This window comes from Actinomadura decatromicini, from assembly GCF_008121305.1.
Lineage (GTDB): Bacteria > Actinomycetota > Actinomycetes > Streptosporangiales > Streptosporangiaceae > Spirillospora > Spirillospora syzygii.
This window is the reverse complement of sequence record NZ_VSRQ01000002.1, coordinates 111,082-222,547: the sequence shown is the minus strand read 5'-3', so window position 1 is coordinate 222,547 and position 111,466 is coordinate 111,082. Positions and strand designations below refer to the sequence as shown.

Sequence of the window (111,466 nt, the reverse complement as noted above, 5' to 3'; positions counted from 1 at the left end):
CCAGGTTCATCGCTCTGTCTCCCCTCGAAACCTTCGCCATGCCCGCACGCCCCGGCGGCCGCGCACCGGCCGGACGCACCGCGCCCGGCGCGCCCGGCGCTCGTCCTGGTCGCCGTCCGCCGCCGCGGCGTAGGCCGCGCCGATCGCCGAGACGAGCAGGTCCACCCGTTCCGCCAGGCGCTCGATCTCGTCCTCGATCCGGTCGAGCCGCTCGGCCTCGCCGAGCCTCGCCGTCACCGCTCGCCCCGGAGGCCGAGCCGGGTAGCGACCGCGCGGCAAGCGCGGCGCAGCCGTCCGCCGGACGGGCGCGCGGGCGCGGCGGGAAGGTGTCGCCTGTCCGGGGCATGGGGGACAGGAGGACGGTCCGCCGCGCCCGCGCTGGCACCGCGCCGCCCGGCCGACGTCGACGCCCATACACCCGAGGGCGCGCGGGGCGCCGCGGGGACCGGCCCCGGCACGGTGGTCTTCGGTGCGGTGATCTTGCGGAGGCGCTCGCTCAACTGCGCCGGGGTCCGGCCCTCGATGAGCCGTGCGCGCCCGGCGCGGTCGCGGGTCAGGGCCCACAGAGAGCCGGTGAACTCCCCGAACCACAGCATGGCGTCGGGGAAGGCGGCCGCCAGTTCGGCGACCACGTGATCAGGATCCAGGTCCAGCCGCGCCCACGGGGGCGCCTCGGCTACCGTCGTCATCGGGTTCCGACCTCCAGAGTCGGGATCAAGGCCCCGGGACCGGTGTTGGCGCACCGGCCGGGGCCGCCTTGTGGTCAGGGTGGATGGGGGAAGCCCGGACGGCCGAACCGGCCGACGTGCGGACCGGTCCGTCTGACCTAGCCCGTCCGAGCCTCCCCCGGCGCGGGACGCGGCCGCTCGCGCACGTCCCCCGCCCGTTGCGGGCGCGCAGTCGCCCCGACCGAACGGCCGCGCGCCCACGCTCATGATCAGCGCCACACAACCGCGCCCGATGATGCATCGACGCGCGCCGTCGCGATGGTGCCCAGTTCCACGTACTCGTGGCTGCCGGACATGCTCACCGCGACCTTGCGCACCTTCCCGGCGGCGCCGAGGGGTGCAGCGGTCAGCGCGCGCTGAACATCCGCGAACGCCCTGGACCTGTTGTCGGTGACTCCACATACACCGCCCGCCGTACTCGCGAGCGGCACGTCCCACGCGAAGAGCACGGGCCGGTCGCTCGGCAGCCGATGCGGCATTCGGGTCTCGGGGACGGAACCGTTCACGGTGACCGCTCTCCCCTCCGGGTCGGATCAGGTGGCGAACCGGTCACCTGAAGTGAAACAAGTGCAGTTGACACAGACGAAGGGTGAAGATGGGGAGGAGAAGGGGAGGCGCCGGGGAGAGCTGGGCCGCTTCCCCACCATCGGTGAGAGGTGCGTCGCAACATGTCCGCCGACCGGAAGAAGATCGTCGGCGCGCGCCTACGCGAGGCGCGCGAGTCTGACCCGTACTGGTCGCGTGGCGACTTGGCTCGGCTGTTCCGGGCGAAGGCCACGCCGGAGGAACTCCCCGACGTCGCGCACGTCGAGTCCCTGACCGACCAGATCAAGCAATGGGAGTGCGGCAAGCACGTCCCGAAGCGCGGGGGGATCTACCGCACGCTATACGTGCGCGTGACGGGTAGGAGCGAAGACGAGTTGTTCGGTGACCCTGACGAGCGTCTCCCGTCGCTTTGGCGTCCGCAGGGCCTTAACGGAGAGTTCAGCCCGGATGATGAGGAACGGCTTGTCCAGGCCATCGAACAGCCGAGGCGCGTTGACCTCGTGGTCGTCCGCTCGCTCGCGGCGATCCTCGCGATGCAGCGCCGCTTGGACGACACGGTGGGGCCAGCCGCGATCCTCCCCGCGACGCTCGCACAGACCAAGATCACCACGGACCTACTCCGCGAGGCTCGCGGCAGCGTTCGGGCAAGCCTCGCGCCGGTCGCCGCGGAGTACGTCCAGTTCGCGGGATGGCTGCATGCAGAGCTGCGCCACGACCGCGATGCAGTGCACTGGCTGACCGACGCCGAGGAATTGGCCGACGTCGCAGGAAGCGGCGAACTGGCCGCCCAGGCCGCCAACTTCAAGGGCTACTTGGCACGACAGCAGGGCAATCCGCGCGGGGTGGTCCGTCACTTCCTGACCGCCTACCACGCGCCGGGCGCCGCACCCGCCCAGCGGCTCGGCGACGCCGTTCAAGCTGCCCAGGGTCTCGCCCAGCTCGGCGAGGATGGGGCCGCGCGCCGGTTGCTCAGCGAGGCCGAGGGCCTGGAGGAGGACGCCGCCCGCAGCCTGCCGCCGGATACCGCGTACTGGCTGACCGGCGACTTCCAGCACATCAACATCGGTCTTGCCCTGGCCGCTATGGGCGAGCACGCAGCGGCGGCCGAGCATCTGGCCCACGGTCTGAACTCGCTGCCGCCGGATCAGCGCGACGCGCAATGGACGCACGAGTACCGGGAGGCTCTCGACCGAGCGCGGGAGCTGTCGTCATGAGGAGAGCGCGGCCGCGGCCGCTCTTGCCCGTAGGCTGAGAGGGCGACGCACCACGGCGCCCCGCCCCCCAGATGAGGGGGCGGGGCGCTTGTCATTCTGCGGTTCAGCGTTCCGCGTGGGTCCCGCGTGGGTCCGAACGCGACGCCATGTGTCCCGACTGATCATCACCCGATGGACGAGCGCCAGTGCGGTTACCTGCGGAAACTGGACGGAAGATCACGAGTCCGGACGGTCTTTCACGCGGCGAACGGCACTGCTAATGCGGTTTGGGTTCACGCCCATCCGGGGTTCAAATCCCCGATCCTCCGCCACCAGAACGGCCCTGTCCAAGATTGCGATCTCGGACAGGGCCGTTGGCGTATCTCACTCAAGCGTGCCCGCATCTGGCACCCGTGCCCGCCGCCTCATGTTGTCGGGCCTGGTGCGTGCGGGTGGTCGCGGTGCTGCTTCTCGGCGAGTACGGCGGCCAGCGCGTCCACTAGCGTGTTGTCGATGTCGGCGTGGAAGATCGACTGGATGTTCTCATCGGGCGTGATGATGTCGATCGCCGTGCGCCTGTTGCCATCCCGTGTCGGCGCTCGGACGTATCGCACTCGGTCCACTGGGATGTCTTGACCGATCTGGCCTTGCTTGCGGAATGTGTGGGTCTTGGCCATGATGACGCGGCGATTCGTGACGGCGACCAGATTCTTTGCCGCCGCCTTGTCGATCGCCGCAGCCACCTTCTCCTTTGCTGATCACGCGCGCCCTCGCTGAGTGCGGTGGGTGCTGGCAACGCCCCCGGCCGCGACGTCCACCCGACGGAGCCGATGACCTCGCCCTGGGCCCGGGGCCCGCACCTGACCTCTGCGGCGCAGCCGGGTACTCCGGCACGAGGCACACCACTCTGCGACGGCGGCCCCAATTGATGCCAGGACGAGGGTTTCGCGGGCGCTGGTCGCCGGGGTCCTGGCGGTTCCTGTGGGGTGGTCGGCGCGTCGTTGTCGGAGACGTCGTCCGCGGTAATCCGTTTTGGTATCACCGCAGCTCGCTGTCAACATGAGGTCCATGCGTCACCCTCTTGACACGCTGGACTGGCCGATTTCCACCGAGCGCCTGCTGCTGCGCCGGGCTGCCCCCGACGACCTGGACGCGACCTGGGCCTTCCGGCGGCTGCCGGAGACCTTCGAATGGATCACGGCCGCCACAGTGACCTACGACGACTACCGTGAGCGTTTCCTCCGCGAGGAGCAACTCATAGACATGCTCCTCGTCGAGCTGGACGGCCGGGTGATCGGCGACCTGATGCTGAAGGTCCAGGACGCTTGGGCCCAGGAAGAGGTCGCCGACCAGGCGAAAGGCGTCCAGGGAGAGCTCGGGTGGACGATCGATCCCACCTACGGCGGTAAGGGCTACGCCACCGAAGCGGTACGCGCCCTCATCGACATCTCCTTCACCAGGCTCGGCCTGCGCCGCCTGCACGCGGAGTGCTTCTACGACAACGAAGCCTCGTGGCGGCTGATGGAGCGGGTCGGGATGCGCCGCGAACAGCACACGGTGAAAGACTCACTGCACCGCACCAAGGGCTGGCTCGACGGTCTCTCATACGCGCTTCTGGCCGAGGAGTGGCCCGCTCACGAGTGACGACGGCGGAGACGCTCGGGAGCCCCCGCCGGGACGAAGATCACGCTGTGCCTCGTACCCGCGGCTGCTCGCTGGCGTTCATGACCTGGTCGCAGCCATTATCGGCCGGCGCCGCTTCGTCCGCTGATTCTGTTACGACCTCTTAGGGCGGCATATCGTCCGCGTATCGCGAATCGCATACGTGCTGGCAACAAGGCGCTGTCTTGACTTGAGACATGCCCTCCAGCGAATTGGGTTCGAGCGGCGAAGCGGCCACGGGCCATCGCGGCCGAACGAAGGCCGAGCCATCTTCCTCATCTCTCCCGGCGACAGGACTCGCGGTCTTCGGGTGCGGCCAGGACGAGGCCGCCTTGTTCCAGGAGATGGGGCCACGCCTCGGAGTGGCGCCCACCATTATCGAGGCCGCCGTCTGCGAGACCAACGCTGAGCTGGCAATTGGCAACCGATGCGTCAGCGTGAACCACAAGACGCCGATCACCAATCCCTCGCTTCTGGCGCTCAGCGCAGCGGGCGTGCAGTACATCTCCACCAGAAGCATCGGCTACAACCACATCGACGTGGAGTACGCCGAGCGCGTCGGCATCTCGGTCGGCAACGTCGCCTATTCACCGGACAGCGTGGCCGACTACACGTTGATGCTGATGCTGATGGCCGTGCGTCACGCGAAATCCACCGTCCGCCGCACCGACGCTCATGACTATCGGCTGAACGACACTCGCGGCAAGGAACTGCGGGACCTGACCGTCGGGGTGATCGGCACAGGCCGCATCGGCACAGCGGTCATCGACCGCCTGCGAGGCTTCGGCTGCCGCGTGCTGACCCACGACAACCGCTCTCACAGCCATGTGTCGTTCGACGAACTGATCGAACTGAGCGACATCGTGACGCTCCACACCCCGCTCACCGCGGACACCCACCATCTCCTCGATCGCCATCGCATCGAGCGAATGAAGCCCGGCGCGTACATCGTCAACACGGGTCGCGGACCGCTGCTCGATACCGAGGCACTCCTCGCCGCACTGGAGAGCGGCAGGTTGGGCGGCGCGGCACTGGACGTCCTCGAAGGCGAGGAAGGCATCTTCTACGCCGACTGCCGAAACAGGCATTTCGAGAACGAGGCCCTGGTGCGACTGCAGCGCCTGCCGAATGTGCTGATCAGTCCGCACTCCGCCTACGACACCGAACACGCCCTGAAGGACATCGTCGAGAACACCCTCATCAACTGCCTGAACTTCGAGAGCGGGAGAACAGCATGAGCAGATTGAAGGTCGGAGTCATCTTCGGAGGCGCCTGCGAGGAGCATCTCGTCTCCGTCAAGTCGGCGCGCGAGGTGGCGAGGAGCCTCGACACCGAGAAGTACGAGCCGCTCTGGATCGGCATCACGGCCGACGGCGTTTGGAAACTGTGCGACGGCCCCGCCGCGGACTGGGAGAACGGCAGCGCCCGTCCCGTCACGCTGTCACCTGACCGGAGCGTGCACGGTCTGCTGGTCATGGGGCAGGGAGGCTACGAGACGGTGCGCCTCGACCTCGTCTTCCCCGTACTTCACGGGAAGCTCGGCGAAGACGGCGCGATCCAAGGCTTGTTGGAGCTCTCCGGCATCCCCTACATCGGCTGCGACATCCAGGGCTCGGCCGTGTGCATGGACAAGTCCCTGACTTACACCGTCGCCAAGAGCGCGGGGATCGCCACGCCGAACTTCCGGGTCGTCGAGGAGAACGAGAAGGTCGATTCCGACCGTCTTCGGTACCCCGTCTTCGTGAAGCCGGCCCGTTCGGGCTCCTCGTTCGGCGTCAGCAAAGTCGCCGACAAGAACGAGTTGGCGAGTGCGCTGAGCGCGGCGCACCAGTACGACTCAAAGGCCCTGATCGAGGAGGCCGTGGTCGGCAGCGAGATCGGCTGCGCGGTTCTCGAAGAACGGTTCGGCCTGGTCACCGGCGAGGTGGACCGCGTCGACCTCTCGCACGGATTCTTCAGGATCCACCAGGAGGACTCACCCGAGACCGGATCGGAGAACTCGACGTTCATCGTTCCCGCCGACATCTCCGACGACTCGCGCCGGCTCGTCCAAGAGACCGCCAAGACCATTTATCGCGCCCTGGGCTGCAAGGGCATCGCCCGCGTCGACATGTTCCTCACCGACGACGGACAGGTGGTGCTCAACGAGGTCAACACCATGCCCGGACTGACGTCCTACAGCCGCTATCCGCGGATGATGGCCGCCGCGGGACTGTCGCTGTCCGATGTGATCGACCGGCTCATCTCGACGGCGCTGCACGGGAAAGAGCGATGAACGACGACTTCGTCTACGTCGACGACCTGGTGCCGGGCGTCCGCTGGGATGCCAAGTACGCCACCTGGGACAACTTCACCGGCAAACCGGTGGACGGCTATCTCGCGAATCGCGTCGTCGGCACCCGGTCCCTGTGCGCGGCCCTGGAAAGAGCACGCGAGGAGGCGGCCTCTCGTGGCTTCGGGCTGCTTCTCTGGGACGGGTATCGCCCCCAACGCGCCGTCGACTGCTTCCTGCGCTGGTCGGAACAGCCCGAGGACGGCCGGACCAAAGCGCGGCACTATCCGAACATCGACCGTCCCCAGATGGTCGAGAACGGATATGTGGTCGCGAAGTCGGGCCACAGCAGGGGCAGTGCCGTCGACCTGACCCTTTATCACCTTGCCACCGGTGAGCTTGTTCCCATGGGGGCGGCCACGACCTCATGGACCCGATCTCACACCACCAGGCCGGCGAGATCACGCCGGCCGAGGCCGAAAACCGTGAGCATCTCCGTTCCATCATGGAGGGCTGCGGATTCGAGCCGTACAACTGCGAATGGTGGCACTACACGCTGAGAAACGAGCCCCATCCTGATGTCTACTTCGACTTTCCCATCACCTGATCGAACTCTCCGTTGCATTTCGCAGTGGGGACGTTTGGATCGCAATGACGACGTCGTGATGCGGCGCACCGACCTGTCGGGAGTGGAGGTCTTCCTGGGTGGTACCGATCCGTCGCGGCTGCACGACTGGGCCTCCGACGGATACCGCTCGAGCGAGGAATACCTGTTCTGGTCCCGCAGGGTCTGCGGCTTGGCGTGCCTACAGTCGCTGCTCCAGGGCTGGACCGACATCCGGCTGCCGATGGGCGAACTCCTCGCGCTGGCCCTCGACTGGGGCTGCTACGTGGTGGAGCCCTCCGGCAGCGTCCGAGGACTCATCTACCGGCCGTTCATGGCCTGGGTCAGTTCACAGTTCGGATTTCACTGCGAACTGGTCGAGCGCACGCCCATCCACATATCCAGTCGAGAGGTGCGGCCCGGGCAGGTCATGATCGCGTCAGTGTCACCTGAGATTCGCGACCCGAACACTCACGACCCCCGGCGAGGAGGTCACCTCGTGCTGGTCTATGCGGCTGATGACGGTGTGGTGCGGTTCCATAATCCGTCGGGCTACTCGCACAATTCAGACTCCGCGTCACTGCCCATGCAGGTATTCGAGCGGTTTCACGCGGATCGTGGCGTCCTGATCAGAGGGGCATCGTGATGCCGGGCGAGCCGCCGCCGCGCGTCGTCGTCGCCGGCGGCCATTCGGCCGGGCACATCGAGCCCGCGATGAACTTCGCCGACGCCCTGCGCCGGCTGGAGCCCGCGGCCGAGATCACCGCCCTCGGCACCGTCCGCGGCCTGGACACCACGCTCATCCCCGCCCGCGGCTACCCGCTCGAACTCATCCCGCCGGCTCCGCTGCCGCGCAGGCTGAACCGGGCCCTGCTGCAAACGCCGGGCAGGCTGCGCGACTCGGTGCGGGCGGCCGAGGCCATACTCGACCGGGTCCGGGCCGACGTCGTGGTGGGCTTCGGCGGCTATGTGGCCATGCCGGCCTACTTCGCCGCCCACCGGCAGGGCCTGCCGATCGTCATCCACGAGGCGAACGCCCGGCCCGGAGTGGCCAACCGGCTGGGGGCCCGGATGACGACGCGGGTGTTCACCGCCGCGCCGAGTGTCCGGCTGGCGCACGCCACCGCCATCGGGATTCCGCTGCGGCCGACGATCACCGGGCTCGACCGGCCCGGGCTGCGCGACGCCGCCCGGCGGCGGTTCGGCCTTCGACCCGACGGGCCGGTACTGATGGTCACCGGCGGTTCGCAGGGCGCCCGGTCGATCAACGCCGCGGTGTCCGGCGCGGCCGCGGCGTTGCGGGCGACCGGGGTGCAGGTGCTGCACATCACCGGGCGGCAGCACGTGGTCGAACCGCCGGACCGCGACGCCGCCGACCCTCCCTACGTCATCGTGCCCTACGTGGACGACATGCAGTACGCCTACGCCGCGGCCGACTTCGTGATCTGTCGCTCGGGAGCGATGACGTGCGCCGAACTGGCCGCCGTCGGCCTGCCGGCCGCGTACGTCCCGCTCCCGCTGCGCGGCGGTGAGCAGCGGCTGAACGCCGAGCCGGTGATCGCGGCCGGTGGGGCGCTGCTCGTCGACGACGCCGACCTCGATCCGACCTGGATCGAGACCGCCCTGATCCCCGTGCTCACCGATCCCGGCCGGATCGCGGCGATGTCGGCCCACGCGTCGGCGGCCGGCGCACCGGACGCGGACGTCGTCCTGGCCCGGCACGTGCTCAACGCGGTCGCGGAGCAGCGCGGTATCGCCCCACGAGGTTCGAGATGAACCGTCCTGACACGACCAGCGCGCAGCGCTGACGCCGAAACAGTCGACGAACCGCTCGGTCAGCCGGGGCTGTCCCGGGCTGACCGAGCAGCGGCAGACGGCGGCAGACACTCGGCTCCGGTCCTGGTCGACGACCCGGCTGGTGCGGCGGTTACGAGACCCGCCGGGGCGTCGCGGGTAGTCGTACTGTGACGCGGAGACCGCCGTCCGCGCGCGGGGTGAGCGAGAGCGTTCCGTCGTGCGCCTGGGTGATGCTCTTGGCGATCGCCAGCCCGAGGCCGACGCCCACGTGGTCGCCGCGGATGCGTTCGGTGCCGCGCTGGAACGGCTCGGTGAGAGTGGACACCGCGTGCGGGTCGAGCGTGTCCCCGGTGTTCTCGATCGTGAGTACGGCGGCCTCGTGAGCGGCAGTGGTGCTGATCCGGACGGTGCCGTGTTCGGGCAGGTTGTGGACGATCGCGTTGTGCAGGAGATTCGTGGTCAACTGCAGCAGGAGCGCATGGGACCCGATGGTGGGGGTGACGTCCCCGAAGGTCTCGATGACGACGCCGCTCTTCTCGGCGAGCGGGAGGAGCGTTTCGGTGGCCTCTTCCGCGATGAGAGACAGATCGACGTCATCTCGGGTGAAGGAGCGCTGGTCAGTGCGGCTGAGCAGCAGCAATGCCTCGGTGAGGTCGATCGCTCGGGCGTTGACGACGCGGAGGCGTTCATCGAGCTCGCTGCGTTCCCGGCTCGGATCGTTGCGAGCGACGTCCAGCAAGGTCTTCGTGATCGAAAGTGGAGTACGCAGCTCATGGGAGGCGTTGGCCGCGAAGCGCTGCTGTTCGGCGACATGCGCTTCGAGCCGCGCGAGCATGCCGTCGAAGGCGTCGGCGAGCTCTCGGAACTCGTCCTGGCGCCCCGCCAACTCGATCCGGTGAGAGAGCGACCCGCTCGCCGCCCTGCGCGTGGCATCGGTGATGAGGTTCAGCGGGGTCAGCATCCGTCCAGCGAGAATCCATCCTCCGGCGAGACCGAACACCAGCAGGAACGCCAGCGCCAGTATCGCGGCCGGAACGAAGACGACCGGGCCGAAATTGCTTGTGCTGAAGACGCGTAGGAAGTCGGACCGATCCGGGATGTACAGGCTGTGCAAGGTTCCTCGCAGGAGGAACACCCACACGGCGGCGAGCAGCAAGGTGCCCGCGAACATGAGGAATCCGGCATAGCTGAGAGTGAGCTTGAGGCGAACGCTCAACCCCGGTGCCCTGTTCATGTTCGCCTGCCTCCCCCGATTCCGGCGTCCGGTCTCGATCGTACGAGCGGGGGGATATCGCCCACGTATCGCACACCGCGTGCAGGCTGGCAAGACGCGCGGCGCGAGGGTGTCAAACCTCGAGCACAGGTATCTGAGGGCGGCGGGGCGGATCGCGGAGCACGCCGTGGGGTTAGCGGCAGGGGCGGGGGCAGGGGAGGCCGATGATCAGGGCTGTGCCGACTGTTAGGTGCATGCCGAGGAGGACCAGGCGGCTGGTCAGGTCGGTTCCGCTGGTCAAGGGGCCTGCTAGGGAGATCGCCAGGGTGGTCAGGGCGATCATGCGGAACGTTCGGGTGGGGTTGCGGACGGTTCGTTCGAGGAGGGCCAGTAGGGCCCAGGCTGCCAGCCCGGCGATCAGGGCGGCGGTCACTACGGCGGCCGGGGTGACCTCACCGCCCTGGCGGACGGTTAGGTCGTTGCCGGGCCAGGGAGCGTTGACGGCCCACAGGAGGAGGGAACCGGCTGCTCCGGCGGTGACGGTGATCGCGCGGCCTGTGCGTCGGGCGGTGGGTCGGGGCTGTTGCGTTTTGTTCGTCATGGCTAGAAGAGTCGCGGGGCGGGTGGGGGTGGCACATCGGTCTGGGGGGTGTGGGGACGCCCGCTTAGGAGGGTGTCGACCACCAACTTTGGAAGGTGTCGGTGTCCGATATCTGCCGGTTAGCCTCGGCGGGTGAACAGGTTCTTTCCCGGGACGCGAGATGGCGACCGCCCTGGCGTCGGTGTTCAGGTGGCGGTTCTGGCTGTGTCCGGCTTGCTGGTGGCGATGACGGTCTTCGCCTGGTGGGGTGGGCGTGCGGCCGGGCCGTTGCTGGTGGTCGATGTCGCGGCGGGTGCGGTCAGCTGGGTGTTGACGCCTTTGACGCTGCGGCGGCCGGTCGTCGTCACGGGGGTGCTCACCGTGCTGGCCGCGATTTCGCCTGCGGCCACTCCGCCGGCGACGATCGGGGCGTTGCAGGTGGCGTGGCGGCGGCGCTTTCCGGTCGCGATCGCGGTGGCGGCGGCGGGGGTCGTCGCGCATGCGGTCCAGGGTGCCTGGCGGCCCGGCGGGGAGATGCCGTACGGGTGGTGGCTGGTTCTCATGATCGTCGGCTACGGTGCGCTGCTCGGGTGGGGCGCGTGGGCGCAGGCCCGCGCCGCGCTGGTCCGGTCGCTGCGGGAGCGGGCCCGGCGCGCCGAGGCGGAGCAGGGGCGCCGGGTGGCCGAGGCGCGCATGCTGGAGCGCCGCCGGATCGCCTGGGAGATGCATGACGTCCTGGCGCACCGTCTGTCGCTGCTGGCCACGTTCGCGGGCGCGATGGAGTATCGACCGGACGCCTCGCCGGAGAAGTTGTCCCAGGCCGCGGGGGTCGTCCGAGACGGTGTGCACCAGGCCCTCGAGGAACTGCGGGACGTGATCTCGCTGCTTCGCGACGACGACCCGGCCAACGGCGACGGAGACGGTGACCGGCCGCAGCCGGTGCTGGCCGACGTCCCCCGCCTGGTCGAGGAGTCCCGCGGCGCCGGTACCGAGGTGCTGCTGCGCGAGGCGGTGGACGTCCCGGCCGAGGCGCCGCCCGCGGTGGCCCGGACGGCGTACCGGGTCGTCCAGGAGGGGCTGACCAACGCACGCAAGCACGCGGTCGGGCAGCTGGTCCGGGTCGATCTGCGCGGTGGGCCGGGCGCGGGGCTGGAGATCGACGTCCGGAACGCGCTGGCGGCGGAGTTCGCGGCGCCCGGCTGGTCCGGGGGCGCCGGGCTGGTCGGACTCACCGAGCGGGTGCACCTGGCGGGCGGACGGCTCGACCACGAGACGGTCGACGGGGAGTTCCGCCTGCACGCGTCGATACCATGGCCTGCGTGAATCCCCCGGTGCGCGTCCTCGTCGTCGACGACGACGCGCTCGTCCGCGCCGGGCTGACCATGATGCTCGACGGCGCGGCGGGCATCGCGGTGGTGGGCGAGGCCGACGACGGCGACGGGGCGTCGGCTGCGGTCGACGCGCACGCCCCCGACGTCGTGCTGATGGACCTGCGCATGCCAAGGGTCGACGGCATCACCGCCACCCGCCGCCTGCGGGCGCGTCCGCGACCGCCCGAGGTGATCGTCCTGACCACGTTCGACAGCGACGAGAACATCCTGCACGCGCTGCGCGCCGGGGCCAGCGGCTTCCTGTTGAAGGACACCCCGCCGGCCCGGATCGTCGAGGCGGTACGGCAGGTGATGGCGGGTGAGCCGATCCTGTCTCCCCGGATCACCCGCCGGCTGATGGACCGGGCCGCGATCCAGGCCGGGGCGTACGCGCGGGCCAAGGCGACCCTCGCGGTGCTCAGCCCGCGCGAGCACGACGTCGTGGTGGAGATCGGCCGGGGCCTCAACAACGCCGAGATAGCCGCCGCGCTGGACATGACCCTGGCCACCGTGAAGTCGCATGTGTCGCACATCCTGACCAAGCTCGACCTCGGCAACCGCACCCAGATAGCGCTGCTCGCCCACGACGCCGGGCTCGCCTGACCGGTCCGGGCGGCTCGGCGTTCGGCCATGTCAATGGCGAATGCGGCCGCGTCGTTAACGCATTCGAGTTTCTCGTTTCCCCGTATGATCTTTTGGTGGGGAATGTGCCGTCCGGCTCGGCGGGACGGCGGCGGGGACGGGGCGGGGATGCGCGGAAGACGCGAGGTCGACCGGGTCGCGGAGAACTACCTCTCCAACAACCTCCGGCGATCGCCCGTCGCCCGCCTTCTGATCGGCATCGGGTTTCTGATGGCCTGGACCTTCGCCTTCGGTTTCGCGGCGGACGAGACCATGGCCACGAGGCGCGCCGCGCAGGGCGAGGGGGTTCCGGGCACGTTCACCACGGAATCGAAGTCGTGCCCGAAGGGCAGCTGCACCTGGACCGGCACGTTCACGACCGGCAGCGTCTTCCAGTTGACCCGGGAAGGAGTCGACCTGAGAGGGGACGGCGGCCATTCCCTCGATTTCGGGGACGTGGTTCCCGCACTCGACGTCGGTTCGGACCGCTTCGTCCATTTGGAAGGCGGGTCGCCCGAGTGGTGGCCGGCGGTCGCTGCCGGGATCTTGGCGGCGGTCACCGGAGTCTTCGGGATGGCCTTCAACGTCTCGGTGTTGAGGGTCGTCAACCAGACACGACCTTCCCGCGCATCGCGCGAACGGGCGGTGAGCGAACGGGCGGTGAGGGGACGCGAGGGTTCCGCGTTGGGCGCCCTCGCCGAACGGGACCGGTGGGTTTGGTCGGCGCGGCCCAGATCGTCCACGGTCAGGGTGAAGATGGCCAGGTCCATTGGGCGGACCCTCGCCGGGACGCTCGGTCTGCTCTCCCTAATGGCGACGCTGCCGCTGTTCGGTCTGATCTGGGTGAGGTTCAACAAGGAGACCACTCTCGCCGAATTGGTCGCGAGCCTGTGGGCGCCCGTCTTCGCGGTCGTTCTCGTGGGTGTCGCGATCCAGACGCTCAGGCTGGTGCTGGTACGCCCCCGGTTGTGGGTGACCGATGATGAGATCGTCATCCGGGACGGGCTGCTGCTCTGGAAGGTGCTGCGGATCCCGCGCACCGCGATAGCGGAGATCCACTACGGCGACGAGTCGTGGCAGGACAGGCCCGAGGAGGGCGTGGCCCGTTTGACGCCATTCCGCGAAGAACTCAACCTTGTCCTGCGAATGCGGGACGCCATTTCTCTTCCCGCGCGGCGACTGCGGTACGGGAACTGGTTCTGGGTCGGTTCGGCTCCGCAGGATCTGCACCCGGGGACGGGCATTCCGCAGCGGGGCCGTCCGGTCCGCTGGTTGCGCCTGCGGGTGAAGGAGCCGCGCCGGGTGGCCGCCGACCTCGACCGCTGGCTGGCGGAGGACGAGACACTCCCGAGGTCCGCGCCCGTCGATCACGCCCATTACGGCAAGGTCATCACACACCGCGGCGTCGGCGGCACGCGCGTCAAAATCAAGGGGCCGCTTCCCCAGCCGGTCCTGGCCGAATTCAAGAACGAGGGCCCGGGGACGCTGCGGGCCTGGCTTCGCCGCACCGAGTTCGGCGAGGGCACCCCGGTCGCGGTGTGCGGGCCCGGAGCCCCGCCCGTCACGACCGTCCTGAACGACCGGTCGATCTCCGGAAAGGCGCTCACGAAAAGGTTCCTGTACGTCGAGTCCGACGGACGCTGGACCGTCACCATCAGCGGACCGGACCGCGCACGCGGATTCACCGGCTCGGCCACCGGCAGCGGAACCGAAGTACTCGCCTACCAGGGGCCGCCCGGAATCGGCGTCGTGACATGTCCGAGTGGACAAGCCCACCAAGTCCACCTTTATGGGCCTGACCTTGTCGCGTTCGACGGCTGCGATCCGGTCGCGTCCACCGACGCGCACGGCCCGCTGCCAAGCGGCGAGGCCCCGCCGAACCGGAGCGCGTTCGCCGTTCCGGCGCACGCGCTACTCCAGGTGAGAACCGCCGCCGGAGCGGAATGGCGGGTCGACGTGACGCCCTTGGAACAGGCCGACGTGGACGGCACCCAAGGCGAAGAACAGGACGACGTGCCGCCCACCGGCCACGTCCGGCCGTTCGAGCACTTCATAGCGGGCGACCGAACCGCGGTGGTGCGTTACCTGGGCCCGCCGGGTCCCGCGCTGTTCCGCAGCGGGGGCGCCTTCGGTCTCGTCCGCCTCGACGCCGCTCTGACACCCATTCGGACGCTCGCGCTTCCGTACGGCGACACCGAAATCCAACTCCGTTCCCACACCCTCCTCCAGGTCACCGGGGGCGAAGGCACCTGGTCCCTGGAGGAGGGCCACGCGGGCGTCACTCAATGACGACCCGACCATCACGAGGGCGAGGCGGATCAGCGGTGGGGTGGTGACCCGGTTCGTGTAGCGCGCGCTACGCCGGATTGGCTCCGGCGCCCTTGAGGACGAAGTCGGCCGTTCTTTCGAGAAAGGCGTCGTCGAGAGGGCGGCCGAGCATCAACAGGTGGAAGTAGAGCGGTCCCGACATCATTTCCAGGAGGAAATGGGAGTCGGTGCCGGCGGGCAGTTCGCCGCGCTCGACGGCGCGTTCGAAAATGACGCTGGACGCGCGGAACCGCGCGGGCCAGAACCTGTCGAGGAGTTCGTACAGCTCGGCGCTGTCGGCGGAGCGCGGCCGCGACTCGCGGATCAGCGCGGCGATCCACGGCGTCTGGAAGCTGAGCCTGATCTGCCTGAGCAGTTCGACGACGTCGCCGCGCAGGCAGCCGGTGTTGGCCGGCGGGGCCATCTCGCCGCGGCGTTCGATGATCGCGGTGGACACGAGGCCCGCCTTCGTCCCCCAGCGGCGGTAGATCGTGCTCTTGTTGACGCCCGCGCGCTCGGCGACCGCGTCGATGCGGAGCGCGGCGTAGCCGACCTCGCCCAGCTCGGCGATGGTCGCGTCGATGACCGCCTCGCCTACGCGGGCCGTCCGGCCGCCGGGGCGGGCCGTGGCGGCGTCGACGCGCAGGTGCTCGACCTCGTTGAGCGGATCTCCTCCCATTCCGGCAGGTTAGAGCGCTGCCGAAGCTAGACGCAACCCGTTGGCGCGTTAAGTGCGGACCTTAATGCATCAGGTTGTTGCTTTTGGCGCGCGGATCGACCTACAGTGCTTAACGCAACTACTAGTCGCGTCAAGAGTCGAGGAGAGTCGTCGTGATCTACCACCAGATCCGGATCGCCATGAAGCCGGACGTCCCCGCCGACGAGGTCGAGCACGCGCTCGACCTGCTGCGCCAGATGGGCCGCGAGCTGGATGCCGTCGAGTTCTTCCTGGTCGGCCGGGACATCGGCGGCGAGTTCGACTACGGCGCGATGTACGCGCTCAAGGACGTCGACGCCTACCGCGCCTACATGTACGCGCCGCTGCACCGCCGGATCGACGCCGTTGGGCTGCCGCTGGTCGCCAACATGATCTCCCAGGACCTCACCGACGACCCGGACCCGGAGATCGGGGCCAAGATCGCCCAGGTGCACGCCGACCGGTTCGCCGACCATCCCGAGCTGCTCGAACTCGTCGAGGATCTCGGTTCGTACCAGGGCAGCGGTGTGCCGGCCAAGGGCGAGTCCGCGTGAGGCGGTCGCGGCCCGCGGCGTCCGGCAGTTAGGGACGTCCCGATGGGTTCTCCGCGAGCGACCTTCGCCGTGCTGATGGCCGGGAGCGCGAGCTTCGCCCTCCTCCAGTCGCTGGTCACGCCGGTCCTGCCCACCATCCAGACCGAGTTCCACACCTCCCAGAACACCGTGACCTGGGTGATGACCGCCAACCTGCTGTCGGCGGCGATCTTCACCCCGCTGGTCGGACGGGTCGGTGACGCGGCCGGCAAGCACCGCGCGCTGGTCGCGGTGCTGCTGGCGCTGGCGGCGGGGAGCGCGCTGGCCGCCGTCGCACCGACCATCGGCGTGCTCATCGCGGCGCGCGCCGTGCAGGGCGCGGCCGGGGCGGTGTTCCCGCTGTCCTACGGGATCATCCGGGACGAGTTCCCGCCCGACCGGGTCGCGTCGGGCGTGGGCGCCGTCTCGGCGGTCATCGCGGCGGGCGGCGGGCTCGGGCTCGTGCTGGCCGGGCCGATCGTCGACGTCCTCGGCTACGCCTGGCTGTTCTGGCTTCCGGCGATCTCCGGCGGGGGAACGGCGGTCGCGGCGTTCCTGGTCGTGCCCGCGTCCCCGGCGCGGCGGGCGTCCCGGTTCAGCTGGACGGCCGCGCTGCTGCTCTCGTCCGGGCTGGTCGCCCTGCTGCTGGCCATCGGCAAGGGGCCCGAGCGGGGCTGGGGCTCGGGAACCGTGCTCGCGCTGTTCGCCGCCGCCGCCGTCCTGCTCGGGTGGTGGATCTTCGTGGACGTCGTGTCGGCGCGCCCGTTCATCGACATGCGGATGATGCGGTCGCCCGTCGTCTGGACGACCAACCTCGTCGCGCTCCTGTTCGGCGCCGGGCAGTTCGCCGTGTTCGCGTTCCTGCCGCAGTTCGTCCAGACGTCCCCGGACGCGGGCTACGGCTTCGGCTCGACCGTCACCCAGGCCGGGCTGCTGCTCCTCCCGATGCTGGCCGCGATGTTCGTGTCCGGCCTGGTCAGCGGACGTGTCGAGCCCGTCTTCCGGTCCCGCGCCCAGCTGGTCGCCGGGGCGGGGCTCAGCGTGCCCGCCTTCGTCCTGCTGGCCCTCGCGCACGACGCGCGGTGGGAGATCGCCGTGGCCGGTGCGGTCTTCGGGACGGGGCTCGGGCTGGCGCTGTCGTCCATGGCCAACCTGATCGTCACCGGTGTGCCCGCCGAGCAGACGAGCGCGGCGAGCGCGATGAACGCCAACGTCCGGACGGTCGGCGGGGCGATCGGCGCGGCGGTGGCGGGCAGCGTCGTCACGGCGGCGCCTGGGCCGTCGGGGACGGCGCGGGAGTCCGGTTACGAGTACGCCTTTCTGCTCCTCGCCGGGGTTTCTGTTGCGGCTGTCGCGGCGGCGCTCGCCGTGCCGAGGAGGCGGGGCGCCGGGTGCTCTTCGCTGGGCGTGTCCGCTACAGAACTCGTCCCGGACCGCAAGGGGTGAACCGGCGCGCCGGGGCGGGACGAAGGGCGCGATATCGCACCGTTCTGCCTGGTGAGGTGGCGGAGCGGAGCCGTCCGGCCTGACGATAGGCCGGTTCCGGACGCGCCGGACGGGCCCGTCCGGGCTCATCATGGAGAGCAGTGGGGCCGGGCCGTCGCCCCTCCGGGGTGCCCCGCACGGTCCGGTCTCCCAGCGCGATTCGCGCGTGCGGACGAAACACGGGGAACGTCACCGGAAGTGAGGCTCCGGTCACTCCGGAGCACCTACGATGCGCGGGCCGAAGTCGTTCGAGGCGGCCGGTGAGCTGTCGGAGGAGGTCCGCGCCAGGATCGAGAGCGACATCGCGCCGACCGGCGTCAACCACATGATCTGCGCGATCACCGACCCCGGGCTGGTGAAGTCGTTCACCGGTCGTGAGCTCGCCGGCGTCCCCGGCGTGGACGGTCAGCTCCGGCTGATCCACGAGCACCTGAAGCCCGCGTTCACGTAGGACGGCCGAGGACGGGCCGGGTGCGTCGATCGCGCCCGGCCCGTCCTTCCTTGCTGTGCGGCGCTCGAAAAATGGGTGGGCGGCGGCGCGGGCCCGCTGGCAGCATGGCGGGGATCACGGCGGAGCCGTGCCGGTCGAGCAGCGGAGGCGAGATGCGCCAGGTCTTCGAAAACTCACAGCGCCCATTCCGGACGAGAGCTTTCGAGGACACCTCCGCCCATGCCCATCCTCAACCTCGGCATCCTCGCGCATGTTGACGCGGGAAAGACCAGCCTGACCGAACGGCTGCTCTACGACACCGGCGCGATCGGCAGGCTCGGCAGCGTCGACGCCGGTGACACCCAGACCGACCGCGGCGAACTGGAACGCGAGCGCGGCATCACGATCAGGTCCGCCGTCGTGTCGTTCCAGCTAGGCGCGTTGCGGGTCAACCTGATCGACACCCCCGGCCACGCCGACTTCGGCGCCGAGGTCGAACGGGCACTCGGGGTGCTGGACGGTGCCGTGCTGGTGCTGTCCGCGACCGACGGCGTCCAGGCGCGGACCCGCGTGCTGATGCGGGCCCTGCGCGCGCTGGCGCTGCCCACCCTGATCTTCGTGAACAAGATCGACCTGGTGGGCGCGGACCCGGCCGCCGTGCTCGCCGCCGTCGAGCGCAGGCTCCCGGCGCGGCCCGTCCCGCTGAACCGCGTGCTGGCCGGACGGGTCGAGCCGTGCGAACCCTCGGCCGAGATCCTCGCGGACGGCGACGACCGCGTGCTCGCCGACTTCGTCCACGACCGCGCGACGCCGCCCGACATCCTGTGGGCGTCGCTGCGCGCGCAGACCGCCGCGGGCGCCGTCCAACCGCTGTACTTCGGCTCGGCGCGGACCGGCGACGGCGTCCCCGACCTGCTGCGCGGGCTCGGCTCCCTGCTGCCCCCGGCCGGGGGAGGCGACGGCGGGACGCGCGGCTCCGTCTTCGCCGTCGAACGCGCCGCGTCCGGCGAGCGGGTCGCCTGGCTGCGGCTGTTCTCCGGCGAACTGCGGCCGCGCGAGCGCGTCGCCTTCGCGGCCGGGCGCGGCGGGCGGATCACCGGCCTGGACGTCGCCGGAGCGCCCGGCGACGACGTCCTGACCGCCGGGAACATCGCGCGGGTGCGGGGGCTCGCCGGGGTGCGGGTCGGGGACCGGATCGGGCCGCCCGGCCGGGACGTGCCGCCGTTCCCGCCGCCGTCGCTGGAGACGATCGTGCGCGCCCGCCGCCCGGCCGACGCTGGACGGCTGCGCGCCGCGCTCCTCGACCTCGCCGACGAGGACCCGCTGCTCCGGGCGCGGCCCGCGCCGTCCGGCGCGACGTCCATCCTGCTCTACGGGGAGGTGCAGAAGGAGGTCGTCGCCGCCCGGCTGCGCGCCGAGTCCGGCATCGAGGCGGTGTTCGAGGAGAGCCGGATCGTCTACATCGAACGTCCCGCCGGGGTGGGCGAAGCCGTGGAGGAGATGAACTGGCGGCGCCGCGTGCCGGACTTCTGGGCGACGATCGGGCTGCGCGTCGAATCGGCGCCGCGCGGCGCGGGGAACACGTTCCGGCGCGAGACCGAGCCGGGCGCGCTGCCGCACGCCTTCGACCGGGCGATCGAGGAGACCGTCCACGGCACGCTCGAAGAGGGGTTGCGCGGGTGGCCGGTCACCGACTGCGCCGTGACGTTGATCCGGTCCGGGTTCGCCGCGCCGATCAGCACGGCCGGGGACTTCCGCGGCCTCACCCCGCTGGTCCTGATGGACGCCCTGGCCCGCGCGGGCACCCGCGTCTACGAGCCGTGCCACGCGTTCGAGGCGGAGGTTCCGGCGGACGCGCTCAGTGCCGTCCTCTCAGCGCTGGGCGCGGTCGGCGCGACGGCGATCGAGCCCGCGCCCGGCCCGGACGGCTGGACGATCAAGGGCGAGATCCCGGCCGCGCGCGCCGCCGAGGCGGAGGCGGCGCTGCCCGCCCTCACCGGCGGCGAGGGCGCCTGGTGGTCGGGACCGTCCGGGGAGCGGCCCGTCACGGGTCCGCCGCCGTCCCGTCCGCGACCTCCGCCCGCCCGCCTTCGCGGGCACGGCTGATCGGGCGTTCCGGCTGGTCGGGCCGTCCGGGGAGCGGCCTGTCCCGGGCTCGCCGCCGCCGCGCCTGCGGCTTGGACCCGCCCGCCTTCGCGGGCGCGGCTGATCGGGCGTTTCGGGTGGTCAGGGTTGTTCGGTGAGTGCTGCCTGGAGGAGGGCGTGTGCTGATCGGCGCATGAGGGCGACCGCTTCGTCGCGGGAGAGCCCGGCGATGTCGGTGAGCCAGATCAGCGCCTCGATGCCCGTCGCCGAGCGGATCGCCACGGCCAGCCGATGGACGTCGACGTCGGGACGGGACTCGCGGAGCGGAGCCAAGGCGTCCTCGATCCAGGTGACGGCGCGGCCCTGGCGGAGCGGCGGCTGCTCCGCGCCGGGCTCCAGCGACAGCCGCAGCGAGGCGCGCAGCTGGGGCTCCCACTCGACGGTGAGGTCGGTGAAGGCCCGCATCGCCAGGTCGAGCCGCTCCCGCGGGTCGGTCGGCGCGTCGTCGGGGAGCAGCGACGCCTGCCGGGTCTCCGGATGGGCGCCGAGCAGCAGGGCGCGCTGGTTCGGGAAGTACCGGTAGGCCGTCGTCCGGGAGATGCGCGCCGCGGCGGCGGCCTCCTCGACGGTCGGGGTCAGTCCGCGGGCCATGAGGGCGCGGGTGGACGCGACCAGTGCCTCGCGGGTGCGGGACTTCTGCTCGCGGCGTCCGGTCGACTCATATGGTACTGGCATTGCCATGATGGTACCGTCGTCCCATGGGGCTTCGGTCCCCTCCTGACCGGCGAGCCGAGCGAGGCGGCCATGCACCAGGACTCGTACCAGGACCCGACCGTCACCGATCCCGGGCTCTACACCGTGATCTTCGAGAACGAGCGCATCCGGGTCCTGGAGTACCGGGACGGGCCGGGCGATCGGACCAGCCCGCACGGCCATCCCGACAGCGTCATGGTCACGTTGACCTCGTTCAAGCGGCGGCTCACGTCCGGCGGACGGCAGGTGGAGCTCGAACTGCCTGTGGGGCGGGCGCGGTGGCTGGACGCCCAGGAGCACGCCGGGGAGAACATCGGCGACACCGCCACGCACTCGATCTTCATCGAGCTCAAGGAGCCCCGGCCGGGTGGCCCGGCGGCGGAGGGCTCGCTGGGTCCGCGCTGATCAGCGCGGTGAGGGACGTGGTGAGCCAGCGCTCGTGGGCGTCAGGCGTCCACCCCATCATGTCGCGGGCCAGCAGGTAGGTCTCGGCGTGGACGAGCAGCGACGCCGTGTCGGTCAGCCAGCCGAGGTCGCGGCCGCCGGGTAGCAGGCCGTCGTCCGCCATCTTGGTCCAGAAGGCGGCGATGTTGGCGCGGGTGGCCTCGCGGCCAGCCTGGGCGGCGGCGGCGAGTTCCGGTTCGGTCGCGGCGGCCTCCAGGGCGACGGCGAGGACGTCTCCGGCGCGGGCCAGCATCCGGCTGCTCCCCGTCGCGAGCGCGGCGACGCGTTCGGCGGCGGTCGGGGCGGTCTCGGCGCGGGCGAACCAGTCGCGGTGGCGGACGTCGACCGGCGCGGTGTCCCCGGCGAAGGCGACGTCGACCGCGCGTTTGAGCAGGGCGGCCTTGGTGCCGAACCGGACGTAGACCGTGCGTGCCCCGACCCGGGCGTGGTCGGCGACGGCGGCCAGCGTGGTCCCGGCGTAGCCGTGCCGGACGAACAGTTCGGTGGCCGCGTTGAGGATCTTCTCCTCGGTCGCGGCGACGCGGGCGGCACGCAGATCGGGCTTGACGGGGTCGGACATGCATTGCAGTATAACTGCATCAATGCACTCCTACTGCAAGGAGATCGCGATGGGGGATCGCAGCACCGCCTCTCCGGCGGACGGTTCGGGCCCGCCCCGGCTGGACGGCGTCCACCACCTGAAGCTCCCGGTCACCGACCTGGCCCGCTCCCTGGAGTGGTACCGCTCCCGGCTCGGATACGAGGTCGACATCGAGTTCGTCGAGCAGGGCACGCTGATGGGGTACGCGATGCGGCATCCGGCGGGCGGGCCGATGCTGGCCCTTCGCCTCGACCCCGAGCGGGCCGTCGCGGCGGCCGGGTTCGACTACTTCGCCATCGGCGTCCCCGGCAAATCCGCGATCGAGGAACTGGCCGCGCGGCTGACCGCGCTCGGCGAATCCCATGCGGGCGTGCATTTCGCGACCATCGGCTGGATATTGCCCGAGCTGCACGACCCCGACGGGCACGAGGTCCGCTTCTACACAACGGCCCATCACACCGACACCGGGCCCGATCCGGTGCGCGTCGACGACCCCCGCGAAACGGCCGCCCGGCGCGCCGCCGCCGCGGGAGAGACCCCATAGGACGGACGGGGGTTCAGGGGCGATAGTGGAGCGGTGAACGGGACGCTGCGAGCCGATCTGTTACGCCGGGCCGCCCGCGACCAGCGGGTCCGGACGGCGACGCCCCGCCATTACCGGTCCCCTTTCCGGGCATTGCGTTTCCTCTGGGTCGACGACAGGAACGCGGCCTGGCTGGACCGCGTCGTCCGGCGGCACGGCTGGCCGGGGAACGCGCTGGTCGGGGCGTGGGCCGCCGACGCCGCCTGGCTGCTCGCCCAGCACGCGGACCGGCGGCGCCGCGCGCAGCGCCGCTTCCTGCTCGCCCTGCGGGACGCGGTCGCGCGCGGCGACGCCGATCGAAAACACCTCGCCTATCTGGAGGACCGCGTACGGGTCAACGCCGGTCGTCCGCAGCGATACGGAACCCAGTACACGGAGACCGGGTCGGGGTTCGGGCCGCGGCCGATCGAAGACCCGGACGGCCTGGACGAGCGGCGCGCCGAAATGGGCCTGCCGCCCATGGACGAATACGACGCGAAAATGCGCCGCCTTCTCGACTCCTGACCGGGGCGCGGCACATGACGGCGCGGCGGACGGCCTTTCAGCTCACCGCGGCGGCGAACATTCCGGGCTCGTAGGAGCCGCCCTGGTTGCGCACGATGACGTTCATCCGGTTGGCGGCGTTGATCAGGGCGATGAGCGAGACGAGCGCCGCGATCTGGTCGTCGTCGTAGTGCTCGCGGGCCCTTTCCCACGTCGCGTCGGACACGCCGTGGTGGGCGTCCGCGAGGCGCGTCCCCTCCTCGGCGAGCGCCAGCGCGGCGCGCTCGGCCTCGGTGAACACCGTGGTCTCGCGCCACGCGGCGACCAGGTTGAGCCGGACCGCCGTCTCCCCGGCGGCCGCCGCCTCCTTGGTGTGGAGGTCGACGCAGAGGCCGCAGCCGTTGATCTGGCTGGCCCGCAGCATGACGAGGTCCTGCACGGTCTTCGGCAGCGGCGACCCTTCGATCACCGCGTTCGCGCCCGCCATCCGCCTGGCGATCTTGGCGCCGATCTCGTTGGCCATCAGGTCGATACGAGGTTCCATGACGTCGTCCTCACTTGGGTGTTTCCTGCTGGACGACCACAAGATGCCGCCGAGCCCGGCCTTGTGACGGTCCGGATGTGTGCCGTGCGTCACCGACCCCTGGCTGTCACAAAACGGGAGGACCGAGCATCTTGTGTGCGGCGTGTTGAATGACGAGTGGGGGGAGCAGGCCATGAGCGAAGGGACAGAGGCGTCCGTCGAGGACGGTCGGATGGACGCCGCGACCGAGGCGTTCGTCGCCCACCGGAATCTGCTCTTCACCGTCGCGTACGAGATGCTCGGGTCGGCCGCCGACGCCGAGGACGTCCTCCAGGAGACCTGGCTGCGCTGGGCGGGCGTCGACCTCGCGACGGTGCGGGACCAGCGCGCCTACCTGGTGCGGATCACCACCCGGCAGGCGCTGTCGCGGCTGCGCACGGTCGGCCGCCGCAAGGAGTCCTATGTCGGGCCGTGGCTGCCGGAACCGCTGCTGACGACCCCCGACGTGGCGGAGGACGTCGAGCTGGCCGACAGCGTCTCGATGGCGATGCTGCTCGTCCTGGAGACGTTGAAGCCGACCGAGCGGGCGGTCTTCGTGCTCCGCGAGGTGTTCGACCTCGGATACGACGAGATCGCGGAGGCCGTGGGGAAGAACGCGGCGGCCGTCCGGCAGATCGCGCACCGGGCGCGGGCGCACGTCGCCGAGCGGCGGCCGCGCGGGGACGTGTCGGCGGCCGAGACGCGCGGCGCGCTCGCGGCGTTCCAGGCGGCGATCGAGACGGGCGACCTGCGGGGGCTGCTCGACGTCCTCGCGCCGGACGTCGTCCTCCTCGGGGACGGCGGCGGGGTCGTGCAGGCCGTGCCGCAGCCGGTCGTCGGGGCCGCGAAGGTCGCGCGCCTGCTGTCGGTGGGGCTGCCCAAGCTGGGCGAGCTGGCGACGGTCGAGGTGGCGCAGGTCAACGGGTGGCCCGCGCTGATCGTCCGGATCGGCGGGGAGATCGACGACGTCGTGGCGGTCCGGATCGACGACGGGCTGGTGACCGGGCTCTATATCGTCCGGAACCCGGAGAAGCTGGAGCGTCTCGGGCGGGAGACGCCGGTCAGCCGCTGATCAGGAAGGACGTCGCGCCGAGAACGTCCGAGGCGGGTGGTACGCCTTGGGGCATGAGCGTCGAGGAGTTCCTGGAGTTGGTGCTCGGGCTGCCGGAGGTGACCGAGCGCGAGTCATTCGCCGACATGACGGGCTTCCGCGTGCGCGGCAAGGGCTTCTGCTACCTCAGCGAGGCCAAGCAGTCGATCATGGTGAAGGCGACGAGGGAGGAGCAGGCCGCCCTCGTCGCCGACGATCCCGACACCTTCTCCCCCTCCTGGACGAGCGGACGCTTCGCCTGGGTAGAGGTCAAGCTGCCCAACGTCGACGCAGGTCACGTAGCCGAACTGGTCATCGAGGGATGGCGGCTGTCCGCGCCGAAGCGGCTGGCCGCGAGCGCGCTCGAAGAATTTTCCGGCGGTGACCGATGAGTCGGGGGTGATCGGGCGGTACATACCGCCGACCGATCAGAAGGAGCGTTCGATGAACAGCACCGAGTCCGAAGTCCGCGCCATGTTCGACCAGATGTACAAGGCCTGGGCCGACGGTGACGCCGCCGCGTTCGCCGACCACTACACCGACGACGCGACCGTCGTCATGCCCGGCGTGTTCCACCAGGGGCGGCAGGCGGTCCGCGATTACATGGCGGCGGGGTTCGCCGGGCCGCTGAAGGGGTCGCGCGCCGTGGACGAACCGCAGGACGTGCGCGTCCACGGCGACACGGCGGTGATCGTCAGCCGGGCGGGCATCCTGATGGCGGGGGAGACCGAGGTCCCGGCCGAGGGGGAACGGCTCGCCACGTGGGTGGTGTCGAAGCGGGACGGGCGGTGGCTCGTGTCCGCCTACGCCAACGCGCCCGCGCACTAGGCGGAGGGGGCACGTGATCGACGACGACTTCGAGACGGCGGCGGGGGCGTACCGGAAGGAGCTTCTGGTGCACTGCTACCGGATGCTCGGTTCGGTGCACGAGGCGGAGGACCTCGTCCAGGAGACGATGCTGCGCGCCTGGCGGGCCTGGGACCGGTACGACGCGCGGCGGGCGTCCGTCCGGACCTGGCTCTACAAGATCGCGACGAACGCGTGCCTGACGGCGTTGCAGGGGAGGGCGCGGCGGCCGCTGCCGTCCATGGTCAGCGGGCCGGAGCGGGGCGAGGCGGAGTTCCCGCTCGCCCCCGCGCTGGACGTGCCGTGGCTCCAGCCCTTCCCGGACGCCATGCTCGACGATCCGGCGTCGCGGGTCGCCCGGCGGGGCAGCCTGCGGCTGGCGCTGATCGCGGCGATGCAGGTGCTGCCGCCGAAGCAGCGGGCGGTGCTGATCCTGCGGGACGTCCTGGAGTTCAGCGCGGCGGAGACGGCGGAGTTGCTGGAGACGTCGACGGCCGCCGTGAACAGCGCGCTGCAGCGGGCGCGGGCCGGGCTGTCCGGGGTCGCGGTGACCGAGGACGAGGTCGCCGAGCCGGACGACGCCGCCGTCAACGACCTCCTCGACCGGTACGTCCGGTCGTTCGAGACGGCGGACGTCGGCGCCCTGGTGACGCTGCTGACCGACGACGTCGCGCTGGAGATGCCGCCCGTCCCGCATTGGTACAGGGGAAGGCACTCCTACGGGCTCTTCATGGTGCGCCTTTTCGAGTGGCGCGGCACCGGCTGGCGGATGGTCCGGACCACCGCCAACGGCCAGCCCGCCCTCGTCGCCTACCTCCTCGACGATGGCGTCTACCGGCTCCACACGCTGCAGGTTCTCACCGTGGAGGGCGACCGGGTCACGCGGAACGTCGTCTTCACCGACCCGCGGGTCTTCTCGGCGTTCGGCCTTGCCCCGACCCTTCCGGAGCCCTGAGCCGACCATGCGAAGGGAGGAGTTCGGTTGCGGGCAACCGAACGGCGCGCGCCCGTAGGATGGGGCCATGACGGGGACCGCCGACGACGACGCCTTGACGCTGGACGGGCAGGTCTGCTTCGTCCTGCACGCGACCTCACGGGCCTTCGACGCGCTCTACCGGGCGGAACTCCGCGACCTCGGCCTGACCTACCCGCAGTACCTCGTCATGATCGTCCTCTGGGAGGAGGACGGCCCCACGGTGAAGCGGCTCGGCGAGCGCCTCCGCCTCGACTCGGGCACGCTGTCTCCCCTGCTCACCCGCCTGGAGACGGCCGGACTCGTGGCCCGCCGCCGCGGCCGCGAGGACGAACGCTCGGTGTCGGTGCACCTGACCGGCCGCGGCGCCGCCCTGCGCGCCCGGGCGGTCGACGTCCCCCGCCGAGTCCTGGCGGCGACCGGCCTGACCCCGGCGGAGCTGTCCGACCTGCACCAGGTCCTCCGCGACCTGACCCAACGCCTGGACGCCGCCGCCCAGACCCTCGCCTGACCACCCCCGCACAACGCCGCACGCGGCCGTCGGATCCGCGTCGGGACGGGGGCGGGCCAGGGGCCGAGCGTTAACGGGGGATGCGGTCCAGGACGGGGAGGGGGGCCAGGCCGTACTGGTAGTAGTCGACGGTGTCGGCGCCGGAGGTTCGGGCGGCGGTCGCCTTGGCGGCCAGGTGGGCGGCCGAGGTCGTGTCCGGGATGCCCGGGCGGAGGACGGCTCGCAGCGTCGTGTCCGGGCCCAGCGCGGTGCGGTAGGCGGTGACGTCCTCGGCTACGCGGGCCTCGTCGGAGGCGTAGCAGAGCACCGCGTACGACGGGACGACCTTGCCCACGCCCGACGGGTCGACGCCGATCCGCCAGGCGGACTCCGCGGCCGGGTCGCCGGTGGGGCGTCCGTCCGCGTAGCCCTTCACGGCGCCGGTCAGGTCGAGGAACGTCAGCCGGGAGCCCTCGTCCGCCACGGCCGCGGCGACGTCGGCGGCGAGCGACGTCACGACCGGGGTGCGGGCGCGTGCGTAGCCGGTGAGCACGTCCGGGATCGCGTCGACCGGCGGGCCGCCGTCCAGGACGGACGCGACCAGGCGGGACGCGGCGTCGCGCGCGGCGTCGGCGGCCGGGACGCGCTCGCGGCAGTGCGCGCAGAAGCACAGGCCGAGCGCGAACTCGGCGGCCGGTCCGAGCTCGACGAAGGAGCGCTCGTGGTGGTAGCCGTGCTGGAACGTCCCGAAATGGAGCGACTCGGCGACCACGGAGTCCAGGCCCTGGCGGGCGATGGCGCGGCCGAGCGCGACCGCGTACGCGCGCACGTCCGGGTTGGACGGGCACAGGTCGGCGGGCGCGGCACGGTCGCCGAAGCAGTTCTCCTGCGTCACGTCCGGGAAAGCGAGGCCGAGCGTGGTGTTGTGGAGGAAGACGCCCCATCCGTGGAGGGGCACGCCCAACTCGCGTGTCTGCTCCCGGAGAGCCCGCACGGGTTCGCGTTCCGCACCCTTCTGCACGGGTGGAGTCAGGCGGAGGCCGTCGAAAGTGTCGTCCAGGGGGAAGTGCACCCCGTCGTGGCGCATGGTCACGCGGGTGCGGCCGTGGGGCGTCACGTCGCGGGCGCGGTGATAGGCCGCGCCGATCGTGATGGACGTGACGCCGTGGGAGAGGACCCGCGCGACGTCGTCGCCGTCGCCGCGCAGGTCCTCGACCAGGACGTAGAGGGATGAATCCATTAGCTCTTCTTGTAGGCGACGAAGTCGATCTCGACCAGGATGTTCATCAGGTCGGAGCCCACGGTCGTCCGCACCGGGTACGGCTCGTTGAAGTGGGCCCGGTACACCTCGTCGTAGGCGGCGAAGTCGCGGTGCAGCTCCTGGAGGTGGACGGTCGACTTCACCACGTCGTCCAGGCCGAGGCCGTGCTCGGCGAGGACGGCGGTCAGGTTCGCGAGGGTCTGCCTGGTCTGCGCCGCGACGTCGTCCCCGACGACCTCGCCGGTCTTCGGGTCGATCGGGCCCATCCCGGACGTGTACACGAAGTCGCCGACCACGAGGGCCTGCGAGTAGGTGCCGAGGGGCGCGGGCGCCGCCGCACTGCGAAGTTCGCGCTTGCTCATGGCTCTCCTCATCGGGTGACGGTGTCTTCAGTAGATTTCAGCAGTTCGAGATCGCGGCGGCTCGGGAGACCCTCCCAGTCGCCGCGGACGGTGACCGCGTACGCGCCCGCGGCCGTCGCGGTGGCGAGCCGTTCGGCGACCGGACGGCCCCGCACGAACTCCGCGAGGTATCCGGCGGCGAACGCGTCCCCCGCCCCGACCGGGTCGATCACCGGGACCCGGTGCGCGGGCTGGACATGCAACGTTCCCGCGCAGGACGCGACCACCCCGGCCGCGCCCCGCTTGACCAGCACGTCGCGCGGGCCGAGCGCGGCGAGCCCGGTGGCGAGCCCGGCCGGGTCGTCGGCGGCCACGACGAGCCGCGCCTCGGCCTCGGTCGCGAACACGAGGTCGGCGCGTTTCACCAGGTCGCGCAGGGCTTCGCCGGCCTCGTCCGGGGACCACAGGGCGCTGCGGTAGTTCAGGTCGAGCGACACCGGGACGCCCGCGTCCCGGGCCGTCTCGACGGCGTCGTCCAGTGCCGCGCGGGCGGTCGGGCTGATCGCCGCCGTGATCCCCGTGACGTGCAGGACGCGCGCCGACCTGATCAGCGCGTGCGGGACGTCCGCCGGGTCGAGCCGGGAGCCCGCGCTGCCCGTCCGGTAGTACTGGACGCGGGTGAGCGTCCCCGACCGGCGCTCCTTGAACAGCAGCGCGGTCGGGGCCGACGCGTCGACGACGGCGTGGTCGATGCGGACGCCCTCGCCCGCGAGCGCCGTCGTGATGAGACGGCCGAACTCGTCGTCGCCGACCCGTCCGAACCAGGCGGCGGTCGCGCCGAGGCGGCGCAGCCCGATCGCCGTGTTCGACTCGGCGCCGCCGATCCCGAGATCGAGCGACCGGGCGTGCCGCATCGGCCCCACGACCGGATTCTCCAGCCGCGCCATCGTCTCCCCGAACGTCACAAGATCGACCCTCGTCGCGGGCCGCCCCGGTGACTCTTGCTCCGCTGCGGTCATCGGGCCCTTTTCTCCGGGGGACGACCCCCGGACCCCCGAGGGCCGCCCCGATGATCCTCGCTCCGCTCCGGTCATCGGGGCTGGGCTTCCGGGGGAGGCGGGGCGGTGGCCTGGAGGCGGGCCGTGCGGACGCCGTTCAGGGCGCGGTAGGCGCGGTCGGCCATGGCGGTCAGCGAGCCGCCGTCGAGGGCGTCGCCGATCAGGGAGCCGCCGAGACCGACGCCGATCGCGCCCGCGCGGACGTAGTCGCCTGCGGTGCCGGGACGGACGCCGCCGGTCGGCAGGAGCGCGACGTCCCGGAACGGCTCGGCGAGGTCGCGCAGGTAGGTGGGCCCGAACAGGTGCGCGGGGAAGACCTTGACGGCGGTCGCGCCGAGGTCCCACGCACGCGCGACCTCGCTCGGCGTGAGCGCGCCGGGGTAGTAGGGGACGCCCAGGTCGTGGGCCTTCTCGGCGACCTCCGGGTCAGTGTCGGGCGCCACCAGGAAGGACGCGCCCGCGTCCACGGCGGCGGACGCGTCGTCGACGGAGCGGACCGTCCCGGCGCCGAGTTCGACGTCGTCGGGGTACCGGTCGCGGGCGGCGCGCAGCGCGTCCAGCGCGCCCGGAGTGTTGAGGGTGATCTCCAGGCAGCGGATGCCGGCGGCGACCAGGGTGTCCAGGACGCCGGTCACGCGGGTGGGGTCGGTGCCGCGCACGACCGCGACGACGCCGGTGGCCGTCAGCGCGCCTCCCGGCGCCAAGCGGGGGGTCATGGTCGTCCTCTCGAAGGGGGTGTCAACGGGTCAGAAGCTCAACGGGTCAGAAGCGTCAGAAGTAGGTGCGGATCAGGTCGGTCACCGTGTGGTCGTCGTCGACGACCGGGATGACCTGCCATTTGTCGAAGGCCGTGCAGGGGTGGGAGATCCCGAAGCAGATCAGGTCGCCCGGCCGCGGGGACGGCCCCTCCACCGCCACGTAGGCGTGGTGGTCGTTGGTGTCGGTGACGCGCAGGCCGTCCGCGGGCAGGACGGTCCCGTCCCGCCGCCGGACGCGCAGGGGGACGGGCAGCCCCGCGTCGTAGGGCGCCTCCCGCTTGCCCATCCCGACGATCGCGAGCCCGTCCTCGGGGACGGACGTGACCTGCGCCCAGATCTCCAGCGCGGCGTCCAGCGAGCCGGGGAGGCGGGTGAACGGCGTCCGCTCGGTGTAGATGCCGTCGTCGTGCGTCACGTAGGCGCCGCTGCGCAGGATCACGGTCAGCTCGTGTCCGGGCAGCCAGTCCCCGGACAGCCGTTCCGCGACCTGGTCGAAGTAGGCGCTGCCGCCCGCGGTGACGACGACCTCGCGGGGCAGCAGCCCGGCCTCGGACAGGGCGGCGGTCGCGTCGCGGAGCGTCCCGAGGTAGGCGCCCGCGGACGCGACGTCCGGCAGCCCGCCCTCGTAGCCCGCGACGCCCGCCAGCTCGGTGCCGGGGGAGGCGGCGACGGCGCGCGCGACGCTGGTCAGCTCCTCGACGGTGCGGCAGCCGGTGCGTCCGTTCGGGTGACCGAACTCGACGAGCACCCGGAACGGGCGCGGCCCGGCGGCGGCGGACAGCGCGGCGACGCCTTCGAGCGAGTCCGCGTACAGCAGGAACTCCATGCCGCGGTCGACCTCGGCGCCGAGCCAGCGCAGCGCGGTCGGGTCGAGCAGCTCGTTGGCCAGCAGGATCCGCGGGACGCCGAACGTCCGGTAGGCGAGCACCTGGTTCGCGGTCGCGGCGGTGATGCCCCAGGCGCCCGCGTCGAGCTGGGCCTGGAACAGCGACGGCGCCATGGTCGTCTTGCCGTGCGGCGCGAAGGTCAGGTCGTGCCGGGCGCAGAACGCGGCCAGCTCGGCGATGTTGTGCTCCAGCGCCGATCTGCGCAGGATCATCAGCGGCCAGGTGAACGGGCCGCCGAACAGCGGGTGCCGGGCGGCGGCGAACTCCGCGAACGGGACGGCCGGGCCGGGCTGCCAGAAGCCCTTCGTCCGCCAGTCGACGTACTCGTCCGGAATCGTGAGGTTCACGGCTGGTTCCCTCCATGCGGATCGCGGTCGGTACCGCTGCGCTCGGCGGGACGGTCGAGCGCCCGGTCGAGTGGCCGGTCGAGTGGCGGCCGGTCGGGGCGGCGGCGCGGCTGCCGGGACGAGCCCAGCACGCGGGAGATCTCCAGGCCCGTCCGCTCCACCATCGGCCCGACCTCCCGCACCCGCGCCGGCGTCATCCGGGACGTCAGCCCGGACACGCTCAGCGCGCCCACGGCCCGGTCGGTGTGGTCGAAGATCGGCGCGGCGACGCAGCGCACCTCGGGCTCGTTCTCCCGGTCGTCCACGGCGTACCCGGAGAGGCGGACGCGCTCCAGCTCGGTCGCGAGCCGGGCCGGGTCGGTGATCGTCCGCTCGGTGCGCGGGGTGAGCCCGGCGGCGACCACGAGCTGGAAGTCGTCGTCGCCGAGCCAGGCGAGGATGGCCTTGCCGACGGCCGTCCGGTAGGCGGGCATCCGCATCCCGACGCGGGACGCCATCCGGACGTTGTGCTCGTTCTCCACCTTGTCGATGTAGACGACCTCGGGCGCGTCGTAGACGACGAGGTGGCACGTCTCCCCCACGACGTGCTGGAGGCGGCGCAGCGGGTCGGCGGCGACGGACCGCATGTCCAGCGACGACAGGTACGCCTGCCCGAGCCGCAGCGCGCCGTGCCCGAGCCGGAACCAGCCCGTCTCGCGGTCGCGGGTGAGCAGGTCGCCGTCGATCAGCGGGGCGGCGAGCCGGAGCACGGTGCTCTTGCTCAGCCCGAGGTCGTCGGCGATCTGGGTGAGGGACACGCCGCGCGCGTCGGCGTGGTCGCGGACGTGGTCGAGCACCGCGAGCGCCCGGCGCAGCGACGACGACTGGTTCCGCGCGGGCTTCGCCCCCGCCTTGGCCGTCGCCTGGGCCGGCGTCTTGGCCGCGGGTTCCGCGGTCTCGTCGATGCTCATGTCGTGCTCCCCGGAAGCAGTCCACGGGTGATAACGTCGCGGGCCGCCGCGAGGTGCCGCCCGGCGCGGGCGAGCGAGATCTCGTGGTGGCCCGGCAGCAGTATGTCGATCTCCAGCGCGGCGAGGCGCGCCAGGCTGGCGGCGTATTCGGGGACGCGCGCGTCGTGCAGGTTCTGCAGCGAGATCCGCCCGCCGGTGAACACGCAGTCGCCGGAGAACAGGGCGCGCCCCTCGGGCGCGTCGAGCAGGTAGCAGGTGTGCCCGTCGGCGTGCCCCGGTGTCGCGATCGCGGTGAGGGCGACCCCGCCGCCGAGGTCGATCTTCTCTCCGTCCGCGATGGGGCGCACCGCCGGGCACGCCGGGAAGGCGTACTCCGGCGGGTACACCCCGGCCGCCTTGCCGCGGTCGACGCTGAGCTTGTCCTCCGCGCCGGACGCGATCCAGTCGCTCGCCGGTGCCCCCGCGCGAACGGCGATCCCCTCCACGTCCCGCGCGAGGGCGGCGGCGCCGCCCGCGTGGTCGGCGTGCCCGTGGGTGAGCAGCAGGTGCCGCTCCCCCGCCGGTCCGGCGGCGGTGCGCAGCCGCCGCGCCAGCAGCCCGGCGGACGTCCCGGCGCCCGCGTCGACCAGCGCCGCGCCCCGCGACCCGCGCACCAGGTAGACGTGGCAGTCCAGCGGGTCGGTGAGGTCGAACCCGGCCGCTCCGCTGCCGACGAGTTCCACGTGTTGCGTCAGCCTCATGCCGTCCCCCCGCCGAGGGAGCGGATGGTGTCGGCGACGAGCCGGGCGGCGGCGTCGACGTCAGCGAGCGCCACTGACTCGGCCGCCGAGTGCGCGTCGGCGATCGAGCCGGGCCCGAACACGACCGACGGGATGCCCGCGCGGGCGAGCTTGCTCGCGTCCGTCCCGAACGGCATCCCCTGGACGGACGCGGGCAGCCCCGCCTCCTCCAGCGCGGCGCTGAGCGCGGCGGGCACCGGGCTCGTCGCCGGGGTGTCGAGGGCGTAGTCGACGGTGAACGGGTCGTCCACCTCGACCTGGCCCGGCAGGACGGCGGTCAGCTCGGCGCGGTCGCGCCGCCACACGTCGAGGGGGTCCTCCCCGGGCAGGGTGCGGCGGTCGACGTCGATCTCGCAGCGGCCGGGGACGGTGTTCGGGCCGTCCCCGCCCCTGATCCGGGTGACGCAGCGGGTCGCCGGGCCGAGCAGCGGATGCGGCGCGGCGTCCGGCGGCGTCCCGGCGATGTGGTCGATCACGCGGGACATGAGGGTGACCGCGTTGACTGCCTCGTCCGGACGCGAGCTGTGCCCGGCCCTCCCCAGGGTCCGGACGGTGTACCGCACGCATCCCTTGTGCGCCGTCGCCGGGACGAGCCCGGTCGGCTCCCCGACGATCGCGCCCACGACCTCGGTGTCCGCCAGGTCGGAGATCAGGCCGAGGACGCCCTGGTAGGCGTGCTCCTCGTCCATGACCCCGGCGACGACGACCCCGAACGGCGGCGGCGGACCGGCCGCCAGCTCGGCCGCCGCCAGCATGAACGCCGCCAGCGGCCCCTTCGCGTCGCACGCGCCGCGCCCGTACAGGCGGCCGTCGCGGACCGTCCCGGCGAACGGGTCGACGGTCATGCCGTCGGTCTCGACGGTGTCGAGATGCGACTCCAGCAGCACGAAGCGCGGGTCGCGCCCCGGCACGGTAGCGACGACGTTGGGACGCCCCGGCGACACCTCCCGAACCTCGGCCTTGATACCGCGCCCGACGAACCAGTCGCGCACATAAGCGGCGACCGCCGCCTCCCCAGCACCCGACCCACCCCGTGGGTTGACGCTGGGAATGCCGACCATGTCCCGTAGAAGCTCCCCCGAGTCCGGCATCAGGACCGCCGTTCCCGCGCGTAGGCGAGCAGCAGCCCGATGATCAGCAGGCCCAGCACGATCTGCCGCGCCCCCTCGGACATGTTCCACGACGCCAGCAGCGCCGTGAGCAGCGTCAGCATCAGCGCGCCCGCGACCGTGCCGAGCACGTGGCCGCGCCCGCCGAGGATGGACGTCCCGCCGAGCACCACCGACGCGATCGACAGCAACTGGTACGGGTTGCCCATCGTGAGCGAGCTGGTGGACGTGAACCCGAGCAGCACCAGCCCGGCCACCCCGGCGAGCAGCGAGCACGCCCCGTAGGCGACGAACGCGGTCCGCGCGAGCGGCACCCCGGACGCCCGCGACGCGCGCTCCCCGTTGCCGAGCGCGAACACGTACCGTCCGATCCGGGAGGCGTGCAGCAGCCACACGGCGACCGCGGTGATTCCCAGCCAGAGCAGGAACGCGAGCGGGATCCCGACCACGCGGTCGTTGGCGAGCGACGCCAGCAGCGGCACCTTCGCCGACTTCGGCGACCCGTTCGTGTAGACGAGCAGGGCGCCCGCGACGATCGTCCCGGTGGCGAGCGTCATGACCATCGGCGGCACCCGCAGCCAGGTCACCCCGGCCGCGTTCGCGACGCCGACGAGGACGCTCGCGACGAGCGCGACGACGACGCCGGTCGTCCCGCCGGAACCGGACGCGACCTGCGCGCACACCACCGCCGACAGCGCGACGACGCCGGACACCGACAGGTCGATCCCGCTCATCATGACGACGAGCGTCTGCCCGACGCCGACGATGCCGAGGAACGCGGCCGTCTGCACCAGGTACCGGACGCTCGACACGCTGTCGAAGCCCTTCGCGAACAGGATCGCGCCGATCCACGTCACGAGCAGGACGCCGAACGCCCAGGCGGCCCGGTTGTCGCGGAGCCCCCGCGGCAGGGTGATCGCGGTCATCAGTCCGTCCTCTCCCGCGTCGCGAACGTCTTGACGGCGATCGCCACGATCAGCACCGCCCCTTGCAGGATGAGCTGGTAGAACGGCGACAGGCCGGTGAACAGCAGCAGGTTCGTCAGCAGCCCGATCAGCAGCGCGGCCAGCACGGTCGCGCGCATCTGCCCGACGCCGCCGAAGAAGCTGACCCCGGCGAGCACGGACGCGGCGATCGAGTTGAGCGTGTACGGGGCGCCGATCGTCGCGTCCCCGGACCCGGTCTGGATCGCGAGGCCGATCCCGGCGAGGCCGACGAACACGCCCGCCAGCGCGTAGGCCGCGATCTTCACCTTGCGGGTGCCGATGCCGCTCGCGTACGCGCCGTGCTCGTTGCCGCCGACCGCGTACAGCGAGAGGCCGAACCGGGTCGTCCGGACCGCCTTCCACAGCACCAGGACGGCGACGATCACGAGGACGGGCAGCGCGAGCCCGTTCCACCCGTTGTTGTAGGCGTCGACCAGCCCGGACGGGACGTGCCCGCCCGGCTGCGGCAGGACCACCAGCGTGACCCCGCCCCACAGGAACGACGCCGCCAGCGTCACGATGATCGGCGGCAGCCCCGCGTAGGCGACGAGCACGCCGTTCGCGGCGCCCGTCGAGGCGGCGGCGGCCAGCGCCAGCGCGCCGGCGACGACGACGCCGTCCTCCGCGCGGACGGCGAACACCGCCATCGCGAGCGCCAGCACCGAGCCGAGCGACAGGTCGATGCCGCCCGCCAGCATGACGGTGCTCTGCCCCATCGCGGCCAGGATCAGCGGCAGGAACTGCGCCGACAGGATCGTGATCGACGCCGGGGTGAACAGCTCCGAGTCGTAGTGGCTGTACGCGGCGAGCAGGACGACCAGCAGCGCGCCGAGGCCCGCCACGTCCAGGTTGCCGCGCAAAGCGCCGGTCAAGCGTTCAGACATTGGCTCCCGACCCCCTTCGGGGGGTGTGGGGGGTCGTCCCCCCACTGTGACCCGCCTCCGTGCCGGTGACGGAGGCGCGGACGAGCCGCTCCTCGGTGAGGTCGGCGCCCGCCAGCCGGTCGACGACGGCGCCCTCGTACATGACGGCGACCTCGTCGCAGAGGCCGACAAGTTCCATGGTGTCTCCCGACGTGACCAGCACCGCGACGCCGCTGTCGGCGAGCCTGCGGAGCAGGTGGTAGATCTCCCGCTTGGTGCCGACGTCGATGCCGCGGGTCGGCTCGGCGAGCAGCAGCACGCGCGGTCTGGACGGCAGCCAGCGGGCCAGCGCGACCTTCTGCTGGTTGCCGCCGGACAGCCGGCGCGCCTCCTGGTCCGGGCCGGTCACCTTGATCCGCATCCGCTCGACGAGGTCGTCGACGAGCCGCGCCTCCGCGCCGCGGTCGACGGTGGTCAGCCGCTTCGCGGGCGTGACGACGTCCAGGTTGGTGAGGGACAGGTTCGCCCGGACGGTCTGCGCCACGTGCAGCCCCTCGACCTTCCGGTCCTCCGGGACGTAGGCGATCTTGGAGCGGATCGCCTCGCGCGGGGAGGCGAGGCGCGCGGGACGTCCGTCCAGCTCGATCCGCCCGGTGTGCTTGACCAGGCCGAACAGGGCGCGGAGCACGGCCCGCTGGCCCTGCCCCTGGAGCCCGCCGAGGCCGATGATCCGGCCGGGCTCCAGGTCCAGGTCGACGTCGGCGCAGGCGCCGGGGACGGTCAGCCCCCGCGCGCTCAGCACCGGCCTGCCCGCCGGAACGGGCGGCGCCGCTGGGGTCTCCTCGGCGGCGGCCTTGTCGGAGGCGATGGCCTCCTCGGACGGGATGGCGAGCGCGTCGTCGCCCTCCACCGGCGCCGCGACCTCGCCCGCCTTCGGCGGGAACAGGTCGGACAGCTCGCGCCCGATCATCAGGTGGACGATGTCGTCGTGGTCGGTCTCCGCGCGCTCGCGGGTCGCCATGACCTCACCGTCCTTGAGGACGGTCAGCCGGTCGGCGACGGCGAACAGCTCGCCCATCCGGTGGCTGACGATGATCACGGACGAGCCGGCCGCGCGGAGTTCGTCCACGACCGTGAAGACGCCCTTGACCTGGTCGTCGTCCAGCGCGGACGTGGCCTCGTCCAGGATCAGCAGGCGCGGTTTCGAGGCCAGCGCCTTGGCCAGCTCGACGAGCTGCTGGCGGCCGAGCGGGAGGCGTCCGGCCCGGGTCATCGGGTCGACGTCCAGCCCGACGCGCTCCAGCAGCGGCCGCGCCCGGCGGGCGAGGTCGCGGCGCAGGACGAACCCGCGCCGCGACGGCCACTGGCCGAGGAACACGTTCTCGGCGACGGTCTGGTGCGGGTTGAGGCTGAGCTCCTGGTGCACCGAGCCGATCCCGACCGCGCGGGCCCGGTGCGGCGACCAGGACGTGACGGGCTCTCCGTCGTACACGACACGTCCGGAATCAGGCGCCAGCAATCCGGTGATCAGCCCGAGCACCGTGCTCTTGCCCGCGCCGTTCTCCCCGACGAGGGCGAGCACCTCGCCCGCGCGGACGTCGAAGCTCACCTCGTTGAGGACCCGGTTGCCCGCGAAGGACTTCGAGACCCGCTCGACGGCCAGGAGCGTCATCGCTACTTGCCGATCAGCTTGTCGATCTCGGACTGCGGCAGATCCTGGATCGGGTAGGAGTCGTCCGGCTGGTCCGGCTTGACGTACTGGTCCAGGGTGTCGTCCGTGATCTTGGGCAGCGGGACCGTGATCTGGTTCGGCACCGTGTCGCCGCCGGCCTTGGCGACGGCCGCGCGCAGCGCGATCACGCCGAGGTAGTTCGGCTGCGCGGTGGACAGCGACGAGAACCCGTTCGCCTTGTTGTCCTTCCACAGCTTCAGGAACCCGTTGTAGTTCTCGCCGGTGATCGGGACGAGCTTCTTCTTCTGCTTGATCAGCGTCTGGAGAGCGGCGGCCGAGAGGGCGCCGCCCTGCGAGAACACGCCGTCGATGTCGGGGTTCGCCGAGTACGCCGAGGCGAACGCCTGCGCGGCCGGGGCGAGGTTGTACTCGCTGTGCACGTTCGCGGCGACCTTGATGCCCGGGTACTTCTTCAGTCCCTCCTGGGCGCCCTGCCAGCGCTCCTCGCTGACCGCGACGCCCGCCGGGCCGTTGAAAGCGATGATCTTGCCCTTGCCGCCCAGCTTCTCGCCGAGCCACTCGCCCATCATCCGGCCCCACTCCTTCTGGTCGGTGCCGACGCGCACGACCTTTTCGGAGGTGACGAGGCTGTCGAAGTTGGCGACGGTGATGCCCGCGTTGACGGCCTGCTCCAGCGCCGGGTTCAGCGCCGTGGAGGAGCCCGCGTCCACCAGGATCACGTCGTACTTCTGCTGGATCATGGCCCTGATCTGGGCGATCTGCTGGGACGTGTCGCCGTTGGCGTTGAACACCTGGTAGTCGGCGACCTTGCCCTCGCCCTTGAGCTTCTGGACGTCATCCTTGATCATCTTGTCGGTCTGCTGCATCCAGGACGGGGTCAGGTAGATCGTGGACCAGCCGACCTTGAGCGCCTTGGCCTTGCCGCCCGACTTGTCGTCGGACTTGCCGTCGCCGGAGTCGACGCCGCACGCGGCGGTCGCGGCCAGCGCGCCCACCGCCGTGATGGCCACGACGGCGCGCGTGAACCTACCGTTCATGGGGGTTCTCCTTGTGACTGTCCGGAACCCGGGGCGGGCTCCGGCGAGATGGGCGGGGGGAGTTCTGTGTCCTCCGGGGTCAGGCGGGTTTGAGCGCCCGGCCCGGAGGATGGTGCGTGGCGTCCTCGGTGAGGTCGCCGCCGCTGAGCACGGGCACGCCGTTGACGACGACGTGCTCGACGCCGTCCGCGGGCGTCCGCGGCCTTTCGTAGGTGGCCCGGTCAGTGACCGCGTCGGGATCGAGGACGACCAGGTCGGCGGCGCGTCCCGGCTCGACCCGGCCGCGGTCGCGCAGCCGGAACCGGTCGGCGGCGCGCCCGGAGAGGTGGACGGCGGCCTGCTCCCACGTCCAGTCCCCGAGGTCGCGGACGTGCCGGCCGAGCATCCTGGCGAACGCGCCCCAGCCGCGCGGGTGGGGGTGTCCGCCCTGGTAGATGGCGTCGGAGCCGGTCGTCTGCGCGGGGTGCCTGAGCAGCGCCCGGACCGACTCCTCGCTGTTGGTCGGCGGCTGCGCGAACACGCACCCGGCCTCAAGTCGGGTGGCGACGAGGAGGTCGCAGCAGAACTCGGCGGGATGCTGCCCGGCCCGCTCCGCCGCGGCGGGGAGCGTCAGGCCCTCCGTCCAGCGGTACTCGTCGGCCGGGACGTGCGACAACGTGATCCGGTGCCAGATCGGCGCCTCGTCCCACTCGCGCTCCAGCCGTCCCCGGATGCCCGGGTCGGCGAGCGCGTCCAGGGTCGCGTCGAGGTCGGCGATCGGCAGCCAGGACGGCAGCGTGACCAGCGTCAGCGTGCTCGATCCGCGCAGGTAGGGGTAGCTGTCGAAGGTCAGGTCGATGCCCTCGGCGCGGGCTCCGTCGACGAGCGCGACCAGTTCGTCGCCGGGGCCGTGGTAGTGCGAGACGTGCGGGGCGACGCCCGCCGCGCGGGCGATCTGCAGCACCTCGGCCATCGCGGTCGCGGCCAGCGACTCGTAGCCGCGCATGTGCGTGACGTACGGCAGCCCGGCCGCGCCGACCGGCGCGCAGAGCGCCGCGACCTCGTCGGCCTTGGCGTAGGCGCCGGGCACGTACTCCAGGCCGGTCGACAGCCCGGCCGCGCCCTCGGCCAGGCCCCGCTCGACCAGGGCGCGCATCGCGTCGAGCTCGTCCCGCTCGGGCGCGCGGCGGTCGGTGCTCATGACGCCGTGCCGGATCGTCCCGTGGGGGAGCAGGTAGACGGTGTTCAGCGCGGTTTCGCGGTCGTAGGTGCCGAGCAGGTCGGCGACCGACACCGGCCCGCCGTCCAGCCCCGGGTGGGTGCCGTTGACGGGCGCGAAGTACCGGCTGACGTACCGGAGGGTCGCGGGGCTCGCGGGTGCGTAGGAGACGCCGTCCTGGCCCAGGACGAACGTCGTGACGCCCTGCCGCAGGGCCGCGAGCTGCACGTCGGCGTCCAGGACGGCGGCGTCGCCGTGCACGTGGGTGTCGATGAAGCCCGGCATGACGTACCGGCCGGTCGCGTCGATCACCGTGGCCGCCGCCGCGTCCGGCAGGACGTCGACCGCGGCGATCCGGGACCCGGAGACCGCGACGTCCGCACGGCGCGCGGGACCGCCGGCGCCGTCCAGCACCGTCCCCCCGCGAACCAGCAGATCGTACATTGGACCTCATTAACCCCACAGAGCAGGTAACCGGACATCCATGCCGGTTGCCGTGGAGGTTATGCGGACTCCCAAGACCGGCGCCAGTTTTGCAACACATGATTTTGCATTGCACAACCAGCGTATATCCGCAGGTGAGCGCCTTGTCCAAGCGCCAGAGCGGCACCTGTCCAGGCAGCGCCGGGCCGGGTCACGAAACGATCAGGCCCACCGCGCGCCGCGTCCAAGGGCACAACCGGCCAAAGGACCGACCGGCCAGGGGGCACAACCGGCCAGAGGGGCGAGTGGCCAGAGGCCGACTGGTTGGAGAGGCGAGTGGCTGGGGCCCGGCCGGTCAGAGGGCGGCCGGTCAGAGGGCGGGCGGTCAGAGGATCGTCGTGCCCCAGACGACGTTCACCGTGTGCCGGGCGCCCTCGGAGTCGGTGAACGTGAGGCTGCCCTTGCCGGGCAGGCCGATGATCGCGGTGCGGAGCGTGAGGGTCAGCGTGGCCGTGCCGTCCGCGCTCATGTCGCCCCGGGTCTCGGACAGGGCGAGCTGGTTCGTCGAGGTCACCGCCGTCCACGTCACCGGACCGCTCCTCGCGGCGAGGGTGACCTGGGCGGTCTTCGTCCCGTACATCTCGACCTTCGCCGGGTTCACGACGAGCGTGCCCGGCCCGGCGGGGGCCTGTGACGACGGCGGTCGCGGCGAGTGCGACGGGTTCTTCGTGCGGTCGTCCGTCTGCGGGACGACGGGCGGCTGGCCGGGATGTCCCGGCGTGCCTCCGCCGCCGCCACCCGGCCCGCCGGTCGGGTCGCCGCCGCGTCCCTGGGCGTCCGGCGGCCGCTCGTGCGTGACGTCGGGCTGCGGCGCGGGGCGGAACGGCGGCCAGGCGCCGATGCCGGGGCTCATCATCAGGACGGCGACGATCGCGGCGGCCAGCGCGGCCGCCATCACGGCGCCGGTGACCAGCCAGCGGCGGGTGAACGCGGACGGCACGTCCGGCTGGCTCGGCAGCCCGGCCGGGGTGAGCGCGCCGCCGCGCGCGGCGATGTCGGCGCGGTAGCCGGCGAGCTCCGGGTCCGTCGCGGTGTGCATGACGCGGTGCCGCAGCGCGGCGGGCAGCATCGGGGCGGGCGCGCGGCCGAGCAGCGCGGCGGCCGTCACCCGGCCGCGCCGGACGCAGGCCGGGCAGCCCGCCGCGTGCCGCTCCGTCGCCGGGTCGGCCGGCGCGGCCTCCGCGCGACGGCGCGGGAAGCGCCGGAGCGGCCGGTCCGGCGGGGGCGGGTCGAGCGGCTCCTCCTGGTCGCCGCGCGTCGGCGGGCGGGCCGCGAGGACGGCGACGGCCGTGGACCGCGCGTCCTCCCGCTCGCCCGACGAAGCGGTCGCCCCCGAGGCGTCGGACGCGCCCGACACCGCGCACGCCCGGTTCGCGCGGTCGACCTCCTTCTGGAGCGCGGCCTCCAACTCCGTCCGGGCCCGCCGGATCCGCAGCGCGGCCCGCCGCGGGGACAGCCCGAGCGCCGCGCCGAGCCGGGACGGGCGCAGCCCGTGCCGGAACGCCAGCAGCGACACCTCCTGGTCGACCGGCTCCAACCGGGCCAGACTCGCGCGAAGCAGGCCGTGCAGCTCGTCGGACGGCGGCCAGTCCGGGACGGGCCCCTCCGGCTCTCCCCGGCTCAGGAACGGGACGTCGGAGAACTCGGCGCTCCGGTCCCAGAAGAGGATCTTGACCCGGCCGCGCCGGACGCAGCGCCGCCGCGCCGCCCCGTACAGCCACGAGCCGAGCTGCAGGTGGTCGCGCATCCGGGGGGCGCGGCGGGCGGCGTCGATGAACGTGTCGTGCACGATGTCCGCGGCGATCTTCTCATCGCCGGACATTGACAGAACGTAGTCATGGATGCGCTCACCGTACTCGTCATAGAGCGCGGCGAGCGCCGCCTCGTCCCCCTCGTTCAGCCCTTTGACCAGCTTTCGGTCGGCCACGTGTGCGGAGGGCGACAACCTTGGCATCCACGCTCCCGGCACCGGCATGGGGCGTCCGCCACCATGGGATCGTCCGGACATTCAGCCCACCTTGCATACACCCCCGGACCCCGTCCGCACCACTTGAACGCCCGAATTGGAGGGGGATGCGGGTGTCAGGGGGTGATGGCGAGGAACTCCCGAAGTTTCGCCATCGCCCTGGAGACGGTGGACTTGACCGTGCCGACGCTGACGCCGAGCGTCTCGGCGATCTCGCGCTCGGACATGTCCTCGTAGTAGCGGAGCATGACGGCGAGGCGCTGCCGCTCGGGGAGGCGGCGCAGCGCGCGGGTGAGCACGTCGCGGGTCTCGCTGCGTCCGGCGTGGTCGTCGTCGGCGGGACGGTCGGGCAGCCGGTCGGTCGGGTAGACGTCCAGCTTCTGCCGCCGCCACCAGGAGATCTGCGTGTTGACCATGGCGCGGCGGACGTAGCCGTCGACGGCCGCGCGGTCCTCGATGCGGTCCCAGGCGAGGTAGGTCTTGGCCAGCGCGGCCTGGAGGAGGTCCTCGGCCTCCGCCTCGGCCCGGGCGCCGGTCAGCCGTTTCGCGGCGCGGAGCAGCACGGGACGGCGTTCCGCGACGTACGCGTGGAACTCCTCCTGCCGTGTCGCGTTCACCTCACCACCGCAACCAGGGGTTGGGAGCCGCTCCGGCCCGGCGAGCCGGGCGCACTCCGATACGTTCGACGATCGCATGCCGATCGTAATTTCGGTCCTACAGATTGAATATTTCCGGGTCAACCAGTTCATAATCCTCAACCGAGGTGCATCGAACTTCCTCCACCGGCTGACTTATCGCGACAAATCCGTCGACAGCTCTGGTCACCGCGCGTGACTCTTGACTCACTGTCCTAACAGCAGTCGCCCTGAGTGATGATCGATCCCCGGAGCCCCGCGATGCCGCCACCCCACCGCCGTGGAGCGAACCGCCGCAGATATCGGACGGCCGTGCTCGGCGCGTCCGCGGGCGGCGGGATCCCCGACGGCGCCGGACGTCCACTGCGCGTCGTGACAGGAATCGTCCTCGACGCGAGCCCGCATCTGCTGGTGCTCGGCGCCCCCGGCGGCGGTGAGACGAGGGTCGCGATGAGCGAGTCGACGGCGATCTGGCACGGCGGCCGCGCGGGCCTCGCCGTCCTCCGCCCGGGCCGCCCGGCGATCGTCCGCCTGAAGCCCACGAACTGCGCAGGAGGCGCCGAGGGCGCTGGCGGCGCCGGTGGTCTCGGGGACGCGGAGGGTGTCGGGCGGGTCGGGAGCGTGTTCGGGGCCGACCGGGTCTGGGTGGGCATCAGCCGCGTGACCGGGACGATCCTGGCGTGTGGGCGGGACGCCGTCGACGTCGACATGGGCCCGCACCGTGGCCGCACCCGGGTCGCGATTCCGCCGAACGCCCTGGAGCGTGTCCTCGTCCGGCATCCGCGGCTGGAACCCGGCTACCTGATCGACGTGATCTGCGTCGGGTCGCCGGACGGGCCGCGGGCGGTGCGTCCCGGCACGTCCCAGCCCGGCTACCGGGCCGACGACCTCGCCGCGCCGGAGGTCACCGCGCCCGTGCCCGAGGTGCTGCGCGGCACGGCGACCTGGTTCGGCGGCGCGGACGAGCGGGGAACCGACGCCCCGGACCCGACGGACGGCGCGGCCTACCCGGCGGTCGACCCGGAGGGGGACGCCGGGGGCTGCGCGGACGCCCCGTCCGGCTGCGTCGCGTTCCCGTACCTGTCCATCGGCAGCGAGATCGTCGTGCACAACGAGTGCGGCGGGCGCGCCGCGGCGGTGCCGGTCGTCGAGTGCGGCTGCGCGGCGGCCCGCTTCTGCGACCGGTGCGCCGACTGCGACGCCACGCCGCGCGGCCGGATCGTCGAGCTGACCCCCGCCGCGTTCGCGGGGCTCGGCGGCGACCTGGAGTCCGGGTGCTTCAACGCCGCCGTCCGGCCGGTCGGGACGGCTGGGAGGGCCGTGTCATGGTGACCGTGTTCCAGAACACGCAGGTGCTGCTGCTCGCGGCCGTGCTGCTCATCGCGTGCCTCGCGAAGCTGACCGTCCGGGAGGAGGCGTCGGGCGCGCCCGACCACGTGCACGGCGTGCCGGTGCCCGCCGGGCTGGCCCGGCTGGCGCCGGCGCACGGCGGCCGCCGGCTGACGGTCGGCGTCGGCCTCGGCGAGGGCATGCTCGGCCTCGCGCTGCTGCTGACCTCGCACCTGTCGGTGCGGCTGGCGACGACGGTCGTGTTCGCCGCGGCGACGTGGGTGGTCAGCGAGCTGCGGGTGCGCCGCCCGGACGCCGGATGCGGCTGTTTCGGCGGGCTGAGCGGCAAGAAGGTCGGGCGGCGCAGCGTGCTCCGCGCCCTGCTGTTCACCGCCGCCGCCATCGCGTCGCTCGGCGCGCCGCTCGCCGGGTTCGACGTGCTGCTGGACGTCCAGGCGCAGGTGGGGCTCGTCCTCGTGGTGGAGCTCGGCCTGTTCGCGGCGCTGTCCCCGGAGCTGTCGGCGCTGGTGCGGCGGTGCGGACTGCTCGGCGGGGGCGGCCTGCCCCACGGGCCGGGACGCCCGGCGACACCGTGCGAACGGCGGCGCAGCCCCATCGAGGAGACCTACGCGACGCTCTACGACAGCCAGGCGTGGACCGAGCACGAGAACCTCATAGCGAGCGCCGTGCCGTTGGACGTGTGGCGCGAGGGCTGCTGGCGCTTCGTGGTCTTCCCGGCCCGCCTGGACGAACGCCCCGTAGAGATCGTGTTCGCCGTCTCCACCGCCGAACGCGACAAAACCGTCCGCTCCTCCGTCCTCGCCCCAGAAACAGCCCTCTCCTCAACCTCATAGAGCCAAGCCACTCCAGAGCCGGAGCCCAAGACCGCCCACTCGACCGTCCTCACCCAGAGATGCCCCTCTCTTCGGCCTAGTAGAGCCGGGCCGCTCGACCAGTCGGAGTCGGGGTCCGGGGCCGTCGCTGGCCGTCCTCGCCGCGGAGACGCCGCTTTCCACCACCTCGCGGAGGGGCCGGTTCGCCAGTCGGCGTCGCGGGCCAGGACCGTCCGCTCGGGCGTGCTCGCCACAGAGGCGGCCCTCTCCTCGACCTCGTAGTGGCGGGTCGCTTCACCAGTCAGAGCCGAGGCCAAGACCGGTCGCTCGGGCGTGCTCGCTGCGGAGGCGGCCTTCTCCTCGGCCGCGTAGTGGCGCGGTGGGCCACCAGTGGTAGCCGAGGGCCAGGGCCGTCCGCTTGGCCGTACTGGCTGCGGAGGCGGCCCTTTGCTCCACACCCTGTAGAGGTGGGCCGTTCATCAGTCGGGGGTCGGGGGCCAGACCGGTCGCTCGGGCGTGCTCGCTGTGGAGGCGGGCTCTCTCCTCGGCCTCGTAGTGGCGCGGTGGGTCATCAGTCGGGGTGTCGGGGCCGAGACCGGTCGCTCGGCCAGCCGCGCCGGAGGGGCGGAGCATTCTTCGACCTCGTTGTGGTGGGGCGGGTCACCAGTCGGAGTCGGGGGCGTCGTCCTCTGGGAACTGGTCGTCGTAGATGGCGAGTTCGTCCTCGGCATCAAGGTCGGGATCTTCGGGGTCTTCGGGACGTGGGGGTGGCGCGCCGCCGCCTACGTCGGAGGGGTGCTCCTCCCAGCCGGGGGTGTAGGCGTAGTCGGGGCCGGACTCGCGGTCGGGCACCCGTCCGCCCTGGTCCTGCTGCATCGCGGACAGGTCGTCGTCATCGTCGTCGCCATGCTCGTTGTAGAGGTCCTGGCCACGGAAGCGGTCGTCGTCGCTCATCTCTCCTCCGAGGTCGGAGTCAGAGTCGGAGTCACGTCCAGGCGGACGCGCCGGACCGGTCATACCCAGATGGCCCCGAGGACACCGACTTCAAGTCTCTACGACTCTCTACAGAAAATCCTAGAGAGAAATAGAAAGCGACAGAAGGCAGGCAAGCGAAATCTATGGCTTTCTAGGGCCATCACTAGAAAGCCAAATACTCAGCGGACATCACGTCCCCATGCACTTCTCTACGACTCTCTAGCCATCACGCTAGACAGCCCCAGAAAGTCGAAGCACAACGCGAACGACGGCGAACGCGCTGGCCGAACGCGCGTCGAACGGACGAACAGACAGCCGGACGGCCGAGCGCCTAGGCGGCCGTGCAGCGGTCAGGTGGGCGGCCGACAGGCAGGTAGGCGGGCAGACGAGCCGGGCGGCGGATGAGTGGGCGGCGGGCAGGTGGGCGGGCCGGGAATTGTCGGGTGGGCTGGGACGGGTCAGGCGGGTTGGGAGCGGAGGAACTTGCCGAAGTGGGGGACGGTGAAGGCGACCATGCCGCGTTCGGCGCTGTAGATGAGGCCCTTCTTGATGAGGCCGTCGCGGGCGGGTGACAGGCTGGACGGCTTGCGGCCCAGTTCGTCCGCGACCGAGGCGGTCGGCACCGGGTCGTCGCCGAGCACGGCCATGGCGCGCATGTAGTCGCGTTCGGCGGGGGTGGCGCGCTCGTAGCGGCTGCCGAAGAAGCCGACCGCGAGCTCGCTCTCCGCCTCGGGGGCGGCGACCTTGATGTCGTCGGCGGTGATCGGGGTGTCGGGCGCGACGTCCCAGACGACCTTGGCGTACGCCTGCACGAAGTACGGGTATCCGTCGGCCGCGCCGTACAGCGCGTCGAGGGCCTCCTCGGTGAAGGTGACCTCTTCGCGTTCGGCGGGGGCGAGCAGCGCGTGGTCGGCGGACTCGCGGTCGAGCCGGTCGATGCGGGCGTAGCGGAACAGCCGCTCGGAGTAGGACTTGCTGGCCGACAGGACCGCCGGGAGATGCGGCAGCCCGGCGCCGACCACGATCAGCGGGCCGCCGACCTGCGACAGCTCGTGGCACGCGGCGCACAGCGCGGACACGTCGTCGGCCGGGACGTCCTGCATCTCGTCCACGAAGAGGGCGATGCCGACGCCCACGTCGGTGGCGACGGACGCGGCGTCGACGAACAGCTCGGTGAGGTCGATCTCCAGGTCGCCGGAGTCGGCGCGGCCCCGCGACGCGGGCACGTCGATGCCGGGCTGCCAGCGGTGCGCCCGCGCCTTCGCCTTACCGGACGGCGGCTCGGGCTCGGACTGCGCGAACGCCTTGAGCACGCCGAGGAACTCTTCGATGCGGTCGGGCGCGCGGTGCCGGGGCGCGAGCTCCCGGACGGCACGGTGCAGCGCCGACGCGACCGGACGCCGGATCGACTGGTCGGGCCGGGCCTCGATCTTGCCCGTGCCCCACAGGCGCTGGATCGCCATCGACCGGAACGCGTTGAGCAGCACGGTCTTGCCCACCCCGCGCAGCCCGGTGACGATCATGCTGCGCTCGGGACGGCCGCGGGCCACCCGTTCGAGCACGACCTCGAACTGCCTCAGCTCACGGTCGCGGCCGGCCAGCTCCGGGGGACGCTGCCCGGCGCCAGGGGCGTAGGGATTGCGCACGGGGTCCACGCTGTCGGACTCTATGAGGCGATATAGCTGGGGCCGTAGATTTGCGTAGAAACCGCTGCGGCGTGTCGCGTGCGGCTCGTGCAGCCGGACGCGGTGCGCGGGGCTCTCCACCCCCCTCGTGGCCATCGTCGCGACCATGTCGCCTCCCCGGGCGAGCGCGTGTTCGAGCGAACGGTCGAACTTCTGTTCGACTATTCGAACACACTAGCGCATGGCTCTGCGCCCGTCATCCGAACCCCGCAACTTCGCGCGACGAACCCGCGACGAACCCGCGACCAACCCGCGGCGGCGCGGGCCGCGCTCCCGGCAGCCGACCGGGAGCGCGGCTGTCCGCGCAGGTCAGAGCATTGGTCAGAGGCTCTCGTCGGCGGCCGAGCGGTGCGGGACCTGCTCCGCCGGGACGGTCCCCATGCGTCCGGCCTGGAAGTCCTCGAACGCCTGGACGATCTCGTCCCGGGTGTTCATCACGAACGGCCCGTACCGCGCGATCGGCTCCCGGATCGGCAGCCCGCCGAGGATGAGGATCTCCCACCCGTTCGCGCTCGCGACCGGCTGGCGCTCGGCGGCCTGGACGACCAGCCCGTCCGTCTCGCCCCCGTGGTGCGAACCGGCGAAGACGGCGAGCTGCCCCTCGTCCAGCCCGGCCTGCTCGACGCCCGCCGTCCCGCGCCCGGACAGGACGTACACCAGCGCGTTGAAGTCGCGCGGCCACGGCAGCGCGAGCCGCGCGCCCGGCGCGACCGTCGCGTGCAGATAGTTGATCGGCGTGTAGGTGACGCCTGGCCCGTCGTACCCGGCCACCGACCCGGCGATGACGCGCACCAGCGACGACCCGTCGTCGGAGGCCAGGAGCGTGACGTCCTGTGCCTTGATGTCCTGGTAACGCGGCGGCACCCATTTCTGGGAGCGCGGCAGGTTCACCCAGAGCTGGACGCCGTGGAACAGACCGCCCTTGGCGACGAGCTCCGGCGGCGGCTGCTCGATGTGCTGGATACCGGACGCGGCCGTCATCCACTGGGTGGCGCCGTCGGAGATGAGCCCGCCGCCACCCGTGGTGTCCTGGTGCTGGAACGCGCCGTCGATGATGTACGTGACGGTCTCGAACCCGCGGTGCGGGTGCCAGGGCGTGCCGCGCGCCTCGCCCGGCGCGTACTCGACGGCGCCCATGTGGTCGAGGAGCAGGAACGGGTCGGCCAGGGACAGGTCCATTCCGGGGAAGGGGCGCCTCACCTCGAAGCCCTCGCCCTCAAGCTGGCGGTTCGCGGTCACGACCTTCGCCACCCGGCGCCAGTCGGTGTCCGTGGCGGACGGGAGGGGCAGGCGGGGAAGGGTCAGCGGGTCGGCCATCACGGCGGGCATGGGGACCTCCATCTCTCGGGCGCCCGTCCGCGCGTCGGGCGGTGCGCCACACCCCACAACATAGTTGATGCTTCAACTATTTCCCCGGACGAGAGCGCGCGACCCCCTGCTACCGTGGAAACAGCGAGAGTTAGTTGAATGTTCAACATACTCTATACTCGTAAGAATGAGCGAACCTCGCTGGCTCGATGCCACCCAGCAGCGCGATTGGCGGGCATACGTCGACGGCAGCGTCCGGCTCACCGAGATCATGGACCGCGACCTCAAGACCAAGCACGGCCTGTCGGTCTCGGAGTACGAGATCCTCGTCCGGCTCTCCGAGGCGCCCGAGCGGCGGCTGCGCATGGCCGAGCTCGCCGAGAACGCCAGCCAGTCGCGCAGCAGGCTGTCCCACACCTGCTCACGCCTGGAGTCCAAGGGCCTGGTCAAACGGGACAGCTGTCCCAACGACAAGCGCGGCGTCTACGCGCACCTCACCGACGAGGGCTTCGCGGCGCTCGACCGGGCCGCCCGCGACCACGTCGAGACCGTCCGGAACTTCTTCATCGACGTCATCGACCCCGACGACCTCGCCGCCATCGGACGGGCGTTCACCCTCGTCCTCAAGCGGCTCGGCCCGTCGAGCTGAGCCCGTCGAGCCGAGCCCGTCGAGCCGAGCCCGCGGCGCGGCCGGCCCCCTCACAGCGGGACGGTCACGCCCGTCAGGAAGCCCACCGAGACCAGGGTCAGGAAGACCCAGGCCAGCATCATGCCGTGGCCGAACGTCCGCCAGCGGCCGCCGACCTTCCAGACCAGCAGTCCGCCGAGCCCGAACGCCAGCATGATCAGCGTGATGAACTGCGGCAGCAGGCTCGGACGGCTGCTCGTCATCAGCGGCCCGTACATCATCACGGCGTCCACCAGCAGGAAGATCCCGAACCCCGCGACCAGCGCCCCGACGTCGCGGCCGAGGAACGCGCGCCCGCGCTCGGCGGCGACCTGCGCCCAGTCCGGACGCGCCTGCGCGCCCGCCCCCTGCTCGACCTCCACGTTGTGCGCCACGGCGAAGATCTCGTCTTCGAGGCTCGGAAGGTCCCGCTCCTGACGTTCCGCCATGCCGGCTCCCTGGGGCCGGTCACCGCGGGCGACATGCCCGGCGGACGGATGAGTTCACGGCCCGTCCGTCCCGGCCCCTTTCCGGCGGGCGCGCCGTCAAACGCACGGTAGCGAATCCAGGGTCGCACGCGCACGGCGCATCCCATGCCATGCTGGGGAACATGCCAGGTAGAACGCCTGAACGCCGACCCGCGCGGCGCGCGCTGCCGGTCGCGCTCGCCCTCGCCGTGGCGGGGGCGGCGGCCGGGTGCGGCGGCGGGGGCGAGTCCGGCGAGTCGTCGCCGCCCGCGACGCCGCCCGGGACGGCCGCGTCGCCGTCCGGCCCGTCCGCGACGCCGACGAAGCAGGAGTTCCAGGCGACGGTCAAGCGCGTCACGGCGGGCGACCTGAAGTACTCGTGGCGGCGCGGCTGCCCCGTCTCGCCGTCCGGGCTGCGGATGATCGAGATGACCTACTGGGGCATGGACGACAAGACCCACGCGGGCGGGCGACTCGTCGTCAACGCGAAGGCCGCGGACGACCTCGTCTCCGTGTTCCGCAAGCTGTACAAGATGCGCTACCCGATCGAGCGCATGGAGCCGGTCGACAAGTACAAGGGCAGCGACTTCGACTCGATCGAGGCCAACAACACGTCGGCGTTCAACTGCCGTCCCGCGACGGGGTCGAGCTCGTTCTCCCAGCACGCCTACGGCCTGGCCATCGACATCAACCCGTGCCAGAACCCGTACGTCTACGCGGACGGACACGTCGCCCACAAGAAATGCGCCAAGTACAAGGATCGCAGCAACGAGGATCCCGGCGTCATCCACCGCGGCGACAAGGTCGTCAAGGCGTTCGCCTCGATCGGCTGGGGCTGGGGCGGCGTGTGGAGCGGCGCCCGCGACTACCAGCACTTCTCCAGCTCGGGCCGCTGACGCCCGACGTGCAGCCGGGCCCGGGACGCGGGGCCCGTGACGCGGACGGCCCGGGACGCCGGCCGCGTACGAACCGGACGCTAGAGGGCGACCGCCGCGACGACGAGGATCACGACGACGGCCACCACGGCGGCGACGCCGACGATGACCGCGACGTTCGGCCCGGACTTCTGCGGCTGGGCCTGGTTGGCGAAGTTCTGGAACTGGTGCGTGGTACCGGCCGGATCTTGGGGCGTCTCTGACATGCGGACGAGGGTAACGGATGGCATTCGTCCGAGACGGGCGGTTTGCCGGGTGGACATACCGCCCCCGGCGTTCAAGCGGCGGCGGCCGACCGCGTTCGAGCGGAGAGTGTGGGATTCGAACCCACGAGGACTGTCCCCAGCCCTGGGCGCTTTCAAGGCGCCTGCACTAGTCCACTATGCGAACTCTCCAGGGTGACCATCGCCAACGATAGCGGGCACGACGCGGTGGGTTCGACCGCATAACGAGGCTCGGGCCGCCCTCAGCCGCCGGAACTCAGGACGACCCGGGACGCTGGTACGCGAATCCGTCACCGACCACCGCGGCCAGGGTCAGGTACGCCTCGCGGGTCGCGGGGGCGAGCTGCTCAAGGTCGACCTCCGCGCCCTCTTCCAGGTGGTCGTCGTAGGGGATGCGGACGACGGCGCGGCAGCGGCTCTCGAAGTGCGCCTGGAGCTTGTCGAGGTCGACCTGGCTGCGGGTGCGGTTGCGGACCATCGACAGCACCACCACGCCGTTGCGGACGAGGTGCCCGTGGTCGTGCGCCTCCAGCCAGTCCAGCGTGGCGCTCGCGGAGCGGGCGCCGTCCACGGACGGGGAGCTGACCAGGACGAGCTGGTCGGCGAGGCTCAGCACACCCGCCATCGCGGAGTGCAGGAGGCCCGTCCCGCAGTCGGTGATGCAGATCGAGTAGTACTGCTCCAGGACCACGGCGACGGCGGCGTAGTCGTCCGCGCTGAACGCCTCGCTGACCGCCGGGTCGCGGTCGGACGCGAGCACTTCGAGCCGCGCGTTGTTCTGCGACGTGAACGCCCGGACGTCGGCGTACCGGTGGATCTGGTCGCGGTTGTTCAGCAGGTCGCGGACGGTCGCCGCGGTCTCCAGCTTGACCTTGTCGGAGAGCGTCCCGCGGTCGGGGTTCGCGTCGACGGCGATGACGGTGTCGCCGCGCAGCGAGCCCAGCATCGAGCCGAGCCCGGTCGTCGTGGTCGTCTTCCCGACGCCGCCCTTCAGCGACATGACGGCGACGCGGTGGTGGCCGCCCGCCACGGCCGTGCGGGCGCGGGCGATGAGGTCCTTGCGGCGCAGGTCGCCCTGCGACTCGCCGGGGTGGATGTTGCCCGCCGTCGCCTTGTAGACGGCCCGCCGCCAGCCCGAGGACGGCGCGATGCGGCGCTCGCCGAGCAGGTTCTCCGAACTGAGGCTGTCGGCGTTCTGCGGGTCCATCGGCGGCTGCTGCGGCGCCTGGCCGGGGTAGCCCTGCTGCTGCGGATACCCGTAACCCTGCGCGGGCTGCCCGGTGCTCGGGTCGACGGGCTGGTACGGCTGGCCCGTGCCGGGGTCGACCTGCGGCTGGTACGGCTGGCCCGTGCTGGGGTCGACCGGGGGGCCGTACTGCTGCTGAGGGGCCGCGTTGGGGTCCTGCTGGTACGGCTGGCCCGTGCTGGGGTCGATCGGGGCGGCGTACTGCTGTTGCGGGGCGGCGTTGGGGTCCTGCTGGTAGGGCGGGACCGCGGACGGGTCCAGCATCGGCGGGAACTGCTGCTGCTGGGCCGCCGTGGAGTTCGGGTGGTGCTGGTAGAGCTGACCCGTGTTGGGGTCGACCGGCGGATAGGGCCGGCCGGTGTCGGGGTCGCCGAACGGATACGGCTGCATGCCCGCGTTCGGGTCCTGCTGCTGATACGCCGGCCCGGCGACATTCGGGTCGCCCTGCGGGAACGGCGGCTGCCCGGGATTCGGATCGCCGGCCTGGAACGGCGGCTGCCCGGCGACGTTCGGGTCACCCGGCGAGAACGGCGGTTGACCGGCGTTCGGGTCGCCTGGCTGGAGCGGAGGCTGGCCCGCGTTCGGGTCCATCAGCGGGAACTGCGGCTGCCCCGCGTTCGGATCGCCCGGCTGGAACGGCGGTTGCCCCGCGTTGGGGTCGCCTGGCTGGAACGGCGGCTGGCCCGCGTTCGGGTCGCCTGGCGGGAACTGCGGCGGTCCGGCGTTCGGGTCGATGGGGGGGAACTGCTGGTACGAGGTGGCTTCCGGGTCTTGCTGGTATGGCGGGGCGGCTGCTTCCGCGTCCCCCGAGGGGAACGGGTCGGCCGCGTAGGGCGGGAGCTGGTCGAGCGGGGGAGCGGTGTTGCCGTTGGCGTCGTACGGCGACTGCTGCGGCGGATACGGCGGCTGCGGGACCTGCGCGGGGTCGTGCCCCTGGAAGCCGCCCGCACCCGGGTACGGCGGGGGCAGCATCCCTCCGTCGAACGGCTGCGGCATGGGCCCGCCGTCATAGGGCGGGGGCTGCGGCGGGCCGAAGCTCTCCGGCGGGTAGCCCTCCGGGGCCTGCTGGAACGCGGGCGGCGCGGAGAGCCACGGGTTGCCGCCCGGATCGCCCTGCGGGGACGGCGGGCCGCTCTCACCCGGCACGGGCGGCGGTGGCAGCGGCAGCGGCGGCGGCGCGTTCTCCTGCTCGGCGGGCGCCTGCCGAGGGACCTGTGGAGGGCCCTGCGGGGGACCCTGGGACGGGGACTGCGCCTCCGGCGGCCGTTCGCCCTCGGGTGCGGACTGCCCGGCGCCGTCGTCGCTCATCGCGTCGAGAGAGGCCAGCCGCTCCTCCAGGGAACGCCCGTCGTGCTCGTTCCTCGCCACCGTTCTTCCCCCTCGGGCACGCCTCTGATGATCAACACGGTGCAGGTGGGCGAATGGCCCCAAGGCAGGATACCCGTGTGCCAATACCACGCATCCACCGTGAAGATCGACGTTGACCCCGGGAAGCGGCCCCGGCGGGCGTCCCGGCCGGTGGGCGGTAGGCCCGTCCCGGACGCCCGGTAGCGTGGCCGGTATGCATGCGATCGTTATCCGCGAACCGGGCGACGCCGACGTCCTGACGTGGACGGAGGTCCCCGACCCGGCGCCGGGCCCGGACGAGGTGCTGATCGACGTGGCCGCGAGCGCCGTCAACCGCGCGGACGTCATGCAGCGCAAGGGCTTCTACCCGCCCCCCGAGGGCGCTCCCCCGTATCCGGGCCTTGAGGTGTCCGGACGGGTCGCCGAGCTGGGCGCGGACGTGACGTCCGGCCTGAGCGTCGGCGACGAGGTGTGCGCGCTGCTCAGCGGCGGCGGATACGCCGAGAAGGTCGCGGTGCCCGCCGGGCAGGTCCTCCCGGTGCCGCGCGGGATCGATCTGGTCGAGGCGGCCGGGCTGCCCGAGGTCGCCTGCACGGTGTGGTCGAACGTGTTCCAGCTCGGCGGGCTGCGCGCCGGGGAGACCCTGCTCGCGCACGGCGGCGGCAGCGGCATCGGCACGTTCGCGATCCAGCTCGCCAAGGCGCGCGGCGCCCGCGTGGTGACGACCGTCGGCAGCGCGGAGAAGGCGGTCCGCTGCCGCGAACTCGGCGCGGACGAGGCCGTCAACTACCGCGAGGACGACTTCGTCGAGCACGGCCCCTACGACGTGATCCTCGACCTGATCGGCGCGAAGTACCTGGCCCGCAACGTGGACGCGCTCGCCGTCGGCGGCCGTCTCATGGTGATCGGGCTGCAGGGCGGCGCGCGGGCGGAGCTGGACCTCGGGAAGCTGCTGGGCAAGCGCGCGGCCGTCCACGCGACGACGCTGCGGGCCCGTCCGGCGGACGAGAAGGCGGCGATCGTGACGGGCGTCCGCGAGCACGTGTGGCCGCTGCTGGAGGCGGGACGGATCCGGACGGTCGTCGACCGCCGGGTCCCGATGGCCGACGCGGCGGCCGCGCACCGGGCGCTCGAAGACAGCGTTCACGTCGGCAAGATCCTGCTGACCGTGTGAGGATGGGGAGTTTATGAGCGAGCCTTCGAAGAACCAGTCAGAACAGGAGCCGCAGGTGCTCGTCGTCGGCCCGAACGGCATCGCCGTCGAGGGCGGCGGGGGCGAGTCCGAGGGCAAGTCCGTCACGGACATGGTGGAGCAGCCCGCGAAGGTGATGCGGATCGGCGGCATGATCCGGCAGCTGCTGGACGAGGTGAAGGCCGCCCCCCTCGACGAGGCGAGCCGCGCCCGGCTGCGCGAGATCCACAAGTCGTCCATCAAGGAGCTCGAGGACGGTCTCGCGCCCGAGCTGGTCGAGGAGCTGGAACGGCTGTCGCTGCCGTTCACCGAGGGCGTCGTGCCGAGCGAGGGCGAGCTGCGGATCGCGCAGGCCCAGCTCGTCGGCTGGCTGGAGGGCCTGTTCCACGGCATCCAGACGACCCTGTTCGCCCAGCAGATGGCGGCCCGCGCGCAGTTGGAGCAGATGCGCCGCGCCCTGCCCGCCGGGATGGTCCCCCCGACCGCCGACGAGGAAGGCCCCGGCCACCGCGCCTCCGGCCCCTACCTGTAGACGTCCGTAAGAAACGGCCGCACCCCCCGAAGGGGTGCGGCCGTTCTCATGCGGTCGTTCTCATACCGCCGGTCTCATACCGCCGGTCTACGGGTAGAGGCGTTCGAGGATCTCGGCGACGCCGTCGTCGTCGTTCGCGGACGTCTTGTGCGTGACGGCCGCCAGCACCAGCGGATGCGCGTTCGCCACCCCGTACGAGACGCCCGCCCAGGTGAGCATCGGCAGGTCGTTGGGCATGTCGCCGAAGGCCGTCACGTCGGCGGGCCCGAAGCCGTGCTCGGCGCACAGCGCCGCGAGCGCGCTCGCCTTCGTGACGCCGTGCGCGCTCATCTCCAGCAGGGCCCGCTTGGACGAGTGCGTCACCGTCACCAGGTCGCCGACCGCCTCGACGGCCGTCGCGGACAGCAGATCGGGGTCGCCGGTCGGGTCGAAGGCGAGCAGCTTGGTGCCGCTGCGGTCGGCGAGGTCGGCCGGGTCGACCGAGCGGCCGCCGAGGGCCTCGACGTCCAGCCGTTCGAGGTCGTAGGTGGACTCGAACACGAACCCGGTCGGGTGCTCGACCGCGAACCGCAGGCCGGGCGCGACGGCGCGCAGCCGCCCCACCGCCTCCTCGATCACCGCGGGCGGGATCTCCCGCGTCTCCAGGACGGTCTCGGTGTGCAGGTCGTACAGGACGGCGCCGTTCGCGCAGATGGCGACGCCGTGGTGGCCCGCGGCCGCCGCGACGTCCGCCATCCAGCGCGGCGGCCGGCCGGTGACCATGACGAGCATCGCCCCGGCCCGCTCGACGCGGGCGAGGGCGGCGGCGGTCCGGGGTGAGATCGTTCCATCGGAGCGCACGACCGTCCCGTCGAGGTCAGTGGCGATCACACGCGGCGAAGGCTGGCTCATGTCCCCTTTGTATTGCATCCTCCGCCACTTTTGTCCCCTGGGGCCCTTCAAGGTGGCGAAACGCGCACACGCCGACGTCCCACTAGGTCAATGGTGAGGGTCGCTGGTTCCGGGTCTGGGCCGCGGTCAGCGCTTGACGGGCTCCAGGACGTCCAGGCCGATGAACTTGCGGAGCGCCTCGGGGACGCGGACCGTCCCGTCGGCCCGCTGGTGGTTCTCCAGGATCGCGACCATCCAGCGGGTGGTGGCGAGCGTCCCGTTCAGGGTCGCGACCGGGCGGCTCTTGCCGTCCGCGTCCCGGTAGCGCACCGACAGGCGCCGGGCCTGGAACTCGGTGCAGTTGGACGTGGACGTCACCTCGCGGTACGTGCCCTGCGACGGCACCCACGCCTCGCAGTCGTACTTGCGGGCCGCGCTGGCGCCGAGGTCGCCCGCCGCGACGTCGATCACCCGGTACGGGATCTCGACCTTGGCGAGCATCTCCTTCTCCCACTCCAGCAGCCGCAGGTGCTCGGCGTGCGCGTCGTCGGGCTCGCAGTAGGAGAACATCTCCACCTTGTCGAACTGGTGGACGCGGATGATGCCGCGCGTGTCCTTGCCGTAGGAGCCCGCCTCGCGGCGGAAGCAGGACGACCAGGCCGCGTACCGCCGCGGCAGCCCGTCGATGATTTCGTCCATGTGGTAGGCGGCGAGCGGGACCTCGGACGTGCCGACGAGGTACAGCTCGTCCTGCGGCAGCTGGTAGACCTCGGCGGCGTGCGCGCCGAGGAACCCGGTGCCCTCCATCGCCTCCGGCTTCACCAGGACGGGCGGGTACATCGGCACGAACCCGGCCGCGACGGCCTGCTCGACCGCGAGGTTGAGCAGCGCGTACTGGAGCCGCGCGCCGACGCCCGTCAGGTAGTAGAACCGCGCGCCGGACACCTTCGCGCCGCGCTCCATGTCGATCGCGCCGAGGCTCTCGCCGAGCTCCAGGTGGTCCTTCGGCTCGAAGTCGAACCCGGGCGGCTCGCCGACGTGCTCCAGGACGACGTAGTCCTGCTCGCCGCCGGGCGGGGCGCCGTCCTCGATGAGGTTCGGGACGTCCTTCAGCACCGCGTCGAGCTCGTCGCCGAGCCGGTCGGCCTCGGCCTCGGCGTCCTTGACCTGCTGCGCCAGCTCCTTGGCCCGGGTCAGGAGTCGCTGCCGCTCCTCGCCTTGCGCCTTCGACACCGACTTGCCGAAACTCTTCTGCTCGGACCGCAGCCGCTCGAACGAGGTGAGCGCCGAGCGGCGCCTCCCGTCGAGGTCGAGCAGGCGGTCGACGACGGCGTCGTCCGCGCCGCGGGCGCGCTGGGACGCGCGCAGCCGGTCAGGGTCCTCTCGAAGAGCGCGAAGGTCGATCACAGATGCGAGGCTACCGGCTGGAGGCGGCGCGCCGCGCGGGAGTATCGCGTCCGCGCGCCGCCTGGCGGGCCGCGCTCAGGGGGGTGCTCAGCGGGCGCCGCTGGCCAGCAGCGCGTGCGCGGGCAGCGCGACCTTCCCGTCCTCCGTGGCGTAGCCGGACACGATGCGGTCGTAGGCGTCCTTGACGCGCTGGACGGTGGGCGCGTCCTGTCGTCCGACGATGACGCCGTTGGTGCCGACCCTGGAGAGGGCGCCCGTCTCCCACCATTCCTCCGGGTCGACGACGTGCTCCCACGTCACCTCCTCGACGGCCACGCCCGCGAATCCCGCCGCCGCGACCAGCCGCCGGAACGCCGCGGCCTCGCCGTACTCCATGAACGGCGGGTCGGGGATGTCGTCCGGGACGGGCACGCCCGCCGCGTCGAGCGCCTCCCGGACGATCCCGAGCGCCCCGCTGCCCGGCATCACCCAGCAGCTCAGCGCGAGCCGCCCGCCGGGCCGCAGCACCCGCCGCAGCTCGGCGAGCGCCGCGTCGGGCGAGCCCACGTGGTTGATGACGAAGTTGCCCGCGACGGCGTCGAACGTCCCGCCGTCGAACGGGACCTCGGGCAGGACGGCGACGCGCACGTCCAGCCCGGGGACGTTCCGGCGCGCCGTCTCCGCCATGTCCGGGTCGGCGTCGAGCGCGGTCGCCTCCGCGCCGCGCCGGACGGCTTCGCGGGACACGAATCCGGGCCCCGTCCCGACTTCGAGGAACCGCGTCCCGGGCGCGACGCCCGCGGCGTCCAGCAGCGGTTCCACCAGATGACGGGTGAGCCGGGCGAACCCCCGCTCGTAGGCGGCGGCCCGTCCGGCCCACAGTTCCCGTTCGTAGAGATCGAAGTCGTCAGCCACCCGCGCAGCCTATGTCAGCGCACGTCCACGTAGTCGGTCGGTGCGTTCGACCCCAGGTAGTTGCCGCTCTCCAGGAAGCGGGCCATCCAGGTCCCGTCCTTGGTCGCCTTGAAGGTCTTCTTGAACCAGCCGTTGGTCGCGGTCTTCGTGTCGGCCATCTTCGTCCAACCGGACGATCCGGCGGGCTTGAAGTAGACGGCCACGGGCGCGTTCGGCGCGGGCCCCGCCACGGCCTGGAACCGGTTGAGCAGCCCCTGGACGGTGATGGTCTTGCCCTTCGCCACCGGCTCCGGGGAGGCGTTGAAGTTGTAGATCTCCGTCCGGTACTTGACGTCGACGAAGCGCGACTCGGTCACGGCCGGGGCGCTGAGCGCGCTGCCGGGGTACCGGGCGCGCCAGTAGGCGTCCTTGGTGACGGCCTTGTCGGCGCCGAAGTAGACGCTCCCCTCACCGTCGAGAGTCGCGGTCTCCCAGGTCTTCCACGTCTTGTCGTCGAAGGAGTACTCCAGGTACACCGGCTGCTTCGTCTCGGTGAGGATGCCGGGCGAGAGGTCCAGCCGCACGCTCGCGACGAAGGGGTCGCCGTACGGGAAGGGGCTGGGGTTCTTGTCCGTTTCGAAGTCGACGAGCTTCGAGCCGTTCCCGACCCACATCAACCCCAGGTCCGCGTCGCTCCCGACGAGGAACCCGCTGTCCCCGGCGTGGACGGTCGGGAAGGCGGACTTGCCGGGCTCCGGCCCCGCCTTGAAGGTGATCTTGTAGGTGCCGTCAGCGCCGGTCACGCCCATGGGATGCGTCTGGGCCATGTCGGACGGGATGTCGACCGACACCGTGGCGCCGACCGCGGGGACGGTCCCCGTGGACCCGTGCCGGACGACCTTGCCCTCCACCGTGATCTCCGCGCCGGGCGCGACGGCCGGTCCCGGGGCGCGCTTCGCCGTCACCTCGGTGGTCTGCTTGGTCACGGTCAGGGGCGCGGTTCCGCCCCGTCCGCACAGCGGTCCCTGGGCGGGGACGTTGGCGGTCGCCCTCGGCGCGCCGGTGTACCGCATCGTGAACGTGCCGTCCGCGCCGGTCGTCGCGGTGTTGGGGGACGTCGTGCCGTCCGGGCGCTGGGACGTCGGCCCGTTCACCGTCGCGTTCGGCGCGGGCTGCGGCGCCGACTCGCCGTCGGTCTGGAACATGGCCCGGCCGCGGAGCGTCACGTCCTGGTGCTCGACGTCGATGGCGGCGGGCGAGGCGGTGAGGTCCGCGATGGTCGTCGTGTAGCAGTCGTTGAAGTTGGACCACTTGGAGTAGGAGTGCGTGTCCCTCGTGGTGATCAGTACTTCGACGACCGTCAGCCCGGGGTGGGCGTTGATGTCGGTCTGGTAGTCGGTCTGCCAGACGCCGTCGTTATCCGTGCCCTCGGTCCGCTGGAGCGGGACGGTGGCGTAGGGCTCCGCCGACGTCGACTTGTAGCGCATCTTCGCGACGACGCCCGTCACGCCGCTCGGCGACTTGGCGCTCAGCTTGATGCGGGCGACCCGGTCCTTGCTGAGCCGGTCGAACGTCAGCGTGAGCCAGGAGTCGGTGACGTCCGCCTCGGCGGTCGCGGGGACGAGGAAAGACGCCGCCGCGAGTACGGCGGTGGCTAGCAGGGCGGACGATCGGCGCACGGCGCAACCTTTCCACTGAGCACTGGTACACGGGAGACGCTCAAGATCGCGATCCGTTGCACCGCCCAAGATCACAGTTCGGTCACCGTACCGAGGGTGGGATTCGCGGGCCGGATGAAGGTCCGGGAACCGAGCCTTGGAATTGCTCTTTCGGGGCCGTTCGGCGTGCCTTTATCCGCCGTCTCGTCCTGTGGTCCCGGCAGGTCGGCTGGGGTATAACGGCGGTGATGGAATCCGAGGGCGAAGCTGTTCTTGATCTTGGTGACGGGCGGCGGCGGGAAGCCGCGGACGAACTGTGGGCGCACCGCGGCGCGGCGGTGATCACCGGGATCTCCGGGGTCGGCAAGTCCCTCCAACTCGTGAAACCGCTGTTGAGCCGCTATTTGAAGGAATGCCGGAGGCCGGTCGTCAGCATCGACGTCCCGGAGCGATCGACCGACATGGAGCAGGAGATCGTCGACCTGCTCATGGACGGGCTCGTCCTTCCGGAGGGCGGCGGCGCCGCGCCGGAAATCGCGCCGGGACGCGGATTCAAGGCCGTCGTCCGCGAGTTGCTGAAACAGCGGGTGCTCGTCGTGATCGACGAGTTCCAGCGGCTCCTGGACGCCGACAAGCGGCCGCGCGAGCCGTTCGGGTCGGCGCTCGCCGAGTCGGCGCGGGCGCCCGGGAACGAGGGCGGGCTGTGGCTGGTTTCCAATCAGCATCTCGACGCCCTGTGGACCCAGCCTTTCCATCCGGTCGAACTGCCCGCCCCCGTGGTCGAGGAGGGTGTGCGCATCGTCCTCGGGCACCTCAGAACGGCGGACGCCGCGACGAGGTTTCCGGAATCCCGCAGAACGGAGACCGTGAAACGGCTCGGCCAAAACCCCCGCGTGCTGCATTTGCTGGGTTCCCTTTTGCGCCGCTACACATTGGACGAGCTGCTCGGCCTGCCTTCTGAGGAAATCCCCGAGGACGAACTCGTCGACACGATCGAACGGGGGCTGGTGGCCAAGGCCACCGAAGGGCTCGCCGACGATGAGCGCCAAGCCCTGCGCAGGCTGTCGGTCCTGCCGGCGGGATTCGAGCAGAAACAGGCCGAAGCCCTGGTCACCGATTTCAGAGGACGGCTCCGGGAGCTTCGCTACCGCTATCTGATGGAGCCGACGCAGGACAGGCCGCCCAGGTACCAGTTGCACCCGGCCGTCCGGGAGGCGGAGAACGCCTTTCTGCGCCGGGACCAGCGGGCGTGGCGGTCGGCGCACCGCGCGGCCGGGCAGTGGTACGCGGCCAGGCTCAAGCGGTCCGACGCCAAGGAGCGGTCCGTCGCCCTTTCCGGCGCGTTCTTCCATCTGCGGGAGGCGGGCGCGGAGCAGGAGCTGGCCGACGCGATCGCGGCCGCCCGCGCCGAGATCGAATGGCGTTACGGCGGGGACAGGCGCCATATCGTCCCCGAGTCGGCGCGGGAGCGCGACGCGCGCATCGAGCTGCTGGCCGAGTACTTGGCCGAGCCGGGGGCGCCGGGCGTGGAGTACCACATGGCGCGGCTGCTCCAGGAACGGTTCCGCGAGACCGGCGACTCGCAGGACGGCGAGCGGGCGCTATTCCACGCCGAGCGGGCGGCGACGGGCTGGCCGACCGGTTCGGCGGTTCCGTGGGTCATGTGGATGAAGCTCGTGACCGAGGTCAGGGGCTTCGCCGACGCCGAGGAGGTCGGCCGCCGGGCGCTGGCCCACAAGCCGTACGTCAATGAGCAGAGATTCGCCGTCTACATGCAGTTGAGCATTTACCTCACCGCGCAGGAACGGGTCGAGGAATCGGTCGCGGAACTGCGCAAGGGGTGCGCGGAGTCGAAAGCGGCCGACCAGCGGCGCCTGGCCGATCAGGCGGTGCTGTACGCGGCGGCCGAGCCGTCCGATGATCTGCTGCGCCGCACGCGCGACTGGCTCAAGGGCTCGGGCGTGCTCGACTACCAGGCGCGGCTGGCCGAGATCCTGTTGCTCCAGCATGAGGGGAGGTGGCGCGAGTCGGCGGATCTGGCGCGCCAGAGCAGGACGGTGTTCCCGAAGCCGTACCTGCACTTCCCCGTTTACGAGGCGATCGGGCGGATCGGCGCGGGCGATCCGGCGGCCGGGCTCGACGTGCTCCGGCGGGCCCGGATTCCCGACAGCCAGCGCTCCTCGCACAAGTCGGAGTTCCGTGAGGGAAAGGCGTGGCTGCGGGCGCTCGCGGCCTTGCAGAGCGGGGAACTGGAGGAGGCGTCCCGTTTCCTGGGCATCTACCTCGGAACGGCGCACCCGCCGACCGAGGCCGAAGAAATCAGAGCGACGCTGCTGACCGAATGGGACACCCGCGTGGCGATCCCCGGCGAGGCCACGCCCTCGTTCATCACGCCGATCCTCCCGGCGTCCGTCACCGGGACTTCGGAGAGCGTGAGGCGTCCGCAGTACGGGCCGCGCGTCCTGGACGACCCCGACCCCGACAACGGCGCCGACCGGAGGCAGGTCGTGCTCGCGGTGGCGACGGAATGGTCGTCGAGCCACGGCGGGCTGAGCACTTTCAACCGGCAGCTCTGCGCCGCGCTGGCCCGCTCCGGAATGCGGGTGTTCTGCATGACGCCCAACCCGAGGCTGAGGGAGATCACGAACGCGGCGGCTCTGAACGTCAAACTCATCAACCCGGCGGAGAACGAGTGGTACGAGTCCGAGCTGGAGGTGCTGAACGACCGCCCGGACGGCCTCGAAGACCTCGAACCGGACTTCGTCATCGGCCACGGCCGCGTCACCGGCCCGGCCGCCAAGGCCCAGGCCGACCGTTTCCCGAGGGCCAAGCGGCTGCATTTCATCCATGTCGCGCCGGAGGAGATCGACTGGTTCAAACCCGACCGCGCAGAGGGCGCCCGGGACATCGCCGCCGTGGCGGAGTCACGGCAGCGGCTCGAAGTGGACCTCGCGCGCGGCGCCCATCGCGGCTTCGCCGTGGGCGAGCGTCTCCACCAGCGTTACGCGCGCTACGTGTCCTCGCCCGGAAAGGCCCAGCTGGCGCGGCTGGACCCCGGATTCGACGCCGCCGACCTGACCCCTCGCGAGGCCCCGCCGGGCAAGCCCATCGTGCTGGTCTTCGGCCGCGTCGAGGACGCGACCCTGAAGGGCGTCGACCTGGCCGCCCGCGCGATCGGCGCGGCCGCCGGGGCGCTGCGGGAGAGCCGGGCCGCGACCGAGGTCGAACTGATCGTCCGCGGCGTCCCGGAGGACTCGTCCGAGGAGCTGCGCAGGAAGATCATCGAGTGGGCCGAACAGCCGTCGCTGCTGGTGACCCCGCGGGTCTACTCGGCGAACGAGCAGCGCCTCGCCGCCGACCTGGAGACCGCGAACCTGGTGTTGATGCCGTCCAGGGCCGAGGGGTTCGGGCTGGTCGGGATGGAGGCGATCATCGCGGGGACGCCCGTCCTCGTCAGCGGGAAGAGCGGGCTCGCCGACCTCCTCTGGGAGCACCTGGGCGACGAGGCCCGGCACATCGTGGTCCCGATGTACAAGAGCGAGGCCGAGAACACCGCCGAATGGGCGCGCAAGATCCAGCACGTCCTCGAAGACCCCGAGACGGCGTTCGCCCGCGCGACGAAGATCCGCCGCGTCCTCGCGGAGAAGTGGACGTGGTCGATGGCGATCGAGAGCCTGAAAGCCGAACTCTGACCCGCGGCCTTGAGGGTCAGGAGTGCGGCGAGCCCGTGCGGACGGCGTCGAGCCAGGCGGCGGCCTCGGTGAAGTCGTCGTCGTGGGTGCCGCGCCGGATCTCCGGACGAACCCGGTCGGCGCGCGGATACGAGCCGACGAAGCGGACGTCCGAGCAGACGCGCCGCAGCCCCATCAGGGCCTCGCCGACGCGGGCGTCCGCGACATGGCCCTCGAAGTCCATCCAGAACAGGTAGGAGCCGAGCCCCGCGCCCGTGGGCCGCGACTGGATCAGCGTCAGGTTGATCCCCCGGACGGAGAACTCGGTGAGGATCTCCAGCAGCGCGCCCGGGTGGTCTTCGCCGATGAACGCGACGACGGTCGTCTTGTCCATCCCGGTCGGGGCGGGCGGAGTGCACGGACGGTGCAGCGCGACGAACCGGGTGACGGCGTCGGACACGTCGTGGATGTCCTCGGCGAGGACGGACAGCCCGTACCGGGCGGCGGCGAACGACCCGGCGAGGGCCGCGTCGTAGTGCCCGTCCGCCACGTGCTGCGCGGCCTCGGCGTTGGACGTCGCGGCGCGCCACTCGGCGTCCGGGACGTTCTCGGCGAGCCAGCGGCGGCACTGCGGCTGCGCGATCGGGTGGGACGCGACCGTCTTGATGTCGGCGAGCGACGTCCCCGGCCGGACGAGCAGCGCGAACGACACCGGCAGGTGGATCTCCCCGACGATCTGGAGCGGCTCGCCGGTGGCCAGCTCGTCCAGCGTGGTCGGCACGGAGCCCTCGACGGAGTTCTCCAGCGCGACGACGGCGGTGTCGGCGTCCCCGCGGCGCAGCGCGTCCAGGACGGCGGGGACCGTCGCGTACGGGACCAGCTCGGCGTCCGCCGCGCCCGGCAGGGTCAGCAGGGCGGCCTCGGTGAACGTGCCCCGCGGACCCAGGAAGGCGTAGCGCGCTGGCCTGTTCTCTGCGGTCACGGTGTCTCCGGTGTCTCAGGATGCCTCGCGGGACGGGAGCTGAGGCGAGGTGAGACAACGAGTCTACTGCCCTCGGCGGGGCGGGCTGTTTCTCAGGCGCGGGCGGTGGACGTTCGGTCGCCGCTGCCGTTGCCGAAGTCGGGCAGCGGGTCGTCCATGGACACGATCGGGCCCTTGCCCAGCCGGGCCGCGCGCAGGGCCTGGTTCTCCTCGGGCGAGAGCATCTCGACCGCGTGCCCGGCCTGGACGACCTTGGCGTAGGTCCGCGTCTCGGTGCGCCCGTTGATCGAGCTGATCACGACCCCGTCCCCGACCGCGTTGATCAGGGCGAGCGAGAACGACCGGTGCCCGGACATCTCCTTGAGCGCGTCGTAGTGCACGATCGCGAGATCGCGCAGCGCGCGTTCGTCGACCGACCCGCTGGCCAGTTGGAGCTGGCGCCTGAGCATTTCCCCGCACTCGTCGACGACCTGGTTCACCCGGTTGTGCGCGACCACGGCGATCGACAGCCCCGCCACCCCCGCGATCAGGCCGGCGACGGCCACCGCGACAAGCATCACGGGCTGAGCGTACCCACCCCGACCTCGGGGCGCGAAGGATCTGCCCGAGCGGCCCCCGGTTCGAGGCGGTTCACGAGCCATGTCCCGAGGACGACGATCGAGGCCAGCGCCGCGAGACCGAACAGATCGCGGACGACCTGGCCCGCGAAAACCGCCAGCGTGGAGTGTTCCGGGCCGATCAGCCCGCGGCCCCACCACGGCACCGGGAACAGGAACAGCAGCCAGACCGCGCCCGCGAACAGACATCTTCGCGTGTCCCGGCCATCCCCGGCCAAAGCCCCGACAACCGCGATCATCCACACGAGGTGGTGAATCCACCCCACCGGGGACAGGACGACCGACAGCAGCCCGACGATCGCCACCGACGCCAGCAGCAGGCTGGACGACCCCGGCCCGTCCGGGAGCCGGTCGGCCGCCCACGCGGCGCGCCGCGCCCACCGGAACCCGAGACACGCGACGGCCAGCGCCAGAACCAGCCACAGCAGCGTCCGCGCCGGGCCCTCGGGCAGCATCCGCGCGACGATCCCCTGGATGGCCTGGTTGGTGGTGCCGTCGACGGCGCCCGTCCGGTCGCCGCCCTGGAGCAGCGCCCCGAACCAGTAGTCGGACGAGTCGGACGGCAGCAGCGCGAACCCGCCAAGCGTCGCCGCCGCCGCGGTGAGCAGCGAGTTGACCAGGGCGTCCCGGCGTCCGGTGAGCAGGAAGTAGATCAGGAAGACGCCCGGCACCAGCTTGATCGCGACGGCGAGGCCGACGAGGACGCCGCGCGGCCAGCGCGGCTCGCGGGCGCAGCAGTCGGCCAGGCACATCGCGAGCAGGAACAGCCCGACCTGCCCGAACCGGAACTGGTCGCGGACGGGATCGAGCCACGCCATCGCCGCCACCAGCGCGCCCGTGGCGAGCGGCGCCCAGCGTCCGGTCCGGCGGATCAGGTCGCGGAAGGCGTACCGGACCGAGATGGCGAGCGCGACGCAGATGAGGCCCGTCCAGACGAGCTGGGCCGCGCGCCACGGCAGGAGCGTGAACGGGACGGCCAGCGCCGCCGCGATCGGCGGGTACGTGAACGGCAGCAACTGCGGCGGCTGCGTCAGGAAGTCGTAGAGCGGCGCCCCGCGCAGCACCGCCCGCCCGCCCTCCCGGTACACCTCCAGGTCGACGAGCCGTTGGTCGGGCTCGTTGCCGAGCCAGCGCGTCACGATCGGGGCCAGCGCCGCCGCGGCGACCGCGGTCCCGGCGAAGATGATCAGCCCTCGAACCCACGTCCCGCGCCGTGTGAGAGCGTGCGAGAACCCCGCCCCGGGCAGGGCTCGGCGCGCTTCGGGACCGTCCACAGCCCGCAGGATATTGCCACTCAGTGGTCGAAAGCCTCTTGTAGCCTTTGCGCCATGACTTCGCGGGGGCGCAGGATCGCCATGTTCCTCGGCGTCCTGGGCACGGTCCTCGCCGGGTTCGTGTGGCCCGCCGGCGCCCAGGCGGCCCCCGTGCGGGCTCCCGCGCGGGGCGCGGCCGCCGGCCAGGTCGTGATCATCGGGGTGCCGGGCCTGATGTGGAGCGACATCGACAAGGAGAAGACGCCCGCGCTGTGGGGGCTCGCGGGCGCGGGCTCCACCGCCGGGCTCAGCGTCCGGACGACCCGCGTGAACACGTGCCCGACCGACGGCTGGCTGACGCTGTCGGCGGGGCAGCGGTCCCGGCTGCCGCACGGCGACTGCGCGCTCCCGGCCGCCCCGGTCCTGCCGGGTCAGCGGTCGCCCACCGTCCCGCCGGAGGGCGGGGCCGTCGCGGCGGGCTGGCCCGCCATCAAGAGCGACAACGCCGACACCAACTACCACGCGCAGATCGGGCTGCTCGGCGACGCCGTCCACGCGGCGGGCGGCTGCACCACGGCGGTCGGGCCCGGCGCGGTGTTCGGGGTCGGCAACGGCGGCGGGCAGGTCGACCACTACGTCGCGTCGCCCGACAAGGTCACCGCCGCCGACTGGGCGCGCTGCACGCTCACCGCCGTCGACGTGGATGACCTGTTCCGCGCCTACATCAACGCCGGGGTCGACCCGAAGGGCGAGCAGGTCCCGCTGTCGGAGCACAAGCGCGCCGCCGCCGCGAACGCCGCCGACAGGCGGGTCGGGCAGGTCCTGAGCGGCCTCCCGGCCGGGACGACGGTCCTCGTCGCGGGCCTCTCCGACATCGGCGTCGACCCGCACCTGCGCGTCGCCATCGCGAAGGGCGCCGGGTTCGGCCCCGGATACATGCGGTCCAGCGCGACCCGGCAGGACGGCCTCGTCACGCTCACCGACCTGACCGCGACGACGCTGAAACTGCTCGGCGTCCGGCAGCCCAAGCAGGCCGTCGGGTCGGCCTGGCGCGACCAGCCGTCCAGCGACTCGACGCAAGACCGGGTGGAGTCCCTCGAAGACCAGGACGTGGCGGCGCAGGCGATCCGCAGCGTCCAGACGTCGTTCTACTGGGTGCTGTTCGCGACGCAGCTCGTCCTCTACGGGATCGCTGCGCTGGTGCTGCGCAGGCTCGGCGGCGACCGCCGGTCCCGGGCGCGGATCCTCGGCGGCACCCGCGTGATCGCGCTGCTCGGCGGCGCGGTGCCGGGCGCGTCGTTCCTCGCCGGGCTGATGCCGTGGTGGCGGGCCGAGCACGCGACGCCCGTGCTGATCTGCACCGTCCTCGGGTTCAGCGGGCTGCTGACCGGGGTCGCGCTCGCCGGTCCGTGGCGGCGCTCGGCGTTCGCCCCCGGCCTGGTGATCACCGGGGTGACCGCGCTGGTCCTCGCGCTGGACGTGATGACCGGCTCGCGCCTCCAGCTCAACACGCTGATGGGCTACACGGCGCTCGTCGCCGGACGCTTCTACGGCTTCGGCAACCAGGCGTTCTCGCTGTTCGCCGTCGCCGCGATCCTCACCGCGGCGTGGCTGACGGAGTTCCCGCTGCGCGCCGGACGCCGCACGGTCGCGGTGGGAGTCATCGCCGCGATCGGCGCGTTCGCGATCGCCATCGACGGGCTCCCGGCATGGGGCAGCGACTTCGGCGGCGTCCTCGCGATGGTCCCGGCGTTCGCGATGCTCGGCCTGATGGTGACCGGACGCCGCGTCTCCCCGCTCAAGCTCGGCCTGTTCTGCCTGGCGGGCGCGGCGCTGGTGCTGATCATCTCGTACGTGAACTCGCGCAGCGCGAACCCGACGCACCTCGGCCGCTTCTGGCAGGACCTCATGGACGGCGACGCCTGGGGCGTCATCGTCCGCAAGTTCAACGCCATGCTGAACAGCCTCGGGTACTGGCCGTTCACGCTGCCGCTCGCCGCCGCGATCGGGTTCCTGTTCTTCGTCCTGGCGCGGCCGAACCGGTGGCGGGTGTCGCTGCTCCAGCGCGCCTACGAGCACTGCGTGACGATGCGCCCGGCGCTGCTGTGCGCGCTGACGGTCGGCGTCATCGGGATGCTGGTGAACGACTCCGGCGTCGTGATCCTGTCGGTGGCGTTCAGCCTGGCGACCCCGCTGATGCTCGCCGCGGGCGTCCGGGCGCTGGAGATCGACCTGAGGAACGAAGACTCTGGATCACCAGCGCCGTCACGATCGCCACGAGCGTCCACGGGATCACCGTCGGCCGAACGACGGTGAACAGCCAGGACAGGTCGTCCGGCAGGCCGATCCGGGCGGGCGCGCGGGCGGGCAGGTAGGCGAGGCTGAGCGCGGCGGTGTGCGCGAGCAGGATCCAGTCGACGCCGGTCAGCGGCAGCAGCGCCAGCAGCGCCCAGCCGAACCCGTCGTACCAGGGCAGCGCGTAGGGCGCGGCGAGCAGCCAGGCGAGGACGAGCGCGACCGTGACCCGGCGGCTCGCCGCGTCCGGGGCCTCGGGGTCGTCCTTCGGCAGCGCGCGGACGAGCAGCGCGAACAGCACGAGCCCGGCGAGCAGCGCGCCCGCCTTGATCACGTTGCGCTGGGAGCCGCGGCCGAGGCCCTCGTCGAGCAGGTGCCAGGGCGTCGCGAACGACACCATGTCGCTCGCCTCCCGGACCCGGTCGAGCGCGTGCGGCCCGGCGAACAGGTAGGACAGCGCGGCGACCGCCCCGGCGCCGACGCCGAGCGCGGCCAGCGCGGCGAGCGGCCGGGCCCCCCGCTTCCACGAGCCCTGCTTCCACGAGCCCCGCTTCCACGAGCCCTGCTTCCACGACCCGCGGTCCCGCCACGTGTCGCGCAGCAGCGCCCAGGCGGGCCCGCCCGCGACGAGCACGGCGGGCAGCTTGACGGCGGTGCCCACCCCGGCGAGGACGCCCGCGGCGAGCGCCCGCGCCCAGCCGGGACCCGTCCGGCTCCCGAACACGGCGAGCGCGGCGACCACCGGCGCGATCGCGAGGACGTCGTTGTGCGCGCCCGAGATCAACTGGAACAGGACGAGCGGGTTGCACGTCCACAGCAGGGCCGTCCGCAGCCGCCGCTCCTCGCTCCGCGCCGTCCGGTAGAGGATCAGCGCCGTCACCGCGAACGCGAGCGTGTTCACCACCGACAGGACGAACACCGTCAGCCGGACCGACCCGTTGCCGATCCACGCCGCGACCGCCTGCTCGCCGGTGGCGATGGGCCCGTAGACGGACGGGGTCGTCCGCCATTCCTCGGGCGCCCCGGCGACCGGGTCCTGCGGCAGGTCGACGGCGCGGGTGGCGTACGGGTCGTGCCCGGTCGCCGCCATCCGCCCGTAGGACGCGTAGTTGAGGTGGTCGGTCGACCCGACCGGCGGCATCGCCATGAACGCGACGGCGGCGAGCAGCCCGGCCACGACGACCGGCAGCGCCCGCACCCGCCAGCCCCGCCGGACGGCGACGAAGCACAGCGCGAGCCCCGCCGTGCTCGCCAGCACCCCGGCCACGACGAGCCCGATCACGACGTACGGCGACGGGTGGACGCTCAGCGCGTACGGCGGCTCCGCGCGGGAGCCGTCCAGCGCGGGCTGGAACACCGACGGGCCGAGCAGCGCGGTGCCGAGGAAGCACGCGAGCCCGGCCCCGATCCCGCAGAGCCCGGCGAAGCCGCAGCGCCCGCCGTCCCCGCCGAGCCCGCCAACACGACCGAGCCCGCCAACACGGCCGAGCCCGCCAACACGACCGAGCCCGCCAACACGGCCGAGCCCGGCGAGGCGGCCGAGGCCGGTGACGCGGCCGCGTCCGCCCGTGCCGAGTCGGGTCACCGGCGACCGCGCAGGCCGTCCAGCCGCCGGGTCGCCGCCTGCACCAGCGGTGTCACCGCGGGCTCGCGGACGGAGAGCGCTCTCGCGACGTCCCGGAACTGGCGGGCGCGGTGCAGTTGGGAGCGCCAGTCGGTGCCGGTGGCGCGGTGCGCGAGCGGCACCTCCACCTCCGTCACCCGGAAGCCCTGGCGGAGCAGGTCGATGGTCAGCGCGGTCTCGACGCCGAACCCGGCGGCGAGCGGGAGCGCGGCGTCGAACGCGGCGCGGGTCAGGCAGCGCTGCCCGTTCAGCGGGGCGGTCGCCTCCCAGCCGGTGGCGCGGCGGATGCCGTCCCGGGACAGCTTCACGACGAACCCGTGCCCGCCGAGCTTCACCGTGGTCGTGAACACCGCGATGGTCATGTCGGCCTCGCCCGCCCGGACGGGTGCGACGAGCGGCGCGGCCTCGCGCGCGGTGTCGGCGAGGTCGGCGTCGAGGAACAGCAGGTGGCGGGGCTGGTCGCGGCCCTCGTCCAGCAGCCGGACGGCCTCCGCGCCGCTCTCCATCGCGGCGCCCTTGCCGCGGTTGCGGGAGTGCCGGACGACCCGGGCGCCGGCGTCCCGGGCGACGCGCCCGGTGCCGTCGGACGAGCCGTCGTCGACCACCACGACGAGGTCGGCGCCGGGAAGCTCGTGTGCGGCCTTGACGGTGGCCGAGATGCGGTCGGCCTCGTCCTTGGCGGGGATGATCACCGCTACGTCCTGCATATCGGCGATCGTAGTCGGCGGCGGACGTGGAACGGGGCGAGCGGAGGGGAACGGTCTCAGCCGTTACCGCCGCGTCGGACGGACGACAGCCGGACGACGGGTGGAGTTCAGCCGGCGTCCAGCGCGGGCGCGGCGTCGGTCACGGTGAACACGGTGTCGAGCCCGGTGACCTGGAGGATGCGCTTCACCGCCGGGCGCGGGGCGGCGAGGTCGAGCGCGCCGCCCTGCTCCTTGAGCCGCTTCATGGCCGCGAGCAGGACGTTCATGCCGGTCGAATCGCAGAACTCGACGCCGCTGAGGTCGACCGTGATCCGGTCGACCCGGTCGCGCAGCAGCCCGGCGAGGGCGGCCTGCAGCCTCGGCGCGGTGTAGAGGTCGAGCTCACCGGTCGCCGTGACGACGGCGTGACCCTCCTGAGACGCGGTCGAAACGTTTAGCTCCACGTCCGGCACACTATCTCGGGAACGGCCCGCGGGCCAGACAGTTCGCCAAGTCCCCTGCGGGACGGGCGTGTCGCCGTGCGGGCGGTCCCGTACGCTTTGTGAACTACGCACCGTGATGCCATTGTTCCGCGCCGGTCGGCGTCCGCGCCGCTCCTCCGCGTCCGGTTCGGCGATATCCCGGTTCCCGTCCCGTGAGACCGCCGATTAGGGGAGGCTGGACACGTGCAACACCGGCATGGGCAAGAGGCCGATCCCAGAGAGACCCGGCTCCGCGAGCGCCTTGAGACGATCCGGTCGCGTTCGGCGAAGTCGAGCCCGTGGCGGTCGTCCACCCAGTACCTGAGCCGCCTGGTGAACCAGAACGGTTTCGTCCCGGTCAAGACCCGCCTGTCCCGCGAGGACATCGCCTTCCTCGCGGGCGCGCGCGAGGACGTCCTCGCCTTCGCCGAGCTCGGCGTCCGGCTGCTCGACCTGCACCGGCCGCAGGAGGCGGGCGGCATCAGCAGCGACCCCGACAACCCGATCCGCCGCTGCCGCGCCTGCATGTCCCGCTGGCCCTGCCCCACCTTCCGCACCATGGCCGAGACCCTCGACCCCTGATCTCCGGCCCGGTTCCGGGTCAGGCCGTCACGGGGAGGGTGATCTCGAAGCGGCAGCCGGGGCCGTCGTTGGCGACGCCGATGCGTCCGGCGTGGGCCTCGACGATGCCGCGGGCGATCGCGAGGCCGAGCCCGGCGCCGCCGCCGGGGGTGCGGGCCGCCTCGCCGCGGAACGCGACGTCGAACACGCGCGGCAGGTCGTCCTCGGGGATGCCGCCGCAGGCGTCCGCGACCGTCACCCGCGCCTCCCCGCCGTGGACCTCGCCGATGACCTCGACGGTGCCGTCGCTCGGCGTGTGCCTGATCGCGTTGACGACGAGGTTGCGCAGGGCACGGCCGAACTCGCCGCTGTCCACCTGGAGGGGCAGCCCCTCCCGGACGTCGCCGCGCAGCCGGACGCCCTTCGCCCGCGCCAGCGCCTCCGCGCCCGCCACCGCCTCCGCGACCAGGTCGGCGAGGCCGACGCGGCGCCGCGACAGCCGCAGCGCCCCGGCGTGGATGCGGGACAGCTCGAACAGGTCGTCCACCATCTCGGCCAGCCGCTCCGACTCGACGCGGATCCGCCCGTGGTAGCGCCGGACGGTGTCCGCGTCGGAGACGACCTCGTCCTCCAGGGCCTCGGCCATGGCGCGCAGGCCCGCGAGCGGGGTGCGCAGGTCGTGGCTCACCCAGGCGACCAGCTCCCGGCGGCTCGCCTCCAGCGCCTGCTCGCGCTCGTGGGCGGCGGCGAGCCGCGCGTAGGCGGCCTCCAGCTCGCGCGACAGCTCGGCCAGCTCGGCGGGCAGCCGCGCGGCCGGCGGGCGGAACCGGTCCGCGCGGACGGCCTCGACCAGCGTCCGGTTCGCGGCGACGAGACGGCGTCCGAGCAGCACCGACACCGCCATCGCGACCAGCCCGGCGGACGTCACCACGGCCAGCACCACCGACCGGTCGTGATCGTTCAGCAGCATCAGGAACGAGATCACGAGGATGCCGGAGATCGTCGCGAGCACGGTCGCCGCGCCCACCACGATGAGCTGGGTGGCGACCGACCGTCCGCGCAGCCCGTACAGGACGGCGAGCGCGACGGCCGCGACGGCCAGCGCCGCGAGGGCCGCGCAGAAGACGACGTAGAGCAGGTCGTCGAAGGGGATCATGCGCCGTCCTCCGCCGGGTCCGCAGGGGCCGCCGGGTCCGCCGGGTCCGCGGGCTCGTAGCGGTAGCCGACGCCCCAGACGGTGACGATCCGGCGCGGGGCGGCCGGGTCGTCCTCGATCTTCTCGCGCAGGCGGCGGACGTGCACGGTGACCGTGGAGGCGTCGCCGAACGTCCACTCCCAGACCCGTTCGAGGAGGTCCTCGCGGGTGAACGCCTGGCGCGGGCGGCGCAGCAGGAACGCCAGCAGGTCGAACTCGCGGGACGTGAGCGCCAGCCGCCCGCCGCGCAGCCGCGCCTCGTGCGCGCCGACGTCCACGACGAGGTCGCCGTCGTAAAGCGGGGGCTCGGGCGGGGCGTCCGGGCGGGCGTCCCGGGACGGCTCCCGGTAGGCGCCGCGCGCCCGGCGGAGCACCGACCGGACGCGCAGCGCCAGCTCGCGCGGGCTGAACGGCTTCGTGACGTAGTCGTCCGCGCCGGTCTCCAGCCCGACGAGCCGGTCGGTCTCCGTGCCGAGCGCCGTCAGCATCACGATCGGGACGGCCGAGGTCTCGCGGAGCCTGCGGCACACTTCGAGACCGTCCATGCCGGGCAGCATCAGGTCGAGGACGACGAGGTCGGGCCGTTCGGCGCGGGCCCTGCGCAGGGCGGACGGGCCGTCCGCGACGCAGGTCACCGCGTGCCCGTCGCGGGCCAGGTAACGGGCGACGACGTCGGCCACGGTGGGGTCGTCGTCCACCACGAGGACGCGACCGGCATGGCTCACGGAGTTCACGCCCACACGCTACGGCCGGACGGGCGGCTTCCATCAGCCCGTCATGACCCTGTAAGAAACGGCCTCGCCGCGCGCCGCGGCGGGTCTCGCGGGCCGGGACGATCATCGCTTTAATGTCCCGATGGCTCCTCCCCCTCCCGCGGCGGCCCGTCCCATGGGCGCCCGTCCCGCGACCTCGGCCTTCGGGGTGATCGCCCTCATCCTGGTCGGCGGCGCGGCCGCCACCGTCATCGGCGCGGTCATGATGTACGCCCGCCTTTACGAGTCCCCGACGCTGATCGGGATGCGGCAGTCGACCGCCTACTACGCGCTGCTGTGCGCGCTGGTCGGGCTGGTCACGGGTGCGGGGGTCATGCTGACCCGGCCGCGCGGGCCGGTCGCGCCGATCTTCGCCGTGGTCGCCGGGTACGTCGCGCTCTACGTCGGCATCCGGATCGGCGTCCTCGGGTACGCGTTCGGCCACGGGTCGGTGCCGTTCCGGTTCGTCACCGAGCTGATGAAGCCGCGGTTCGAGGCGTGGCACCTGCTGGCGCCGTTCATGGCCGGGGCGGTCGCCGGGCTCCGGACGCTGATGGTCGCGGGCGGCACCGCGCCGCGCCGGCCCGCCGGGCAGGCGTTCGGGCAGCCTTTCGGGCAGCCCGGCGGGTACGGGCAGCCGGGCGCGTACGGTCCGGGCGGGCAGGGGCGGCCCGCGCCCCAGTTCCCCGGGCAGCCGCCCGTTCCGGGGCAGCCCGCGCCCTACCAGGCCCCGGGGGCGGGTCAGGGTCCGTATCCGGGGCCGCCTCAGGGTGGGCCTCGGCCGAACGGCGGGTTCTGACCGGGGCCAGGCTCGTCCCCCAGGGTGATGACCGTCCCCGGACCAGCGCATAGGTTGTACGCATGGGTAAGACAATCCTGACCGTTCTCGGCGTCATCCTCGCGATCTGGCTCGTGATGGCCGTCATCGGCTCGATCCTGTCGATGCTGAAGTTCTTCTTCTTCATCGGCCTCGTCGCCGTCGTGGTGGTGCTCGCCGTGACCGCGGTCTCCAAGATGTCCAAAAGCCACTAGCCGAGGGGCGTCCGCCTCTTGCCGGGCCCTCGCCGGTGACCGCATGATGCCTGGACAACCAGGCGGTCATCGGCGAAGGGACCTACCGTGCCGGGTCTGACGGAGACGCTGCGCGAGCGGGCGCGCTCGCATCCCGACCGTGTCGCGTACATCGCGGGCGACACACAGCTCACCTTCCGTGACTTCGACCGGCGCGCCGACCGGGCCGCCGCCGCGCTCGCCGCCGCGGGCGTCGGACGCGGCGACCGGGTCGCGATCCTCGACAAGAACTCCCTCGAATACGCCGAGCAGCTCTTCGGCGCGGGACGGATCGGCGCCGTCCAGGTCCCGGTCAACTACCGCCTGGCGCCGGACGAGGTCGCCTACATCGTCAACGACGCGAAGGCGAAGGTCTTCATCGTCGGGCCCGAGTTCCTGCCCGTCCTCGACGCGATCGCCGGGAAGCTCGAACACACCCCGCACCTGGTGGTCGTCAACGGCGTCGACCACCCGTACGAGGACTACGCGACGTGGGTCGAGGGGGCGTCGGGCGAGCCGCCCGCCTACGAGCCCGAGCCGTCGGACGTGTTCGTCCAGCTCTACTCGTCGGGCACCACGGGCCTGCCCAAGGGCGTCATGCTCACGCACGCCAACTACCTCGCCGCGCTGGGCGTCAGCACCGACGTGTGGGACATCGACGAGTCGTCCGTCCTGATGGTCGCGATGCCGATGTACCACGTCGCGGGGAACGTCCTGGCGATCAACGTGGTCTACAACGGCATCACGGGGGTCATCGCCCGCGAGCCCGATCCCGGCCTGATCGCGCGGGGCATCGAGCGGCACCGCGTCACGCACATCTTCCTCGTCCCGGTGCTGCTCCAGTTCATGCCGCTGATCCCGGAGGTCACGGCGTGCGACATGTCGAGCCTGAAGCTGGTGCTGTACGGGGCGTCCCCGATCAGCGAGGACGTCCTGCGCGGCGCGATGGAGCTGCTGCCGGACACCGATTTCATGCAGGTGTACGGGCTGACGGAGGTCACGGGCGCGATCACGATGCTGCCCGCCGCCGACCACGTCCTGGACGGCCCGAACGCGCACCGGCTGCGCAGCGCCGGGCTGCCCAACGGCTCCTGCGAGCTCAAGATCGTCGACCCGGCGACGCAGGAGGAACTGCCGCTCGGCGAGGTCGGCGAGATCCTCTGCCGGACGCCGCAGAACATGAAGGGCTACTGGGGCAACCCCGGCGCCACGGCGGCGGCCCTCTCCGACGACAACTGGTTCCGGACGGGCGACGCGGGCTACCTCGACGAGGACGGCTACCTCTACATCCACGACCGGGTCAAGGACATGATCATCTCGGGCGGCGAGAACATCTACCCGGCGGAGGTCGAGAACGTCCTGATGAGCCATCCGGACGTCACGGACTGCGCGGTGATCGGCGTCCCGGACGCGAAGTGGGGCGAGGTGCCGAAGGCGATCGTCGTGCTGTCCTCGGACGTCCCGGAGAAGGACGTCATCGAGTTCTGCCGGGCCCGGCTCGCGCACTTCAAGTGCCCGGCGTCGGTCGAGCGGCGGGACGCCGTCCCGCGCAACCCCACCGGCAAGATCCTCAAGCGGCAGCTCCGCGAGCCCTACTGGAAGGACCAGGACCGCAACGTCCACTAACCCCTAGGCCGCGCTCAGGTCACGGGAAGCGGACCACGGCCGAGAGCGGCCGGTGGTCCGACGCCCTGATCCGGGACCCCGGGACACTGCACGACGCGGCGGCGGCCTTGGTGATGAACAGGTAGTCGGTCTTCTGCACGGCGGCGCCCGCCCAGTTCTGCCGGGTCGCGGCGCCCGTGCGGGACGGCCCCGACTGGTCGCACTCGGCGAACCGCCGGTACAGCGGGTCGAGCGCGGGGCTCTCCGGGGTGTCCGCGAGGTCGCCGCCGAGCAGGACCCGTCCCGTCCCGGCGAGGGACGCGAGCGTCGTCGCCTGCTTGCGCCGCCAGGCGCCCTCGGCGGCGCCGAGCTTCGTCACGCAGACCCGGGCCGTCCAGGACGGGACGTCCGCGCACAGCGCGATCCGGGTCCGGCCGGGGGGCGCGGGGAGCTTCGTGCGCTCCGGGCGGTCGAGCCGCTGCGCCGTCCCGATGGCGACGCCGGAGCGGCCCTGGCCCTTGGCGCAGGACGCCTCGCCGGGCGACGCGGCGAACGCCCACGTCCACGTCGGCAGGCTCTTCTTGAACGCGCGGACGTGCCCCTCGCAGACGTCCTGGAGCAGGACGGCGTCCGTCCTGACCTTGCGTCCGCCGACCTCCGTGCCCTGGATCCGCTCGCCGATCTGCTTCCCGAGCGCGTCCGGGGCCGTGCCGAGCGGGCAGCCGGGCCGGGCCGCGCCGCACACGCTCCAGGTCATCGCGGTGACCGTGGCGGCGGCCGGGCGGGGCGCGGCGCCGTCGGCGTGGGCGGGACCGCCGCCTCCCGGCAGGCCCTCGATCGAGGCGCCGGTCGCCGCCGCGGCGACGACGGCGGCCGCGGCGCAGACCGAGAGGAGGGGGACGAGGGCGCGGGGGGCTCGCACACATTCTCCAGGTGGGGGGACATCAGCGGGGATGATGCCGGAATCTCACCACATCAAGATCGCGTCCGCCAGTGGTTCACGACCAGTCGGTCGGTCACGGGACGAGGGGCGCGGACCGGACGGGGGATCATCCGTCCTTGAAGGTTAGGGGGTCCGGCGGGTGTTCCGCCGGACCCCCGCAATCTCCGAGCCCTTCAGCAGGCTTCTAGCGAGGAACCCCGGTCCTTCAGGGCCGGGAGGAATCGCTTCGGGTTCTTCGGGGGCGCGCGGCGGCCTTGATGTGGTGTGCGCGGGGCATGCGGGTCACGGGTCGTCTTTGGTGATCGTGTTCGCGTTGAGTGATCGTGTCGGTGCCTACCGCTACGGTCGTGCGTGTGAAGATCGTGGTGCAGGTGAAGCTGCTGCCGACGCCGGAGCAGGCGTCGGCGTTGGCGGCGACTGTGGCGGCGGTCAACGCGGCCGCGGACCGGGTGTCGCGGGTGGCGTTCGCCGAGTTCGGTCTGAAGGGTCGGGTGTTCGAGCTGCGCCGCCTTGCCTACGGTGAGCTGAGAGCGCGGGGGCTGGGGGCGCAGGCCGCCCAGCACGTGAGCAAACGGGTGGCCGACGCCTATGCCACGCTGCGCGGGCAGATCGGCGCCGGGCTGCTCGGTAGGGAGGGGTCCCCGCGCCGCGCCAAGGCCGACAGCAAGCCGATCCGGTTCCGGGCGGACGCCGCGCATACCTACGACGACCGGTGCGTGTCCTGGCGGATGGACGCGCGGACCGTGTCGATCTGGACCGTGCACGGCCGCCTGAAAGGTGTGGCCTTCACCGGCGAGCCGTCCCGGTTGAAGACCCTCGCCGGGCATCGGCGGGGCGAGTCGGACCTGCTGTGTCGGGGCGGGAAATGGTTCCTGGTCGCGACCTGCGATGTCCCGGAAGCGCCGTTGAACACCGACCCGGTGGACTGGATCGGGGTGGACCGAGGGATCGTCAACCTCGCCACCACCAGCGACGGGACCAATCATCAGGGCCGCGGGCTGGAGAAGTATCGGCGCCGGATGGCCAGGGTGCGGGCCGAGTTGCAGGCCAAGGGCACCAAGTCCGCCAAACGCAAACTGAAGAGGCGGGCGCGCCGGGAGGCCCGGCACGCCGCGCATGTCAACCACCGGATCGCCAAGACGGTGGTGGCCGATGCCGAACGCACCGGACGCGGAATCGCGCTCGAAGATCTGAGCGGGATCCGCGACCGGACAAGGGTTCTGCGGCACCGGCGGGCCACCCTGTCGTCCTGGCCGTTCCACCGGCTCGGCACCTTCATCGCCTACAAGGCCCTGCGGGCCGGAGTGCCGATGATCGAGGTCGACGCCCGCTACACCTCCCAGGGCTGCCCGCGCTGCGGGCACACCACCAGACGCAACCGTCCCACTCGGGATGACTTCTGCTGCGTCGTGTGCGGGCTCGCCGGCCCCGCCGACCACATCGCCGCCGTGAACGTCCGCAGACGCGCACGAACGGCGTGGGCATTCGTCAACATGCCCCATGCGGCCGTGTCACCGTCCCCCCGGTCAGGGACTGTCACGAGCTGCAAGCCCGGCCCTTCAGGGCCGGGTTGTTGACGTGGGGCTTGTCGTGCTACTTGGCCATCGGTTCGTCCTCACTGGTGGATCCGGTGAGAACCCACGCGCGGCCTCTACGGGCACGCGCATGTCGTGGTCGACCCCCCTCCGCTGGTTCTCCGGAGGTGGGACGGAGAGGGGTCAGCCTCGCTTGAGCGCAGCGAACCGGGGGGCGTGGGGGGTCGTCCCCCCACAGGGAACGCGCAGGCCGTCGACGGCTGCGTCTGCGGCTGCCGAGAAGGCAGCCGGCACCGCGCTCAGCAGGACGTGGCCCGCGAGCGTCAGGGTGCCGGCTGCGAAGAACATGCTCGCAGGTTACGTCGCGTCCTCGGCCGGGTCGACAGCTTTTCGACCTGCGGGAACGCGCAGGAGCAGCAGCCCGGCGGCGGCGCCCGCGAACTGGAACGAGGCGATCGCGAGGACGAGCCCGACCGGTCCGATCGCCGCCGCCGACGCGGCCGTCAGTGCGGCGCCGAGCGCGGACGCGCCGATCTTGAGGCTGCCCGCCGTCGTGTTGACCTGGCCGAGCCGGTCCGGCGGCGACTCGCGCTGGCGAAGCATCAGGGTCGCCGCGAACACCGGTCCCTCGCTCACCCCGGCCAGGACGAACGCGACCGTCGCCCAGGCCAGGGACGGCGCGACCGCGAGCGAGGCCAGCGCCAGCCCGAACGCGACCAGCCCCGCGATCATCACGGGTTCGCCGTGTTTCGGCGTCAGCCACCGGCTGGACGCGAGCGAGCCGAGCAGCGAGCCGACCGCCAGCGCGACGAGCAGCCGCCCGCCCGCGCTCGGCGGGGCGCCGACGTGCTCGGCGAGCAGCACGGCCGTGACGGCGACGCCGCCGAAACCCGTCCAGGCGAGGGTGGTCGCGGTGGTCAGGGCGCGCAGGACGCGGCTCTCCACCAGCACCCGCAGCCCGCCCGTGATCACCGAGCGCGCGGCGGGCAGCGCCGCCTCCGGCGCGGGGAACGGCAGCAGCGGCAGCGTCAGCATCCCGAGGACGCCCGCGCCGACGATCGCGACGCCCGCGTACTGCCCGCCCGCGAAACCCGCGATACCGGCGGCGAGGCCCGGACCGGCGATCCCCGCGAGGTTGAAGCTGGACGCCTCCAGCCCGTAGGCCCGCGACAGCCGTCCGGCCGGGACGAACCGGGGCAGCAGGCTCGTCAGCGCCACCACGATCGGCTCCGTGCAGCCGATCACGGCCGCGACGCACAGCGCGAGGACGAGCGGCGACCGTCCGGCCGACAGGAGCAGCGCGGCGGTCGCGGCGGCGTAGCAGCAGGCAAGGACGACGGCGACGCGGCGCGGACGGGCGGTCCGGTCCAGCGTGTTCCCGATCACCGGGCCGCTCAGCACGTACGGGAGCGTCGTCGCGGTCTGGAGGTACCCGGCGGTGGCGGCGTCCCCGGTCCGCGCCTGGACGGTCAGCACGAGCGCCGTGGCGACCCCCTCGGCCGACACCCGCAGCAACGTCGCCGACGTCAGGTGAAGCGGCAGCGCCGCGGCCCTGGTGATCACCATCGCATGGTGGCACAGCGAAACGGACGAAACAGGCCGCCTAGACTGCGGAGTGTGACGGCAACGAAGACGGCACAGCCAGGGCGGACGGCGCACGAACACCGGGTGACCAGCGAGGTCGGGCGGCTACGGACCGTGCTGCTGCACCGTCCGGGCGCGGAGTTGAAGCGGCTCACCCCGCGCAACAGCGACAAGCTGCTCTTCGACGCGATCCCGTGGGTCGGAAGGGCGCAGGAGGAGCACGACGCGTTCGCCGAGGCGCTCCGCTCGCGCGGCGTCGAGGTCCTGTACGTCACCGAGCTGCTCCAGGACGCCCTGGAGTACGAGGGCGCCCGCGAGCAGGCCATCGCGGACGCCATCATCGACCTCCGCCTGGGCGACCAGCTCCGCCGCATCGTCGAGGGGTACCTGCGCGACCTCGACCCGGAGAACCTCGCGCACACCCTGATCGCGGGCCTCGCGCACGAGGAGCTGAAGGCGGGGCACGGCCTCGTCTACCGGCTCATGGACCGTCTCGACTTCATCGTCGACCCACTGCCCGGACTGCTGTTCACCCGCGACAACAGCACCTGGATCGGCGACCGCGTCGCGGTGACGAGCCTCGCGATGGAGGCCCGGCGCCGCGAGTCGGCGCTGACCGGCCTGATCTACGCGCACCACCCGCGGTTCGCCGGGGCGGAGCCGGTGTACTCGCCGTCCCTGGAGCACCTTGAGGGCGGGGACGTCCTGCTCCTGCGTCCGGGCGTCGTCGCGGTCGGCACCGGCGAGCGGACGACCCCCGCCGGGGTGGAGCGGCTGGCCCGCCAGGTGTTCGGCGCGGGGTTGGCCCAGACCGTGCTGGCCGTCCCGATCGCGCAGGAGCGGGCGACCATGCACCTCGACACCGTCTGCACGATGGTCGACGTTGACACCGTCGTCATGTACCCGCCGGTCGCGCACTCGCTGACCGCCTACACCGTCACCCAGGGGAACGGCGACCTCCGCGTGGACGGCCCCCGCCCCTTCCTGGACGCCGCCGCCGAGGCGATGGGGCTCGACCGCCTCAAGGTGATCGACACGGGCCTCGACCCCGTCACCGCCGAGCGCGAGCAGTGGGACGACGGCAACAACACCCTCGCCGTGGCGCCGCGCGTGTGCGTCGCCTACGAGCGCAACATCGAGACGAACGCGCAACTTGAGGCGTCCGGCATCGAGGTCATCCGCATCAGCGGCAGCGAGCTCGGCACGGGCCGGGGCGGTCCGCGCTGCATGTCCTGCCCGATCCTGCGGGACGGCATCTGAGGCGCGACGACCCGCGCGGACCCAGGGAATAGAACAACTCGGGCGATGCCGACGGGGGCACGGCAACGCCCGAGCTGTGGAAGGACCATACAAGGGGAAGGGCCCGCATTTCTAGGCGGGGGACCCGTCCGGCTGGGGCCGGGGCCCGTCAGGCCGGGTAGGCCCTGCTCGGAGCGGCCCCGTCGTACAGGTCGTCCTCGGGGTCGTCCATGAGGTCCGGGAAGTCGGCGAGGTCGGGGACGACCGCCTGCGGACCGGCCGTCGTGGGGATGCCGTTCCCGTGCGAAGGACGGCTCTCGCCGTTGGCGCGCGGCGCGCGCAGCACGGCCCAGACCGTGGTCGCGCCCTCTTCGTGGCGGACGCCCCAGCCGTCCGACAGCGCCTCGACGATGCCGAGCCCGCGGCCGCCGAGCGAGGACAGCGTGCCCGGCCCGCGGCGCGGCTCGGTCATCGCGCCGCCGTCGCTGACCTCCAGTTCGAGCAGGTCACCGCGGCGCAGCCAGCACACCCTGACCTGGCCGGACGGCAGCGGCCGCGCATGCCGGAGCGCGTTGCTGAGAAGCTCGCTGACGATGACGCTGGCGTCGTCCACGACCGACTCGTAGACGCCCGACCCGGTCAGCTCCGAGCTGAGGCGCCGGCGGGCGACCGCGACGCTGGACGGTGCGTGTGGGAGCAGTACGACGCTCGACGCCCTCACCTCCCCGTGGTTCCGTTCACTCGGACGAGTCCCGCCGTCGCTTTCCGGTACGACCGAAATGCCCTGTTGGTCTGGACCGGAAACCCGAACGGTTCAGTTTGCCACCTGCACAACGAGTCACCGGCCATCCGGTCACGGTGATCACCTCCGGATCGGAGTCTCGTCACGAACGGCGACCATCAAGGATCTATCCAGCCAACGGCGGATTTACTCCTCGCGCGCGCGTTTCGTCCATCACACCGCGCAGCCACAGCACTTTCCCACACGGGCCCAGCCTGCCATCCGTCGAGACCACGGAACGCCCTGGTCATGCCGGTCTCACCGCGCCGCGCACAAGCCCCTGTCGTCACGGTGAGTAACCAAAATGGCGCTCATGATCACGCTTGGGTGGAGTCGTCCCGGGGGTCCATCAGCCCGCCGCGCGGAGGACGAGCCGCATGCACGTCCCCTCGCCCGCACGCGCACCACCTGCGGGTCCGCGGCCGCGCGGGGAGCGCAGCAGCGCGCCCGCCCGGGACGCGGACGGCTCTGGACCGGTCCCGCCGCCCGGTCGCGACGCGCCTGTGTGAGATGCCTCACTTTTCCCGGCTCCGGCCGGGAGGGCGGAGATCGTCCCGCCCTGCGCCTCGGTCAACCGCTTCACGATGTAGAGGCCGAGCCCGATGCCGCCGAAGCGCCGCCGGTCCCCGGTCTCGCCCTGGACGAACCGCTCGAAGATCCGCTCGTGGTCGCCCGGCGGGATGCCGATTCCCTCGTCCGCGACCGTCACGACGATGTCGTGGCCCTCGCGCAGGGCCCGGACGGTGACCGTCCCGCCGTCCGGCGAGTACTTGAAGGCGTTCTCCAGCAACTGCCCGAGGACGATGTCGGTCGCCATCGCGTCGCCCCGGCATTCGGGCAGGTCGGGCGCGATCTCCAGCTCGACCCGGTGCAGCGGCGACAGCGACCTGAACCCCGCGACCACGCCCTCCACCACCCGCGACAGGTCGAACGACTCGATCGTCACGGTCAGCTCGTCGGCGCCCGCGCGGGAGCCGAGCAGCAGGTGCTCGACCAGCCGGCCGAGCGACTGGGCGCGCTCGGCGATCGTCGCGACGGCGGCGCGGCGGTCCTCGTCGGTCAGCTCGTCCCACCGGTTGACCAGCGTGGACGCGAACCCCTGCACGACCGTGATCGGCGTGCGCAGCTCGTGGCTCGTGGTGGCGAGGAACAGGTCCTTCGCCTCCTCCAGCGCCTTCGCCTCGGACACGTCGCGGAAGTCGACCACCAGCTCGCCCGTCTCCTCGATCTCGGCGGCGAGGACGTTCAGCCACGTCCCCGACTCCAGCCGGAACGTCAGCATCTCCCCGAGCGCGGGCATGTCGAACGGCAGCGGGCGGCCGATCGCCGCGCCCGGCGGGACGCCGGTCAGCGCGTGCGCCGCCGGGTTCCACTGCCGGACGACGAGGTCGTGGTCCAGCACCGCGATGCCGTCCGCGCTGGAATCGATCACCGCGCGCTCGTGCGCCCGCTGCCGGACGACCTCCGCGTACGCGACGGCGTTGCCGACCGCGACGCCCGCGTGCCCGGCGAGCAGTTCCAGCAGCTCCAGCTCGGTGTGCCCGACCTTGCGCCCGGAGAACAGCGCGTACAGCGCGCCGTACGGCCGGTTCTGCAGGTACGACAGGCCGAGCGCGATCGTGTGCAGGCCGGGCAGCTCGGACCAGATCAGGTCGCCGAGCCGCCGCTGGCCGGTCGCCAGCTTGACCGTCTTGCCAGAGCGCAGCAGCTCCCCGACCAGGCTGGTGCGCAGGTCGGCGGACCGTCCGCGCATGTGCTCGGGCAGCCCGGACATGTTCACGAGCCGCAGCCGGTCGCCCTCGATCCGGACGAAGCCGCCCGCGTCCGCGCCGGTCAGCTCGATCAGCGCGGCGGTGATCCGGTCGAGCACGACGGCGAGGTCGAGCTCGGCGTTCAGGTCGGCGACGATGTCGTTCAGCCGCCGGACGAGCCGCGCCCGCTCGGTCATGTGGTGCTGGACGATCTCGTCCTCGTCGACGGGGTGGTACACGCCGACCCAGCCGAGCGGCGTCCCGGACGGGTCGCGCAGCAGGCTCGTGTCGATCCGGACGTCGATCAGCCGCCCGTCCCGGTGGAACCGGCGGGTCGCGATCGAGATCTGCCCGCTCTCGCCGGGGCCCTCGCCTGGAACGTCGCCCGCGCGCCGGGTGAGCAGGCGCTCCTGGACGGCGTTGTGCTCGGCCGTCAGCTCGTCCGGGACGATCGGCGGCACCCGGCCGACCATCTCCTTGGCGGTCCAGCCGAACATGCGCTCGGCGGCCGGGTTCCACACGGTGACCCGGTGCCGCTGGTCCACGGCCACGATGGCGTCGGCGGCGCTCTCGATGACGGCCCGCGCGATCGGATCGTGGACGTGGTGGTGCACGCCTGTCATCGTGCCACCGGACTCCGTCCGAGCGCCGGGTAACTTACGCCGAAACTTTCCACGGCAACCCTGCACAAACGGAAACCTTACTTCTTGGTAAGGCTAGCGCTCGGTCAGTCGTCCGGCCAGAAGGGCCGCCAGCCCGGCGACCAGGAACGACAGCAGCGACGCGCTCATCCAGCTCTGCGCGGTGAAGTGCAGGGCGTCCTGGACGTCCCGCCAGAACCCGGCCCAATGGCCCACCGTGCCGGGGTTGATGAGCTGGTAGACGGCGAACCCGGCGGCCCAGGCGACGATCATGCTCCACCGGGACGGGGCCGTCCGGGACACGTCCCAGCCGCGCGTCCGGTGCCGGCGGCCGAGGAAGAAGTCGGCCGCGAGCACCCCGAGCATCGGCACGAACACCGACCCGATCAGTGTGAGGAATCCCGCGTAGTCGTTGATGTCGAGGACGAGCGCGAGCACCGTGACGCCGACGCCGAGCGCGACGCTCAGCACCCGCCGGTCGGCGCGCGGCACGAGGTTCTGGATCGACACGGCCGTCGAGTAGGTGTCGGCGAACGACTGGTCCGCCTCCCGCAGCACGAAGATCGCGAAGAGCACGACGCCGAGCGAGACGTTCAGGAACGGGTCGAACGCCCTCGTCGGGTCCCCGGCGACCAGCGCCAGCGCCAGCAGCCCGAGGACGTAGGCGGCGATCTGCGTGACCGAGTACCCGACCGCCGCCGCGCCGAAGGCGGCGCGCTCGCTCCGGGAGTGGCGGGTGTAGTCGGCGGCGACCGGCACCCAGGAGATCGACACGGCGAGGGCCGCGTCCGCGCCGATCCAGAAGCCGCCCCACGAGCCCCGCGTCAGGTCGGGCAGCGGCTCGCGCAGGAGCTGCACGTAGAAGTACACGAGTGCTATCGCCACGGCGACCGTGACATATCGGCGCAGCAACCGGACGGAGCCGAGCGGCCAGACGGTCAGCACGGTCGTCATCGCGCCCGCCGCGATCACGTAGCCCCAGCGCGGGACGCCGTCCCACAGCTCGCGCGCCGCGTCCGCGATGACGATCAGCTCGAACGTCCCCCACCCGACGAGCTGCGCGACGTTCAGCACGGTCGGCGCGTACGACAGCCGCGCCCCGAACAGGCCGCGGAGCAGCACCATCGCGGGCTGGCCGGTCCGCGCGCCGGGGACGGCGGCGAGGCCGAGCATCAGCCCGCCGAGGATCGTTCCCACCGACATCGCGACGATGCCCGCCGCGATCGACAGGGTCGGGCGGCCCGCGTCGTCCGGCGCGAGGACGGTGTAGGCCCCGGAGAACGCCAGCAGGCTGACCCCGAGATTCGCCCAGAAGGCGCCCTGGTCCCAGAAGCCGAGCACCTTGGGCGCGGGCTCGTCGAGAGTGAAGGGAACCTCATCGATGGCACGCTCATCCACATCGGACGTCACGCCGACACGCTCCCTACGCCGGCATTACCCGGACAGGTTCATGCGGTCGGCGACGCCGTGAAGGCCGCCCTCTCAGCCCGGCGCTGGCCCGAGCTCCCGCGGTTCGTCGATACCCGGCCGACCACCCGGCCGACCGGCACCGATAGTACAACCGCCCGGCTGCCACCAAAAGGGCATGGATCACTAAAGATCGGACATGCCGGGCCGGACGGGCGGCAGATCGGCGCGGGTCAGGCCACGTACGGGCGCCCCTCGCCGCCGCTCTCCATCGGACGTCCCGCTTCCGCCCAGCCCTTCATGCCGCCGTCGACGTTCCGGGCCAGCCACCCCGCCTGGTTCAGCGCCACCGTCACCTGCGCGGACCGCTGGCCCGACCGGCAGATCACGAAGACCTCGCGGTCCCGGGGGACCTCCCCGGCGCGGTCGCCGAGCTGCCCCATGGGGATGTGGACCGCCGAGGGCGCGTGACCCGCGTCCCACTCGTCCTGTTCCCGGACGTCCAGCAGGTAGCCGTCCTGCGGCACGTCGGCGGCCCCCACGGCCGGCACGTCTTCCCCGAAATTCATCACACCCCCATGGAACCGCGCGAAGCCCCCCGGCGTCGAATCACGCATGCGGTATCGGACGCTCCTTTTCGCCGCGCCCGGGCTGACCTTGGTCCTGGCCCTCGGGGCCTGCGGCGACGAACAGGCAAACGGACCGTCCGCCGGCAAGCCCTCGGGCACCACGTCCGTGCAGCCCTCCGGCACGCCGGCGAACACCCTCACCGTCAGGGTGAAGGCATCGAAGGAGGCACCCGCCAAGTCCTGGACGCTGAAGTGCGACCCGACGGGCGGCGACCATCCCAGGGCCGCCGACGCCTGCGCGGCGATCGCCAAGGCCAAGGACCCGTTCAAACCCGTTTCCAAGGACCAGGTGTGCACGCAGATCTACGGCGGTCCTGAGATCGCCACGGTCAAGGGCACCTGGAACGGCAAGGAGATCGACACCAGGTTCACCAGGGACAACGGCTGCGATCTCCATCGCTGGACGCAGATCGCGCCGCTCTTCGGGAACGTCCCGAAGGTCCGCTGAGCGAGCGAGCCTTCCCCGTTCCGGCTCGTCCAACGGAGAACCGACCAGGAAGCTCCCCACCGGCCCCGGCGGAAACGCCGGGGCCCCTATCTGCTCTCAGGTGAGGAAGCCGCCGAGGCTGCGGTTCTGCGAGACGGCCGTGTCGAAGGCGAGCGGGCAGGCCAGTACCAGCGTCCGCATCGGTTCCTGCAACTGGACATGCATCCGGAGCACGTACCGGTCCGCCCCCGTGAACATCTGCGAGATGAACTCGCCCATCCCGGCGAAGCCGCGCTGGATGCGCGCGATCTCCTGCTGCTGCCAGTCGGTGATCCGCCCGCTCAGCAGTTCGTAGTAGCCGAGCTGCCGCTCGTACGGGTCGAGGATCTCCCAGCCGCGCATCGCCCGCTTGCGCAGGTGCCCGATCAGCCCGCCCTGCGGCGTGAGCACCTGCATCTTGGGCGTGCCCATGAACCCGTACGGCTTGTAGAAGAGGAAGTACGGCATGCCGTCCGGACGGAGGATCGACAGTTTCCGCTCCGCCTTGGTCTGGCTGCCCTGGGCGACGACGCGCAGCGCCTTCTTGGCCCCGCTGACGCCCTGCTCCCGGACGTACGCGGCGGGATGCCCCTGCGGGAGCCAGATCGTGTAGTTCGCCTCGGTCGAGAAGAACTGCGCGGGCTGGTCGTAGACGAGGATCGGCGACCCGTACAGGTCGACGGCCTGCTGCGGCTGGGGCTGCGGCGGCGCCTGGGCGGCCTGCGGCGCGGGATACCCGCCCTGCTGAGGCGGATATCCGGACTGCTGAGGCGGGTAGCCGCTCTGCTGCGGCGGATAGCCCTGCTGGGGCGGGTAGCCCTGCCGCGGAACCGGCGGTGCGCCCTGCTGCGGATATCCGTTCGGCGGGTAGCCGTTCGGCGGGTGTCCGGGGGCGGGCGGCGGGCCGTATCCGGGAGGGTAGGGGCCACCCGGACCAGGCTGCGCGGGAGGGGGCGGATAGCCCATGGCGGCTCCTGGACGCGACGGAGGGCGTGATCTCCGCGTCACGATACGCCGCTTGATCACCCGGTCTCGCGGGCTTTCCGCCAATTCCCGCGACCCCGTCGAGGTGCCGCTATTTCAGCAGGCGGGACATGCGGCGGTCGGCGAGCGGCTTGCCGCCCGTCTGGCATGTCGGGCAGTACTGGAGGGACGAGTCCGCGAACGACACCTCGCGGATCGTGTCGCCGCACACGGGGCACTTCTCCCCGGTCTTGCCGTGCACCCGCAGGCCGGTCTTCTTCTCGCCCTTGAGGTCCTGCGCCTCCAGCCCGCGCGACCGCTCCACCGCGGCGCGCAGCGTGCCGACGATGGCCTCGTGCAGGACGGCGACGTCGTCGTCCGTCAGCGTGGACGCGAGTTTGAACGGGGACATCTTCGCGACGTGCAGCACCTCGTCGGAGTAGGCGTTGCCGATGCCGGCGATCACCCGCTGGTCGCGCAGCAGGCCCTTGACCTGCGTGCGCTTGCCCTTGAGGAGCGCGCCGAGCGCCTCCGGGGTGAACGAGTCGTCCAGCGGGTCGGGGCCGAGCGACGCCACCCCCGGCACGTCCGCCGGGTCGCGGACGACGTACACCGCGAGGCCCTTCTTCGTCCCGGCCTCGGTGAGGTCGAAGCCGGAGCCGTCGTCCAGGTGGACGCGCACCGCGAGCGGGTTCTTGCCGCCGGGCCGGACGGGCCGCGCGGGGATCTCGTCCCGCCAGCGCAGCCAGCCCGCGCGGGCGAGGTGGATCACGAGGTGCACGCCGTCGACGTCGAGGTCGAGGAACTTGCCGTGCCGGGCTGCGGCGGTGACGGTCAGCCCGCCGAGCGCCGTGATCGGCGGGTCGTAGGTCTTCAGCGCGGAGATGGCGAGAACATCGACGCGGGCGATCGCGTGTCCGACGACGCGCTCCCGCAGGAACCCCGCCAGCGCCTCCACCTCAGGAAGTTCGGGCATGACCTCAGTATCGGCGACGTTCCGGGGTGCCGGTGAGAGGGCGTCGAAGGCGGGTCGTATGCTCGTCCACAGGGCTGTGGAAGCCTGTGGAAAACCTTGTGTACAACGTCGGATCCGCCGGGGCGGCAGGCGTTTTCAACGTCGATACCTCGACGAATCGCCACAGAACGCCGAGGCGGCGGGGGAACCGGCGGTCACACAGGGTGTGGATAACTTCCGCGTAACGACCCGCTGGTAATCGTCGCGGGGCGGGGTGCGCCGTGCGGGCCCCCGCGTCCGGATGAATCCGGACATGTGACCCGGATCTCGAAATAACCCCTAGGGGGTAGGGGTTGCAGGAGTCGAGACCTTATGGCAGCATGACGGGCACGAGATACCCCCCAGGGGTACTGACCACCGAGGGAGACGCCAGATGAGCACCGCCACCTACACCGTCACCGGGATGACCTGCGGCCACTGCGTCAGCTCCGTCACGGAGGAGGTCGAGCAGATCGCGGGCGTGACCGGCGTCGACGTCGACCTGCCGACCGGCAGGGTCACCGTGACGAGCGACGCGCCCATCGCCGACGGCCTGATCAAGGACGCGGTCGAGGAAGCCGGTTACAAGTTGACGTCCTGACCGGAGCGCGCCCCGCCGCCGTGCGGGGTGCGCCCGGCCGAGCGGGTGCCCGCGGGCACCGAGTGGAGTGAAACGGAATGAACAGCGCGAGCAAGCTGGGGATCTACGCGGTGGGACTGGCCGTCGTCTTCGGCGGCGCCGCCGGGGTCGGCAAGATCGTCGGTCCGGTCGGGGCGTCCGCCGAGACGGCCTCGCACGACGGCGGCGGGCACCGCGGCGGGGGCCACGGCGAGGGCGGCCATGGCGAGGGCGGGCACGGCGGCGCCGAGACCGCGCACGCGCCCGGCGGCCTCCAGGTCTCCGAGGACGGCTACACGCTCGTCCCGCGCCTCACGAACGTGGCCCCCGGCGAGAAGACCGACTTCCGCTTCACCATCAACGGCCCCGACGGCAAGCCCGTCACCGGGTTCAAGCCCCTGCACGGCAAGCGGCTGCACCTGATCATCGCGAGCCGTGACCTGTCCGGCTTCCAGCACGTGCATCCCACGGAGGCGGGCGGCGGCGTCTGGACGATCCCGATCACGCTCCCGAAGGCCGGCGTGTACCGGTTCTTCACCGACGTCCAGCCGGAGGGCGCGAAGCGGCAGCTCACGCTCGGCGCGGACGTGTTCGTCCAGGGCGACCTGCGGACGACGCCGCTGCCGAAGCCCGAGCGCGTCGCGAAGGTGGACGGCTACGAGGTCGCGCTGACCGGCGGCCTGGCCCCCGGCAAGTCGACCGAACTGACCCTTGCCGTGAACAAGGACGGCAAGCCGGTCACCGACCTGGAGCCCTACCTGGAGGCGTACGGCCACCTGGTCGCGCTGCGCCAGGGCGACCTCGCCTACCTGCACGTCCACCCGGACGGGGCGCCGGGCGACGGCAAGACGAGGCCGGGGCCGGAGATCACGTTCTTCGCCGAGGCGCCGAGCACCGGCGCGTACCGCCTCTACCTGGACTTCAAGCACGGCGGCAGAGTCCGCACGGCCGAGTTCACCGTGTACGCGGGGGACGCGCGGCCGCCCGCCCAGACCGGCGGCGGACACGACGACACACCCCACACGCACTGACACCGACGACCGAGGCGAAGGAGGAGCGATGAGCACGGACTCCGCGTCCGAGCGTGTCGAGCTGGCGATCGGCGGGATGACGTGCGCGTCGTGCGCCAACCGCATCGAGCGCAAGCTCAACAAGCTGGACGGTGTGACCGCCACGGTCAACTACGCGACGGAGAAGGCCCGCGTCGAGTACGCCCCCGGGGTGTCGACGGACGAGCTGATCGCGGCGGTCGAGAAGGCCGGGTACTCCGCCGAGCTGCCGTCCCCGCCCAAGGGGCCCGCGGGGAACGAGGAGGCGGAGCCGGACGACGGGCTGCGCCCGCTGCGGCAGCGCCTCGTCACCGCGATCGTGCTGTCGGTGCCGGTCATCGCGATGGCGATGATCCCGGCCCTCCAGTTCGAGGCGTGGCAGTGGCTGTCGCTGACGCTGGCGGCGCCGGTCGTCGTCTACGCGGGCTGGCCGTTCCACAAGGCGGCCGCGATCAACCTGCGGCACGGCGCGGCCACCATGGACACGCTGATCTCGCTCGGCACGATCGCCGCGTTCGCGTGGTCGCTGTGGGCGCTGTTCTTCGGCACGGCGGGCGAGCTGGGGATCAAGCACGGGTTCGAGTTCTCGATGACCCGGTCCGACGGGTCGATGAACATCTACCTGGAGGCCGCGTCCGGGGTGATCATGTTCATCCTGGCGGGGCGGTACTTCGAGACGCGGTCCAAGCGCCGGGCCGGGGCCGCGCTGCGGGCGCTGCTCGAACTGGGCGCGAAGGAGGTCTCGGTCGTCCGGGACGGCGGGCGCGAGGAGCGTATCCCCGTCGATCAACTGGCGGTGGACGACGTGTTCGTCGTCCGTCCGGGCGAGAAGGTCGCCACCGACGGGACGGTCGTGGAGGGCTCGTCGGCGGTCGACGCCTCCATGCTGACCGGCGAGTCCGTCCCGGTGGAGGTCGGGCCGGGCGACACGGTCGTCGGCGCGACGGTGAACGCGGGCGGGCGGCTGCTCGTCCGGGCGACGCGGGTCGGCTCCGACACCCAGCTCGCGCAGATGGCGAAGCTGGTGGAGGACGCGCAGACCGGCAAGGCGCAGGCGCAGCGGCTCGCCGACCGGATCTCCGGGATCTTCGTCCCGGTGGTGATCGCGCTGGCGCTCGGCACGCTCGGCTTCTGGATCGGCACCGGCGAGCCGCTGGCCGGGGCGTTCACCGCCGCCGTGGCTGTGCTGATCATCGCCTGCCCGTGCGCGCTCGGCCTCGCGACCCCGACCGCCCTCATGGTCGGGACGGGACGCGGCGCCCAGCTCGGCATCCTGATCAAGGGTCCGGAGGTGCTGGAGTCGACCCGGAAGATCGACACGGTCGTGCTGGACAAGACCGGCACCGTCACCACCGGCCGGATGGCGCTGGTCGACGTGATCACCGCCGACGGAGTGTCCGAGGACGACGTGCTCCGGCTGGCGGGGGCGCTGGAGAACGCCTCCGAGCACCCGATCGCGCAGGCCATCGCCAAGGGCGCCACGGAAAGGGGCGGCGACCTGGGCGCGGTCGAGGACTTCGCCAACGTCGAGGGCCTCGGCGTCCAGGGAGTCGTGGACGGGCACGGCGTGCTCGCCGGGCGTCCGCAGCTCCTCGCCGAGTGGTCGCAGCACCTGACGCCCGACCTCGAACGCGCCATGGCGGACGCGCAGGCCCAGGGCCGCACCGCGATCGCGGTCGGCTGGGACGGCGCCGCCCGCGCCGTGCTCACCGTCGCCGACCAGGTCAAGCCGACCTCGGCGGAGGCGATCGAGCAGCTCAAGGCGCTCGGACTGCGCCCGGTCCTGCTGACCGGCGACAACGAGACCGTGGCCCGCACGGTCGCGGACGCGGTCGGCATCGACGAGGTCATCGCCGACGTCCTCCCGCAGGACAAGGTGGACGTCGTGAAGCGCCTCCAGGCCGAGGGCGCGACCGTCGCGATGGTCGGCGACGGGGTCAACGACGCCGCCGCGCTCGCGCAGGCCGACCTCGGGCTCGCGATGGGCACCGGGACGGACGTGGCGATCGAGGCGTCCGACCTGACCCTGGTGCGCGGCGACCTGCGGGCCGCGGCGGACGCGATCCGGCTGTCCCGCCGCACGCTCGGCACGATCAAGGGGAACCTGTTCTGGGCGTTCGCCTACAACGTGCTGGCGCTGCCGCTGGCGGCGTCCGGGCTGCTCGTCCCGATGATCGCGGGCGGCGCGATGGCGTTCTCGTCGGTCTTCGTGGTGAGCAACAGCCTGCGGCTCCGCCGGTTCAAGCCGCTGAACGCGAACCGGGCGGACGCCGTCGGCCCGGCCGCGACGTCGGCCAAGCGCGAGGTCCCCGCGACCCGCTGACCAACGCCGACCGAACCGCGAAGCGCGGCCTCCGTGAGAACGGGGGCCGCGCTTCGCGCATGTCGCGGGAGCGCATGTGTCAGGGGCGTGTGTTTCAGGGGCGCAGACCGGCGAGGACGGGGGCGAGGGCCGGGTCGGCGGCGGCGGCTTCGAGGGCCTCGGTCAGCGTCTCGGCGTAGGTCGGGGACGCCTTCTCCTGGAGGGCGCGCCCCTCCTCGGTGATCACCGTGTAGACGCCGCGCCGGTCCTTCGGGCACATGTCGCGGCGGGTCAGGCCCGCGGCCTCCAGCCGGGCGACGAGGCGGCTGACCGAGCTCTGGTTGAGGCCGATGAGGTCGGCGAGCTCCTGCATGCGCAGCTCGCCGTCGGCGGCGCGGGACAGCCGGCACAGCGCCCGGTACTCCGACAGGCCGATGTTGTGCTCGCGCTGGAGCGCCTTGGCGAGCCGGTGCTCGACACGTCCGTGCAGGGTGACGACGCCGTCCCAGAGAAGGCCGTCCTTCGTCGCGGGACCCGTACCGGTAGCAGCGCCCATCTCCGCGCCTCCTTGCTCTCTTGACGTCAGCTTACCTGAAATGACAACATCTGCATGTGCATGCATGGAATGTATGTACATGCAAACTACCTAGGGAGGATCCGATGACCAGTCCGCTCCTGCTCCCCTACGACGGCCCGCGCCTGACACTGCGCAACCGGATCGCGATGGCGCCGATGACGCGCAACCGGGCCGACGACGCGACCGGCGTCCCGAGCCCGCTGACCGCGGAGTACTACGCGCAACGCGCGACGGCCGGGCTGATCGTCAGCGAGGGGATCTGGCCGGACGCCCTCGGCAAGGGCGAGCCGGGCGTCCCCGGCCTGGTCACGGACGCGCAGGTCGCCGCGTGGCGCGAGGTCACCGGCGCCGTGCACGCCGAAGGCGGGACGATCTTCGCCCAGCTCTGGCACGTCGGACGCATGTCGCACCCGCTCACCCTGCCGGGCGGCGCGACGCCCGTCGCGCCCTCGGCGGTGCGCATCGAGTCCGAGACGATCCGCACGACCGAGGGGAAGGTCCCGCACGTCACGCCGCGCGCGCTGACGACCGCCGAGGTGGAGGCGGTGGTCGCGGCCTTCGCGGCGGCGGCGCGCAACGCCGTCCGCGCCGGGTTCGACGGGGTCGAGGTGCACGGCGCGAACGGCTACCTGATCCAGCAGTTCCTCGCCGAGAACACCAACCGGCGCACCGACGCCTACGGCGGCTCGCTCGCGGGGCGGCTCCGCCTCGCGGTCGACGTGGTCGAGGCCGTCGCCGCCGCGGTCGGGCCGGAGCGGGTCGGCCTGCGTGTCTCCCCCGACAACCCGGAGAACGAGATCGCCGAGGTGGACCCGCAGGGTACCTACCGGGCACTCGTCGCCGCCCTCGACCCGCTCGGCCTCGCGTACCTGCACGTCATCGAGCGCGGCGAGTACGGGGCGCTGGCCGACCTGCGGCCGCGCTGGTCCGGGACGCTGATCGGCAACTTCAACGGCGCCGCGCCGACCACGCAGCGGGCGGGGGAGCAGGTCCTCGATGCGGGCCTCGCGGACGTGTTCTCCTTCGGCCGCCTGTTCATCTCCAACCCCGACCTGCCGGCGCGGTTCGCGAGCGGCGCTCCGCTCAACGACTACGACACCGCCCTGGTCCACGCCGCCGGACGCGAGGGCTACGTCGACTACCCGGCCCTCGCGGGCTGACCCTGAGGCGGCGGCGTCGGGCGGCGGCGTCGGGCGGCGGTGTCGGGTGACGGCGTCAGGTGGTGGCGGCGCCCGGTTCGCCGCCGCGCGCGACGGGCCGCAGCCCCGGCGCCAGCGCCAGCGTGATCAGGAGCGACGCCGCCGCCATCACCGCCATCGCCGTGCCGGGCGACGTCCATTCGGCGACCGTCCCGGAGAGGGCGGCGGCGACGGCCTGCATGGTCAGCATCCCGGACGAGTGGAGCCCGAGCGCCTGCCCGTGGATCTCGTCCGGGGTGAGGGTCATCAGCCGGTCCTGGAGCAGCAGCGTGGAGCCGTAGCCGACCGACGCGACCAGGACGGCGACGGCGGCGAGGGCCAGCGGCGGACGCAGCGCGAAGACCAGGTAGGGCGCGGCGAGCACGACGCGGAGCGGGGCTTCGAGCCGGTACCGCCAGCCGTGCGGGATGAACCGTCCCGCCGCGACGTCGCCCGCCAGCATCCCGGCGGCGGCGAACGCGAGGAGGACGCCCGCGCGGTCCGGCGAGTACGGGACGAACACCGCCTCGCAGCCCACGATCAGCCCGTTCGGCAGCCACATCGCCAGGTAGACGTACCGGCGCGGGCGCGACGACCACAGCAGCGCGTTCACCCGCCACGTCTCCGCCACCGACGGGCGCCCCGCCGCGCGCGGCGGCCGGGACGTGAGCAGCCGCCACGCCGCCACGGCGGCGAGGACGTCGAGACCGGCCGCGACGAGGAGCGTTCCACGCGGCGACAGCACGGTCACGAGGACGCCGCCGCTCGCGAACCCGAGGATCTGCGTCAGCCCCGCCGACATGTTCAGGACGGAGCGTCCGATCAGGTAGCCCTCGCGCGGCAGGATCTGGCTGAGCAGCCCGTACCGGACGCCGCCGAGCACCGCGCCGACCAGGCCGAGCGCGAGCACGATGGCGAACAGTCCCCACACCGGCAGGCCGGGGACGGCGAGCACGGCCGTCCCGATCCCGGTGACGAGCACCAGCGTGGCGAGCGCGGCGCGCGGCGGCAGCCGGTCCGCCGCCGACAGCAGGGCCATCGCCCCGACCATCTGGGTGAGGGACGCCCCGAACATGCTGAGCGCGGCGAGCAGCGGGGAGTCGGTGGCGGAGTAGACGAGGACGCCGAGCGCCAGCCCGCTGACCGTCATCGCGGCGCCCTGCACCGTGACGACCGCGAACAGGGGGCTGAACTCCGGCGAACGAAACAGTTCCCGGTAGGTCCGCATGTGTCGCAATATGATCAACGCGGCCGCGGGCCCGGCAACCCCTTATTTCCCGGACGCGCGGGTCAGACGTCCCAGAAGGCCAGCTCGTGGCGCATGCCGTCCAGGAAGAGGCGTTCGGCGGTCGCCGGGTCGGCCCCGGACTCGTCGATCATCTGCGCGATGCGGGCGGTCAGCTCGGCGAAGCCGGGGTCGGCGTAGGTGTCGACCCAGCGGCGGTAGCGCGGCTCGGCCGGCGGGTCGTCGGCGAGCAGCCGTCCGAGCGTGGAATAGCCCCACATACAGGGATACAGGGCGGCGAGGCCGCCCGCGTAGTCGGCGGCGCTCTCCAGCAGGAAGGACGTGTACGCGGCGCAGGCCGGGCCCTTCGTCGCGCCGTCCAGGTCCGCGCCGAAGCTCGCGGACAGCGAGCGGTGCAGGTCGAGCTCGCCGTGGTACGTCGCGTGGGCGAGGTCGACCAGGTCGCCGAGGTGGGCGGCGGGCGCCTGCCAGGCCAGCCGTGAGAACACGCGGACGTAGTCGTGCAGGAAGAGGTAGTCCTGCTCAAGCCAGGAGCGGAAGACGGCCTCGTCCAGGCTCCCTTGGGCGATGCCCCGCACGGTGGGGTGGTCGAGCTGTTCGTCGACCAGCGGACGGCCGATCTTCTCCAGGCGCGCGGCGAGACTCATGCCCGCAGTCTTGCATCGGGAAAGATCAGAACCCCGCCCGGCCCGGAGGCCGCGCGGGGCTCTGATCAAAGGCCGGTGTGTGGGGTCGCCTCTCGGCGAAAGGCACAACACGGCTCCAGCCGGACGGTATTCCGTGAAGGCGAAAGGTGAGGCCCGGGGACACCAGGCACACCGGCTGTCATGTGTAACCGACGGGTCCCCGGGATTGTTCCCGGCCGCTTCCGAGATCGGTGAAGGTGCCCGTCCGGCGGACGGTGTGCCACCCGAGCCGCGACCCGAGCAGTGCCGTGACCACCGACTGCACGACCACCAGGTACATGAGCTGCCGGTAGACGAACTGCTGGAGCGGGAGCGTCCAGAGAGGGCGGATCGGCTCGCCGTCCAGCCAGAGGGCGTAGGCGCCCGCCGCGGCCTGGGCGGCGACGAAGACCGTCCAGGTGAGCAGGGGCGTGACCGGGTCGACGAAGACGATGCCGAGCAGCGCGAACAGGTCGATGGCCGGGGCGAGCAGCGGGAGCACCACCTGGAACACGGTCAGGTAGGGCAGGCAGCGGCGGCCGAAGCGACCGGACGCGCCGCCCTCGACGAGGGAGCGGCGGTGCTTCCACATCGCCTGCATCGTCCCGTAGCACCAGCGGTAGCGCTGCTTCCAGAGCTGGCCGAGCGAGGCGGGAGTCTCCGTCCAGGCGAGGGCGGTCTCCTCGTAGACGACGCGGAGGCCGGTGCGGCAGATCGCCATGGTGAGGTCGGTGTCCTCGGCGAGGGTGTCGCCGGGGACGCCGCCGACCCGCGCCAGCGCCGACCGGCGGAACGCCCCGATCGCGCCGGGGACGGTCGGCATGCACCGCAGGACGTCGTACATCCGCCGGTCGAGGTTGAATCCGATCACGTACTCGATGTGCTGCCAGCGGCCGAGGATCCCGTCCCGGTTGGCGACCTTGGTGTTGCCGCTGACCGCGCCCACCGCCGGGTCGGCGAGCGGCGCGACGAGCCGCCGTACGGTGTCGCGTTGGAAGACCGTGTCGCCGTCCACCAGCACGAGGACGTCGGCGCGGGCGACCGCGATCCCCGCGTTGAGCGCGCTCGGCTTCCCGCCGTTCGGCTTCCGGACGAGCCGGACGCCGGGGATCCCCATCGACTCGACGATCTTGGCGGTGCGGTCGGTGGAGCCGTCGTCCACCACGATCACCTCGACCGTGCCGGGGTAGTCGGTGTCGAGCAGCGAGGCGACCGTCGCGCCGATCCCCGCCTCCTCGTTGTATGCGGGGACGATCACCGACACGGGCGGGAACGGGTCGGGCGGCAGTTCGCCCTCGGCCATCGGCGGGGGCGGCTCACCGCGGGCGCGGCGACGGCGACGGCGGCGGCCCGGCTCGCGGGCCCGGCCCCGAGCACGGCCCCGGACGCGCCGCACGTGGACGTGCGCGAACAGCAGCAGCGTCACGAGCCGCAGCACGTAGAGGATCCCGGCCACCGCGAACAGCGCCTCCATCGTCCCGGTGAGGGCGGACGCGGCGCGCTGCGCGGCGACGAGCGTCCAGCCGACGGCCCGCTCGCGCGCGGAGACGGCGACCTCGGCGGGCGGCAGGCCGAGCGCGGCGGTGAGCGTCGTGAAGCGGTAGCCGAGCGGCTGGAGCCGCTCGATGATCTGCTCGACCGCCGCGACGGTCTGCGACCGGTCGCCGCCCGAGTCGTGCAGCATCACGACCGCGCCCGCGCCGCGCGCGCCGCCGTCCAGCGCCGCCTGGACGATCTTCGCCGCGCCGGGCCGCCGCCAGTCCTCGGTGTCGCGGTCGGTGAGGACGACGACGTACCCCGCCTCCCCCGCCCGCTCCGCCGCGCGCCACTCCGCCCCGGTCAGGCCGTCCGGGCGGGACGAGTACGGCATCCGCACCAGCCGCGTGTGGACGCCCGCAGCACCCGCCAGCGCGCGCTGGGTGAGGTCCAGTTCGAGGCGTCCCCGCCAGGCCGGGACGGTCGCGAGGTCGGCGTGCGTGTAGGTGTGCGAGCCGATCTCGTTGCCCTCGCGGAGGATGCGCCGGGTCAGCGCCGGATGCTCGGCGACGCGCGCGCCGACCGTGAAGAACGTGCCGTGCGCGCCGTGCCGGCGGAGGACGTCCAGGACGCGGGGCGTCCACTCGGGGTCGGGGCCGTCGTCGAAGGTCAGCGCGATGGTCTTCGGCGGTGTGCGGCGGGTGCGGGGCGCGCCGTCCACGACGCTGACGACCGGTCCGCCGGACGCCACCGAGGACGGCACCGGCCCGCCCGACGGCGACGACTCGGCGCGGGGCGCCTCGCCGACCGCGCCGTTGGCGAAGCCGTCCAGGAGGAGGAGCACGGTGAGGACGAGACCGCCCAGCAGCAGCAGAGCCCAGTGTCCTCTGGGCTCGGTGTGGCGCGCGGTCAACGCTTCTTCTTCTTGCGTCCCCAGGCGGGCGGGGACGCCTGCGACCTGCCAGGATGCGCCGTGGCCGACGGAGGCGGGCGCACCGCCGAGGTCCCGGGCGCGGACGGCGCGGGCGGCGGCGCGGCGGGTGCCGGGCCGTCCGTCGCGGGCGGCGTACCGGGCCGGGCCCCGGTCCGCTGGCCGGACGGCGCCCCTGACGGGCTTCCCGGTTCGCCGACCTGCACCCTCGGCCGCGCGGACGGCTCGCCCCACGGCGTCAGCGGCACGCTCGGGCCGGTCGCCATCCCGATGCCCAGCGCGCCGAGGAACACGACCAGCACGGCTCCGGCGGCGAGGCCGAGCCGCCGTCCGAACCGGGCGCGCCAGCCGGACGCGTCGACGAACACCGCCTCCGGCTCGACGGACACCGCCTCCGGCTCGATGGGCGTCGTCGTCTCCGCGCCGGACGCCTCGCGGACCGGCTCGTCGAGGGGCAGGGTGAGCGGCCCGGTGACCGGCGGGATTCCGGTGACGAGCAGCTCGTCGCGGTCGTGCGGGACGTTCCCGATCATCGTCGTCCATCGTTTCGGTGCGGGAGGGGCGCCCGCCCACGGGGCCGGCCGTGGGGGCTCACTGCTTCAGCGCGAACACCCGGGTACATGTCACACCGCGTCCGGAATCCCTGCACAATGGCCCGGATGGAACGGGCGGACGAGGAGCAGCTCGGCCGTGCCCTGCGGGCCGCGCAGGACGGCGACGAGGAGTCCTTCCGCATGCTCTACCGCGACGTGCAGCCCCGGCTGATCCGCTTCGCGGGCACGCTCGTCGGCGCGGACGCCGAGGACGTGACCTCCGAGGCGTGGCTGCAGATCGCCCGCGACCTGCCGTCCTTCCGCGGCGACCTGGACGGCTTCCGCGGCTGGACGGCGACGATCACCCGGCACCGCGCGCTCGACCACCTGCGCCGCAGGTCCCGGCGGCCCGGCTCGGACCTGCCGGTCGAGGAGCTGCTCACGATGGCCGCCGACGCCGACACCGAGGTCGACGCCCTCGACGGCATCGCCACCCGGAACGCGCTGAGCCTGATCGCCGAGCTGCCCCGCGACCAGGCCGAGGCCGTGATGCTCCGGGTCGTCGTCGGGCTGGACGCGAAGTCGGCGGGCAAGGTCCTCGGCAAGCGCGCCGGCGCCGTCCGGACCGCGTCGTACCGGGGGCTGCGGAGGCTCGCCGAGCGGCTGTCCGCGTCCGGGACGGAAGGGCAGGCGGGCGAGACGGCGGACGCCGGGGGAGAAGACGGGGGAGACGGCAGGGCAGACGGGGCACGTAACGAGCCGGGAGAGGCGGCGCCGGGCGGCGTTCCCCTCGCCCAGAGTGACAAAACCGGCGGTCCGGGCGCTGAAGGGGTGTCATGAGCGACCATCACCAGGCCGGGCATCTCGACGGGCAGGCCGGGCCCCTGGACAGGCGGACCGCGGAGCGGCTGCTGCGCCGCGCGGGCCGCCGGTCCCCCGGCGCCGCCCCGCTGGACGCGCTGCTCGCCGCCGCCGCCGCGCCCGCCCGGCCGGACGAGCTGGCGGGCGAGGACGCGGCCGTCGCCGCGTTCCGGGCCGCGCCGCGCCCGGCGCGGCAGTCCCGCGCCGCCGCGCTGCGCCGACTGCTGACGATCAAGGTCGTGGCGATCGTCGGCGGCTCGCTCGTCCTCACCGGCGGCGCCGCCTACGCGACGATCACCGGGCGGATCCCCGGGCACAGCCCGGCGCCCCCGGCGAGCCCGTCCGGCTACGACCGCGACGGACACCGGTCGCCGCACACCCGGTACTCGCCGAGCGCGCCGCCGTCCCGGTGGTCGCCGACGCCGGCGCCGACGCCGTCCGTCAAGGAGAAGCAGCACGGCAAGGCGAACGCGCCCGGCCAGCAGAAGAAGACCAAGGAGCCGAAGAAGCCGCATCCGACGCCGTCGCGCGGCCCCGGCTACACGAAGAACCCGCCGAACGGGAACCAGGGCAACGGCAATCAGGGAAACCAGGGCAACGGGAACCAGGGCAACGGCATCGTCAAGGGCGATGAGCCGGCCCAGGTCAACCCCGGGAAGGGCAACGGCGTCCTCGACTAGCCGCGCTGCTCCCCGGGCCCGGCGTGCAGGGTCCTGTCGGCCCAGCGTGCCGGGTCGGCCTCCAGGGCTGCCCGGTCCCAGTGCGCCAGGTCCGCCGCCGCCTCGTAGGTGCCCTGGAGGAATTCGAGCAGCGCCCGGTCGGGGTCGGGGTCGGTCCGCACCGCCTCGTAGGGCAGCAGGAACTGGCCGTTCTCCCGGCTGTAGAACGCGGCGGACGGCCCCACCTGACGGTCGGCGAACCCGTCCGGCTCGGGGTAGGCGTAGGCGTAGAACGCGCCCTCGTCGCCGCCGCCCGGCCAGAACCCGCAGCTGCTCAGCTCCTTGGAGTAGCCCTCCTCCATCACCCAGTCGCCGCAGTTCGGCGCGCCGCCGGGATGGAGGGGCGCGTCGCGTCCGGAGAACCGCGTGCAGGCGAGGTCCATCGCGCCCCAGAAGAGGTGCACCGGGCTGACCTTGCCGACGAACCGGGACCTGAACTCCCCCATCACCCGCGCCGCCTGGAGCAGCTGCCGCCAGAACAGGTGGGCGGCGGCCGGGTCGTAGGCGGCGTGCTGGTCGTCCTCGGCGAACGGGATCGCCGGGTCGACCTCGTTCGGACGCGCCTGGATCGACGTCTCGATCCCGAGTTCGGCGAGGGCGCGCATCGTCCGGTCGTAGAACTCCGCGACCGGCATCGGCGCGAGGTCGAACCCGCGGACGCCGCCGTCGCTCGCCCGCACCTGCAGCCGGTGCTCGACGAAGTCGAACTCGACGTCGAACGCCCCCGCGCCGTACGGGACGGCCGACGTCGTCAGCCCGCGCGGGCTCACGTACAGCGTCACCTGCCACCAGTGGTTCACCAGCGGCGCGTGCACGAGCCTGACCTTGCCGACGATCTGCGTCCACATGTGCAGCGTGTCGCGGGTGTCGCGCCAGTCGTCGACGCGCAGCCGCGGCCACGCGCTCCGCTCAGGTTCCATGGCCCCTCCCTCACCCCGATCCATATCCGCTGGACACGTCCGTCATGCGCGGACGAGCCGAGCGCGGGCCGTCAGAGCTCGACGAATCCGAGCGTCCCGGTGTCCGTCACGGAGCGGTAGTAGCAGGTCGGACGCGCCTCCCCGGACGGCAGCGTGGTGTGGCAGGCGCCGCCGGTCGTCCGGTTGACGAGGTAGAGCAGCGAGTTCTGCTCGCAGTTCACGCGGACGTCGACCAGTTCGAGGACGTCCCCCGACGTCGCGCCCTTACGCCACAGCTCGTTGCGGGACGTCGACCACAGCACGGCGATCCGCTCGTCCAGCGTCGCCTTGAGGGCCTGGTCGTTGGCGTAGCCGATGAACAGGACGTCGCCGCTCGCCGCGTCCTGCAGCACGACGGGGACGACCCGCGCCCCGGTCGCCGCGACGCCCGCGAGCTTGTCGAAGTCCAGAGTGAGCCGGGTGCCTTCTTCGAGTTCGTTCACCCTCACATCCTGCCCGCCCGCGGCCCCCGGCGTCGCACCGGGGACGCGCCGGGGACGCGCCGGGGACGCGCCGGGGAGGCGCCGCCGCGCCGGTCAGCGGGTCCGGCGGCGCCATTCCGAGGGGCTGAGGCCGCGGGCGCGCTTGAACGCGACGCTGAACGCGAACGGGTCCGCGTAGCCGACCTGGCGGGCGACGGCGGCGACGGTCGCGTCGGTGTCGCGGAGCAGGTCGGCGCCGAGGCTCATCCGCCAGCCGGTCAGGTAGGTGAGCGGCGGCTCGCCGACGAGGCCGGTGAAGCGCGCCGCGAACCCGGCTCGGGACATCCCGGCCTCGGTCGCGAGCGCGGCGACCGTCCAGCGCCGGGCCGGGTCGTCGTGCAGGACGCGCAGCGCGCCGCCGATCGCGGGGTCGGCGAGCGCCCGGTACCAGGCGGGCGCGTTCTCCGGCCGGGCGCACCAGGCCCGCAGCGCCAGCACGAGGACGAGGTCGAGCAGCCGCCCGAGGACGGCCTCCTGCCCCGGCTCGTCGCGCGCGGTCTCGGCGGCGAGCATGTCCAGCGCGGCGCGGGTGCGGGGACCGGCGGGCACGACGGCGAGCGGCGGGAGCATGGCGAGCAGCCGTCCGGCGGCGTCGCCGCGCAGGTCGTAGACGCCGCGGAGCATGACCGTCGCGCCGGGCAGCCCGTCGCCGTAGGTGCGGGGCCCGATGGGCAGTTCGCAGGCCGTCGGGTCGCCGCCGAGGCGGCGCTTGCCGTCCGCGTCCACCAGCGTCCGCGGCGGGGTGGCCGGGTCGTCGCCGATCGTGTAGCCGCTCGTGGCGCTGACCAGCGCGATGTCGCCCGCCGCGAGCCGGACGGGCACGGCGCCGGGCGCGTGCGACCGGAGCCAGGCCCGGCCGCCGAGCGTCGTGGTGACCGTCAGCGGCGGGACGTCCGCGAACGCCATCGCCCACGGCGGACTCTGGATGAGCTGCTTGACCAGCGCGTTCCCGGCTCGCGCGCGGTGCAGCACGTCAGTGAGGACGTCCACCCGTCCCACGCTAGACGATCACAAATGGTTTTCGCCGGATCCGCTCACGGCAGCAGCGCCAGCTTGCCGACCGTGGAACGTGCCTCCAACTCCGCGAGCACCTTGGGGCCTTCCGCCAGCTCATAGGTGGTGGGCTCGCCGGGGCCGAGGACTCCGGCGCCGAGGAGTCCGAACAGCTCGCCCATGACCTGGCCGAAGATCTGCGGCGCGGCCTGGATGAGGACGCCGATGTTCAGGCCGATGATCTGGACCTGGTGCTTGTAGACGAGGTCCCAGTTGCTGATCGTGGCCTCGCCGCCGGCCAGACCGAAGACGACGACCCGGCCCGTGACGCGCTTGGTCGCCGCGAGGCTGGCGTCGAGCGTGGCGCCGCCCACGGACTCCAGGGTCAGGTCGACGCCCGCGCCGTCGGTCAGCGCGAGGACCTCGGCGGCGAGGTCGCCGCCGCGGGAGTCGAGGACGTGGTCGGCGCCCAAAGCCCGCACCACCTCGTGCTTGTCCGGCGAGGCGGTGGCGATCACCGTCGCGCCGTAGTGCTTGGCCATCGTCACGGCGGCCTGGCCGGTGCCGCCCGCCGCGGCGTGGATCAGCACGGTCCGCCCCTCGGCGACGCCGCCCAGCGGCCGGAGCGCGGCGAGCGCGGTCGGCAGGTTCACGACCAGGCCGAGCGCCTGCTCGTCGGTCCAGCCCGACGGCACCGGGACCGCCCCGGCCGCGAACAGCGGCATGTACTCGGCGAACGCGCCGCCCTGGACGCCGACGCCGATGACGTGCGCGCCGGGCTCCAGGCCGGTCACTCCTTCGCCGACGGCGACGACCTCGCCCGCGCCCTCGATGCCCGCGAGGTAGGGCGGTCGCGGGCCGTTCGCGAACGTGCCCCGCGACTGCGAGACGTCGACGAAGTTGACCCCGGCGGCGGTGACGCGGATCAGGACCTCGCCCGGTCCCGGGCTTGGCACCGGCGCGTCGGTGACCAGGCGCAGGTCGCGCGGGCCGTCCAGCGACGTCTGCCGCAGCGCGCGCATGGTGGAGGGGATGCTCATGAGGACCGACTCTCATTTGTTTGTCGAACGATCAAAAAAACGTAACAGGGTGCTTCGACGCAGGTCAAGGTAAAATTGAGCGATCGACAAACAAGTTCGGAGGGACGCCGGATGGCCGCTCGCGGCAGGCCGCGCACATTCGACCCCGACACCGCCCTGCGCCAGGCGCTGGACGTGTTCTGGGAACACGGCTACGAGGGCACCTCGCTCAGCGACCTGTCCCGGGCCATGGGCATCGCCTCCGCCAGCATCTACGCCTGCTTCGGCAGCAAGGAGGAGCTGTTCCGCAAGGTCATGCTGCTCTACGGCACGACCTCGGGCGGGCCGCCGAGGAGCGCGCTGAGCGCGCATCCGGCCACGCGCGACGCGATCCACGCCATGCTGCGCGCCACCGCCGACCAGATCACCCGTGCCGACGCGCCGCACTACTGCATGCTCATCCTCGCCGCGCCCACCGGCGCCGAGGAGAACCACGACGTCCGGGAGTTCCTGGCCGACATCCGGCGCGGCCAGCTCGCCGCCGTCAGGGACCGGCTCGCGCAGGGCGTCCGCGACGGCGACATCGACGCGCCGCCCGGCCGTCTCGCCGCCGTCGCCCGCTACTACACGACCGTGGTGCAGGGCATGTCCGTGCAGGCCCGCGACGGCGCCACCCGCGCCGAGCTGGAAGAGGTCGTCTCCTGCGCGATGGCGGCCTGGGACGCGCTCACCGCCGCGCCCCCGCAACCGGTGCCCTAGCCTCGCGCTGGACGTTCGCAAATGCCTTTGCGACGATCTCCCATGTATCGTCCGGCCGTTCGGGGGTTCGCTGGACGGCATGAACACCTATCTCGTCCTCGGCGGCACCGGCAAGACCGGACGCCGCGTCGCGGACCGCCTCCGCGCGGACGGCCGGACCGTGCGCATCGCGTCCCGGACCTCCGGCGACGTCCCCTTCGACCTGGCCGACCCCGGCACCTGGGCCGCCGCGCTGGACGGCGTCGCGGGCGTCTACGTCGTGGAGCCGGACCCCTATCCGGGCGGTGACCCGGCCACGCGCGGGAGCGTCCCGGGGTTCGTCGCGGCGGCGGGCGCGGCGGGCGTCCGGCGGCTGGTGCTGCTGTCCGCGCCCGGCGGGAGCCAGGCGGGCACCCCGCTCTGGGACGACGAGCAGGCGGTGCGCGACTCCGGCGCCGACTGGACGATCCTCCGCCCCACCTGGTTCTCGCAGAACTTCAGCGAGGCGTTCTTCCTGCCGGGCGTGCTCGGCGGGGAGCTGGCGCTGCCGACCGGCGACGGCCGGACCCCGTTCGTCGACGCCCTGGACATCGCGGACGTCGCCGTGTCCGCGCTGACCGGCGCCGACCGGCACGCCGGGCAGACCTACGACCTCACCGGACCGCGCGCGATCGGCTTCGGCGAGGCGGCCGACCTCATCGGCAGGGCCACCGGGCGCGACGTCCGGTATGCCGACGTCACGCCGGAGGTGTTCGTCGAGCAGCAGGTCGCGGCGGGTCTCCCGGCGCACGCGGCGCAACTGCTCGCGGGCCTGCTCACGTTCGTCAGGGACGGTAGCGCCGCCGCCGTCTCGGACGGCGTCGAGAAGGCCCTCGGACGTCCGCCCCGCAGGTTCGAGGACTACGTCACCGAGGCCGCCGCGGCGGGCGCCTGGAGCTAGGCGCGCCTGGGCCGAGGCGCGCCTAGGCCCGGGCCCCCGCGCCTAGACGCGGGGGCCCGGGCGCGGGGGCCCGGGCGCGGGCGGCGTTCCGGCGCGCGAGGATCGCGGCGGTGGCCTCGTCGGCGGGCAGGAACGCTTCGAGGTGCAGCTCGGACACCGTGACGTCCACGGCGGTCGCGAACGACGTGAGCGTCGTGATCAGGCGCAGCTCGCCGTCCTGCGACCGGAGCCGGAGCGGGACGGCGAATCCGAGATGGTCGGCGCGCGGCTCCATCGCCGGGAGGTAGCCGTCGAGTTCGGCGACGAACTCCTCCAGGACGGGTGACGGGCTCCGCCGCACCAGGTCACGCAGGTTGGACGTGACGTGCCGTCCCCACTCGGCCAGGTTCGCCACCCGTGGGGCCATCCCGTCCGGGTGGAGGACGAGGCGCAGCACGTTGACCGGCGGTTCCAGCAGCGCGGGCGCGGATCGCGGAGCGGCCGGGGGACACCCGAAACTCCTCGGCATGAGCAACGCATTCGATCTGAAGGAGTTCGCCGACCGGTTCGTCGCCCTGTGGAACGAGCCCGATCCGGAGGCGCGCGGCGCGCTCGTGCGCGGCCTGTGGGCGCCGGACGCCGTGCAGGTGCTGACCGATCCGCCGCAGGAGATGCGCGAGGCGGCGCAGGCGCTCGCCTTTCCCGCGCCGCCGCTTGAGGTGCGCGGCCACGCCGCCCTGAACGCCAGGGTGACCAGGGCGTACGAGATGTTCATCAAGGCGGGCGAGAACGTCTTCGTCTCCGGGGCCGAGCCGTACGAGCCGATGGCGGGCGTGGTCTGCCTCCGCTGGAAGATGCGCGCGACGGGCACCGGAGAGGACGTCGGCGGCGGCTTCGACGTCATCTCCCTGGACGCCGAGGGCCGCATCCGCTCCGACCACCAGTTCATCGAGACGAGCTGATCGCGGGCTTGACTTTGACGCGCGGGTCAGGGGTTAGCGTCGCGGGGCCGTTGCGGAACCGTCTTGGGAGTTGCCGATGCCCGATACCTCGCGTGAAGTCCGGCTCGCCGTCCGGCCGGAGGGCCTGCCGGAGCCGGAGCACTTCGCCGTCGTCCAGGTGCCGGTACCGGTGCCCGGGGACGGCGAGGTGCTCGTCCGGAACCGCCTCTTCCACGTCTTCCCCGCCATCCGGACGCTCATGGCCGGGAGCGTGAAGGGCGCGCCGTTCCCGCCGCTGAATCCCGGCGACACCCTGTACGGGAAGGCCGTCGGCGAGGTCGTGTCCGCGCCGGACGGCGGCGGGCTGCGGGCCGGGGACCTCGTCCAGCACTGGCAGGGGTGGCGCGAGTACGCGGCCGTGCCCGCCGACCAGTGCGCGCCGCTCGACGACGCGCTCCCCGACCCGGCGGCCCACCTCGGCCAGGGCGCGATCGCGTACGCGGCGCTGGTCCGGGACGCGCGGCTGCGCCCCGGCGAGACCGTGTTCGTGTCCGGCGGCGCGGGCGGCGTCGGCTCGGTCGCGGGGCAGGTCGCCCGGCGGCTCGGCGCGGGCCGGGTCGTCGGCAGCACCGGCTCGCCGGAGAAGGCGAAACGGCTGGTCGCGGAGCTGGGCTACGACGCGGCCGTGCTGCGCGGCGAGGGGCCCTTCGAGGCGCGGCTCGCGGAGGCCGCGCCGGACGGCGTCGACGTGGTCGTGGACAACGTCGGCGGCGAGCAGCTCCAGGCCGCGATCTCGCTGGCCCGGCCCGGGGCGCGGGTCGTCCTGGTCGGGGCGCTGGCGGGACAGCTCGCGGCGGACCGTCCCGGCAACACGTCCCCGGTCGAGCTGGACTCGTTCGAACTGATCGTCAAGCATGTCGAGCTGCGCGGCTTCGGCGGCGCGGACCCGGCGCTGGACGCCGAGTGGAACCGCCGCCTGGGCGGCTGGCTGCGCGCCGGCGAGATCGTCCTGCCCGAGGTGCGGTTCGCGGGCATCGAGAGCGCCCCCCGCGCGTTGCACGAAGCGATCGGAGGACGGCACCTGGGGACCGTCATCGTGGAGCTGTGACGCGGCGGTCCCCCGGCGGACGACACCGGAGGACTGATGCGGATCAGCGACGCCGCCGCGGCGGCCGGGACCACCCCGCGCGCACTGCGCTTCTACGAGCAGCGCGGACTGCTGCCGCCGCCGGACCGCACGGCGGGCGGGCAGCGCCGGTACGGGCCGGCGGAGGTGCGGCGCGTCCGGACCATCCGCATGCTCCTGTCGATGGGCCTGACCGTCGAGGACCTGCGCCTCTGCGCCGACAGGCTCCACCTGCTGGACGAGAACGACGGCCCGCCGCCGTCGCCGCGGGCGTGCGGGCGCGGCTCCGGCGTCGCCCGGCGGCGGCTGGACGCCCTCGACGCCGAGATCGCCCGGCTCACCGGGCAGCGCGAGCGGCTCGCCGCCAGGGTCGGGCTGGTCCCGCAGGACTGAAACGGCGGGACTGAAACGGCGGGGCTCCCGGCCTTTCCGGGAGCCCCGCCCGAATGCTCCGTTCGGTTGAGCTGTTATTTGAGGGTGAGGCCCTGGGATTGGAGCGCCTCGTCCAACGGCTGGAAGTAGGACTGGTAATTGGCCGTGCAGCCGCCCGTCCTGCCGCCGGACGTGATGCCGACGGCGGTGCTCCCGCTCTGCAGCGAGCCGCCGCTGTCGCCCGGCTGGGTGCACGCGGTCGTCTCGATCAGCCCGCTGACCGTGCCCTCCTGGTAGTTGACCGTGCGGTCGTAGCCGACGATCTTCCCGGAGGTCGTGCCGGTGGTCGAGCCCTTCTTGGTGACCTGCGACCCCGCGGGCGGCCTGCCGACCTGGGTCAGATTGTCGTTGGACAATTGCAGCGACCCGTTCGTGACACGAATGGTCCCGTAGTCGTTGCCCGGGAAACTGCTCGCCTGCGTGGTGCCGATCTGCTCGCCGCCGGACGTCGACCACGTCGTGCCGATGCGGGTGCAGTGCCCGGCCGTCACGACGAAGTCGCCGCCACCGCCGGTCCCGATCGCGGACACCGAGCAGCGCGACCCACCGGTCGTGATCGCGTCGCCGGGCCCGAGCATCGGCCGCGCCGCACCGGGCACGCGCCTGATCCGCACGGTGCCGCCGACCGCGCGAGCCCGCTTGACCAGCGCGTTCGTCGCCGCGTCATGGTCGCTCTCCGGGACGCTGACCACGACGGCGTTGGCGACCACGTCCACGCCCCAGGCCAGGCCGACCGCGCCGCGGCTGCCCGCGAACCGGTCGAGCGCGCTCTTGGCCGCGTCGAGCCGCGCGATGCCGTACGCGACGACGCGGGGCGTCGCACCGGCGGCGGTCACCCGCCGCGCGGCGGCGGGCGTCGTGACGTTGACGACCAGACGTCCGTCCCGGTCGACGTAGGCGCCCGCGGCCTGGGCGCCGAGCCGTCCGGTGAGCTGGTCCGCGAGCGTGCCGAGCGCCTGCCCGGCCGGGGGGACGGGCTTCGCGGCGGCCGTCGCCGGAACGGTCCCGAACGCGGGCAGGACGGCCACGGCCGCGACGCCCAGCAGCGGGACCACACGTTTGAGGTGCACACCTCGGTTCACTGTCGCCACCTTTCGCCGCCGACCGGC

Annotated in this window: 109 protein-coding genes, 1 tRNA gene and 2 pseudogenes (1 of these 112 cut by a window edge); 48 read left to right on the top strand and 64 right to left on the bottom strand. The window is 72.4% G+C overall.

Going from position 1 to position 111,466, the window contains the following annotated elements; genetic code table 11:
• The 4 genes from FXF68_RS08635 to FXF68_RS08620 all read right to left on the bottom strand — a co-directional run.
• A protein-coding gene (locus FXF68_RS08635) for a hypothetical protein (RefSeq protein WP_148758433.1) crosses the window boundary here: on the bottom strand, positions 1-10 show its 5' portion. The gene continues 188 nt to the left of window position 1, outside the view; the window shows 10 of its 198 coding nt (coding positions 1-10); its start codon is at positions 8-10; the stop codon falls past the left edge of the window.
• Positions 7-237, bottom strand: coding sequence for a hypothetical protein (locus FXF68_RS08630; protein ID WP_148758432.1), 231 nt, complete (start codon positions 235-237; stop codon positions 7-9). The genes FXF68_RS08635 and FXF68_RS08630 overlap by 4 nt, the downstream gene beginning before the upstream one ends.
• Positions 234-689, bottom strand: a complete 456-nt coding sequence (locus FXF68_RS08625) for a hypothetical protein (RefSeq protein ID WP_148758431.1) — start codon at positions 687-689, stop codon at positions 234-236. Before FXF68_RS08625 ends, FXF68_RS08630 begins: the two co-directional genes overlap by 4 nt.
• A gap of 248 nt (positions 690-937) precedes the next feature.
• A complete protein-coding gene (locus FXF68_RS08620) occupies positions 938-1,234 on the bottom strand; it encodes a hypothetical protein (protein ID WP_148758430.1) in 297 nt (98 codons plus the stop codon).
• A gap of 162 nt (positions 1,235-1,396) precedes the next feature.
• On the opposite strand from FXF68_RS08620, the gene FXF68_RS08615 reads away from it, so the two are divergent.
• Positions 1,397-2,488, top strand: a complete 1,092-nt coding sequence (locus FXF68_RS08615; RefSeq protein WP_148758429.1) for an NsdA family TPR-like regulatory protein — start codon at positions 1,397-1,399, stop codon at positions 2,486-2,488.
• A 404-nt stretch (positions 2,489-2,892) separates the two neighbouring features.
• On the opposite strand, the gene FXF68_RS42205 is transcribed toward FXF68_RS08615, so the two are convergent.
• Positions 2,893-3,210 (bottom strand): hypothetical protein, encoded by a 318-nt coding sequence (locus FXF68_RS42205; protein ID WP_187437813.1) that lies wholly within the window; start codon positions 3,208-3,210, stop codon positions 2,893-2,895.
• A 325-nt stretch (positions 3,211-3,535) separates the two neighbouring features.
• Here FXF68_RS42205 and FXF68_RS08605 point away from each other — a divergent pair, with 325 nt between their 5' ends.
• The 6 genes and pseudogenes from FXF68_RS08605 (at position 3,536) to FXF68_RS08580 (ending at position 8,781) form a co-directional block, all read left to right on the top strand.
• A complete protein-coding gene (locus tag FXF68_RS08605) occupies positions 3,536-4,111 on the top strand; it encodes a GNAT family N-acetyltransferase (RefSeq protein WP_148758427.1) in 576 nt (191 codons plus the stop codon).
• Positions 4,112-4,326: 215 nt separating this feature from the next.
• Positions 4,327-5,367, top strand: a complete 1,041-nt coding sequence (locus FXF68_RS08600) for a D-isomer specific 2-hydroxyacid dehydrogenase family protein (protein ID WP_148758426.1) — start codon at positions 4,327-4,329, stop codon at positions 5,365-5,367.
• Complete coding sequence (vanA, locus tag FXF68_RS08595; protein WP_148758425.1) at positions 5,364-6,404, top strand: D-alanine--(R)-lactate ligase; 1,041 nt, start codon at positions 5,364-5,366, stop codon at positions 6,402-6,404. The genes FXF68_RS08600 and vanA overlap by 4 nt, the downstream gene beginning before the upstream one ends.
• Positions 6,401-7,008, top strand: a pseudogene (gene vanX, locus FXF68_RS08590) (D-Ala-D-Ala dipeptidase VanX). The gene vanA and the pseudogene vanX overlap by 4 nt, the downstream one beginning before the upstream one ends.
• A gap of 58 nt (positions 7,009-7,066) precedes the next feature.
• Positions 7,067-7,651 carry a hypothetical protein gene (locus FXF68_RS08585; RefSeq protein WP_148758424.1) on the top strand — a complete coding sequence of 195 codons (585 nt, stop codon included), beginning with the start codon at positions 7,067-7,069 and terminating at the stop codon, positions 7,649-7,651.
• The gene (locus tag FXF68_RS08580) at positions 7,651-8,781 is read left to right on the top strand and encodes a UDP-N-acetylglucosamine--N-acetylmuramyl-(pentapeptide) pyrophosphoryl-undecaprenol N-acetylglucosamine transferase (RefSeq protein WP_148758423.1); all 1,131 of its coding nucleotides are present in this window, start codon (positions 7,651-7,653) and stop codon (positions 8,779-8,781) included. The genes FXF68_RS08585 and FXF68_RS08580 overlap by 1 nt, the downstream gene beginning before the upstream one ends.
• Positions 8,782-8,932: 151 nt before the next feature.
• Here the strand turns inward: FXF68_RS08580 and FXF68_RS08575 are convergent, their stop codons facing one another.
• Positions 8,933-9,958 carry a sensor histidine kinase gene (locus FXF68_RS08575; protein ID WP_281292169.1) on the bottom strand — a complete coding sequence of 342 codons (1,026 nt, stop codon included), beginning with the start codon at positions 9,956-9,958 and terminating at the stop codon, positions 8,933-8,935.
• A 250-nt stretch (positions 9,959-10,208) separates the two neighbouring features.
• Positions 10,209-10,616 (bottom strand): DUF6069 family protein, encoded by a 408-nt coding sequence (locus tag FXF68_RS08570; protein ID WP_148758421.1) that lies wholly within the window; start codon positions 10,614-10,616, stop codon positions 10,209-10,211.
• Positions 10,617-10,820: 204 nt separating this feature from the next.
• On the opposite strand from FXF68_RS08570, the gene FXF68_RS08565 reads away from it, so the two are divergent.
• The 3 genes from FXF68_RS08565 to FXF68_RS08555 all read left to right on the top strand — a co-directional run bounded on the left by FXF68_RS08565 (position 10,821) and on the right by FXF68_RS08555 (position 14,875).
• Positions 10,821-11,918 carry a sensor histidine kinase gene (locus FXF68_RS08565; RefSeq protein ID WP_246178515.1) on the top strand — a complete coding sequence of 366 codons (1,098 nt, stop codon included), beginning with the start codon at positions 10,821-10,823 and terminating at the stop codon, positions 11,916-11,918.
• Positions 11,906-12,568 carry a response regulator gene (locus FXF68_RS08560; RefSeq protein ID WP_148758420.1) on the top strand — a complete coding sequence of 221 codons (663 nt, stop codon included), beginning with the start codon at positions 11,906-11,908 and terminating at the stop codon, positions 12,566-12,568. The genes FXF68_RS08565 and FXF68_RS08560 overlap by 13 nt, the downstream gene beginning before the upstream one ends.
• A 147-nt stretch (positions 12,569-12,715) precedes the next feature.
• Complete coding sequence (locus tag FXF68_RS08555; protein ID WP_148758419.1) at positions 12,716-14,875, top strand: hypothetical protein; 2,160 nt, start codon at positions 12,716-12,718, stop codon at positions 14,873-14,875.
• A gap of 67 nt (positions 14,876-14,942) precedes the next feature.
• On the opposite strand, the gene FXF68_RS08550 is transcribed toward FXF68_RS08555, so the two are convergent.
• Positions 14,943-15,572: a TetR/AcrR family transcriptional regulator gene (locus FXF68_RS08550; protein WP_148758418.1), complete on the bottom strand. Its 630-nt coding sequence runs from the start codon at positions 15,570-15,572 to the stop codon at positions 14,943-14,945.
• A 152-nt stretch (positions 15,573-15,724) separates the two neighbouring features.
• Between FXF68_RS08550 and FXF68_RS08545 the strand changes: the two genes are divergently transcribed.
• The 4 genes from FXF68_RS08545 (at position 15,725) to FXF68_RS08530 (ending at position 20,183) form a co-directional block, all read left to right on the top strand.
• Positions 15,725-16,144 carry a Dabb family protein gene (locus FXF68_RS08545; protein ID WP_148758417.1) on the top strand — a complete coding sequence of 140 codons (420 nt, stop codon included), beginning with the start codon at positions 15,725-15,727 and terminating at the stop codon, positions 16,142-16,144.
• Positions 16,145-16,186: 42 nt separating this feature from the next.
• Entirely contained in the window at positions 16,187-17,608 is a 1,422-nt protein-coding gene (locus FXF68_RS08540) for an MFS transporter (RefSeq protein ID WP_148758416.1), read from the top strand.
• A gap of 268 nt (positions 17,609-17,876) precedes the next feature.
• Entirely contained in the window at positions 17,877-18,098 is a 222-nt protein-coding gene (locus FXF68_RS08535) for a hypothetical protein (RefSeq protein WP_148758415.1), read from the top strand.
• Between the two features lie 219 nt (positions 18,099-18,317).
• Complete coding sequence (locus FXF68_RS08530; RefSeq protein WP_148758414.1) at positions 18,318-20,183, top strand: elongation factor G; 1,866 nt, start codon at positions 18,318-18,320, stop codon at positions 20,181-20,183.
• A gap of 120 nt (positions 20,184-20,303) precedes the next feature.
• On the opposite strand, the gene FXF68_RS08525 is transcribed toward FXF68_RS08530, so the two are convergent.
• Positions 20,304-20,897: a TetR/AcrR family transcriptional regulator gene (locus tag FXF68_RS08525; RefSeq protein WP_148758413.1), complete on the bottom strand. Its 594-nt coding sequence runs from the start codon at positions 20,895-20,897 to the stop codon at positions 20,304-20,306.
• 69 nt (positions 20,898-20,966) lie between these two features.
• Here FXF68_RS08525 and FXF68_RS08520 point away from each other — a divergent pair, with 69 nt between their 5' ends.
• The gene (locus FXF68_RS08520) at positions 20,967-21,320 is read left to right on the top strand and encodes a cupin domain-containing protein (RefSeq protein WP_148758412.1); all 354 of its coding nucleotides are present in this window, start codon (positions 20,967-20,969) and stop codon (positions 21,318-21,320) included.
• Here FXF68_RS08520 and FXF68_RS08515 read toward each other — a convergent pair.
• Complete coding sequence (locus FXF68_RS08515) at positions 21,265-21,939, bottom strand: TetR/AcrR family transcriptional regulator (RefSeq protein WP_148758411.1); 675 nt, start codon at positions 21,937-21,939, stop codon at positions 21,265-21,267. The two genes, FXF68_RS08520 and FXF68_RS08515, sit on opposite strands and share 56 nt — an antisense overlap.
• Before the next feature lie 49 nt (positions 21,940-21,988).
• Between FXF68_RS08515 and FXF68_RS08510 the strand changes: the two genes are divergently transcribed.
• Together FXF68_RS08510 and FXF68_RS42200 are read left to right on the top strand one after the other, a co-directional pair.
• A complete protein-coding gene (locus FXF68_RS08510; protein WP_148758410.1) occupies positions 21,989-22,504 on the top strand; it encodes a VOC family protein in 516 nt (171 codons plus the stop codon).
• A 33-nt stretch (positions 22,505-22,537) separates the two neighbouring features.
• Complete coding sequence (locus FXF68_RS42200; protein ID WP_187437812.1) at positions 22,538-23,047, top strand: DUF6624 domain-containing protein; 510 nt, start codon at positions 22,538-22,540, stop codon at positions 23,045-23,047.
• Between the two features lie 37 nt (positions 23,048-23,084).
• Here the strand turns inward: FXF68_RS42200 and FXF68_RS08500 are convergent, their stop codons facing one another.
• Positions 23,085-23,570: a carboxymuconolactone decarboxylase family protein gene (locus FXF68_RS08500; protein ID WP_148758409.1), complete on the bottom strand. Its 486-nt coding sequence runs from the start codon at positions 23,568-23,570 to the stop codon at positions 23,085-23,087.
• Positions 23,571-23,742: 172 nt separating this feature from the next.
• On the opposite strand from FXF68_RS08500, the gene FXF68_RS08495 reads away from it, so the two are divergent.
• From FXF68_RS08495 to FXF68_RS08475, 5 genes are all read left to right on the top strand, one after another.
• Positions 23,743-24,660 carry an RNA polymerase sigma-70 factor gene (locus FXF68_RS08495; RefSeq protein ID WP_148758408.1) on the top strand — a complete coding sequence of 306 codons (918 nt, stop codon included), beginning with the start codon at positions 23,743-23,745 and terminating at the stop codon, positions 24,658-24,660.
• 53 nt (positions 24,661-24,713) lie between these two features.
• Entirely contained in the window at positions 24,714-25,070 is a 357-nt protein-coding gene (locus FXF68_RS08490; protein ID WP_148758407.1) for an MmcQ/YjbR family DNA-binding protein, read from the top strand.
• 52 nt (positions 25,071-25,122) lie between these two features.
• Positions 25,123-25,506, top strand: a complete 384-nt coding sequence (locus tag FXF68_RS08485) for an SgcJ/EcaC family oxidoreductase (RefSeq protein ID WP_148758406.1) — start codon at positions 25,123-25,125, stop codon at positions 25,504-25,506.
• A gap of 13 nt (positions 25,507-25,519) precedes the next feature.
• Complete coding sequence (locus tag FXF68_RS08480) at positions 25,520-26,479, top strand: sigma-70 family RNA polymerase sigma factor (RefSeq protein WP_222869869.1); 960 nt, start codon at positions 25,520-25,522, stop codon at positions 26,477-26,479.
• A 67-nt stretch (positions 26,480-26,546) separates the two neighbouring features.
• Positions 26,547-27,008: a MarR family winged helix-turn-helix transcriptional regulator gene (locus tag FXF68_RS08475; protein ID WP_148758405.1), complete on the top strand. Its 462-nt coding sequence runs from the start codon at positions 26,547-26,549 to the stop codon at positions 27,006-27,008.
• 70 nt (positions 27,009-27,078) lie between these two features.
• Here the strand turns inward: FXF68_RS08475 and FXF68_RS08470 are convergent, their stop codons facing one another.
• From FXF68_RS08470 to FXF68_RS08400, 15 genes are all read right to left on the bottom strand, one after another.
• Positions 27,079-28,227: a hypothetical protein gene (locus FXF68_RS08470; protein WP_148758404.1), complete on the bottom strand. Its 1,149-nt coding sequence runs from the start codon at positions 28,225-28,227 to the stop codon at positions 27,079-27,081.
• Positions 28,227-28,610: a RidA family protein gene (locus tag FXF68_RS08465; RefSeq protein ID WP_148350021.1), complete on the bottom strand. Its 384-nt coding sequence runs from the start codon at positions 28,608-28,610 to the stop codon at positions 28,227-28,229. The genes FXF68_RS08470 and FXF68_RS08465 overlap by 1 nt, the downstream gene beginning before the upstream one ends.
• 8 nt (positions 28,611-28,618) lie before the next feature.
• Positions 28,619-29,554 carry a sugar kinase gene (locus FXF68_RS08460; RefSeq protein WP_246178513.1) on the bottom strand — a complete coding sequence of 312 codons (936 nt, stop codon included), beginning with the start codon at positions 29,552-29,554 and terminating at the stop codon, positions 28,619-28,621.
• A gap of 125 nt (positions 29,555-29,679) precedes the next feature.
• Complete coding sequence (locus FXF68_RS08455) at positions 29,680-30,363, bottom strand: bifunctional 4-hydroxy-2-oxoglutarate aldolase/2-dehydro-3-deoxy-phosphogluconate aldolase (protein WP_148758402.1); 684 nt, start codon at positions 30,361-30,363, stop codon at positions 29,680-29,682.
• Between the two features lie 55 nt (positions 30,364-30,418).
• Entirely contained in the window at positions 30,419-31,639 is a 1,221-nt protein-coding gene (locus FXF68_RS08450) for an alanine racemase (RefSeq protein WP_148758401.1), read from the bottom strand.
• A complete protein-coding gene (locus FXF68_RS08445) occupies positions 31,636-32,589 on the bottom strand; it encodes an IclR family transcriptional regulator (RefSeq protein ID WP_148758400.1) in 954 nt (317 codons plus the stop codon). The genes FXF68_RS08450 and FXF68_RS08445 overlap by 4 nt, the downstream gene beginning before the upstream one ends.
• Positions 32,586-33,329 carry an MBL fold metallo-hydrolase gene (locus FXF68_RS08440; protein WP_148758399.1) on the bottom strand — a complete coding sequence of 248 codons (744 nt, stop codon included), beginning with the start codon at positions 33,327-33,329 and terminating at the stop codon, positions 32,586-32,588. Before FXF68_RS08440 ends, FXF68_RS08445 begins: the two co-directional genes overlap by 4 nt.
• Positions 33,326-34,429: a M20/M25/M40 family metallo-hydrolase gene (locus tag FXF68_RS08435; RefSeq protein WP_187437811.1), complete on the bottom strand. Its 1,104-nt coding sequence runs from the start codon at positions 34,427-34,429 to the stop codon at positions 33,326-33,328. Before FXF68_RS08435 ends, FXF68_RS08440 begins: the two co-directional genes overlap by 4 nt.
• A gap of 29 nt (positions 34,430-34,458) precedes the next feature.
• Entirely contained in the window at positions 34,459-35,403 is a 945-nt protein-coding gene (locus FXF68_RS08430) for an ABC transporter permease (RefSeq protein ID WP_148758397.1), read from the bottom strand.
• Positions 35,403-36,347, bottom strand: coding sequence for an ABC transporter permease (locus FXF68_RS08425; protein ID WP_148350006.1), 945 nt, complete (start codon positions 36,345-36,347; stop codon positions 35,403-35,405). The genes FXF68_RS08430 and FXF68_RS08425 overlap by 1 nt, the downstream gene beginning before the upstream one ends.
• On the bottom strand, positions 36,340-37,998 hold the full coding sequence (locus FXF68_RS08420; RefSeq protein WP_148758396.1) for a sugar ABC transporter ATP-binding protein: 1,659 nt from the start codon (positions 37,996-37,998) through the stop codon (positions 36,340-36,342). Before FXF68_RS08420 ends, FXF68_RS08425 begins: the two co-directional genes overlap by 8 nt.
• 2 nt (positions 37,999-38,000) lie before the next feature.
• Positions 38,001-39,056: an ABC transporter substrate-binding protein gene (locus FXF68_RS08415; RefSeq protein ID WP_148758395.1), complete on the bottom strand. Its 1,056-nt coding sequence runs from the start codon at positions 39,054-39,056 to the stop codon at positions 38,001-38,003.
• Between the two features lie 79 nt (positions 39,057-39,135).
• Positions 39,136-40,698 carry an N-acyl-D-amino-acid deacylase family protein gene (locus FXF68_RS08410; RefSeq protein WP_187437810.1) on the bottom strand — a complete coding sequence of 521 codons (1,563 nt, stop codon included), beginning with the start codon at positions 40,696-40,698 and terminating at the stop codon, positions 39,136-39,138.
• A 364-nt stretch (positions 40,699-41,062) separates the two neighbouring features.
• On the bottom strand, positions 41,063-42,664 hold the full coding sequence (locus tag FXF68_RS08405) for an RNA polymerase sigma factor (protein WP_187437809.1): 1,602 nt from the start codon (positions 42,662-42,664) through the stop codon (positions 41,063-41,065).
• Between the two features lie 155 nt (positions 42,665-42,819).
• Positions 42,820-43,320, bottom strand: coding sequence for a SigE family RNA polymerase sigma factor (locus FXF68_RS08400; protein ID WP_246178512.1), 501 nt, complete (start codon positions 43,318-43,320; stop codon positions 42,820-42,822).
• Positions 43,321-43,599: 279 nt separating this feature from the next.
• Between FXF68_RS08400 and FXF68_RS08395 the strand changes: the two genes are divergently transcribed.
• Both FXF68_RS08395 and FXF68_RS08390 read left to right on the top strand, forming a co-directional pair.
• A complete protein-coding gene (locus FXF68_RS08395; protein WP_148758392.1) occupies positions 43,600-44,670 on the top strand; it encodes a hypothetical protein in 1,071 nt (356 codons plus the stop codon).
• Positions 44,664-45,521 carry a MauE/DoxX family redox-associated membrane protein gene (locus tag FXF68_RS08390; RefSeq protein ID WP_148758391.1) on the top strand — a complete coding sequence of 286 codons (858 nt, stop codon included), beginning with the start codon at positions 44,664-44,666 and terminating at the stop codon, positions 45,519-45,521. Before FXF68_RS08395 ends, FXF68_RS08390 begins: the two co-directional genes overlap by 7 nt.
• A 639-nt stretch (positions 45,522-46,160) precedes the next feature.
• Here FXF68_RS08390 and FXF68_RS08385 read toward each other — a convergent pair.
• The 3 genes from FXF68_RS08385 to FXF68_RS08375 all read right to left on the bottom strand — a co-directional run bounded on the left by FXF68_RS08385 (position 46,161) and on the right by FXF68_RS08375 (position 49,489).
• Complete coding sequence (locus FXF68_RS08385; protein WP_148758390.1) at positions 46,161-46,454, bottom strand: hypothetical protein; 294 nt, start codon at positions 46,452-46,454, stop codon at positions 46,161-46,163.
• Between the two features lie 479 nt (positions 46,455-46,933).
• Positions 46,934-48,121, bottom strand: a complete 1,188-nt coding sequence (locus tag FXF68_RS08380) for an ATP-binding protein (protein ID WP_246178509.1) — start codon at positions 48,119-48,121, stop codon at positions 46,934-46,936.
• Positions 48,122-48,481: 360 nt separating this feature from the next.
• Positions 48,482-49,489, bottom strand: coding sequence for a pirin family protein (locus tag FXF68_RS08375; protein WP_148758388.1), 1,008 nt, complete (start codon positions 49,487-49,489; stop codon positions 48,482-48,484).
• A gap of 166 nt (positions 49,490-49,655) precedes the next feature.
• On the opposite strand from FXF68_RS08375, the gene FXF68_RS08370 reads away from it, so the two are divergent.
• Positions 49,656-50,117 carry a MarR family winged helix-turn-helix transcriptional regulator gene (locus tag FXF68_RS08370; RefSeq protein ID WP_148758387.1) on the top strand — a complete coding sequence of 154 codons (462 nt, stop codon included), beginning with the start codon at positions 49,656-49,658 and terminating at the stop codon, positions 50,115-50,117.
• Between the two features lie 50 nt (positions 50,118-50,167).
• Here the strand turns inward: FXF68_RS08370 and FXF68_RS08365 are convergent, their stop codons facing one another.
• Positions 50,168-50,584 carry a hypothetical protein gene (locus FXF68_RS08365; protein ID WP_148758386.1) on the bottom strand — a complete coding sequence of 139 codons (417 nt, stop codon included), beginning with the start codon at positions 50,582-50,584 and terminating at the stop codon, positions 50,168-50,170.
• Positions 50,585-50,745: 161 nt separating this feature from the next.
• On the opposite strand from FXF68_RS08365, the gene FXF68_RS08360 reads away from it, so the two are divergent.
• Entirely contained in the window at positions 50,746-51,498 is a 753-nt protein-coding gene (locus FXF68_RS08360; protein ID WP_148758385.1) for a M15 family metallopeptidase, read from the top strand.
• Between the two features lie 80 nt (positions 51,499-51,578).
• On the opposite strand, the gene FXF68_RS42195 is transcribed toward FXF68_RS08360, so the two are convergent.
• From FXF68_RS42195 to FXF68_RS43710, 3 genes are all read right to left on the bottom strand, one after another.
• Positions 51,579-51,743, bottom strand: coding sequence for a hypothetical protein (locus FXF68_RS42195; RefSeq protein ID WP_187437808.1), 165 nt, complete (start codon positions 51,741-51,743; stop codon positions 51,579-51,581).
• A 100-nt stretch (positions 51,744-51,843) separates the two neighbouring features.
• Positions 51,844-51,932, bottom strand: a tRNA-Ser gene (locus FXF68_RS08355).
• A gap of 85 nt (positions 51,933-52,017) precedes the next feature.
• Complete coding sequence (locus FXF68_RS43710) at positions 52,018-54,375, bottom strand: MinD/ParA family ATP-binding protein (RefSeq protein WP_246178507.1); 2,358 nt, start codon at positions 54,373-54,375, stop codon at positions 52,018-52,020.
• A gap of 193 nt (positions 54,376-54,568) precedes the next feature.
• Between FXF68_RS43710 and FXF68_RS08345 the strand changes: the two genes are divergently transcribed.
• Together FXF68_RS08345 and FXF68_RS08340 are read left to right on the top strand one after the other, a co-directional pair.
• Positions 54,569-55,528, top strand: coding sequence for an NAD(P)H-quinone oxidoreductase (locus FXF68_RS08345; protein WP_148758384.1), 960 nt, complete (start codon positions 54,569-54,571; stop codon positions 55,526-55,528).
• 13 nt (positions 55,529-55,541) lie between these two features.
• Positions 55,542-56,078, top strand: coding sequence for a bacterial proteasome activator family protein (locus tag FXF68_RS08340; protein WP_148758383.1), 537 nt, complete (start codon positions 55,542-55,544; stop codon positions 56,076-56,078).
• A gap of 87 nt (positions 56,079-56,165) precedes the next feature.
• Here FXF68_RS08340 and FXF68_RS08335 read toward each other — a convergent pair whose 3' ends face one another.
• The 4 genes from FXF68_RS08335 to FXF68_RS08320 all read right to left on the bottom strand — a co-directional run bounded on the left by FXF68_RS08335 (position 56,166) and on the right by FXF68_RS08320 (position 60,907).
• On the bottom strand, positions 56,166-56,969 hold the full coding sequence (locus tag FXF68_RS08335) for an HAD family hydrolase (RefSeq protein WP_148758382.1): 804 nt from the start codon (positions 56,967-56,969) through the stop codon (positions 56,166-56,168).
• Between the two features lie 126 nt (positions 56,970-57,095).
• The gene (gene serS, locus FXF68_RS08330) at positions 57,096-58,355 is read right to left on the bottom strand and encodes a serine--tRNA ligase (RefSeq protein ID WP_148758381.1); all 1,260 of its coding nucleotides are present in this window, start codon (positions 58,353-58,355) and stop codon (positions 57,096-57,098) included.
• A gap of 87 nt (positions 58,356-58,442) precedes the next feature.
• A complete protein-coding gene (locus tag FXF68_RS08325) occupies positions 58,443-59,249 on the bottom strand; it encodes a class I SAM-dependent methyltransferase (protein ID WP_148758380.1) in 807 nt (268 codons plus the stop codon).
• 14 nt (positions 59,250-59,263) lie between these two features.
• On the bottom strand, positions 59,264-60,907 hold the full coding sequence (locus FXF68_RS08320) for a hypothetical protein (RefSeq protein WP_148758379.1): 1,644 nt from the start codon (positions 60,905-60,907) through the stop codon (positions 59,264-59,266).
• 227 nt (positions 60,908-61,134) lie between these two features.
• Here FXF68_RS08320 and FXF68_RS08315 point away from each other — a divergent pair, with 227 nt between their 5' ends.
• A complete protein-coding gene (locus FXF68_RS08315) occupies positions 61,135-64,578 on the top strand; it encodes a glycosyltransferase (RefSeq protein WP_148758378.1) in 3,444 nt (1,147 codons plus the stop codon).
• A gap of 16 nt (positions 64,579-64,594) precedes the next feature.
• Here the strand turns inward: FXF68_RS08315 and pheA are convergent, their stop codons facing one another.
• The 3 genes from pheA to FXF68_RS08300 all read right to left on the bottom strand — a co-directional run bounded on the left by pheA (position 64,595) and on the right by FXF68_RS08300 (position 67,430).
• On the bottom strand, positions 64,595-65,539 hold the full coding sequence (pheA, locus tag FXF68_RS08310; RefSeq protein WP_148758377.1) for a prephenate dehydratase: 945 nt from the start codon (positions 65,537-65,539) through the stop codon (positions 64,595-64,597).
• 92 nt (positions 65,540-65,631) lie between these two features.
• Positions 65,632-66,096 (bottom strand): DUF4446 family protein, encoded by a 465-nt coding sequence (locus FXF68_RS08305; RefSeq protein ID WP_148759311.1) that lies wholly within the window; start codon positions 66,094-66,096, stop codon positions 65,632-65,634.
• Positions 66,096-67,430: a glycosyltransferase 87 family protein gene (locus FXF68_RS08300; RefSeq protein WP_246178505.1), complete on the bottom strand. Its 1,335-nt coding sequence runs from the start codon at positions 67,428-67,430 to the stop codon at positions 66,096-66,098. Before FXF68_RS08300 ends, FXF68_RS08305 begins: the two co-directional genes overlap by 1 nt.
• A gap of 54 nt (positions 67,431-67,484) precedes the next feature.
• Between FXF68_RS08300 and FXF68_RS43705 the strand changes: the two genes are divergently transcribed.
• Positions 67,485-69,725: a hypothetical protein gene (locus FXF68_RS43705; protein WP_246178503.1), complete on the top strand. Its 2,241-nt coding sequence runs from the start codon at positions 67,485-67,487 to the stop codon at positions 69,723-69,725.
• Between the two features lie 589 nt (positions 69,726-70,314).
• Here FXF68_RS43705 and mptB read toward each other — a convergent pair.
• The 3 genes and pseudogenes from mptB to FXF68_RS08280 form a co-directional block, all read right to left on the bottom strand.
• A pseudogene (gene mptB / locus FXF68_RS44895) lies at positions 70,315-70,971 on the bottom strand (polyprenol phosphomannose-dependent alpha 1,6 mannosyltransferase MptB); the annotation flags it as partial.
• Positions 70,972-71,285: 314 nt separating this feature from the next.
• Positions 71,286-72,035 carry a glycosyltransferase family 2 protein gene (locus FXF68_RS08285; protein ID WP_148758375.1) on the bottom strand — a complete coding sequence of 250 codons (750 nt, stop codon included), beginning with the start codon at positions 72,033-72,035 and terminating at the stop codon, positions 71,286-71,288.
• Between the two features lie 107 nt (positions 72,036-72,142).
• Positions 72,143-72,478 carry an STAS domain-containing protein gene (locus tag FXF68_RS08280; protein ID WP_148348283.1) on the bottom strand — a complete coding sequence of 112 codons (336 nt, stop codon included), beginning with the start codon at positions 72,476-72,478 and terminating at the stop codon, positions 72,143-72,145.
• A 222-nt stretch (positions 72,479-72,700) separates the two neighbouring features.
• Here FXF68_RS08280 and FXF68_RS08275 point away from each other — a divergent pair, with 222 nt between their 5' ends.
• On the top strand, positions 72,701-73,078 hold the full coding sequence (locus FXF68_RS08275) for a hypothetical protein (protein ID WP_067904051.1): 378 nt from the start codon (positions 72,701-72,703) through the stop codon (positions 73,076-73,078).
• Between the two features lie 19 nt (positions 73,079-73,097).
• Here FXF68_RS08275 and FXF68_RS08270 read toward each other — a convergent pair whose 3' ends face one another.
• Together FXF68_RS08270 and FXF68_RS08265 are read right to left on the bottom strand one after the other, a co-directional pair.
• Positions 73,098-74,213: a sensor histidine kinase gene (locus FXF68_RS08270; RefSeq protein WP_148758374.1), complete on the bottom strand. Its 1,116-nt coding sequence runs from the start codon at positions 74,211-74,213 to the stop codon at positions 73,098-73,100.
• Entirely contained in the window at positions 74,210-74,986 is a 777-nt protein-coding gene (locus tag FXF68_RS08265; RefSeq protein WP_281292164.1) for a response regulator, read from the bottom strand. Before FXF68_RS08265 ends, FXF68_RS08270 begins: the two co-directional genes overlap by 4 nt.
• 121 nt (positions 74,987-75,107) lie before the next feature.
• On the opposite strand from FXF68_RS08265, the gene FXF68_RS08260 reads away from it, so the two are divergent.
• From FXF68_RS08260 to FXF68_RS08255, 3 genes are all read left to right on the top strand, one after another.
• On the top strand, positions 75,108-75,803 hold the full coding sequence (locus tag FXF68_RS08260) for a hypothetical protein (RefSeq protein ID WP_148758373.1): 696 nt from the start codon (positions 75,108-75,110) through the stop codon (positions 75,801-75,803).
• 62 nt (positions 75,804-75,865) lie between these two features.
• Positions 75,866-76,036, top strand: a complete 171-nt coding sequence (locus tag FXF68_RS42190) for a hypothetical protein (RefSeq protein ID WP_169809424.1) — start codon at positions 75,866-75,868, stop codon at positions 76,034-76,036.
• 87 nt (positions 76,037-76,123) lie between these two features.
• Positions 76,124-77,680, top strand: coding sequence for a long-chain-fatty-acid--CoA ligase (locus FXF68_RS08255; protein WP_148758372.1), 1,557 nt, complete (start codon positions 76,124-76,126; stop codon positions 77,678-77,680).
• Between the two features lie 19 nt (positions 77,681-77,699).
• Here FXF68_RS08255 and FXF68_RS08250 read toward each other — a convergent pair whose 3' ends face one another.
• Positions 77,700-78,581, bottom strand: a complete 882-nt coding sequence (locus FXF68_RS08250) for an endonuclease/exonuclease/phosphatase family protein (protein ID WP_148758371.1) — start codon at positions 78,579-78,581, stop codon at positions 77,700-77,702.
• Positions 78,582-78,955: 374 nt separating this feature from the next.
• On the opposite strand from FXF68_RS08250, the gene FXF68_RS08245 reads away from it, so the two are divergent.
• Positions 78,956-80,179, top strand: coding sequence for an RNA-guided endonuclease InsQ/TnpB family protein (locus tag FXF68_RS08245; protein WP_246178501.1), 1,224 nt, complete (start codon positions 78,956-78,958; stop codon positions 80,177-80,179).
• 315 nt (positions 80,180-80,494) lie between these two features.
• Here the strand turns inward: FXF68_RS08245 and FXF68_RS08240 are convergent, their stop codons facing one another.
• Positions 80,495-81,700 carry an MFS transporter gene (locus FXF68_RS08240; protein WP_187437807.1) on the bottom strand — a complete coding sequence of 402 codons (1,206 nt, stop codon included), beginning with the start codon at positions 81,698-81,700 and terminating at the stop codon, positions 80,495-80,497.
• A gap of 54 nt (positions 81,701-81,754) precedes the next feature.
• On the opposite strand from FXF68_RS08240, the gene FXF68_RS08235 reads away from it, so the two are divergent.
• The gene (locus FXF68_RS08235) at positions 81,755-82,981 is read left to right on the top strand and encodes an arginine deiminase (protein ID WP_246178499.1); all 1,227 of its coding nucleotides are present in this window, start codon (positions 81,755-81,757) and stop codon (positions 82,979-82,981) included.
• 148 nt (positions 82,982-83,129) lie between these two features.
• Here the strand turns inward: FXF68_RS08235 and FXF68_RS08230 are convergent, their stop codons facing one another.
• The 4 genes from FXF68_RS08230 to FXF68_RS08215 form a co-directional block, all read right to left on the bottom strand.
• Positions 83,130-83,681 (bottom strand): ATP-binding protein, encoded by a 552-nt coding sequence (locus tag FXF68_RS08230; protein ID WP_246178497.1) that lies wholly within the window; start codon positions 83,679-83,681, stop codon positions 83,130-83,132.
• A 409-nt stretch (positions 83,682-84,090) separates the two neighbouring features.
• The gene (locus FXF68_RS08225; protein WP_246178496.1) at positions 84,091-86,115 is read right to left on the bottom strand and encodes a sensor histidine kinase; all 2,025 of its coding nucleotides are present in this window, start codon (positions 86,113-86,115) and stop codon (positions 84,091-84,093) included.
• Between the two features lie 93 nt (positions 86,116-86,208).
• The gene (locus FXF68_RS08220) at positions 86,209-87,543 is read right to left on the bottom strand and encodes a purine-cytosine permease family protein (protein ID WP_148758368.1); all 1,335 of its coding nucleotides are present in this window, start codon (positions 87,541-87,543) and stop codon (positions 86,209-86,211) included.
• 230 nt (positions 87,544-87,773) lie between these two features.
• Complete coding sequence (locus FXF68_RS08215; protein ID WP_148758367.1) at positions 87,774-88,109, bottom strand: rhodanese-like domain-containing protein; 336 nt, start codon at positions 88,107-88,109, stop codon at positions 87,774-87,776.
• Between the two features lie 46 nt (positions 88,110-88,155).
• On the opposite strand from FXF68_RS08215, the gene FXF68_RS08210 reads away from it, so the two are divergent.
• Positions 88,156-88,617 carry an SSI family serine proteinase inhibitor gene (locus tag FXF68_RS08210; protein WP_148758366.1) on the top strand — a complete coding sequence of 154 codons (462 nt, stop codon included), beginning with the start codon at positions 88,156-88,158 and terminating at the stop codon, positions 88,615-88,617.
• Between the two features lie 96 nt (positions 88,618-88,713).
• On the opposite strand, the gene FXF68_RS08205 is transcribed toward FXF68_RS08210, so the two are convergent.
• Positions 88,714-89,601: a hypothetical protein gene (locus FXF68_RS08205; RefSeq protein WP_148758365.1), complete on the bottom strand. Its 888-nt coding sequence runs from the start codon at positions 89,599-89,601 to the stop codon at positions 88,714-88,716.
• 109 nt (positions 89,602-89,710) lie between these two features.
• A complete protein-coding gene (locus tag FXF68_RS08200; protein ID WP_148758364.1) occupies positions 89,711-90,574 on the bottom strand; it encodes an Fpg/Nei family DNA glycosylase in 864 nt (287 codons plus the stop codon).
• 412 nt (positions 90,575-90,986) lie between these two features.
• Between FXF68_RS08200 and FXF68_RS08195 the strand changes: the two genes are divergently transcribed.
• From FXF68_RS08195 to FXF68_RS08185, 3 genes are all read left to right on the top strand, one after another.
• The gene (locus tag FXF68_RS08195; protein ID WP_148758363.1) at positions 90,987-91,193 is read left to right on the top strand and encodes a heavy-metal-associated domain-containing protein; all 207 of its coding nucleotides are present in this window, start codon (positions 90,987-90,989) and stop codon (positions 91,191-91,193) included.
• Between the two features lie 77 nt (positions 91,194-91,270).
• Complete coding sequence (locus FXF68_RS08190; RefSeq protein ID WP_148758362.1) at positions 91,271-92,242, top strand: hypothetical protein; 972 nt, start codon at positions 91,271-91,273, stop codon at positions 92,240-92,242.
• A gap of 28 nt (positions 92,243-92,270) precedes the next feature.
• Positions 92,271-94,583: a heavy metal translocating P-type ATPase gene (locus tag FXF68_RS08185; protein ID WP_148758361.1), complete on the top strand. Its 2,313-nt coding sequence runs from the start codon at positions 92,271-92,273 to the stop codon at positions 94,581-94,583.
• A gap of 94 nt (positions 94,584-94,677) precedes the next feature.
• Here FXF68_RS08185 and FXF68_RS08180 read toward each other — a convergent pair whose 3' ends face one another.
• Positions 94,678-95,118 (bottom strand): MarR family winged helix-turn-helix transcriptional regulator, encoded by a 441-nt coding sequence (locus FXF68_RS08180; protein ID WP_148758360.1) that lies wholly within the window; start codon positions 95,116-95,118, stop codon positions 94,678-94,680.
• Between the two features lie 104 nt (positions 95,119-95,222).
• Here FXF68_RS08180 and FXF68_RS08175 point away from each other — a divergent pair, with 104 nt between their 5' ends.
• A complete protein-coding gene (locus FXF68_RS08175; RefSeq protein ID WP_148758359.1) occupies positions 95,223-96,299 on the top strand; it encodes an alkene reductase in 1,077 nt (358 codons plus the stop codon).
• Between the two features lie 55 nt (positions 96,300-96,354).
• Here the strand turns inward: FXF68_RS08175 and FXF68_RS08170 are convergent, their stop codons facing one another.
• The 4 genes from FXF68_RS08170 to FXF68_RS43695 form a co-directional block, all read right to left on the bottom strand.
• On the bottom strand, positions 96,355-97,545 hold the full coding sequence (locus FXF68_RS08170) for an MFS transporter (protein WP_148758358.1): 1,191 nt from the start codon (positions 97,543-97,545) through the stop codon (positions 96,355-96,357).
• Positions 97,546-97,607: 62 nt separating this feature from the next.
• Complete coding sequence (locus tag FXF68_RS08165) at positions 97,608-98,210, bottom strand: TenA family protein (protein ID WP_148758357.1); 603 nt, start codon at positions 98,208-98,210, stop codon at positions 97,608-97,610.
• Positions 98,211-98,388: 178 nt separating this feature from the next.
• Positions 98,389-100,617, bottom strand: coding sequence for a bifunctional polysaccharide deacetylase/glycosyltransferase family 2 protein (locus FXF68_RS08160; protein WP_246178494.1), 2,229 nt, complete (start codon positions 100,615-100,617; stop codon positions 98,389-98,391).
• Positions 100,614-101,168, bottom strand: a complete 555-nt coding sequence (locus FXF68_RS43695; protein WP_246178492.1) for a hypothetical protein — start codon at positions 101,166-101,168, stop codon at positions 100,614-100,616. The genes FXF68_RS08160 and FXF68_RS43695 overlap by 4 nt, the downstream gene beginning before the upstream one ends.
• Positions 101,169-101,294: 126 nt before the next feature.
• Here FXF68_RS43695 and FXF68_RS08155 point away from each other — a divergent pair, with 126 nt between their 5' ends.
• Together FXF68_RS08155 and FXF68_RS08150 are read left to right on the top strand one after the other, a co-directional pair.
• Positions 101,295-102,008: an RNA polymerase sigma factor gene (locus FXF68_RS08155; RefSeq protein WP_148758355.1), complete on the top strand. Its 714-nt coding sequence runs from the start codon at positions 101,295-101,297 to the stop codon at positions 102,006-102,008.
• Positions 102,005-102,709 (top strand): hypothetical protein, encoded by a 705-nt coding sequence (locus tag FXF68_RS08150; protein ID WP_148758354.1) that lies wholly within the window; start codon positions 102,005-102,007, stop codon positions 102,707-102,709. Before FXF68_RS08155 ends, FXF68_RS08150 begins: the two co-directional genes overlap by 4 nt.
• On the opposite strand, the gene FXF68_RS08145 is transcribed toward FXF68_RS08150, so the two are convergent.
• The 4 genes from FXF68_RS08145 to FXF68_RS08130 all read right to left on the bottom strand — a co-directional run bounded on the left by FXF68_RS08145 (position 102,706) and on the right by FXF68_RS08130 (position 106,222).
• The gene (locus FXF68_RS08145; protein ID WP_148758353.1) at positions 102,706-103,668 is read right to left on the bottom strand and encodes a DUF5996 family protein; all 963 of its coding nucleotides are present in this window, start codon (positions 103,666-103,668) and stop codon (positions 102,706-102,708) included. The genes FXF68_RS08150 and FXF68_RS08145 overlap by 4 nt on opposite strands.
• Before the next feature lie 71 nt (positions 103,669-103,739).
• Complete coding sequence (locus FXF68_RS08140; protein ID WP_218010562.1) at positions 103,740-104,150, bottom strand: phosphoribosyl-AMP cyclohydrolase; 411 nt, start codon at positions 104,148-104,150, stop codon at positions 103,740-103,742.
• Positions 104,151-104,243: 93 nt separating this feature from the next.
• Positions 104,244-105,179, bottom strand: a complete 936-nt coding sequence (locus FXF68_RS08135; RefSeq protein ID WP_148758352.1) for an AraC family transcriptional regulator — start codon at positions 105,177-105,179, stop codon at positions 104,244-104,246.
• Between the two features lie 44 nt (positions 105,180-105,223).
• Entirely contained in the window at positions 105,224-106,222 is a 999-nt protein-coding gene (locus FXF68_RS08130; protein WP_148758351.1) for an NADPH:quinone oxidoreductase family protein, read from the bottom strand.
• Positions 106,223-106,333: 111 nt separating this feature from the next.
• Between FXF68_RS08130 and FXF68_RS08125 the strand changes: the two genes are divergently transcribed.
• Positions 106,334-106,960, top strand: a complete 627-nt coding sequence (locus FXF68_RS08125; RefSeq protein ID WP_148758350.1) for a TetR/AcrR family transcriptional regulator — start codon at positions 106,334-106,336, stop codon at positions 106,958-106,960.
• A 79-nt stretch (positions 106,961-107,039) separates the two neighbouring features.
• Positions 107,040-107,879: an NAD(P)H-binding protein gene (locus tag FXF68_RS08120; protein WP_148758349.1), complete on the top strand. Its 840-nt coding sequence runs from the start codon at positions 107,040-107,042 to the stop codon at positions 107,877-107,879.
• A gap of 22 nt (positions 107,880-107,901) precedes the next feature.
• On the opposite strand, the gene FXF68_RS08115 is transcribed toward FXF68_RS08120, so the two are convergent.
• Positions 107,902-108,387, bottom strand: a complete 486-nt coding sequence (locus FXF68_RS08115; RefSeq protein ID WP_187437806.1) for an MmyB family transcriptional regulator — start codon at positions 108,385-108,387, stop codon at positions 107,902-107,904.
• On the opposite strand from FXF68_RS08115, the gene FXF68_RS08110 reads away from it, so the two are divergent.
• From FXF68_RS08110 to FXF68_RS08100, 3 genes are all read left to right on the top strand, one after another.
• Positions 108,386-108,820 carry a hypothetical protein gene (locus tag FXF68_RS08110; protein ID WP_148758348.1) on the top strand — a complete coding sequence of 145 codons (435 nt, stop codon included), beginning with the start codon at positions 108,386-108,388 and terminating at the stop codon, positions 108,818-108,820. The two genes, FXF68_RS08115 and FXF68_RS08110, sit on opposite strands and share 2 nt — an antisense overlap.
• Before the next feature lie 76 nt (positions 108,821-108,896).
• Positions 108,897-109,907 carry an MDR family NADP-dependent oxidoreductase gene (locus FXF68_RS08105; RefSeq protein WP_148758347.1) on the top strand — a complete coding sequence of 337 codons (1,011 nt, stop codon included), beginning with the start codon at positions 108,897-108,899 and terminating at the stop codon, positions 109,905-109,907.
• A gap of 36 nt (positions 109,908-109,943) precedes the next feature.
• Positions 109,944-110,318, top strand: coding sequence for a MerR family transcriptional regulator (locus FXF68_RS08100; RefSeq protein WP_148758346.1), 375 nt, complete (start codon positions 109,944-109,946; stop codon positions 110,316-110,318).
• A 74-nt stretch (positions 110,319-110,392) separates the two neighbouring features.
• On the opposite strand, the gene FXF68_RS08095 is transcribed toward FXF68_RS08100, so the two are convergent.
• Positions 110,393-111,439, bottom strand: a complete 1,047-nt coding sequence (locus tag FXF68_RS08095) for a S1 family peptidase (protein ID WP_148758345.1) — start codon at positions 111,437-111,439, stop codon at positions 110,393-110,395.
• Positions 111,440-111,466: the final 27 nt, after the last annotated feature.

Excerpts from the sequence above, each read along its gene's own strand:
- FXF68_RS08530 (WP_148758414.1), top strand. The coding sequence starts at position 18,318 with ATGCCCATCCTCAACCTCGGCATCCTCGCGCATGTTGACGCGGGAAAG.
- FXF68_RS08550 (WP_148758418.1), bottom strand. The coding sequence starts at position 15,572 with ATGGGAGGAGATCCGCTCAACGAGGTCGAGCACCTGCGCGTCGACGCC.
- FXF68_RS08555 (WP_148758419.1), top strand. The coding sequence starts at position 12,716 with ATGCGCGGAAGACGCGAGGTCGACCGGGTCGCGGAGAACTACCTCTCC.
- FXF68_RS08515 (WP_148758411.1), bottom strand. The coding sequence starts at position 21,939 with ATGTCCGACCCCGTCAAGCCCGATCTGCGTGCCGCCCGCGTCGCCGCG.
- FXF68_RS08305 (WP_148759311.1), bottom strand. The coding sequence starts at position 66,096 with ATGCTTGTCGCGGTGGCCGTCGCCGGCCTGATCGCGGGGGTGGCGGGG.
- FXF68_RS08615 (WP_148758429.1), top strand. The coding sequence starts at position 1,397 with ATGTCCGCCGACCGGAAGAAGATCGTCGGCGCGCGCCTACGCGAGGCG.
- FXF68_RS08520 (WP_148758412.1), top strand. The coding sequence starts at position 20,967 with ATGCACCAGGACTCGTACCAGGACCCGACCGTCACCGATCCCGGGCTC.
- FXF68_RS08425 (WP_148350006.1), bottom strand. The coding sequence starts at position 36,347 with ATGTCTGAACGCTTGACCGGCGCTTTGCGCGGCAACCTGGACGTGGCG.
- FXF68_RS08170 (WP_148758358.1), bottom strand. The coding sequence starts at position 97,545 with ATGCGGACCTACCGGGAACTGTTTCGTTCGCCGGAGTTCAGCCCCCTG.
- FXF68_RS08395 (WP_148758392.1), top strand. The coding sequence starts at position 43,600 with ATGCCGCCACCCCACCGCCGTGGAGCGAACCGCCGCAGATATCGGACG.
- FXF68_RS08535 (WP_148758415.1), top strand. The coding sequence starts at position 17,877 with ATGCGCGGGCCGAAGTCGTTCGAGGCGGCCGGTGAGCTGTCGGAGGAG.
- FXF68_RS08130 (WP_148758351.1), bottom strand. The coding sequence starts at position 106,222 with ATGAGCATCCCCTCCACCATGCGCGCGCTGCGGCAGACGTCGCTGGAC.
- FXF68_RS08470 (WP_148758404.1), bottom strand. The coding sequence starts at position 28,227 with ATGGATTCATCCCTCTACGTCCTGGTCGAGGACCTGCGCGGCGACGGC.
- FXF68_RS08360 (WP_148758385.1), top strand. The coding sequence starts at position 50,746 with ATGCCAGGTAGAACGCCTGAACGCCGACCCGCGCGGCGCGCGCTGCCG.
- FXF68_RS43705 (WP_246178503.1), top strand. The coding sequence starts at position 67,485 with ATGACTTCGCGGGGGCGCAGGATCGCCATGTTCCTCGGCGTCCTGGGC.
- FXF68_RS08510 (WP_148758410.1), top strand. The coding sequence starts at position 21,989 with ATGGGGGATCGCAGCACCGCCTCTCCGGCGGACGGTTCGGGCCCGCCC.
- FXF68_RS08420 (WP_148758396.1), bottom strand. The coding sequence starts at position 37,998 with ATGACGCTCCTGGCCGTCGAGCGGGTCTCGAAGTCCTTCGCGGGCAAC.
- FXF68_RS08410 (WP_187437810.1), bottom strand. The coding sequence starts at position 40,698 with ATGTACGATCTGCTGGTTCGCGGGGGGACGGTGCTGGACGGCGCCGGC.
- FXF68_RS08625 (WP_148758431.1), bottom strand. The coding sequence starts at position 689 with ATGACGACGGTAGCCGAGGCGCCCCCGTGGGCGCGGCTGGACCTGGAT.
- FXF68_RS08500 (WP_148758409.1), bottom strand. The coding sequence starts at position 23,570 with ATGGAACCTCGTATCGACCTGATGGCCAACGAGATCGGCGCCAAGATC.
- FXF68_RS08375 (WP_148758388.1), bottom strand. The coding sequence starts at position 49,489 with ATGCCCGCCGTGATGGCCGACCCGCTGACCCTTCCCCGCCTGCCCCTC.
- FXF68_RS08525 (WP_148758413.1), bottom strand. The coding sequence starts at position 20,897 with ATGCCAGTACCATATGAGTCGACCGGACGCCGCGAGCAGAAGTCCCGC.
- FXF68_RS08540 (WP_148758416.1), top strand. The coding sequence starts at position 16,187 with ATGGGTTCTCCGCGAGCGACCTTCGCCGTGCTGATGGCCGGGAGCGCG.
- FXF68_RS43695 (WP_246178492.1), bottom strand. The coding sequence starts at position 101,168 with ATGATCGGGAACGTCCCGCACGACCGCGACGAGCTGCTCGTCACCGGA.
- FXF68_RS08105 (WP_148758347.1), top strand. The coding sequence starts at position 108,897 with ATGCCCGATACCTCGCGTGAAGTCCGGCTCGCCGTCCGGCCGGAGGGC.
- FXF68_RS08345 (WP_148758384.1), top strand. The coding sequence starts at position 54,569 with ATGCATGCGATCGTTATCCGCGAACCGGGCGACGCCGACGTCCTGACG.
- FXF68_RS08455 (WP_148758402.1), bottom strand. The coding sequence starts at position 30,363 with ATGACCCCCCGCTTGGCGCCGGGAGGCGCGCTGACGGCCACCGGCGTC.
- FXF68_RS08370 (WP_148758387.1), top strand. The coding sequence starts at position 49,656 with ATGAGCGAACCTCGCTGGCTCGATGCCACCCAGCAGCGCGATTGGCGG.
- FXF68_RS08435 (WP_187437811.1), bottom strand. The coding sequence starts at position 34,429 with ATGGTCGGCATTCCCAGCGTCAACCCACGGGGTGGGTCGGGTGCTGGG.
- FXF68_RS08315 (WP_148758378.1), top strand. The coding sequence starts at position 61,135 with ATGGAATCCGAGGGCGAAGCTGTTCTTGATCTTGGTGACGGGCGGCGG.
- FXF68_RS42195 (WP_187437808.1), bottom strand. The coding sequence starts at position 51,743 with ATGTCAGAGACGCCCCAAGATCCGGCCGGTACCACGCACCAGTTCCAG.
- FXF68_RS08175 (WP_148758359.1), top strand. The coding sequence starts at position 95,223 with ATGACCAGTCCGCTCCTGCTCCCCTACGACGGCCCGCGCCTGACACTG.
- FXF68_RS08225 (WP_246178496.1), bottom strand. The coding sequence starts at position 86,115 with ATGACAGGCGTGCACCACCACGTCCACGATCCGATCGCGCGGGCCGTC.
- FXF68_RS08205 (WP_148758365.1), bottom strand. The coding sequence starts at position 89,601 with ATGGGCTATCCGCCCCCTCCCGCGCAGCCTGGTCCGGGTGGCCCCTAC.
- FXF68_RS08585 (WP_148758424.1), top strand. The coding sequence starts at position 7,067 with ATGCGGCGCACCGACCTGTCGGGAGTGGAGGTCTTCCTGGGTGGTACC.
- FXF68_RS08215 (WP_148758367.1), bottom strand. The coding sequence starts at position 88,109 with ATGAATTTCGGGGAAGACGTGCCGGCCGTGGGGGCCGCCGACGTGCCG.
- FXF68_RS08490 (WP_148758407.1), top strand. The coding sequence starts at position 24,714 with ATGAGCGTCGAGGAGTTCCTGGAGTTGGTGCTCGGGCTGCCGGAGGTG.
- FXF68_RS08440 (WP_148758399.1), bottom strand. The coding sequence starts at position 33,329 with ATGAGGCTGACGCAACACGTGGAACTCGTCGGCAGCGGAGCGGCCGGG.
- FXF68_RS08120 (WP_148758349.1), top strand. The coding sequence starts at position 107,040 with ATGAACACCTATCTCGTCCTCGGCGGCACCGGCAAGACCGGACGCCGC.
- FXF68_RS08340 (WP_148758383.1), top strand. The coding sequence starts at position 55,542 with ATGAGCGAGCCTTCGAAGAACCAGTCAGAACAGGAGCCGCAGGTGCTC.
- FXF68_RS08465 (WP_148350021.1), bottom strand. The coding sequence starts at position 28,610 with ATGAGCAAGCGCGAACTTCGCAGTGCGGCGGCGCCCGCGCCCCTCGGC.
- FXF68_RS08365 (WP_148758386.1), bottom strand. The coding sequence starts at position 50,584 with ATGGCGGAACGTCAGGAGCGGGACCTTCCGAGCCTCGAAGACGAGATC.
- FXF68_RS08415 (WP_148758395.1), bottom strand. The coding sequence starts at position 39,056 with ATGAACGGTAGGTTCACGCGCGCCGTCGTGGCCATCACGGCGGTGGGC.
- FXF68_RS08285 (WP_148758375.1), bottom strand. The coding sequence starts at position 72,035 with ATGCAGGACGTAGCGGTGATCATCCCCGCCAAGGACGAGGCCGACCGC.
- vanA (WP_148758425.1), top strand. The coding sequence starts at position 5,364 with ATGAGCAGATTGAAGGTCGGAGTCATCTTCGGAGGCGCCTGCGAGGAG.
- FXF68_RS08430 (WP_148758397.1), bottom strand. The coding sequence starts at position 35,403 with ATGACCGCGATCACCCTGCCGCGGGGGCTCCGCGACAACCGGGCCGCC.
- FXF68_RS08445 (WP_148758400.1), bottom strand. The coding sequence starts at position 32,589 with ATGAGCATCGACGAGACCGCGGAACCCGCGGCCAAGACGCCGGCCCAG.
- FXF68_RS08600 (WP_148758426.1), top strand. The coding sequence starts at position 4,327 with ATGCCCTCCAGCGAATTGGGTTCGAGCGGCGAAGCGGCCACGGGCCAT.
- FXF68_RS08390 (WP_148758391.1), top strand. The coding sequence starts at position 44,664 with ATGGTGACCGTGTTCCAGAACACGCAGGTGCTGCTGCTCGCGGCCGTG.
- FXF68_RS08495 (WP_148758408.1), top strand. The coding sequence starts at position 23,743 with ATGAGCGAAGGGACAGAGGCGTCCGTCGAGGACGGTCGGATGGACGCC.
- FXF68_RS08165 (WP_148758357.1), bottom strand. The coding sequence starts at position 98,210 with ATGAGTCTCGCCGCGCGCCTGGAGAAGATCGGCCGTCCGCTGGTCGAC.
- FXF68_RS08385 (WP_148758390.1), bottom strand. The coding sequence starts at position 46,454 with ATGAGCGACGACGACCGCTTCCGTGGCCAGGACCTCTACAACGAGCAT.
- FXF68_RS08115 (WP_187437806.1), bottom strand. The coding sequence starts at position 108,387 with ATGCCGAGGAGTTTCGGGTGTCCCCCGGCCGCTCCGCGATCCGCGCCC.
- FXF68_RS08155 (WP_148758355.1), top strand. The coding sequence starts at position 101,295 with ATGGAACGGGCGGACGAGGAGCAGCTCGGCCGTGCCCTGCGGGCCGCG.
- FXF68_RS08270 (WP_148758374.1), bottom strand. The coding sequence starts at position 74,213 with ATGATCCCCTTCGACGACCTGCTCTACGTCGTCTTCTGCGCGGCCCTC.
- FXF68_RS08125 (WP_148758350.1), top strand. The coding sequence starts at position 106,334 with ATGGCCGCTCGCGGCAGGCCGCGCACATTCGACCCCGACACCGCCCTG.
- FXF68_RS08195 (WP_148758363.1), top strand. The coding sequence starts at position 90,987 with ATGAGCACCGCCACCTACACCGTCACCGGGATGACCTGCGGCCACTGC.
- FXF68_RS08180 (WP_148758360.1), bottom strand. The coding sequence starts at position 95,118 with ATGGGCGCTGCTACCGGTACGGGTCCCGCGACGAAGGACGGCCTTCTC.
- FXF68_RS08150 (WP_148758354.1), top strand. The coding sequence starts at position 102,005 with ATGAGCGACCATCACCAGGCCGGGCATCTCGACGGGCAGGCCGGGCCC.
- FXF68_RS08570 (WP_148758421.1), bottom strand. The coding sequence starts at position 10,616 with ATGACGAACAAAACGCAACAGCCCCGACCCACCGCCCGACGCACAGGC.
- FXF68_RS08260 (WP_148758373.1), top strand. The coding sequence starts at position 75,108 with ATGGCTCCTCCCCCTCCCGCGGCGGCCCGTCCCATGGGCGCCCGTCCC.
- FXF68_RS08200 (WP_148758364.1), bottom strand. The coding sequence starts at position 90,574 with ATGCCCGAACTTCCTGAGGTGGAGGCGCTGGCGGGGTTCCTGCGGGAG.
- FXF68_RS08110 (WP_148758348.1), top strand. The coding sequence starts at position 108,386 with ATGAGCAACGCATTCGATCTGAAGGAGTTCGCCGACCGGTTCGTCGCC.
- FXF68_RS08210 (WP_148758366.1), top strand. The coding sequence starts at position 88,156 with ATGCGGTATCGGACGCTCCTTTTCGCCGCGCCCGGGCTGACCTTGGTC.
- FXF68_RS08145 (WP_148758353.1), bottom strand. The coding sequence starts at position 103,668 with ATGGAACCTGAGCGGAGCGCGTGGCCGCGGCTGCGCGTCGACGACTGG.
- FXF68_RS08485 (WP_148758406.1), top strand. The coding sequence starts at position 25,123 with ATGAACAGCACCGAGTCCGAAGTCCGCGCCATGTTCGACCAGATGTAC.
- FXF68_RS08475 (WP_148758405.1), top strand. The coding sequence starts at position 26,547 with ATGACGGGGACCGCCGACGACGACGCCTTGACGCTGGACGGGCAGGTC.
- FXF68_RS08185 (WP_148758361.1), top strand. The coding sequence starts at position 92,271 with ATGAGCACGGACTCCGCGTCCGAGCGTGTCGAGCTGGCGATCGGCGGG.
- FXF68_RS08100 (WP_148758346.1), top strand. The coding sequence starts at position 109,944 with ATGCGGATCAGCGACGCCGCCGCGGCGGCCGGGACCACCCCGCGCGCA.
- FXF68_RS08560 (WP_148758420.1), top strand. The coding sequence starts at position 11,906 with ATGGCCTGCGTGAATCCCCCGGTGCGCGTCCTCGTCGTCGACGACGAC.
- FXF68_RS08605 (WP_148758427.1), top strand. The coding sequence starts at position 3,536 with ATGCGTCACCCTCTTGACACGCTGGACTGGCCGATTTCCACCGAGCGC.
- FXF68_RS08190 (WP_148758362.1), top strand. The coding sequence starts at position 91,271 with ATGAACAGCGCGAGCAAGCTGGGGATCTACGCGGTGGGACTGGCCGTC.
- FXF68_RS08580 (WP_148758423.1), top strand. The coding sequence starts at position 7,651 with ATGCCGGGCGAGCCGCCGCCGCGCGTCGTCGTCGCCGGCGGCCATTCG.
- FXF68_RS08335 (WP_148758382.1), bottom strand. The coding sequence starts at position 56,969 with ATGAGCCAGCCTTCGCCGCGTGTGATCGCCACTGACCTCGACGGGACG.
- FXF68_RS42190 (WP_169809424.1), top strand. The coding sequence starts at position 75,866 with ATGGGTAAGACAATCCTGACCGTTCTCGGCGTCATCCTCGCGATCTGG.